Origin of the sequence: Pseudomonas sp. ATCC PTA-122608 (assembly GCF_001952855.1) — a bacterium.
Classification (GTDB): Bacteria; Pseudomonadota; Gammaproteobacteria; order Pseudomonadales; family Pseudomonadaceae; genus Aquipseudomonas.
In genome coordinates, this window is the sequence record NZ_LPNO01000008.1 from 57,672 (window position 1) to 153,263 (window position 95,592).

General features: G+C 56.7%; 80 protein-coding genes and 4 pseudogenes (1 of these 84 cut by a window edge). 34 read left to right on the forward strand and 50 right to left on the reverse strand.

Annotation, left to right across the window (positions count from 1 at the left end; translation table 11 throughout):
- Positions 1-558 (forward strand): annotated as a pseudogene (locus tag AU074_RS34825) (cache domain-containing protein); its annotated part reaches 375 nt to the left of the window's first position; the annotation flags it as partial.
- A gap of 261 nt (positions 559-819) precedes the next feature.
- Positions 820-1,416: pseudogene (locus AU074_RS34830) on the forward strand (methyl-accepting chemotaxis protein); the annotation flags it as partial.
- 100 nt (positions 1,417-1,516) lie between these two features.
- Here the strand turns inward: AU074_RS34830 and AU074_RS09520 are convergent.
- Complete coding sequence (locus AU074_RS09520; protein WP_076014496.1) at positions 1,517-2,002, reverse strand: flavin reductase family protein; 486 nt, start codon at positions 2,000-2,002, stop codon at positions 1,517-1,519.
- A 320-nt stretch (positions 2,003-2,322) separates the two neighbouring features.
- On the opposite strand from AU074_RS09520, the gene AU074_RS09525 reads away from it, so the two are divergent.
- The 3 genes from AU074_RS09525 (at position 2,323) to AU074_RS09535 (ending at position 7,241) form a co-directional block, all read left to right on the forward strand.
- Positions 2,323-3,729, forward strand: a complete 1,407-nt coding sequence (locus AU074_RS09525; protein ID WP_076014497.1) for a cytosine permease — start codon at positions 2,323-2,325, stop codon at positions 3,727-3,729.
- 75 nt (positions 3,730-3,804) lie between these two features.
- Entirely contained in the window at positions 3,805-6,141 is a 2,337-nt protein-coding gene (locus AU074_RS34445) for an AAA family ATPase (RefSeq protein WP_083676653.1), read from the forward strand.
- A 2-nt stretch (positions 6,142-6,143) separates the two neighbouring features.
- Positions 6,144-7,241: an HNH endonuclease gene (locus AU074_RS09535; RefSeq protein WP_076014498.1), complete on the forward strand. Its 1,098-nt coding sequence runs from the start codon at positions 6,144-6,146 to the stop codon at positions 7,239-7,241.
- A 39-nt stretch (positions 7,242-7,280) separates the two neighbouring features.
- Here the strand turns inward: AU074_RS09535 and AU074_RS09540 are convergent, their stop codons facing one another.
- From AU074_RS09540 to ribBA, 5 genes are all read right to left on the reverse strand, one after another.
- The gene (locus AU074_RS09540; RefSeq protein WP_076014499.1) at positions 7,281-8,435 is read right to left on the reverse strand and encodes an ABC transporter ATP-binding protein; all 1,155 of its coding nucleotides are present in this window, start codon (positions 8,433-8,435) and stop codon (positions 7,281-7,283) included.
- A 17-nt stretch (positions 8,436-8,452) separates the two neighbouring features.
- Positions 8,453-9,262, reverse strand: a complete 810-nt coding sequence (locus AU074_RS09545) for an ABC transporter permease (protein WP_076014500.1) — start codon at positions 9,260-9,262, stop codon at positions 8,453-8,455.
- Positions 9,263-9,268: 6 nt separating this feature from the next.
- Positions 9,269-10,186, reverse strand: coding sequence for an ABC transporter permease (locus tag AU074_RS09550; protein ID WP_076014501.1), 918 nt, complete (start codon positions 10,184-10,186; stop codon positions 9,269-9,271).
- Positions 10,183-11,208 (reverse strand): polyamine ABC transporter substrate-binding protein, encoded by a 1,026-nt coding sequence (locus AU074_RS09555; protein ID WP_076014502.1) that lies wholly within the window; start codon positions 11,206-11,208, stop codon positions 10,183-10,185. The genes AU074_RS09550 and AU074_RS09555 overlap by 4 nt, the downstream gene beginning before the upstream one ends.
- Positions 11,209-11,374: 166 nt before the next feature.
- Positions 11,375-12,484: a bifunctional 3,4-dihydroxy-2-butanone-4-phosphate synthase/GTP cyclohydrolase II gene (ribBA, locus tag AU074_RS09560; protein WP_076014567.1), complete on the reverse strand. Its 1,110-nt coding sequence runs from the start codon at positions 12,482-12,484 to the stop codon at positions 11,375-11,377.
- Positions 12,485-12,554: 70 nt separating this feature from the next.
- Here ribBA and AU074_RS09565 point away from each other — a divergent pair, with 70 nt between their 5' ends.
- The gene (locus tag AU074_RS09565; RefSeq protein WP_076014568.1) at positions 12,555-12,848 is read left to right on the forward strand and encodes a DUF1330 domain-containing protein; all 294 of its coding nucleotides are present in this window, start codon (positions 12,555-12,557) and stop codon (positions 12,846-12,848) included.
- A 137-nt stretch (positions 12,849-12,985) separates the two neighbouring features.
- On the opposite strand, the gene AU074_RS09570 is transcribed toward AU074_RS09565, so the two are convergent.
- From AU074_RS09570 to AU074_RS33155, 17 genes are all read right to left on the reverse strand, one after another.
- Positions 12,986-13,549: an NUDIX hydrolase gene (locus tag AU074_RS09570; protein WP_076014503.1), complete on the reverse strand. Its 564-nt coding sequence runs from the start codon at positions 13,547-13,549 to the stop codon at positions 12,986-12,988.
- Between the two features lie 2 nt (positions 13,550-13,551).
- A complete protein-coding gene (locus AU074_RS09575) occupies positions 13,552-14,304 on the reverse strand; it encodes a GntR family transcriptional regulator (protein WP_076014504.1) in 753 nt (250 codons plus the stop codon).
- A gap of 114 nt (positions 14,305-14,418) precedes the next feature.
- The gene (locus AU074_RS09580; protein WP_076014505.1) at positions 14,419-14,904 is read right to left on the reverse strand and encodes a flavin reductase family protein; all 486 of its coding nucleotides are present in this window, start codon (positions 14,902-14,904) and stop codon (positions 14,419-14,421) included.
- Between the two features lie 12 nt (positions 14,905-14,916).
- Entirely contained in the window at positions 14,917-16,398 is a 1,482-nt protein-coding gene (locus AU074_RS09585; RefSeq protein WP_076014506.1) for an aldehyde dehydrogenase, read from the reverse strand.
- A complete protein-coding gene (locus AU074_RS09590) occupies positions 16,395-17,228 on the reverse strand; it encodes an alpha/beta fold hydrolase (protein ID WP_076014507.1) in 834 nt (277 codons plus the stop codon). The genes AU074_RS09585 and AU074_RS09590 overlap by 4 nt, the downstream gene beginning before the upstream one ends.
- A gap of 42 nt (positions 17,229-17,270) precedes the next feature.
- On the reverse strand, positions 17,271-17,861 hold the full coding sequence (locus AU074_RS09595; protein WP_076014508.1) for an amino acid synthesis family protein: 591 nt from the start codon (positions 17,859-17,861) through the stop codon (positions 17,271-17,273).
- 1,118 nt (positions 17,862-18,979) lie between these two features.
- On the reverse strand, positions 18,980-21,796 hold the full coding sequence (locus tag AU074_RS09605; RefSeq protein ID WP_076014509.1) for a conjugative transfer ATPase: 2,817 nt from the start codon (positions 21,794-21,796) through the stop codon (positions 18,980-18,982).
- The gene (locus AU074_RS09610) at positions 21,796-22,215 is read right to left on the reverse strand and encodes a TIGR03751 family conjugal transfer lipoprotein (protein ID WP_076014510.1); all 420 of its coding nucleotides are present in this window, start codon (positions 22,213-22,215) and stop codon (positions 21,796-21,798) included. Before AU074_RS09610 ends, AU074_RS09605 begins: the two co-directional genes overlap by 1 nt.
- Positions 22,196-23,677, reverse strand: a complete 1,482-nt coding sequence (locus AU074_RS09615) for a TIGR03752 family integrating conjugative element protein (RefSeq protein ID WP_076014511.1) — start codon at positions 23,675-23,677, stop codon at positions 22,196-22,198. The genes AU074_RS09610 and AU074_RS09615 overlap by 20 nt, the downstream gene beginning before the upstream one ends.
- Entirely contained in the window at positions 23,667-24,554 is an 888-nt protein-coding gene (locus AU074_RS09620) for a TIGR03749 family integrating conjugative element protein (protein WP_076014512.1), read from the reverse strand. The genes AU074_RS09615 and AU074_RS09620 overlap by 11 nt, the downstream gene beginning before the upstream one ends.
- Entirely contained in the window at positions 24,554-25,225 is a 672-nt protein-coding gene (locus tag AU074_RS09625; RefSeq protein ID WP_076014513.1) for a PFL_4703 family integrating conjugative element protein, read from the reverse strand. Before AU074_RS09625 ends, AU074_RS09620 begins: the two co-directional genes overlap by 1 nt.
- Positions 25,222-25,626: a TIGR03750 family conjugal transfer protein gene (locus AU074_RS09630; RefSeq protein ID WP_076014514.1), complete on the reverse strand. Its 405-nt coding sequence runs from the start codon at positions 25,624-25,626 to the stop codon at positions 25,222-25,224. Before AU074_RS09630 ends, AU074_RS09625 begins: the two co-directional genes overlap by 4 nt.
- A gap of 12 nt (positions 25,627-25,638) precedes the next feature.
- Positions 25,639-26,001, reverse strand: coding sequence for a TIGR03745 family integrating conjugative element membrane protein (locus AU074_RS09635; protein ID WP_076014515.1), 363 nt, complete (start codon positions 25,999-26,001; stop codon positions 25,639-25,641).
- Positions 26,002-26,041: 40 nt separating this feature from the next.
- The gene (locus tag AU074_RS09640; RefSeq protein WP_043225355.1) at positions 26,042-26,275 is read right to left on the reverse strand and encodes a TIGR03758 family integrating conjugative element protein; all 234 of its coding nucleotides are present in this window, start codon (positions 26,273-26,275) and stop codon (positions 26,042-26,044) included.
- Positions 26,276-26,277: 2 nt separating this feature from the next.
- Positions 26,278-26,604, reverse strand: a complete 327-nt coding sequence (locus AU074_RS09645) for an RAQPRD family integrative conjugative element protein (RefSeq protein WP_143503560.1) — start codon at positions 26,602-26,604, stop codon at positions 26,278-26,280.
- A 357-nt stretch (positions 26,605-26,961) separates the two neighbouring features.
- On the reverse strand, positions 26,962-28,110 hold the full coding sequence (locus tag AU074_RS09650) for a reverse transcriptase domain-containing protein (RefSeq protein ID WP_083676654.1): 1,149 nt from the start codon (positions 28,108-28,110) through the stop codon (positions 26,962-26,964).
- Positions 28,111-28,269: 159 nt separating this feature from the next.
- Positions 28,270-29,490 carry a hypothetical protein gene (locus AU074_RS33155; protein ID WP_159442626.1) on the reverse strand — a complete coding sequence of 407 codons (1,221 nt, stop codon included), beginning with the start codon at positions 29,488-29,490 and terminating at the stop codon, positions 28,270-28,272.
- A 459-nt stretch (positions 29,491-29,949) separates the two neighbouring features.
- Here AU074_RS33155 and AU074_RS09660 point away from each other — a divergent pair, with 459 nt between their 5' ends.
- From AU074_RS09660 to AU074_RS09670, 3 genes are all read left to right on the forward strand, one after another.
- Positions 29,950-31,668: a hypothetical protein gene (locus AU074_RS09660; RefSeq protein WP_076014518.1), complete on the forward strand. Its 1,719-nt coding sequence runs from the start codon at positions 29,950-29,952 to the stop codon at positions 31,666-31,668.
- A 61-nt stretch (positions 31,669-31,729) separates the two neighbouring features.
- A complete protein-coding gene (locus AU074_RS09665; RefSeq protein ID WP_076014519.1) occupies positions 31,730-32,584 on the forward strand; it encodes a hypothetical protein in 855 nt (284 codons plus the stop codon).
- A gap of 436 nt (positions 32,585-33,020) precedes the next feature.
- Positions 33,021-37,964: an AAA family ATPase gene (locus AU074_RS09670; RefSeq protein ID WP_143503562.1), complete on the forward strand. Its 4,944-nt coding sequence runs from the start codon at positions 33,021-33,023 to the stop codon at positions 37,962-37,964.
- A gap of 246 nt (positions 37,965-38,210) precedes the next feature.
- On the opposite strand, the gene AU074_RS09675 is transcribed toward AU074_RS09670, so the two are convergent.
- From AU074_RS09675 to AU074_RS09715, 8 genes are all read right to left on the reverse strand, one after another.
- The gene (locus AU074_RS09675; protein ID WP_076014521.1) at positions 38,211-39,173 is read right to left on the reverse strand and encodes a hypothetical protein; all 963 of its coding nucleotides are present in this window, start codon (positions 39,171-39,173) and stop codon (positions 38,211-38,213) included.
- A gap of 409 nt (positions 39,174-39,582) precedes the next feature.
- Complete coding sequence (locus AU074_RS09680; protein ID WP_076014522.1) at positions 39,583-40,332, reverse strand: TIGR03747 family integrating conjugative element membrane protein; 750 nt, start codon at positions 40,330-40,332, stop codon at positions 39,583-39,585.
- Between the two features lie 270 nt (positions 40,333-40,602).
- Complete coding sequence (gene traD / locus AU074_RS09690; RefSeq protein WP_076014524.1) at positions 40,603-42,771, reverse strand: type IV conjugative transfer system coupling protein TraD; 2,169 nt, start codon at positions 42,769-42,771, stop codon at positions 40,603-40,605.
- A 2-nt stretch (positions 42,772-42,773) separates the two neighbouring features.
- Complete coding sequence (locus AU074_RS09695) at positions 42,774-43,289, reverse strand: integrating conjugative element protein (protein ID WP_076014525.1); 516 nt, start codon at positions 43,287-43,289, stop codon at positions 42,774-42,776.
- Positions 43,286-43,846: a lytic transglycosylase gene (locus tag AU074_RS09700; protein WP_076014526.1), complete on the reverse strand. Its 561-nt coding sequence runs from the start codon at positions 43,844-43,846 to the stop codon at positions 43,286-43,288. The genes AU074_RS09695 and AU074_RS09700 overlap by 4 nt, the downstream gene beginning before the upstream one ends.
- Positions 43,831-44,556: a TIGR03759 family integrating conjugative element protein gene (locus AU074_RS09705; RefSeq protein WP_076014527.1), complete on the reverse strand. Its 726-nt coding sequence runs from the start codon at positions 44,554-44,556 to the stop codon at positions 43,831-43,833. The genes AU074_RS09700 and AU074_RS09705 overlap by 16 nt, the downstream gene beginning before the upstream one ends.
- A 10-nt stretch (positions 44,557-44,566) precedes the next feature.
- Positions 44,567-45,235: a hypothetical protein gene (locus tag AU074_RS09710; protein WP_076014528.1), complete on the reverse strand. Its 669-nt coding sequence runs from the start codon at positions 45,233-45,235 to the stop codon at positions 44,567-44,569.
- A complete protein-coding gene (locus AU074_RS09715; RefSeq protein ID WP_076014529.1) occupies positions 45,235-45,822 on the reverse strand; it encodes a hypothetical protein in 588 nt (195 codons plus the stop codon). The genes AU074_RS09710 and AU074_RS09715 overlap by 1 nt, the downstream gene beginning before the upstream one ends.
- Before the next feature lie 647 nt (positions 45,823-46,469).
- Here AU074_RS09715 and AU074_RS09720 point away from each other — a divergent pair.
- The 4 genes from AU074_RS09720 to AU074_RS09735 all read left to right on the forward strand — a co-directional run bounded on the left by AU074_RS09720 (position 46,470) and on the right by AU074_RS09735 (position 52,790).
- Complete coding sequence (locus AU074_RS09720) at positions 46,470-47,141, forward strand: hypothetical protein (protein WP_076014530.1); 672 nt, start codon at positions 46,470-46,472, stop codon at positions 47,139-47,141.
- 54 nt (positions 47,142-47,195) lie between these two features.
- Entirely contained in the window at positions 47,196-49,061 is a 1,866-nt protein-coding gene (locus tag AU074_RS09725) for a hypothetical protein (RefSeq protein ID WP_143503563.1), read from the forward strand.
- Positions 49,062-49,239: 178 nt separating this feature from the next.
- Positions 49,240-51,363: a hypothetical protein gene (locus AU074_RS09730; RefSeq protein ID WP_076014532.1), complete on the forward strand. Its 2,124-nt coding sequence runs from the start codon at positions 49,240-49,242 to the stop codon at positions 51,361-51,363.
- 575 nt (positions 51,364-51,938) lie between these two features.
- The gene (locus tag AU074_RS09735) at positions 51,939-52,790 is read left to right on the forward strand and encodes a DNA/RNA non-specific endonuclease (RefSeq protein ID WP_076014533.1); all 852 of its coding nucleotides are present in this window, start codon (positions 51,939-51,941) and stop codon (positions 52,788-52,790) included.
- Between the two features lie 89 nt (positions 52,791-52,879).
- On the opposite strand, the gene AU074_RS34835 is transcribed toward AU074_RS09735, so the two are convergent.
- The 4 genes from AU074_RS34835 to AU074_RS33160 all read right to left on the reverse strand — a co-directional run bounded on the left by AU074_RS34835 (position 52,880) and on the right by AU074_RS33160 (position 55,536).
- Positions 52,880-53,263, reverse strand: coding sequence for an HNH endonuclease (locus AU074_RS34835; protein ID WP_371916617.1), 384 nt, complete (start codon positions 53,261-53,263; stop codon positions 52,880-52,882).
- A gap of 124 nt (positions 53,264-53,387) precedes the next feature.
- A complete protein-coding gene (locus AU074_RS34840; protein WP_052024252.1) occupies positions 53,388-53,642 on the reverse strand; it encodes a hypothetical protein in 255 nt (84 codons plus the stop codon).
- 548 nt (positions 53,643-54,190) lie between these two features.
- Positions 54,191-54,565, reverse strand: a complete 375-nt coding sequence (locus AU074_RS09750) for a DUF1640 domain-containing protein (RefSeq protein ID WP_076014534.1) — start codon at positions 54,563-54,565, stop codon at positions 54,191-54,193.
- Between the two features lie 476 nt (positions 54,566-55,041).
- Positions 55,042-55,536: an SLATT domain-containing protein gene (locus AU074_RS33160; protein WP_143503564.1), complete on the reverse strand. Its 495-nt coding sequence runs from the start codon at positions 55,534-55,536 to the stop codon at positions 55,042-55,044.
- Positions 55,537-55,751: 215 nt separating this feature from the next.
- Here AU074_RS33160 and AU074_RS09755 point away from each other — a divergent pair, with 215 nt between their 5' ends.
- The gene (locus AU074_RS09755) at positions 55,752-56,117 is read left to right on the forward strand and encodes a histone-like nucleoid-structuring protein, MvaT/MvaU family (RefSeq protein ID WP_076014535.1); all 366 of its coding nucleotides are present in this window, start codon (positions 55,752-55,754) and stop codon (positions 56,115-56,117) included.
- A gap of 202 nt (positions 56,118-56,319) precedes the next feature.
- Positions 56,320-56,823: a GNAT family N-acetyltransferase gene (locus AU074_RS09760; RefSeq protein WP_076014571.1), complete on the forward strand. Its 504-nt coding sequence runs from the start codon at positions 56,320-56,322 to the stop codon at positions 56,821-56,823.
- Positions 56,824-56,909: 86 nt separating this feature from the next.
- On the opposite strand, the gene AU074_RS09765 is transcribed toward AU074_RS09760, so the two are convergent.
- Genes AU074_RS09765 through AU074_RS09775 form a run of 3 tightly spaced genes read right to left on the reverse strand, consistent with a single transcriptional unit; the run spans position 56,910 to position 58,856 of the window.
- Positions 56,910-57,791, reverse strand: coding sequence for a DNA cytosine methyltransferase (locus AU074_RS09765; RefSeq protein WP_371916618.1), 882 nt, complete (start codon positions 57,789-57,791; stop codon positions 56,910-56,912).
- Positions 57,778-58,278: a DNA repair protein RadC gene (gene radC / locus AU074_RS09770; protein ID WP_256576867.1), complete on the reverse strand. Its 501-nt coding sequence runs from the start codon at positions 58,276-58,278 to the stop codon at positions 57,778-57,780. The genes AU074_RS09765 and radC overlap by 14 nt, the downstream gene beginning before the upstream one ends.
- Complete coding sequence (locus AU074_RS09775; RefSeq protein ID WP_083676656.1) at positions 58,275-58,856, reverse strand: DUF3577 domain-containing protein; 582 nt, start codon at positions 58,854-58,856, stop codon at positions 58,275-58,277. Before AU074_RS09775 ends, radC begins: the two co-directional genes overlap by 4 nt.
- Positions 58,857-59,771: 915 nt before the next feature.
- Between AU074_RS09775 and AU074_RS09780 the strand changes: the two genes are divergently transcribed.
- From AU074_RS09780 to AU074_RS32765, 5 genes and pseudogenes are all read left to right on the forward strand, one after another.
- Positions 59,772-60,311: a glycoside hydrolase family 75 protein gene (locus tag AU074_RS09780; protein WP_083676657.1), complete on the forward strand. Its 540-nt coding sequence runs from the start codon at positions 59,772-59,774 to the stop codon at positions 60,309-60,311.
- 68 nt (positions 60,312-60,379) lie between these two features.
- A complete protein-coding gene (locus tag AU074_RS33165) occupies positions 60,380-61,069 on the forward strand; it encodes a hypothetical protein (RefSeq protein ID WP_159442627.1) in 690 nt (229 codons plus the stop codon).
- A 667-nt stretch (positions 61,070-61,736) separates the two neighbouring features.
- Complete coding sequence (gene mobH / locus AU074_RS09790) at positions 61,737-63,623, forward strand: MobH family relaxase (RefSeq protein WP_076014539.1); 1,887 nt, start codon at positions 61,737-61,739, stop codon at positions 63,621-63,623.
- Positions 63,614-64,537: a site-specific integrase gene (locus AU074_RS09795; RefSeq protein WP_076014540.1), complete on the forward strand. Its 924-nt coding sequence runs from the start codon at positions 63,614-63,616 to the stop codon at positions 64,535-64,537. Before mobH ends, AU074_RS09795 begins: the two co-directional genes overlap by 10 nt.
- Positions 64,538-64,906: 369 nt before the next feature.
- A pseudogene (locus AU074_RS32765) lies at positions 64,907-65,112 on the forward strand (LysR substrate-binding domain-containing protein); the annotation flags it as partial.
- A 109-nt stretch (positions 65,113-65,221) separates the two neighbouring features.
- Here AU074_RS32765 and AU074_RS09810 read toward each other — a convergent pair.
- The 4 genes from AU074_RS09810 to AU074_RS09825 are packed head-to-tail and all read right to left on the reverse strand — an operon-like array spanning position 65,222 to position 67,891.
- The gene (locus AU074_RS09810) at positions 65,222-66,574 is read right to left on the reverse strand and encodes an MFS transporter (RefSeq protein ID WP_076014542.1); all 1,353 of its coding nucleotides are present in this window, start codon (positions 66,572-66,574) and stop codon (positions 65,222-65,224) included.
- Positions 66,575-66,633: 59 nt separating this feature from the next.
- Positions 66,634-67,248, reverse strand: a complete 615-nt coding sequence (locus tag AU074_RS09815; RefSeq protein WP_076014543.1) for a nitroreductase family protein — start codon at positions 67,246-67,248, stop codon at positions 66,634-66,636.
- Between the two features lie 41 nt (positions 67,249-67,289).
- On the reverse strand, positions 67,290-67,643 hold the full coding sequence (locus tag AU074_RS09820; protein ID WP_076014544.1) for a putative quinol monooxygenase: 354 nt from the start codon (positions 67,641-67,643) through the stop codon (positions 67,290-67,292).
- Positions 67,644-67,693: 50 nt separating this feature from the next.
- Positions 67,694-67,891: a 4-oxalocrotonate tautomerase family protein gene (locus tag AU074_RS09825; protein ID WP_058822715.1), complete on the reverse strand. Its 198-nt coding sequence runs from the start codon at positions 67,889-67,891 to the stop codon at positions 67,694-67,696.
- Between the two features lie 151 nt (positions 67,892-68,042).
- On the opposite strand from AU074_RS09825, the gene AU074_RS09830 reads away from it, so the two are divergent.
- Positions 68,043-68,945, forward strand: a complete 903-nt coding sequence (locus AU074_RS09830; protein WP_076014545.1) for a LysR family transcriptional regulator — start codon at positions 68,043-68,045, stop codon at positions 68,943-68,945.
- A gap of 4 nt (positions 68,946-68,949) precedes the next feature.
- Here the strand turns inward: AU074_RS09830 and AU074_RS09835 are convergent, their stop codons facing one another.
- Positions 68,950-69,849 carry a LysR family transcriptional regulator gene (locus AU074_RS09835; RefSeq protein ID WP_076014546.1) on the reverse strand — a complete coding sequence of 300 codons (900 nt, stop codon included), beginning with the start codon at positions 69,847-69,849 and terminating at the stop codon, positions 68,950-68,952.
- A 140-nt stretch (positions 69,850-69,989) separates the two neighbouring features.
- Here AU074_RS09835 and salA point away from each other — a divergent pair, with 140 nt between their 5' ends.
- On the forward strand, positions 69,990-71,264 hold the full coding sequence (gene salA / locus AU074_RS09840) for a salicylate 1-monooxygenase (protein WP_076014547.1): 1,275 nt from the start codon (positions 69,990-69,992) through the stop codon (positions 71,262-71,264).
- A 19-nt stretch (positions 71,265-71,283) separates the two neighbouring features.
- Here the strand turns inward: salA and AU074_RS09845 are convergent, their stop codons facing one another.
- Entirely contained in the window at positions 71,284-72,534 is a 1,251-nt protein-coding gene (locus tag AU074_RS09845) for a benzoate/H(+) symporter BenE family transporter (protein ID WP_076014548.1), read from the reverse strand.
- A gap of 152 nt (positions 72,535-72,686) precedes the next feature.
- Between AU074_RS09845 and AU074_RS09850 the strand changes: the two genes are divergently transcribed.
- The 3 genes and pseudogenes from AU074_RS09850 (at position 72,687) to AU074_RS09855 (ending at position 76,577) form a co-directional block, all read left to right on the forward strand.
- Positions 72,687-74,183 carry a PLP-dependent aminotransferase family protein gene (locus AU074_RS09850; RefSeq protein ID WP_076014549.1) on the forward strand — a complete coding sequence of 499 codons (1,497 nt, stop codon included), beginning with the start codon at positions 72,687-72,689 and terminating at the stop codon, positions 74,181-74,183.
- Between the two features lie 78 nt (positions 74,184-74,261).
- Positions 74,262-74,345, forward strand: a pseudogene (locus tag AU074_RS34460) (hypothetical protein); the annotation flags it as partial.
- Between the two features lie 186 nt (positions 74,346-74,531).
- Positions 74,532-76,577 (forward strand): prolyl oligopeptidase family protein, encoded by a 2,046-nt coding sequence (locus AU074_RS09855; protein WP_143503567.1) that lies wholly within the window; start codon positions 74,532-74,534, stop codon positions 76,575-76,577.
- On the opposite strand, the gene AU074_RS09860 is transcribed toward AU074_RS09855, so the two are convergent.
- Entirely contained in the window at positions 76,574-77,443 is an 870-nt protein-coding gene (locus AU074_RS09860; RefSeq protein ID WP_076014551.1) for a LysR substrate-binding domain-containing protein, read from the reverse strand. The two genes, AU074_RS09855 and AU074_RS09860, sit on opposite strands and share 4 nt — an antisense overlap.
- A 134-nt stretch (positions 77,444-77,577) precedes the next feature.
- Here AU074_RS09860 and AU074_RS09865 point away from each other — a divergent pair, with 134 nt between their 5' ends.
- The 4 genes from AU074_RS09865 to AU074_RS09880 are packed head-to-tail and all read left to right on the forward strand — an operon-like array spanning position 77,578 to position 81,757.
- Entirely contained in the window at positions 77,578-78,630 is a 1,053-nt protein-coding gene (locus tag AU074_RS09865; protein WP_076014552.1) for an agmatine/peptidylarginine deiminase, read from the forward strand.
- Positions 78,631-78,634: 4 nt separating this feature from the next.
- Positions 78,635-79,528 carry an N-carbamoylputrescine amidase gene (gene aguB, locus AU074_RS09870; RefSeq protein WP_076014553.1) on the forward strand — a complete coding sequence of 298 codons (894 nt, stop codon included), beginning with the start codon at positions 78,635-78,637 and terminating at the stop codon, positions 79,526-79,528.
- Position 79,529: 1 nt separating this feature from the next.
- Positions 79,530-80,618 (forward strand): extracellular solute-binding protein, encoded by a 1,089-nt coding sequence (locus tag AU074_RS09875; protein WP_076014554.1) that lies wholly within the window; start codon positions 79,530-79,532, stop codon positions 80,616-80,618.
- A 20-nt stretch (positions 80,619-80,638) separates the two neighbouring features.
- Positions 80,639-81,757, forward strand: coding sequence for an agmatine/peptidylarginine deiminase (locus AU074_RS09880; RefSeq protein ID WP_076014555.1), 1,119 nt, complete (start codon positions 80,639-80,641; stop codon positions 81,755-81,757).
- Here AU074_RS09880 and mug read toward each other — a convergent pair.
- Both mug and AU074_RS09890 read right to left on the reverse strand, forming a co-directional pair.
- Complete coding sequence (mug, locus tag AU074_RS09885; protein WP_076014556.1) at positions 81,754-82,269, reverse strand: G/U mismatch-specific DNA glycosylase; 516 nt, start codon at positions 82,267-82,269, stop codon at positions 81,754-81,756. The genes AU074_RS09880 and mug overlap by 4 nt on opposite strands.
- A gap of 603 nt (positions 82,270-82,872) precedes the next feature.
- Complete coding sequence (locus AU074_RS09890) at positions 82,873-83,259, reverse strand: MarR family winged helix-turn-helix transcriptional regulator (protein ID WP_083676658.1); 387 nt, start codon at positions 83,257-83,259, stop codon at positions 82,873-82,875.
- 309 nt (positions 83,260-83,568) lie between these two features.
- Here AU074_RS09890 and AU074_RS09895 point away from each other — a divergent pair, with 309 nt between their 5' ends.
- The 4 genes from AU074_RS09895 (at position 83,569) to yghU (ending at position 90,356) form a co-directional block, all read left to right on the forward strand.
- A complete protein-coding gene (locus AU074_RS09895) occupies positions 83,569-86,757 on the forward strand; it encodes an efflux RND transporter permease subunit (RefSeq protein ID WP_076014558.1) in 3,189 nt (1,062 codons plus the stop codon).
- Between the two features lies 1 nt (position 86,758).
- Entirely contained in the window at positions 86,759-87,940 is a 1,182-nt protein-coding gene (locus AU074_RS09900) for an efflux RND transporter periplasmic adaptor subunit (RefSeq protein ID WP_076014559.1), read from the forward strand.
- Positions 87,933-89,360 (forward strand): efflux transporter outer membrane subunit, encoded by a 1,428-nt coding sequence (locus AU074_RS09905; RefSeq protein ID WP_076014560.1) that lies wholly within the window; start codon positions 87,933-87,935, stop codon positions 89,358-89,360. Before AU074_RS09900 ends, AU074_RS09905 begins: the two co-directional genes overlap by 8 nt.
- A gap of 153 nt (positions 89,361-89,513) precedes the next feature.
- Positions 89,514-90,356 (forward strand): glutathione-dependent disulfide-bond oxidoreductase, encoded by an 843-nt coding sequence (yghU, locus tag AU074_RS09910; RefSeq protein WP_076014561.1) that lies wholly within the window; start codon positions 89,514-89,516, stop codon positions 90,354-90,356.
- 71 nt (positions 90,357-90,427) lie between these two features.
- Here yghU and AU074_RS09915 read toward each other — a convergent pair whose 3' ends face one another.
- The 3 genes from AU074_RS09915 to AU074_RS09925 form a co-directional block, all read right to left on the reverse strand.
- Positions 90,428-91,756 (reverse strand): cation:dicarboxylate symporter family transporter, encoded by a 1,329-nt coding sequence (locus tag AU074_RS09915; protein ID WP_076014562.1) that lies wholly within the window; start codon positions 91,754-91,756, stop codon positions 90,428-90,430.
- Between the two features lie 91 nt (positions 91,757-91,847).
- Positions 91,848-93,056: a pyridoxal phosphate-dependent aminotransferase gene (locus AU074_RS09920; RefSeq protein WP_083676659.1), complete on the reverse strand. Its 1,209-nt coding sequence runs from the start codon at positions 93,054-93,056 to the stop codon at positions 91,848-91,850.
- Positions 93,057-93,067: 11 nt separating this feature from the next.
- Positions 93,068-93,733, reverse strand: a complete 666-nt coding sequence (locus AU074_RS09925; protein WP_076014563.1) for an RraA family protein — start codon at positions 93,731-93,733, stop codon at positions 93,068-93,070.
- A 117-nt stretch (positions 93,734-93,850) separates the two neighbouring features.
- Between AU074_RS09925 and AU074_RS09930 the strand changes: the two genes are divergently transcribed.
- Positions 93,851-94,747, forward strand: a complete 897-nt coding sequence (locus AU074_RS09930; RefSeq protein ID WP_076014564.1) for a LysR family transcriptional regulator — start codon at positions 93,851-93,853, stop codon at positions 94,745-94,747.
- The last annotated feature ends 845 nt before the right edge of the window (positions 94,748-95,592 follow it).

Genomic DNA, 95,592 nt, shown 5'->3' on the forward strand with positions numbered 1-95,592 from the left:
TTCAATGATCGCCGGGGGAATGCGAACGGGGTGGTCAACATCGACGTGTCCCTCAAGCAACTGACCGACCTGGTCAAGCAGATCAAGCTGGGTGAGAGCGGCTACCTGATGCTGATGGAGACTGATAATACGGTGTTGGTTGACCCGCATGACCCGTCCCACAACTTCAAAAAGCTTGCCGAGTTGGGTGATGGCTATCGGCAGTTGAGCGAAGCCGGTCAAGGCCTGGTGCAAGTCGAGTTGGCGGGTGAGCGTTATATGGCCCTAGTATGGCCGTCCAAGGCTTTGGGCTGGCGGTTTGTCGGACTGGTGCGCGAGAGTGAAGTAATGGCCGGCGCGGCTCGCTTGACTTGGCTGATTGCGGCCATCGCGCTGGTGTGTGGCGTGTTGTTCGCGGTGGCGGGCGCCTGGTTTGCGGGGCTGATCGTCAAGCCGATTCGCGGTGTGGCCAGCGGCCTCGAAGGGATTGCTCAGGGCGAAGGTGACTTGACCGCACGCCTGGAGGTGAAAGGGCGCGACGAGACGGCGCAACTTGCCGGTTGGTTCAACCAGTTCCTTGAAGCCATCCGCACGCTTATCCAGCGCATTGGCCAGGCTGCCGGGCAGATCCACAGCAGCTCAGGCAGTGCCAATGAAGTCTCGGTAGAAATGGCCGAAGTCGCCGAGCGCCAGCGCGAAGCGGTGGATATGGTCTCCACGGCGTTTCATGAAATGGTCGCTACTTCCAACGAAGTCGCGCGCTCTTGCTGCCAGGCGGCTGACTCGGCCGACAACGGTCAGCGCCAGGCCCACACGGGGCAGCAGCAGATCGATGCGGCGGTGAGCAGTGTCGGGCGTTTGAGCGAAGAAATTGGCCATTCTGCCCAAGCCATGGAGCAACTGGAAAAAGACAGCAACGACATCCAATCGATCCTCGGCACCATTCGCTCCATCGCCGAGCAGACCAACCTGCTGGCACTAAACGCCGCGATCGAAGCCGCGCGAGCGGGCGAGCAGGGCCGCGGTTTTGCAGTGGTGGCGGACGAGGTGCGCGCACTGGCCAAGCGCACATCCGACTCCACCGGTGAAATCGACGGACTGCTGGGCAACCTGGCGCGCCGCACTCACCAGATGGGCAAGCAGATGCATGCGAGCCTGGAGGTGTCCCAAGAAACCGTGGTGTCGATCAATGAGGCGCGGGCCAGCTTTGGCCTGATCCGCGAATCGGTGGACGTGATCCGGGACATGAACACGCAAATCGCCACCGCCGCCGAAGAACAGCACCAGGTGGCCGAAGACATCAATCGGCATATCAGCCAGATTCATGGGGATGCGCAGTTAGTGGCGAGTCTGGCCGATTCCACGCGCCAGGATGCGCAGCAGTTGACGGCGTTGTCGCAGACGTTGAATCAGTTGGTCAGTCGCTTTCGTACCTGACCACCGCTATCGCAGATAAGCCAGCTCTCACATTTGAGATGTATTCCCCTGTGGGAGCTGGCTTACCCGCGATGCAGACACTGCGGTGTATCAGAAAGAATCAGGCAACGATGGGCAGGGCGCCCATCTTGCCGTGGCAATACACCAACGGCCCGGCGTTCTGCTGGGGCACGATCATGTTTTTCACCGAGCCGACCATGATCGCGTGGTCGCCGCCTTCATATTCACGCCACAGCTCGCACTCGATCACCGCCGTGGCATTGGCCAGGATCGGGTTGCCCAGTTCACTCAACGTCCATTCGATACCTTGCGCCTTGTCCTTGCCTTTGCGTGCAAACGCATAGGCCTCGCTCTGCTGCCCACCGGACAACACGTGGATGGCAAAGCGTCTGTTTTTGATCAACACCGGGTATGAATCCGAGCTGTAGTTGGGGCAAAACAGCACCAAGGCCGGGTCCATGGACAACGAGCTGAAAGCGCTGGCGGTCAACCCAACGATTTGCCCGTCGTCATCCAGGGTGGTGATCACAGTGACTCCTGACGGAAACGAGCCCATCACTTGTTTGTAGAGGGAGGCATCGATCATGGGGTAGACCTCAGAGGTGGGTGGTTTTAATAAAATTGTATGTCTGATGGTATACCGTAATACGTGTGATGCAAGCGCTTTTTCAATGGGCCGACATACGTCGGTCCTTGGTCTTATAACCAATAAATACGGGGTTTTCAGCAAGGAGTCGACGTGGGCCATGTGGCAAAATTGCAGATCAGATGCGCACAAAGACTACGGATCAGTCTTGTGAAAATATTGGAATACCATAATATGGTGTTCATCTGAGATGCTCTCGTAGAGCGCCCCCGGTTTGGCTTCAAACAACTATAAGATCAGACAAACGCGAGTTCATTTCCATGCCCCAGATGTCCCGGCAAGACCCGTTGATCGAGAATCACACGGTCGATTACGTTCCCCTCGCAGAGCGCCATGGGAAGGCCCGCGACCTGTTCACCTTATGGTTCAGCACCAACATTGCTCCGCTGCCTATCGTGACCGGCGCGATGGTGGCCCAGGTGTTCCATCTCAACCTGATGTGGGGGCTGCTGGCCATTGCCCTCGGACATATGCTCGGCGGCATCGTGATCGCCTTGGCGTCGGCCCAGGGCCCGCGCATGGGGATTCCGCAGATGGTGCAGAGCCGGGGTCAGTTCGGCCGCTATGGCGCACTGCTGATTGTGTTCTTTGCGGCGGTGATCTACATCGGCTTCTTCATTTCCAACATCGTGCTGGCCGGCAAGTCCATCGTTGGCATCGTGCCGTCGGTGCCGGTTCCAGCGAGCATCCTGATCGGCGCCCTCAGCGCTACGGCCATCGGTGTGATCGGCTACCGCTTTATCCATTCCCTCAACCGCATCGGCACCTGGGTGATGGGCAGCGCGTTGCTCGCCGGCTTCATCTATATCTTCGCCCATGACCTGCCGGCGGATTTCACCACCCGGGGCGGCTTTAACGCGGCCGGCTGGCTGGCCACCGTGTCGCTGGGCGTGATCTGGCAGATCAGTTTCTCGCCCTATACCAGCGACTACTCACGCTACCTGCCGGCCGACATCGGCATCACCCGGCCGTTTATCGCGACCTACCTGGGCGCGACGCTCGGCACCATCCTGTCCTTCGCCTTTGGCTTGGTTGCGGCATTGGCCACGCCCGAAGGCACCGAAGCCATGGTCGCGGTCAAGCAAGCCACCGGCGTGCTCGGGCCGATCCTGATGGTGCTGTTCCTGCTCAATATCATCAGCCACAACGCCTTGAATCTGTACGGCGCAGTCTTGTCGATCATCACCTCGATCCAGACCTTCGCCAGCCACTGGACCCCCAGCATCAAGGTGCGTGTGGTGCTGTCGGGCGTGGTCCTCACGGGTTGCTGTGTGGTTGCGCTGGGCGCATCGGCGGACTTTATTTCACAGTTCATCGGTTTGATTCTGGCGCTGTTGCTGGTGCTGGTGCCGTGGGCGTCGATCAACCTGATCGACTTCTACGTCATCAAGCGCGGCGCCTATGACATTGCCTCGATCTTCCAGGCGGATGGTGGGGTTTACGGGCGGTTTAACCTGCATGCGATCGTGGCGTATTTCATCGGCATTATCGTGCAGTTGCCATTTGCCAATACGTCGCTGTATGTGGGGCCGTGGGCCAACCTGGTGGAAGGCGCGGACCTGTCGTGGCTGGTGGGGTTGGTAGTAACGTGTCCGTTGTATTACTGCCTGGCGACACGGGGGAAGGGGGCGTGCGAGCCGGTGGGGACTTTCAAATATGTGAAGTAAATATGCAAAGGCGCTTTCGCTTAGTGGCCTCATGATATTAATCTCGTTGTCTTTTGTATCTTAGGGACGAGATTAATGCATTTTTTTGATCGCAGCCTGTCAGCGCCACCGAAGTTCTTTCGCATGCCGCAAGCGAGTCGGGCTCGGACTCAACTGCTTGAGTTTTTTGAGCTAAGCCCTTTGGTGCGTGCGCAAACCCGATTTAGCGAGCACGCGCTGGACCTCAATGACTCCCAAGTACTCCACGGCTTGAGGCATCTGTTCCGAGGCAAGTGTGCGTTTTGCGAAGCAGGGCGCGAGACCCTGGCCTATCGTTTCCGGCCCCAAGCATCCGCCACTCCGGAGGGCAACGACGGTCACCTGTATTACACCTGGCTCGCCAATGCCTGGGACAATGTGTACGCGATCTGTCGGGACTGTATTCCGCACCAGCCGGAATTTTTTCCGGTAGATGGCAATCGCCTGCCTTTGCCCGATATAGAGCGCCTGCAAGCATATGTCGAAGCAGACTTAGGTACGTGGCGGCTAAAGCCGTCCGATGAAAAACAAGAATTGCTCGATCCCTGCGGCGATAGACGGTTCCATGAGCACCTATTCATCTCGATCAATGGCCAAATCAGAGCGCAGAGCCCCCGAGGGGCGACGACGATCAGCCACTTCAAGTTGGATCGAGAAGAGTTGGATCTGGTACGGGCAAAAGTACTGAGCGGTTACAGGCACCGACTCCTTGAGCCGGGCCATGGCAGGTTTCGCGCGAACGATCTGTTTGACTTCAATACCTTGGAGTTCGGCGGGCTGTGGTACCTGCAATGTCGGTTGATCGTCGACTACCTGTCAGTCCTTGTCCGGGGTCGACACTCAATCGTTACCCGCTCACAGATCGGTAGCTCATTCAAGACGCTGTATCCCCACTTACGCTCAGATGAGCATCGGAAAAAACTGGACGCGTGGATCGAAAATAACTTCGCGCCTATCGAGGAGGACTTCGCACCCGCAGCCAAGGCAGCCAAGGCAGCCGAGGCAGCGCCTGAAGAGAAAAGGCCGGGTCCGCTTCCACCACCGCCAATCTATCCCACACTGCGCTCCATCGAACTGACCCATTTCAAGGCGATCAGTCATCTTGAACTTTCTCTGGTGCAGCAGTCGGCCGAGTCGTTATTGGGCCGCAATCCCGTGCAACCCGCCATGCTAATCCTGGGTGAAAACGCTACCGGCAAAAGCTCTATTCTTGAGGCAACGGCGCTGGCATTGAGCGACGAAGTAACCCGTGCTTCGCTCAGGCTGAATATTGCGGATCTGGTCCTTGATCCCACATACCTGGGCCAGATGAACCTTCCCGTCATGCCCTCAGCACAGATACGTCTAGGGTTCGAACAGGCGCCAGATGCCGTCCTCGACATCGTCGGGGCGGCCTGGAAACCGCAGATTACGGGGGTTATACCGCCGGTGTTTGCTTACGGTGCGTTTCGCCAATATCAAAAAAACAGCTCGACTTATAAGGCGGGACCCGGGATTTTCAACCTGTTCAATTCCGAGCGTTTGCTCCCCGACCCCGAACCCTGGCTGCTGGGCCTGAGTGAGCGTGACCTGTCCGTTGTCGCGCGCGCCTTGCGTTTTGTCATGGCTGTCGAGGGAGATTTCGATGTCATTGAAAAGTCTGCCGACGAGCAGCGTTGCCTTATCGTTACACGATTGGGCGGTGTTGAAACCATCACGCCCATGAGCCATGCCTCGTCGGGCTATCGCTCGGTATTGGCAATGGTTTGCGACATCATGCGCAGGCTGATGGACCGCAGCACCAACCCGCACTATCAAAGCCTGGAGAACGCCCGTGCGATTGTGCTGATCGACGAGGTGGAGGCGCACCTGCATCCGCGTTGGAAAATCCAGATTATGGGCGCGCTGCGCAGGGCCTTGCCCAAGGTCACGTTCATCGCTACCAGCCACGACCCGCTCTGTGTGCGCGGCATGCATCATGGTGAGGTGCTGGTGGTGCATCGTACTGCCAAACCGCTCGCAGAGGATGGTCATGAGGTAATGGTCCAAGTTGAGCAGTTACTGGGCCTGCCCAACATTACCCAATTGACCATCGAACAACTGCTGACCTCAGACTTTTTCAGCCTGGCGTCCACCGACCAGCCGCTGATGAATCTCAAGCTGGGGCAACTTGCCGATTTGCTGGCTGCGAGCTATGGCGGTGAAGAACTTAAACCTGATGACGATGATGTGGTGCAGCGTTTTAAAGCCGAAATCAACCATGTCCTGCCTGTTGGGTCTACTGCAGCGCAGCGCATGGTGCAGGAGGTGGTTGCTAAGGTACTTCAGGCGAGAGTCACTGTATCCGAGGCGAGGTTGAAGGTTCTTGACGCGCAAGCAAAAGCCGACATCCGCGCACTGCTGGAGGGCTTCTAGACATGCGTCCAGTGGATCGATCAGCATTCGCCCCGCCACATGTGATGGCAGTGGTTGAAGGCGTCCCCTCAAAGGCGGACGAAGAGCTGGTGGCGGTAACCGCCTATATCAAGAAACAAATCCGCAAGCGTAACTTGGCAAACAAGGTGGGCTCGGCAGCCAAGCCCAAGACAAAAACCAAACGCACGCGTGCCAAAAAGAAGGAGAAACCCCTCTTTGGGGTCTACGCGGACGAAAGCGTCAGGGCGCGGCTCAACGAAATGTTCCATCGCAAATGTGCCTATTGCGAAAGTTTTTTGTCCGTGACGTCTTCCATGGAGGTCGAGCATTACCGTCCCAAGGCGGGGCTGAACGAGGATCCCCAGCACCTAGGCTATTGGTGGTTGGGCATGGCGTGGGAAAACTTGCTGCCCAGCTGCATCCACTGTAATCAGCGCCGAAAGCAAATCACTCCGCGTGCGTCCACGCGGATCTTGGGGCTGCTGGAAGAGGAGGGAGAATTCACCGCTTTTCGCACTGTGACGACGGGGAAAGGCACGTATTTTCCCATCCAGGGGCCCAGGGTTACCGACCCGACGGGTGACTGTGCCAAGGAAATGCCATTACTTTTAAACCCGTGCCAGGACCAGCCGCAAAATCACCTGACCTTCTACATCAAGAAAAGCAACGTCATTGGGTTGATGTTGGCTAGGCCTTGCTCAGAGCTTGGGTTGCCAGCCTTGGGTTTTGACCCGACCTCGATGAGGGATTTTCGTGCGGAATTGACGTTGACCCTCAAGCGGAAGCTCGACTTGCGGGGGGCTGTTTCAATCCTTGTCTATGGCCTCAACAGGTTGGGATTGGTCCAAGAACGAACGCGGGTTTTACGCCATCTGATGTTTCTGGAGTGTCAGGTGGTGGACTTGTCTGCATTGATCAGAAGGATACAGCAGCGCCTGAGCCCACCTGAGCAACTAGCGGATGACGAAATTATTCTGAATGGCTTGGGTCAATTACGAGACCGTCTTGTTAAAGAGATGAAGTCCATGGCAAATCCTCAGGCGCCTTACTCCATGATGGCGCGAGAGTTTCTTGAAGGCTTTAACGCACAGCTGGTCTAAGAGGTGCGGCCGGGGAACCGCCTCCGGCCGCCCGCCCGATCAATGAGCCCCAGCCGCCTTGTTCAGATCGCTTTCAGCCCACTCGGTATACACACACGCATCTGCCGTGGCCCAACGCACCCGCACCGGGTCGCCAGCCTTGAGCGGCATGCCGGCGGCGGACAATGCCTTGACCGTCATCGAGGTGCCGCCGAGGGTTTTCACGGTGCAGGTCTGGCTTTCACCGAGGAACAGCACTTCGCCTACAATGGCTGACACTTCATTCCAGCCCGCCGCCAGCGGCTGTTCTACGGCTTGTTCGACACTCAATGCCAGGGCTTTTTCCGGGCGCACCATCAGCAGCACATCCTGATCGATATGCAGCCCGCTGGTCAGGCGGATCGACAGTGATTGCCCCTCAAACGACGCCACCGCATTGCCCTGGGCCTTGAGCTTGAGGAAGTTGGAGTTGCCAAGGAACGACGCGACGAACGCATTCGGCGGGTTCTGATACAAATCAAAACCACTGCCCAATCCCACTATCTTGCCGTGGCTGAAAATCGCGATGCGCTGGGACAGGCGCATGGCCTCTTCCTGATCGTGGGTCACGTAGACGATGGTGATGCCCAGGCGCCGATGCAGTTGGCGCAGTTCGTCCTGCAGGTCTTCACGCAGCTTCTTGTCGAGGGCCCCGAGGGGTTCGTCCATCAGCAAAATTCGTGGTTCGTACACCAGCGCACGGGCGATGGCCACGCGTTGTTGCTGGCCGCCAGAGAGTTGGGAAGGGCGGCGATGGGCGAACTGCTCCAACTGCACCAGCTTGAGCATGGCGTCGACGCGTTTCTCACGTTCGGCACTGGCGAGTTTGCGAATTGCCAGAGGGAAGGCGATGTTGTCGCGCACCGACAGGTGCGGGAACAACGAGTAGCGCTGGAACACCATGCCAATGTCGCGCTTGTGCGGCGGTACGTTGACCAGCGACTGGCCGCCCACCAGGATCTCGCCGCTGCTCGGTGTTTCGAAGCCGGCAAGCATCGACAAGGTGGTACTTTTGCCCGAGCCGCTCGAGCCGAGAAAGGTGAGAAACTCGCCGTCCTGGATGTCCAGCGAGATGTTATCTACGGCGGCAAATTCGCCGTAGTACTTGTTCAGGTTACGCAGGCTAACCAGGGGTTGGCCAGGGTTCTGTGCTGCATCTTTGATCACTGCACTCATGTCTTGATCCTCAGCGCTCAAGCGCGGGTTTCGGTGCGTCGACGAGCGACGGCGGCGATCACCATGACCAGTACCGACAGGCCGATCAGCAGCGTCGAGGCGACGGCGATCACAGGCGTCAGGTCCTGGCGCAGGGTGGTCCACATTTTCACGGGAAGGGTTTGCAGGGTCGGGCTTGCCATCATCACGCTGAGCACCACTTCGTCCCATGAGACGAGGAAGGCGAACAGCGCACCGGCCACCATTCCGGGGCGGATCGCCGGGAAGGTGACCTTGAACACCGCCTGCAAGCGCGAGGCGCCGCAGATCACCGCCGCGTCTTCAATCGACTGATCGAACAGCTTTAGCGAGTTGATGATCGAGATGATGGTGAACGGCAACGCAACGATCACATGGCTGACCACAAAGGCGAACATCGTGCCGGTGTACCCGAGCTTGAGAAACAACGCGTACACCGCCACGGCGATGATCACCAGCGGCACGATCATCGGCAGGGTGAACAGACCGTAGAGCAGTTCGCGGCCAGGAAAGCGCCCGCGTACAAGGGCAAACGCGGTCGGCAAACCTAGCGCCACGGCGAACACGGTGGTCAGCACGGCCACTTTAAGGCTGGCCATTGCCGCGTTCATCCAGTCGGCGTTGGAAAAGAACTGGCCGTACCATTTCAGCGTCCAGCCCGGCGGCGGAAACACCAGCCATTGGGACGAACCGAACGACAACAGCACGATAAACACGATCGGCAACAACAGGAACAGCCCGATAATGCCGGTGGTGGCGTAGAGGCCGAGGCGCATCCTGCGGCTCATGGCATTCGGAGTCAGGAGCATGATGGCTTACCTCGCGTTGCTGGCGCCAACCGGGGATTCCGGCTGAAGCTTCAGATAGAAGTAGAACAGCACCAACGTGATGAAGATCAGCAACGCAGCACCGGCACTCGCCAAGCCCCAGTTGAGGAACGATTGGACCTGCTGAATGATGAACTCTGGCAACATCATGTTCTGCGCACCACCCAGCAGCGCAGGGGTGACGTAGTAACCGAGGGACATGACAAACACCATCAGGCCACCCGAAAACAGCCCCGGTCGGCACAGCGGCAAAAACACCCGGAAGAAGTTGGTCCAGGGGCCCGCGCCGCAGATCGAACCGGCCTGCAGGATCATTGGGTCGATGGCCTGCATGGTCGCCTGTAACGGCAGCACGATGAACGGGATCATGATGTAGCTCATGCCGATCACCACCCCGGTCAGGTTGTGCACCATCTCCAGCGGCTGATCGATGATACCCATGGCCATCAGCGCCTTGTTGATCACCCCGGAGGCTTGCAGCAAGACCAGCCAGGAATAGGTGCGGGCGAGCAGGCTTGTCCACATCGACAACAGCACGATGCTCAGGGTCCAGCGGCCCCATCCGCGTGGCATCAGGGTAATTACCCAGGCCAGGGGAAAGCCCAACAACAGGCTGAACAGAGTCACCAGTCCAGCTACCGAGAAGGTGTTGAGCAGCACGCGGGCATAGGCTGAGTTGGCGAACAAGGCCTCGTAGTTACCCAACCCAGGCACCGGCTCCAGCACGCCGCGCAGCAGCAGGCCGATCAGGGGCGCAAGGAAAAACAAGACGAGGAACAGCAGTGCGGGAATCAGGTTGCTCGAACCCTTCCAGCGCCGGGCCAGGGAGGGCGAAACGGCTTTGCCCGAAACCGCGCCGGCGGCACCAATGGCGCCCCCGGTCGGTGTGGTTGCCGTCATTTTCATTTGACTAGCCATTCATTCCACCGTGTCGCAATGGCCGGACCGTTCTTGGCCCAGTAGGCGAAATCAAGGGTGATCTGGTCCTTGGCGTACGCCGTCGGCAGGTTCGGTGCCAGGACTGAGTCCAGGCGCTGCACGCTGTCGATGTTCACCGGTGCATAAGCGGTCAGGTTGGAAAAGTCAGCCTGGCCCTTGGCGCTGCTGGCGTTGGCCAGGAACTTCATTGCGGCGGCTTTGTTCTTGCTGCCTTTAGGTACGACGAGGATGTCGGCCATCACCAGGTTCTGCTTCCAGCTTACACCCACCGGTGCGCCGTCTTCTTGCAGCGCGTGGATGCGACCGTTCCAGAACTGGCCCAAGCTGACTTCGCCAGAAGCCAACAGCTGTTGCGACTGCGCACCGCCGCCCCACCAGACGATGTCTTTCTTGATGGTGTCGAGTTTCTTGAAGGCGCGATCCAGGTCCAGCGGGTAGAGCTTATCGGAAGGGACGCCGTCGGCCAGCAGCGCCAGTTCGAGCACGCCGGGGCTTGGCCATTTGTACAGGGCGCGTTTGCCGGGGTAGGTCTTGGTGTCGAACAGTGCGGTCCAGTCTTGTGGCTTGCCGGCGCCGAGCTTGCCTTCGTTGTAGCCCAGCACGAAGGAGAAGAAGAACGAGCCGACGCCATGGTCGGAGACAAAGCGTGGGTCGATCTTGTCGCGCTGGATCACCGAGAAGTCCAGTGGCTCGAGCAGACCTTCTGCTGCGGCGCGCAAAGCGAAGTCCGCCTCCACATCCACCACATCCCACTGCACGTTGCCGCTCTCGACCATGGCTTTGAGTTTGCCGTAGTCGGTAGGGCCGTCTTGCACCACGGTGATCCCGCTGGCTTTGCTGAAAGGGTCGGCCCACGCCTGTTTCTGAGCATCCTGGGTGCTGCCGCCCCAACTGACGAAGTTCACGCTATCGGCCGCCATTGCCGCATGGCTAGCAGTTGCCAGTAAGCCCGCGAACAGGAATGCGCTGACATGTTTGTTCAACACCATTTTTACGCCCTCATTGTTGTGTTTATGAGCGGGGCTTTTGAGTGCCCGCCTATCGGGAGCAATCGGTCCGGATGACGCTTTTAAAGTCATTCGGCCTTTGGAATATCATATTATGGTATTCCAACATTTGCGCAAGCATTTTGCCATACCGGCTATCTGGCAGACGTCATGAAACGAAGGGAATACTCTCCACCACTTCCAAGTCGTAACCGGTCAATCCTGCGTATTTGAGCGGTGGTCCTAGGTGGCGCAGCTTACCCACCCCGAGGTCCTGCAAAATCTGCGCGCCGGTGCCGACTTCCGAATAAATGCGCGATTGCGAGCGGCTGAATTGGCGAGGGGCCTGAGTCAGTTGCGGCACGCGCTCCAGCAGCGCCTGGGATGACTCATGATTGGCCAGCACCACCACCACACCCGTGCCTTCAACTGCGACGCGCTGTAACGCGGCCCATAGCGTCCAGTTGGACGGGCCGCTGTAGTCGGCACCTACCAAATCGCGCAACGGGTCGATGACATGCACGCGTACCAGTGCGGGCTCATCACGGTGCAACTGGCCCATGACCATGGCCATGTGCACGCCGCCGTCGATGCGGTCTTCAAAGGTGATCAGGCGGAAAGTGCCGTGCACCGTTGGGAGGTCGCGTTCGCCGATGCGCACTACGGTACGTTCTGTGCTGAGGCGGTAGTGGATCAGGTCGGCGATGGTGCCGATCTTGATGCCGTGCTTGCGCGCGAAAATTTCCAGGTCGGGGCGACGAGCCATGGTGCCGTCGTCGTTCATCACTTCGACGATCACCGAGGCGGGTGTGTGCCCGGCCAAGCGTGCCAGGTCGCAACCCGCCTCGGTGTGGCCGGCGCGCGTGAGGACACCGCCGTCCTTGGCGCGCAGCGGGAAGATATGCCCCGGCTGCACAATATCGGCAGTGCCAGCATCGAGCGCGATTGCCGCCGCCACGGTGCGTGCGCGGTCAGCGGCGGATATGCCGGTTGTCACGCCGGTGGCGGCTTCGATGGACACGGTAAACGCGGTGCTAAATACGCTGCCATTGCTCGGCACCATCTGCTCCAAGCCCAGGCGTTGGCAATGTTCGTCGGTGAGGGTCAGGCAGATTAGGCCACGGGCTTCGCGGGCCATGAAACTGATAGTCTCGGCGGTGCAGTATGCAGCGGGCAGCAACAGGTCGCCTTCGTTTTCCCGGTCTTCATCGTCCACCAGCAGCACCATCTTGCCCTGGCGGTAGTCTTCGATGATTTCTGCGATGCTGTTGAAGCTCATATTGAGGTGCTCGAATTGTTGGTTGTATGTATTATGGTATACCACAAAATTCGAATAAGAGGATGTCATGATGAAGGCTTATTGGATTGCCCATGTCGATGTGGCGGATGCCGAGCAGTACACGCAATACACCAGCCGCGGCCCAGCTGCGTTTGCAAAGTATGGAGGGCGGTTCCTGGCCAGGGGTGGGCGCAGCATTGCGCTGGAAGGCGGGCCAGCAAGGGAGCGCAATGTGGTGATTGAGTTCGATAGCTATGAGCAGGCGGTGGCCTGTTTTGAGTCCAAGGAGTATCAGGACGCGAAGGCCCATCGCGAGGGCGTGGCGCAGGCGCAGATCATTATTGTGGAAGGGTTGGCGCCCTGATCTTGGGTGTACACCGATCAGATTGTGGGAGCTGGCTTGCCTGCGATTGCAGTGTGTCACTCAACAAAAATGTTGGATTTGCCGCCGCTTTCGCATACAAGCCAGCTCCCACTTTTGATCGGTGTTGGGGTTAGAGATCAGCGGATGAAATGGATTTTGCCGCTGTCATCATTGCCGATGTAGATGCCATACACCCCGGCCTGGCGTTCCTCGATATAGCGTTCGAGAATCTGCCGGATCGCCGGGTAGTAGATGCTTTCCCAAGGAATGTCCTCGGGTGCGAAGAACTTGTAGCCCAAGGTTTCCGGCCCGAATTGCCCGGTGATCTCCAGCGCAATGGCGCGGAAGATGATGTACACCTCGCTGATCTTCGGTACGCTGAAGATGGAGTAGGGCGAGACGATTTCCGCCCGCACACCGCTTTCTTCCCATACCTCGCGCAACGCTGCCTGTTCGGTGGTCTCGCCGCCTTCCATGAAGCCTGCGGGCAATGTCCAGGTACCTGGGCGGGGTGGAATAGCCCGTTGGCACAAGAGGTACTTACCGTCCTGCTCGATGATGCAGCCGGCAATGATCTTGGGGTTGATGTAGTGGATATAGCCGCAGCCCCGGCACATCAGGCGCTCATGGGTATCGCCCGGTGGCAGCTGGTGACCTAAGTCACTGCCGCCGCATTTCGGGCAAAAGCTGGGGCTGAACATGGTCAGTGACCTATGCGCGGTTCTTTGAGGGCGATGGGCAGGGTGATCTCGGGCAGCTTGCCAGTCTCTTCCTGTTTGCGCTTGAGGTAGTCCAGGGCCACGGCTGCGGCGGCGCGCACATGATCGACACAGGCCTGGTGGGCGGCCAGTGGGTCGCGGCTCTTGATCGCCTCGACCATGCGCTCCATTTCCTGGTTGCTGGCGCCACGGCGGTTTTCCTGGGACACCGAGGTAGCACGCAAGTAGCTGATACGCGCCTGCAACTGGCGCAGCTGGGTGGCAGCGACGTGGTTGCCCGAACCTTCCAGCAGAACGTCGTAGAAACCCTGCACAGAGTCGATCACCTGCTGCAATTCGCCATCCTTGAGGGCTTTGCGGTTATCGTCCAGAGCTTTTTCCAAGGCCTTGATGTCCTTGGCCTTGGCGCGCAGGGTGAACAACTGCACGATCAAGCCTTCGAGTACGCAACGCAGTTCATAGATGTCGACGGCGTCGGCGAGGGTGATGATCGCCACCTGCGGGCCTTTGGCATCGGCGAATTCCACCAGGCCTTCGGATTCCAGGTGACGCAAGGCTTCACGCACCGAGGTGCGGCTGACGCCGAGGCGGTCGCACAGATCGCGCTCCACCAGACGGTCGCCTGGTAACAGCTGGAAATTCATGATCGCGCTGCGCAGTTTCTCCAGCACGATTTCCCGCAGGGTGACCGGGTTGTGATTGACCTTGAAGCTGTCGTCGAGTGGCAGGCGTTTCATGGGGTCTGCTCTGTATGTAACGGTTAACTGGGGGCCGATCAGGGACCGAAATTGTCGGCGAGTTTATCACGCGGCGTCCTTTAAGCGACAAACCCTCACGACCCCCTGCGTGCCTCAGGCCAGGGCTGGCAAAGGCCCCAGCTTGCCCTTGTGATAGATCATCGGCGTCACCGGTTGCGCCGGCAGGATCAGGTTTTTCACCGCGCCGACGATGATCGCGTGATCGCCACCGTCGTATTCGCGCCACAGCTCGCATTCGATGATCGCCGTGGCCTTGGCCAACAGCGGGTTGCCCAGCTCGCTCAAGTGCCACTCGATGCCCTTGGATTTTTCCTTGCCTTTGCCGGCGAAGGCATAGGCTTCGGCAGTCTGGTCGGCGGACAGCAAGTGGATCGCGAAGCGCTTGCTGTCCCGCAGTATTGGGTAGGTGTCCGACGCATAGTTGGGGCAGAACAGCACCAGCGCTGGGTCAATCGACAACGCACTGAATGCGCTGGCGGTAATGCCGACGATGCCGCCGTCCGGGTCAAGGGTGGTGACCACCGTGACACCGGACGGGAACGAGCTCATCACGTCTTTGTAAATGCCGGGTTCGATCATGGCAGTGTTCTCCTAGCGCATCACAAAAGGATCAGGCATGGGCGCCTGGGACAGGTTGATCCACACCGTTTTCAGCTCGGTGTAGGCCAGCACCGAATCGATGCCGCTTTCGCGTCCATAGCCACTATTCTTGAAGCCACCGATGGGCGCCATCGCTGACACTGCGCGGTAGGTGTTGACCCAGATAATGCCTGAGCGTACGTCTCGTGCCAGGCGATGGGCGCGGCCAAGGTCGCGGGTCCAGATGCCAGCGGCGAGGCCGAACTGCGAGTCGTTGGCGATGGCCAGGGCTTCAGCTTCGTCCTTGAATCGGATGACCGAGGCCACCGGGCCGAACACTTCTTCCTGCATGATCTTCATCGAGTTGCGGTCGCACTCGAACAGCGTCGGCTCGTAGTACCAGCCTTCACCCAGATTCTGCGGGCGCTTGCCGCCGGTGCGCAGGTGTGCGCCTTCTGCGATGGCGTCAGCCACCAGGCCTTCGACCACCGCCAATTGCTGCGCGGTGGCCATGGGGCCCATCTCACTGGCGTCATCCTGGGGGTTGCCGATACGAATGCGTTGGGCGCGCGCTACCAAGCGCTCGACGAATTCGTCGTAGATTTCGTCCTGCACCAGCAGCCGCGAACCGGACACGCAGCTTTGCCCGGATGCCGCGTAGATGCCAGCAATCGCACCGTTGATGGCGCTGTCCAGGTCGGCATCGGCAAAGATAATGTTCGGCGACTTGCCACCCAGTTCCAGGGACAGCTTGGCGAAGTTCTCCGCGCTGCTGCGCACCACATGGCGAGCGGTGGCCGCGCCGCCGGTAAAGGCGATCTTGCGCACCAGCGGGTGGCGGGTGAGGGCGGCGCCAGTGCTCGGGCCGTAGCCGGTGACCACGTTGACCACGCCCGGCGGAATACCGGCCTGCAGCGCGAGTCGTGCCAATTCGAGGATGGTCGCCGAGGCGTGTTCCGACGGCTTGATCACAATGGTATTGCCCGCTGCCAAGGCAGGAGCGAGTTTGATCGTTGTCAGGTACAGCGGACTGTTCCACGGAATGATCGCGGCGACTACGCCCATGGCTTCGTGCACGGTGTAGGCAAACAGATCAGGCTTGTCCAGCGGTAGGGTGCCGCCTTCAAGCTTGTCGGCCAGGCCTGCGGTGTAGTGGAAAAACTCGGGCAGGTAGCTGACCTGGCCGCGGGTTTCGCGAATCAGCTTGCCGTTGTCGCGGCTTTCCAGCTGGGCCAGTTGCTCTTTGTTCTCGGCGATCAAATCACCCAAGCGGCGCAGCAATTTGCCCCGCGCCGTGGCCGTGAGACCGCGCCACGCAGGGCTGTCGAAAGCGGTTTGCGCTGCCTGTACAGCGCGCTCCACATCGTCCTCATCGGCGTCGGGCAGTTGCGCCCAAGGTTCGGCCAGCGCCGGGTTGAGACTGTCGAAGGTCTTGCCGGACAAGGCATCGACCCATTCACCACCGATGCACATCTGGAAGCGTTCAAGCGTCATGCAACGATCCCCTTTATTGGATTATTTTGGGCGTACACCGTGTCAAGAAAGCCCAGCAGCAGCTGATTGACCAGGCGCGGCGATTCTACCGGCATCATATGCCGTTGCTCGGCCAGCACCGCAACGGTGGCACCGGGAATGCGATCAGCCAGTTGGCGCGCCATTTCCGGGGTTGAGCCTGGGTCGAGTTCGCCAGTGGCGACCAGGGTTGGTGCACGCAGGGTCTTGAGGTCGTCGGCGCGGTACATGTCCTGGGTGGCAAACAGCTCATAAGTCGTGAGGTAGCCCTGGGGATCATTGCCCGCCAGGGTTTCGCGCAGTGCCGCGATCTGTGCCGGGTTGGCCGCTTGGTATTCGCGGCTGAACCAGCGCGACAGCGCCGCTTCTGCGTTGGCATCCGGTCCGTGCTCGGCGGCCTGGGCGGTGCGGGCGATCACGCCGGCACGCTGCTCGGGGCTGCGGTTGAACACGCTGTTCAGTACAACCAAACTTTTGAGGCGCTCGGGGTAATGCAGGGCCAGTGCCCGGGCGACGAGGCCGCCCATGGAAAAGCCGATCACCGTGGCTTGGGGCAGCTGCAGGTGGTCGAGCAGTTCCAGCAGCTGGTCGGCATAGCCCAACAGCGGCGTGCCGGCGGCCGGGCGCGGGCTGGCGCCGTGTCCTAGCATGTCATAAGTGATCACGCGGTAGTTCGTGGCCAGGCCAACAACTTGCCCGCCCCACATTTCTTTATTCAGGCCCACGCCGTGGATCAAAACCACAGGCTGGCCTTGGCCGGTCGCCAGATAACTGGTGCCAGCCGGGGTGCGTTCAGCGGTGAGCCGAATCATGGAGCGCTCCTGCATACCTTTTGTTTGATTGGCACGTCGTGATTACTGGGCTTTCTCGGCCGCCAGTTCTTCGAGGTCGATGTAACGGTTACCGATGCGTGGGTGCAGTCGCCCGCCATCTGCACAGCCCAGGACTACGACGATTTCGTCGGCACGCGGCGAATCTTCGATTTTCATTTCCAGGGTGATGTAGTGCGAGCGCAGACCTTCGTCATCCTTGTGCATCATCGGGATTTGAATCGATGTGCCTGGCCCGCCGCGTTTGTTGGTAAAGCTCAGGTAGCTTTTTGCCTTGACCGCTTCACGGTAATGATTGCCGAAGCGCAGGGTATGGATGATGGCCGAGGCGTGTTCGATCTCACCGTCAGCACCGACAACGGCCGCCTTGCCGTAGGCTTCGATCTTGTCTGCACCGCCAATGATGCCGACCAGGCGCTCCACCATCAGCGCACCGAGATCCGAACAGTTAGCACGGATCTCCGGTTTCAGGTCTTCGATAAAACCGCGACCCAACCACGGGTTTTTCAGGACAACAGCCAGCCCCACCATAGTGACCGGGGTGTCAGAGGCCTTGCCGCCTTCAATAAAGGTTTCTTCTACATAGCTGACGATCTTGCGGATTTCGAAACTCATGGCTGCTCCATTGGGATGCGGTGGGTTTGTGTATGATGGTATACCATAATACCTAAAGCGCAAGAGTCAGAAATAAACTGAAGGCGGACTGGTACGACAGAAGGTTGAGCGAGTGGTGTTTTTTGAGTTTGTAGGCGCTAGGGCATCGGTAGCCGTTAGTGCTGAGTTGTGCGCTGTCTGGAGGTCTTCGCCTTCCGGAAGGGCTCTTTGATCTGCTGCGTAGCGGCGGCTACCATGAAGAAGTCATCACTGTGCGATTGCGTACGCCTGCTTTTGATGCTGTCGGTCCGGAGGAGTCACTACCCGAGTACGAAAGGGCCTTACGCCGGGTGTACTGCACCGTGTTTGTACCTGCTGGTATCTCACCCCGATACCCGACACCTAAGGAGCGGGTGCATATCTGCCCTGCCGGCGTCACCTCCTTTTTCTATCGGCATTTGGATCAGATGCACCAGGGCATAACAATGGCCGTGCTGAGGAGCGTTCTTTTGGAACCCATCAGGGATCTCCTTTACCTTTTCCAAGAGGACGCCAACCCGGACGATAGCGATGAGATAGCGTTTCGTAACATCAAGATCCATCTGGGATCTCAAACAAGGTCGGACGTTGATTACTCCAGGGATTCGGCCTCAATTTAACCAACTGGTTGGCACCCATTATCTCGGGCATGACGAAAATATGGCCCACCGCAAGCAGTTGCGAGACAAGGTTCGGAGTTGGGGGGTGGAAATCTAGGTCGCGGCTATTGGCATTGCTGGCGTTCGTCAGGCATGGCGGCGAGAAACTCACCCACAGTTTGTAGCCGGATCTGCTCAGAGGCGGATGCCACCGCTTTAAGGCGGGCGGTCTTTTCTCCAACATCGTCAACCGGTTTGACGGCAGCCGCCCAAGACAAAGGTCCGTGCTTTAGCACTTGCGCCACGGTTACTAAATAAAAAGGCCTAAGCACCACCTGATTGACTTCTTCTAGGCTGGTGAAGAAATTTGCGTTGTGCTCGATGATTTTTTTGGGCCCTTGAAAGTGTCAGAGATACAATCGTCCATAGACTGCATGGCCTTGATGAGGCGATGGTCCTATTCATGAGTAGGGTATGACGCCTCTTTTAAAAAACCGTTTTTTATTTGAAAAAGTCGTTTATTTCCACAAGGGCGATACCACGCTTACGGTTAATTTCCCTTGCAACCGCCAATGCGGCTTCGATCTCGCAGATTCCTTGCTCATTCATTAATCTGAATCGCTCGGCTTTCTCTTCTGGTTCAGTCATGGCCATCGCGAGATATAGACTTGGGGGTACCGCTCGAAATAGCACTTCTGTCGATTTGGACAGAATCACGCCCTCGGTGAATTTCCCCGTCTCCTTACGAGCAGAGAGCATCAGCGCTTTTTGAGCATCATTGAGTTCGCGGAACCGCGCGATTTTGTTGACCTCGTCAGGCGGCATATTTAAGCAGATCCACCACTCAATCATATTCAACATCGGCTCTGCCGCTTTGGGTAGGTCATCGATATTCTGAGTGGCCAACCAGTACCACGCTCCGAGTTTGCGCCACATCTTGGTGATCTTGAGGACGTACGGGGAGAGCAGCGGGTTCTTGGTGATGATGTGTCCTTCGTCTGTGACATTGATGATCGGCCGGCCGAGCATCTGATCGCGTTCAGCGATGTTGTTCACCGTGTTGATCAACGAGATGTAAGCAATGGAGAGTTGAGCGTTGTAGCCCTCTCTGGCGTAGGTGGCGAGGTCGACGATTGTGATGTCAGCTTCCGGCCATGGCGTCCCATCACGGTTGAATAGATCGCCATCAGAACCCTGACAGAACATGTCCATTGCATCGGCCATTTCCAGCATTCTGATGCGCCTTTGTTCTGGCAGACTTGCGTCATTACCGGATGCTCTAAGTGCGTCTCGTACGTCTTGGGTCAGGACCGTTCGATGCTGATCTGAACAGGCTGTTGCAGCATTGATGATGCACTGGCGAATCATGCTCCGATCAGCGCGAGTCAGGCGCTGTTCTTCTTTCTCTTCGCCGCCGGTAATCATCAGGCGAGCGGTGATTTCGAGTTCGCCCAGCACGTCTCGCTCGTCATCCTCCGTGGGCTCTGAGTCATCTATCGCGTCGGCATCCAGCGTCTTGACGTTGCCAGGCGAACTAATCAATCGGTATGCATCAGCAAAGGGCGCAAGGCTGACTCCCGAACTTGGCGCCAATTTAACCCGGTTGACCGTCAAGCCCAGGCGCTTGGCGAAGTCTGCGAACAGGCCAAAGCTATTGCCGGCCTCCGCAATGAAAATGCGTGGTCGGTACACCGCAGTGACCTGGTTCAAGATGTTGTTCAAGGTTGCCGACTTGCCGGCTCCGGTCGGGCCAAACAGAAAGAGGTGGGCATTCATCTGCCTGTCGAGACGGTTGAGCGGATCAAAGGTGACCGTGCCTCCGCCACGATTGAAGAAGGTTATCCCCGGATGGCCGGTACCTTCGCTGCGCCCCCATACCGGCGCCAGGTTGGCAATATGTTGTACAAACATCAGTTGCGTGTACCACTCGCTATTACGAACACTTGGATTGAACACACAAGGCAGCCAGCGTAGATAGCTGTTGAGCGGCGCGACCTCATGTTCATCCCGCACTGGCTGTAGTCCGGCGTTGAGCATGACGTTGTGAAGCTGCAACGTGCGCTCGTCTAGCTGCCGAACATCTTCGCCTCGCAGATAGAAAGCGACGGCTCCTCGGTACAACTTGTGAGCGCTGCCGATGTGAGATCTCGCCTGTTGGACGTCTTCCCGGGTTTGCTCTGACGCCAGCGTATCGCCGACTGACTTACTTGCCAGGTGATTTAGGTGTGCTTCCAGCATGTCCTGAGGAGTGATCACTATCGTGATGCACAGAGTGGTCTCTTCAGGCATCTGGTCGAACAGGGCGTTCGTGGCATCGCCACCTTTAGACGTTTCACCTGTCAGATGACCTGTGGGAGGAGGGGACCGGAGACGATCAAGCACCACCACACGGTGCGGCATGTCATCCAGATACCAAAGGCCTTGATCTGCATCTGAACGGGGTTGCTCGAAGAACAGTCGTTGAGCAAAGTCCGTACCGCTGGCGAGCTCCAGTTCATCATCTGGATTGTCTTCTGGTAGTGACGCCAATTGATAAAAGGTTTTTCGTGCTTCAGCGGAATCGCCCAGTAATCGCGGGTTTGGGTTGAACCATCGCAATAGCCAGTTGTGAATGTACGAGGCATTCATTCGGCGAGATTTCACGCCAGCATTTCCCATTCCGGCAACCAGGCGATCACAAATACTGTTGAGTGCCTGCTCGCTGGATTGCCCGCGGCGAGAAGCCGAGCCTTTACTGCGACGATAAATGGCCATCCGCACTTTACGGGTTTGCCCACGCCAAGGAAGTTTGGTCACTGCGGTGTCTTCGAATAAACCGCCCGGCTTGGAAATAGCCTGTAGGTGCTGCTCGAACATCTTGAGGTAGTACTCGGTAAAAGCCGTTCCTTGAGCCCGGGGTTGGATATACGCCCTGAGGTTTCTCATGTAGCTATCCCAATCTGTTTCATCCTGCGCATAGAGCTGAACGACCCAGGGTTGATCTTCCAATTCGTCGAAGCTGTCCTGCAGGGCATTCTCCAGGGCGTCTCGCACCGTACGCAGCCAGCTAGCCTCCCGTCCTTCTGTACCAACCGGCGTCAGTTCGTAAAACGCAGCCACTGACTCTCCATCCTCAAGCAGCATGCATTGGGATTCGGGAAGAAATTCAACCCAAGGCAGCATGTCGACAAAGCTGGGGGCGTTTGCGTAGAGGGCTCGCTCATCAGCGACTGTGCATGGACGCGTCCGAGAGGTCCTCCATGCACCAGGTTCTGGTAATCCATGGGTCGCGAGCTTCTCGATGTGATCCTTCCCTGCATCCGAGCTTTTCTGTTCCATCAATAGTCCTCCGTCCGTTCACCGGGCATGGCGTATTGAACGCGCTGGTAGAGGGGGAAGACGGTGCTGTAGCCGGGTACCGGAACGGGATCGGTGCCAGCTAGGTGAGGGAAAACGTACATCACCAGGTCCGGGTTAGGGAGGCGCTTGAACTGGCTGTATATCTCGGTTTGAGCGGTTCGGGTGTAGCTAGCGGTATCCGTGATCGATTCATCAATTGGTCTTTGCAAGGACACGCGAGCGTCATGCAGTTGCCGATCGGCAGAGCCGTGTGACACCGACCTGGTGTTCGCATCCCAGATGTCCATCATGTTCTGCGGACCATGGGGAAGCAGCTGATCCTTGTTGGTACTGCATCCGCTGGTGAGCATCACACCGAGTAGAAACAGCGGCCAGGGGTTAATCGAGCTCGGATACATAGATACCTCCAGAAGCATGCCGCACCTTACGGCCCAACGTTTCGTAGTCGATCTCCAGCTGTCGGTCCAAATGCACGGACACTTGGGCACCAGGCTGCACATAGATCGCAGCGAAGGCTTGGCCATAGAGTTTGTTAACCCAGTCGCCGATGTCTTTCACGCCGCCTGAGAGGATGGTATTCATCGCGTCGGTGCCGGTTGCTCCATTCCCTACAGGCGTGCCGGAGGCACTGAATAGCGTGTTTGAACTTTGTTGATCTGATTCCAGCAGTTTGGCTACGCCGGCGCCGGCTGCGGTGATCAAGCTCTTGGTGCCCAGGTACTGTTCAGCGTTGGAGCGCCGCTCACCCGAAATACAGGGGATGCCATAAGGGTCGCTGAGCCAACCAATTCCGCCCTGGATCTTGTCCGTGCTCGATCCACTGGCTTGGCCTGTGCTTTGACGGTGGGTGAGCTTCTGTGGGGTGGGTACCGTGCGGATACGACCATCATTGAACACGAAGGTCATGCTGATGATTTGCCCCCGCACGCAGGAAAGCGTCCAGTCACCTGCAGCAGTGCCGCTAATGACCGCACCTGCAACGTCCGGTAGATCAATGCCATTGGCGGTTAGGTTGTCCGGGCCAATGAGTACTTTGAAGGGGTAGGGGTCGTTAACAACGCCATCAACCGGTACCCGTCCTATCAGTGCTGTCATGGCAATGGAGCCTGAGAGCGTGCTGTTCTCCGGCAAGGTGTAGAAGGGCTTGGCCGAATCTTTCTCCTCGGAGGTTTTGATATTGCGTCCTACAGCCCCGGTGGCGGCTTTCAATTCTCGCTGACCACGATTGATTTCATTGCTGAAGGCATCAGGAAAGCTGAAGCCGGTAGACGGTTTGTTGGATCCGCTGGGTATCGGTTTGCCCTGTGAATCCACTGTCGTGGCGTCCTGAGGGGCGATCCAGATCAGATCATCCTCACCTTTGGAGAACTGGTCGCCATCCCCAGGCTGCAATCCCAGACCTATGGGAAGGTCTGCGCTTCGGTTAATCAAAAACTCAGTGGAAAGGCGTTGCTTGAGTTCCTCCAGTAGGTTCTGTGTTTCCTGTTCGTTTAGCCGGCGCTGATCCTTGGACGGCGCCTTCTGCAACTCAGTGCTCAAGGCTTGCTGTATACGCTGATCAATCTCACTGTCCCTTTGGCGTAAGCGTGTGTTTTCTTCTTGTTGTCCTTTGTTGTCGGAGAGCAAGGCTTTTAGTTCGCTGCGCATCGCCTTGGTCTGGGCTACCAAGGTGGCCACCGTGTCGTTTGGTGTATCGCCTTCAATGCCGAGCTGCTTCATTTCCTCCTCGGTCAGCCTTGGTTCGTTTGCCTTAGAGGACGATGCTGGCGGCGGCTTGTTGGAGCAGGCTTTGAAAGCCCCAAATACGACCAGCAGTATCAAAGGCAGGATTAACCACTTGAGCAAGCCATTACTGTGCATGAGCACCTCCCTGAGATGGCTTGATGTTGATACTGGCGTCGACCTGGCTAACCCTTGGTGGCAATGCTTCAGCTAAGCCTTTACCCCGGGTGACCAAGTACGCCACGGTGGTATCGGTGGGAAGGCCGGCAGCCCCGAGGGTTTGGTGCTGAAACGCCGCGCTGATGAAATCGCCCTGTAACTCGCGAGGATCCAGATTTAAGGGGTGAGTTGAGGTGTTGCTCAGCTGAATGGCGCTGACGAAGTAGTTCTCCAGTTGCCAGGCGCCAAGGAGAGAGGCGTTCACCGGCTGAGTCGGCATCAGGTTGATCAGATCCAGGCCGCGGCGTTGCTTGACCTGAATGACACCCTGGAGCGGCTCTACAGTGCGTAAGGGGGCGTAAAGGCTCTGTGCGGCGTAGCGGGTGAGCACAACCGGCAGCGGCGTTTCATGGCGCTCTGGCTTCGCCTGTGCAGTACCGGAGGAGGACGATTCGGCGCCGATTTTCGACTGCTCGTGAACAGATCCGTAGCTTTTCGGGGATCGGGTACCTTTGACGATTTTTACGGGCTCAAGTAACCGCTGATCAATACCCTCTGTAGCAGCGACATCCACCAGGATGATTTCGCCTGTGCGCACATCCTGCAGCTGTAGTCGCGTGGGGGCGATGGGCGCGCTGGCCCTCAGGTACAACGCGCCGCCAGTGCTTTGAATCCGCAGGGTGTCAGTAAGTGTTCGGGGTACGCCGACTCTGACGTTCTGATCGATGAAGATGACGCGCTCTTGGCCAACATGCAGAGGCACAGGCAAGGGCAGTCGTTCCCAGGTCATGATCTCGACAGCCTGTGCGGTTGTGAATACCAATCCGAGTGGCAGGGCATAACGCAATCGGCGCATTACTGGCCTCCTTGCTTGTGTGGGGAGCGGCTGGCGGGCGGGACGGGAGGTACGATGCGCTGCGGGGACGAGTCGTAACAGTCCAGGGCCAGGCCAAAAGGGTTGTTCTCTGGGTCGACGTCCAGACGCACCACCTTCAAGGGGTAGCGGACAAAGGCTTGCTTGACGCGCTCCGAGCCGTAGAACTCTTCTGTGGCCAGGTCCAACTGAACCAGCCATCGGTCTCGGCTTTGTACCCTGACGCGAAGCTCTGGGTCGTCTCCGTAGCCCCGTTCCGGGAGCTCGAAAACGCTGCGAGTACGGTTGCGCAGTTCGCTCGCCGTTTGACGCTTCTGAAAGTCGCTTTCAAGTTCGGCCTGGCAGTTCGGTGTCAGGTAGGCGCTGAGCTTATGGATGGCGCGTGGGTAGTCTTTTTCCCCGTCAATGGGCCAGCGGTTGAGCTGCTGGAAGATGTAAAAGCCGAAGGTGTAGACCGACTCGGGCGGCACCTCCCACCACTTACGCGTGCTGCCTGAGCGTAGGTCTGGCGGATTGTGAATAGTCAGGTCCTTCGGAGAGTCCCACCATCCAAAGCCCATCAACAGGACTACCCCGAGAAGCATCCCGCAGCCAACGCGCAGCGTTTTCACGTGAGCTTCAAGTCGAGCCACCTCGTTCTTGAAGCGGCTCATGAATGACGGCTCCGGCGCGTGCTCCAAAGGCCTGAGCGCACCACGATATCCGCACCCCCTGTCCAAGCAGTGAGTAACTGGAAACGCTTGGCAATGGACCACTGTAGGTGCCTATACAGCCACGTCTCGGGTTTGCCGCGCTTGTGACGGCGCAGCAGTTTTCCACCGATAAACAGACCCAGGGCGATGCATAGCATCATCATCGTGGGACCCAAGGCGATGCTCTCGAAGAGCACCGCCGCTGCAATGCCGATCGCAATGCCCAGCACTGCGGAAGCGGCGACAGTGATCCACATTTCATCGGCGGTAAGTCCCAGGACGATAACGGGCTGGCGGTTGAGCCGCGTGGGTAGGAAGCGCAAGGTGCCGTCAGGCAGTTGCTGATCTGAATCTCTTTTCATTTAGCGCCCACCTCACAGCACGCCTGTGCCTTTGGTCAGCAGCCAGATGATGATTACCAGGAGCAGGGCACCTACGCCGCATGTAAGTCCGAATTGACCCCAGGTTTTCTTGCCGCTTTGCACTTCGGAGTAGGAACCATAGGCGTGGTACGCCACACCGCAGAAGGCTGCGGCGGCAATGGCGAGGGCGATAAGCCCTACGATGTCGAAACCATGGTTCTGCAGCGTTTGGATGATGCCGTTACCTTCACCTCGACTGGGCGCCTCCATTTGAGGCAGGGCTGCATGAGTGCCGGCAGACAGAACGGCGGAGCAGATCATGAGGTAGGGCGAAAAGCGGCGGGCGAGGTTCTTGAAGAGCGGACGAATATGCATGGTGTGCCTCCAATGGCGATGTATGAACGTTGGTGCGGCATCAGTGCAGCAACAGGAATGTGAGCAGGATGTAGATGAGAGTTACCTTCAGGGTCAGGCCCACGAACTTCGCCTGCGAAATCTGGCCGGTGGCCCAGCCGCGATAGCCGCTACCGAGCGCCCAGGCAGCGAAGACCAAAGCACTGGCCAAGACCAAACCGATGAAAAGGGTGGTGCTTTGTTGTGGTGTAAACCCGCCCAAAGCCCGGAACGCGGCGAGCTGTTGTTGGCTCATGCTCATGGTTGTGAAGCGCTCGACCGGGTGTAGTGACCGGTCAACTCAGGTGGGTTACGAGGTTGAGCGCGAGAGGGCGTGAGGTACCCTTTGATGCCTTGACGCATCAGATCGATGTCAGCCGACAGGCGAGGGTAGTCGAAGCTATAGCGGGCACTTGGATCGATCACAGACGCGTCACGCGATGCTGCCAGGCGGCTCAGTGAATCAAGCTGACGAAGGATCAGGGAGAGCTGTTGATGCTCGTCGCTGGCCGCATAAGCACCGGCAGATGACGCGATGCAGCACGTCATGAGAGCTGAAAGTCTGAGATAGGAGGGGAGGAGCATTGGCGGCATCCATGCGCAGAAGAGTTTTCTGAGTGTCTCGCATGGAGATTCCCTTGCCAGTAAGAAAACTGGATTGGATGAGGACCCTTTTTCGTGCGTCGCTAGCTTTTTTGCTATCGAATCATCCCCGATCCTGGACAGCAGTAGGTGATCGCAAACAACACAAGTTAGTGTTTAATGCGACAATAATCTGGGAGCGGACATTGTCAGATGGTTCGTATAGGTGGGCATAAGTAGGTCAAGCTGCTGACCATAGCATTCGCGAGCATGGGTACGGAGTGATTGGTATAAGGCCGGAGTTAATTAAATATGTAGTCTAGTGTCGCTCATTTTAGAATTGAATATTCTGAAGAAATGCTAGCGCTTAGGCCAATTAACCTGATCAAGTTTTGATCTCATTTTTGCCGCCCATAGCGGCTCGACATGTGCAGCGAAAGATAATTTTCCGTAAAGGAAGTTTCTCAGTCCTGCTGTAGAGTCAAAGCCTCTGTTAAGCATATGTTTGGCAATACCCACATCGGGGCGAGTAATAAAGTGAATGTGGGTTTTGATCTCTGACTTAAATTCTTTAGTGAGTCTGGGGGTGCGGCCGTCAACTAGAAGGCCGAGCACAATTTTTCTTGCGCCGGGAGGGGAGACTTTTGTTTTGGTGAGGTTTGGCCAATATCCATGAGCTTTGATCAACTCATATAAGTCTTTAACGAGACTATGCGCTCCTTGCCTGTCAAACTTTGATTTGCTGGAAAAAATCAGGTCGTCCGCATAACGCGTATAGGTAATGTTCATTGTCCTTGAAAATTCCCTAATACTGGCATCAAGTCCGCGCGATACGATATTTGCTAGTAGTGGACTGGTTGCGGCTCCTTGTGGGACGTGCCCTATAAATCTACTTTTTCTATAGGGAAACTTTTTAAGAAGCTTCTTTTCCTTTGGCATGCTGGGATTGCCAAAATGCCTGATCCTCGTGCAAAGACGTGCGAGCTCAAGTGATAATAAGCGATTGTAACCAAGTTCACGAAATACTCGATAAATTTTTGGTTCAAGAATTGACTCAAAAAAATTAGACATGTCTAGTTTTATTAGCCAGTTACATTCGCAGTGCTGAATAGCTGCATCCTGAATTGAGGTGTTCTCGCGGTATGCATAAGACGCAATGTCTATCGGTATGTGCTTAAGGATTCTCTCGTTGATCCAACGCTGAACACGGAGCAATTTAGGATGTGGGGCGCATATAAAACGGAATCGATCCTTAGCGAATCCTGCGCTACGTTTACGAAGTTTAAAAACTTTATATGGGGCAAAGTCGTCACGGGTAATTACTGCGCGCAGGAAACTGTGGGGCACTCCTGTAAGCGCCGCCAAATGTCCTAGAGTGAAAATGATAGGTACATCTTTATTGCGAGATCTGATGACGCTGGCGGTTTTGAGCGCCGCGTTCAGAACCGCTGCTGATACGTGGTGCTGCTCGCCTGTTTCGACATAGTGCTGCGGGCTCCAGTTGGTCATCTACCTTTGATTCCTCTCAGGCGGAAGCGCGACTCAAGCAGCAAGGCTCCGTAGCGCCAAGTGAAGAGTCGTGGATCCTCCTGTAAGCGTTGGATCGTCCTTCGGTACACAAAACATGTGCCCTAATAGCTCCCAGCAGGGGGAGATTGCTAGATTCCTTTAAACTGGAGCCCGCAGCTGCCTCGGATAATACATGTCCTGATCAGACTTGCCTACTGCTGCCGATCCATCATCCATAAGTTTTCTCAATTTTCGCTTCCCAGCGTTAGTCACTTTTTTTCGCGGTGAAAGAAGGCCAAGTTCTTGAGCTTGCCGACTGGCTCCGACAATTTGTTCCAAAGATAGGTCTGTTAGGCTGGCCAAGTCACTAATTTGGGTATATCCAAAGCCGGCAGCAACTGCTAAAACTATCGCTAGCCTAGAGTTGTTGTCCATGCGCTGGTAGTCCGTCGATGAAAGTATTTCATCGCATCCTAAAAGCTTAAATATTTCTGCTTCAGTAATATCTTGCGAGGTGTTCACGGTAATTGCGTCGGAGGTGAGACGCTCTGGGAAGAGAGGCATCCATGGCTGCTTTATACTTTTACGACGCTCAATAAATATTGCAGGCATGTTGTTAGGGGCTTTGTCGTCAAACGCTATCAGTGTTCCCGAATTTTTATAACCTAACGGGTTTTTTGAAAATGCGCCGTGCTCTTTGCAAAGCTTTTCAATTTCGACTAGGTCATTACCAATGAATGAGTTTTTTATTGTTGGGCAGATGATTTTCTTGATGACAATCGGATTGGTTGAGTGCTTGGATATTATGGCTTCTGCACCCTCAGTTATCGCATAGCATAGGACGTAAAACTTAATCAGTCCGTAAGAGTTCCAGCTTTTAATAGTCTGTGGGCGCCAGAGTGAATCTAACAGTTTACAAATTCTATCTCCGCTTCCAACTAAGTCTGTCACGATGACAAAGTTTCGTACCTTCTCATCTCTTAGCTTAGTGGCTGAGGGCTGTAGGAATAGTCGTTTTCTATTGCGGCTACAAATTTGATCTAACTTTGTGGCAATTTTTCCTTCGCTTCCGATGGTTTGTGTGGAGTACTTTAGAGATTGAACTGCTTGTGCTGCAGAGCCCTCTATGCGACGCGGTCGGCGCGAGGATTGTTTATACATTGGGGGTGGTAGTTTTGATTTTGTTTTCTGTAGCTCTCGTTCAATATAAATAGCTGTTGGGTTTTTAAAATTGCTAATATCCAAAGAGTGCTTAAGCCAGCTCGTAAGTTCTTTATCGGTCACGACTCGGAGTTTTCTAAGCAGCTTTTTTGCAAGGCTTTGATTTTTGGCGGAACGAAATTGTTCTAGCCATGCTTTACAAACATTATTTATTCGCATCGTTTCGTCTGTATTCCTATTCCTGACTTGAATTAAATATTGCAGCTTTGTTTTGGGGTGTTAAGAAAAAAAACTAGTTCGAATGTTTCTCAGGTTCATCTGCTCTTCTATCACACAGTAAACTAATGTGCCGGTTTTACTACAGGCGCTGCTCGGATAGGCTGAGCATCAAGAAGTAAGTAATGTATCGATTCTGTGCGTTAGGCATTAGTAACATGGTTGTCCATTGAGTCGCTCCCAATAATCCTTGCGCGGCAGAATATTTTCTTCTGGCCGTAAGCTGGCGTTAGTAGACGATCGCTTAGACCATAGTAGTCCGTCAATGACCGTAGGTAGCCTGCTTTTCAAAATTCACGCGACGGTGTCGTTTCGTGGAGAGTACCGTTTGCGGCAATGTACGGAATGAATGCATGATTGGTGCTCGCGTAATCCAGCCGCCAGCGTCAGAAAGGAGATCGTATGCTGCAGATCGCCACCGGAAAGCTCTTCGGGCGCCCCGTAGGTTGGGAGAACCTACTGCGCGGAATTCTCTATACCAACGCCACTTTTGGGAGCGAAGACGTGATAGATACGGCAGCAGGAAGATTGTTGCCTTCTACTAGCTACTCGATTTATCCGCGAGTTCTCGTCTATGAGGTGCTTGAGAGAATGGAGGCCGAGGAAAGTGGTCCCGGTGTTCTCCTTTCCTCATGCGTTGAGCCGTATCTAAATGATTTTGCCGTAGTGGTTTCATTTGCTTTGAATTGTGTATGTACGCCGGACATTGATTTGGCACGACGTTTGACGAGTGGCAAAAAGGGCTTGGCCACACCTGCGGCTCCGCATGAATTCGTTCGTCGTTTCTTCGATGCTGACCTTTGGTGCAAGCCCGAGGAGGTCACATTCCTGCAGGAGTTCACCACTCAACTGATCGGTTTGCCACGCAACACGTTTCTAGGCGTGATGCGAGCGATCCGGACTTATATAAACGGCATGCATCGTATTGCCGATGATTTAGAGCTGGCGTACACACTGCTAGTAGCTTCCGTTGAGTCGCTAGCCCAAGACTTTGATGGGCATGAAAGTGACTGGGAGTCCTATGATGAACGTAAGCGGCTTGCAGTTGATGAAGCATTATCTGGTGCAGAGGATGAGCTTGCGCAGCGGGTCAGAGAGGCACTCTTAAGGGTGGAGCATACGGCTTTGGCGCGTCGGTTTCGTGAGTTCGCTATCTCCCATACGCCGCCCAGCTATTTTCGCGAAACTTCGTTAGTCATGAATCAGTCTCTTTCACGATCAGACCTCACGGAGGTCTTGGCAGCGGCCTATCAGGCGCGATCCAAGTACATACATCAGCTCAAGCGGCTCCCAGATGTAGTAGTGCTTGGTAATGGATATGGGGAAACCGCGTTGCATGAACGAGTGGCCTTTTTGACTCTTAACGGGTTATCTCGATTGATGCGCAGTGTGATCATTGAATTCGTGAAGGGGCAACCTTCGTTAAAACACGAGGAACACAACTACGTCCTGGAGCGTAGCGGGGTGATTCAATTGCAGATGGCGCCCCAGTACTGGGTCGGAAATACTGAAGGAAATGTGATTGCCGCTGGTCGACGCAAGCTTGAGGGGTGTCTAGAGCAGTATGCTCCCTGCTTATTGAAAGAAGATGGGGCAATCCTAACTGACCTGCGGCCGGTTCTAAGCTCTGTAGCAGAGCTTCTGCCGGATGCCAAAAAAGCTGCTCGTTTGCCATACCTGGCTTTATATGTCCTTTTTAATAGGATTGTTCCAGAAGAACAACGGGCACCTATATCTGAATCGATTAATAGGTTCATTAAACAAGAACTCTCACAACCTTCGACGGAGGCGCTTGTCGTACACGTCCTCTTAGGCAAGATGATTAATTGGCCTCTGGAGACTCACCTTCAGGAACTGGAGAGCTATTTCAAGCGGCGTGGGAAGCCAGGTGGGGTGCGTTTTCCTCGGTTGTTTGAGGCTGCTATCTCACTCGACTTGGCTGAGCGCTACCGTCTAAAGGGTGACATGAAAAAGTGTAGGAAGATGATTGCACTCGCAGTCGAAAGTCATCCTGGACATCAACGGCTAGTGCAATTGGAAGCGGAGTTTAGGCCAAGCAACCCTATTCATTACGTTGAGGTTTTATTATCACCCTCAACGTCTGTCGATGATAATGGCTGATCTCTAGCTGTGCGTCTTTACTCTTGCGTCGTCGAGCTAAAGTGTCTACAAAGGTAACTTTATGAGAGAAAGAGGCGAAACCCTTAAAGAATTACGCGCAGTTATTCAGGAGCAATTGATACTTGTTGACCTGGCGCTCTATGTCATATCTGAGGGACCGGTACTCCGCGATGGACAATGGTTGGCCTGCTGCTTGGAGCCTGATCAAGGGCGCGCTACTGGTGCGGTTGCCATGGGAGCTGGACAATCCCTCAACACCATCCTCAGGAATTCAACTGAGCGCGGTCTTGCGGTCCGTGATCTCTATCCGATTGCACGATCTGTGGTTGAGGGGTTCATCAATGCTGCTTTTTTTACGACGCAGCCTGTTGAAGTCTCTCAACGTGCTTTCAAACACGTACAATACGCTGCTTGGAAGCATAAAAATCGCGTAATAGGCACCGGGGCGTTCATGATGACTCTTGGTGATGGCCCTTCGCCTAAACCGATAGCAGCTAGGCTATTCCCCGAGTTCACCGGCTCAGGGCAAGACTCGTGGTGCTCTCTCAACACACCATCCAAAATCAACTGTATTGGCAAAGTTGTGCGTGCGTCTGGAGGCGCCTTTTTGGGGGCGTATGCAGGAATCTACTCAGTGTCCTCAGAAATCATACATGGTTCTGTCTACGGTATGAGTTACTTCATGAGCGCACACAGAGGTCAGGAGCTGACTCACGAAGCGTTTCAGTTAGCAACAGAGGAGCAAATGGTTGACCTGTTGTCAGCAGTTGGGCACGCCGCCAGCGGTTTTATTGCTGCCTTTGCAAATATTCATCAATTTGGTCCAGTAATTCTTGAGGAACATGACCTATTTAAACGGTTGTTCAAGTGTGCAACTGGAGACGAATGGGTAGGTGGCGATCCACCAGGCGCATAATGTACACACCGAATCTCTGTCGTATTCTTAATACGCTTAAACAACCTTTATTACCAAATTCTCCCCTTGATCAAAGAGCTTTCAATGGGGGGGATGGTTTTTCGCCACATAGCGTCAGTTGATTTCGAGCTCATTCTGCTTACGTGGAAGCTTTTAATAGTCCCAGAGGCACACCTACCTTTAGGCGAGTTTGAACATAAGGTATGATCTCAGGGCAGAGGACGATTATTACGACGGATCGATAATGGAAGTAGATTTAAGGCCAGAAATGGAGCGTGGTTCGAGCCCTGCCTCGCGAGGGGCGGCCGGCGCTTATATAGAAGGAGAACTTGGCGCTCTCTATCTACTTGCCCTGCTAACGGGCAATCGGGCACCAGGCATGCCAGACGCGCGGGTGATAAGGGTCCGATTTCAAGGCACTGAGCACGGGTTTAAGTTGGATGACCTGATCGCTTTCGGCGTGGGGCCAGCTGGCGACTCCATCCTTGAAATACAGTCGAAGCGGGATATTACATTCTCGCCGGGGGACAGCGTCTATCAAGACGTCGCCTCCCAGATAGCTCGCAGTGTGGTGAGTTCGGCTCCGGCGGATCGGCACATTCTGGGCATTGCCACGCAGCGAACCAGTCGTAAGATTTCCGGCGCTTATCAGGATGTTCTCAAATGGGCGCGGACAATGGAGAGTGCGAAGGCGTTCTTTACCCGTCTAGCCGCCAAGGGCATAGCAAGCAAGGATATGCGCGAATTTGTCGCGACGACTAGAAAGCACCTGATCGCGGGTGGTGTCGCTGATGAAGATGATGCGATTTGGCGGCTATTGCGTCGGATTCTTATACTTGAGTTTGATTTCGAAGCGACGTCACCGATCACCCGAACTTATGGGTACGCGCTCGCACGGATGGCACTAAGCGACGAGGATGTCGGTCGTGCTGAGGCGCTATGGAGTCGGCTGGTCGACTTATCGATTAAGACCGGTACTACCGGCGGTGTAGTCGATCGTACGGCACTCGGCATGAATCTCGCCGAGGCGGGCTTCAGGCTTGCTGGTGGCCGTGAATATGACACCGCGCGCGCCAGACTTACCGAGCTTGCGCATAATACGCTTTCACATATTGGTACAAACGTGGCGGGGGTAACCTTGCCGCGACTTGAAGCAGTCGCTGCAGTCGATGATGCCTGTGAGGGACATCGCTTTGTCGAGGTCCGCGGGGATCCCGGTGTTGGCAAGTCCTGGGTACTTCGCCATCTTGCCGAGCGTGTCGCAAGCCATTCACCGATCATTGTTCTCGACCGGGACTCAACCCCCCCGGGTGGATGGCTGCCGTTTTCAAATGCACTCGGCATCCCTGGATCGGCGGTCGAGTTTCTCACCGATCTGGCCGCAAGCGGGGGCGCGATTCTCTTCATCGATGGCCTGGATATGTTCGACGATGTAGGGCGTCAGCGTACTATCACCGAGCTCATTAGGTCTGCGAGCTCGATCCCGGACTTCAAGATAATCACCACCACGCGCACGACCGGCAATGTGGATGTCGATATCTGGCTTGACGATCAGATCGTCAGCTCAATGGGGGGCGTGTGCACGATACAGGTCGAGCCGCTCTCGGATGATGAAGTCGCAACCCTGGCCGATCAAACACCAGATCTCCGATCGCTTTTGGCCCCCAGGCATCCCGCCGCCGGACTTGCCAGAAACTTGTATCGACTGTCTCGACTGCTGAAGGTGCCTAGCTCTACCGGAATCCGTACCGAGGCCGCAATGGCCCGTTTCTGGTGGGAGCGTGCGGACGGCGCGCCTGTAACCGATATTCGAGCTGCGCAGAGGCTGATGGCAGCGCTCGCCGCCAGCGTCCTGGAAGGTGAAGGAGGGCTTGAAGTTGCCGAAGATTCGGCGGCGCGTTCGCATTTGCTAGGAGCCTTTACGGTCAGGGAAACACAGCGCGATCGCCTCGACTTCTATCATGACGTGCTGCGTGACTGGGCGATAGGCAGTTATATCGCCGAGAGCCCTCAGCGTTTGGCCGCAATCGACTTGAGTGGGCCGGTCTCACCGCGCATAGCACGCGGTGTCGAGTTCGCCGCACGCCTCTCACTCGAGTCCGGTGCAGATTACAGCGCGTGGATCCAGCTGATCGGAAAGCTCTCGGTCCCCGGGGCGCATGGTTCATGGCGACGTCAGGCAATCCTTGCCCTATCGCGTTCGGAGGCCGCATACGAGCTGCTCGAAAAGTGCAGCGCCGGATTGCTTGCTGACGACGGGGTTCTCTTTGTCGAATTATGTACGACGATTGCAGCGGTCGAGACAGTAGCGACGGCCGACCTGATGACGATGCCAGAAGGTACCAAGGTTGATCTGCCGCGCTCTTATCGGATCGATGTCACCGGGTCCGCTTTCAATGTACTGCGCTGGGTGCTGGTGCATGCGGCCGAGATCTCGATATCGGCGATCGGCGCAGTGATCGAACTGGTTAAGATACAGATTTATCTCCTCAAGCATCTTCAGCCGTTCGCCATCCAAACGGCAGTCATGCTGTTTGCTTGGCTGCGACAGCTCGACGTTGGCGGTGCCGAGGTTACCATCCCGGGTAGGCTGAATCGTGGGAGGACAGAGAGCGACGGGCGAAGCCGCATGATTGAGCAACTTCGCATGGTCGCTTTCTTACTCGGCGAATTCGCGCCTGATGAGCTTAAGGCCTATCTCAGGGAGGTAGGCAATGATCAGGATCGCTACAAAGTCGATGATATCCGGCAGTATTCCAAAGTGATCGCGCCGGTTGCGCCTGCCGAACTGGCGGAGCTCGTGTTAGCGAGTTTGCTTCAGCCACAGAGGCGGCACCGCCACCATGATCGCGCAATGGAGCAGGCTTTCACGTTCGCCGACAACAACTACTTGCCCGCATCGCCGGCGCAGCCTCCGTTTCTGGATCTATTGGAGTCCGCACCCTCGGAGGGGTTAAAGTTGATCCGAACGCTGGTTGCGGAAGCGATTGCATTCAGCGCCGATGCATGCGCGTCGATAGATCCAGGCTTCACCGTCGATTTTGGCCGTGGTCCTCGCTTCTTTCCTCGGGCCGACAGCTATCTCTGGTCGCGGGATCAATGCCGTGAATATTCGGCGGCCTCAGGGCTCAAGTCGCTTGAAGCCTGGAGTCAGCAGAGGCTAGATGATGGCGCCCCGGTCGATGAAGTGCTCACCGATATCCTCGGGCCTGAGGGCAGTTGCGCGGCGTACCTCCTTGTTGCGGTTGATGTGCTGCTGTCACATTTCGATATTGCACGGGACGCGTTGGCGCCGTTGATAGCGGATCCAGAGCTGCTTGCTACCGACAGGATGCGCCGGGACCATGACCAGTTCGGATTGGGGATTGATCAGTTCGCGATCGGGAAAGAGCCAAATGCGAAAGTCAGGCTCGCCGACTTGAATAGCCGTCTGTCCCGTCGAGCGACCTTATTCGACGTGGTGCACCTTTATCTGCAAGATGATCCCGTAGCGAATCGTCTGCGCGAGCAGCTGAGTGCTGCGATCTTGAGCCTTGACCCGATTGAGTCCTACTCAAACTATAGTGACTCCCGACTCATTGCACGGATTGCCCACAATAGACTCCAGCGATCGAACTGGAGCGACATCGGGGACGGAAGACTTAGCTATCAGTCTCCTCCTGACGAAGCTGCACATCTTGAGGCGATGGAGAAGCAACGTAGCGCATTAATGCTCTCTAGCGAGATCAAATCGCGCATCGATCTGGCATTTGATGGCAATGGCGAACACGCTACCGCAGCGACAGCGCGCGATGCGGCCAGCTATGCAAACGGCGACTTTCCCGACGATAGCGATACCGACTACCTCAAGTCTCGTTCAACCCGACTGATCACGACCGCGTTGCTGGTGGCTCGCGATGGTGATGATGCCTTGCTTGCCGCCAAGGAAATTTGGGTTCGTCAGGTTGTCGCTATTGCACTACAAGAGCAATCCGATCGCCGACGCGGATCAGAGGATACGCTGCGCTTTAATCGGCCGGCGATTGCCATTCTTACACTGATATATCTCTGGGCCCGGCAGGGGAGTGATACGGATCGGAACGCGCTGATCCGGCTTGCGGCGCGCGAGGATCGCAGCGCGTTTCCGGCATTCTCAGTCGGATGCGGGCGAATTTTCGAAGTCGGGCCCCTGCTTATCAAAGCAGCAATGCGCGCGGCGTTCGCAGGGATGACTTGGCGCTGGAAGCGCTACGATGAGGAGGACGAGGAAGAGCATGCGTGCTTCGTCGCAGAGCGGGCTGCGGCGGTGGACTCAGCTGTCGCTGCTGAGATCGCCTGGATGGAGGGGGATGCTGAGCCTCTATGGCCGGCTTGGCCCGAGGAGCGGCCGCTCTTGGCGCGAGGCTCGCGTATCCGAGTTTCAGGGCTCGTCCACTCGGTAGGGCCCGGGGAGGATGAGGCGATGAATTCTCCGGTTGTTGAGCAGTCATCGATTATCCATGTCGACAGCCAGGCGGCAGCGCAATGGCTGGCAATGGTCCAAGCTGCTTCCAAGTATGCAATCGATTGGAGGCAGGAGCTGGTCGAAGCCTATGTCGACTGGACCTCACGGATAAACGGGCTCGGCCTCCCAGTAGACATCGAAATCGATCGCGAACCACACGATTGGAATCGGCACTACTATGCACTGTTCGCCGAGCGGCTGCTTGACGCTGCCGATACATCGTTTGAAACTGATTTAAAGCTCGTAATTGATCTGCCGGACCACTCGTTTTGCAACGTCGCGCAGTCTGTTATCCACTCTGCAGACGCGCTCTATTTCAATGATCCGAAACGTCCGGCCGCACGGCATGTCGAACTACGTGTCCACTTGGCGCAACGGGTGATGCTACTCCACAGGTGGCAATATGCCGGAGATCCGACCTCCTCACGGATCGATAGGGAGAGCGGCGGGATTTTCGCAAAGATAATGTTGAACACCTACGATCTGTTCAACGGGACTTATAGCTATCTGCCGCCCGTGCTATTCGACCGCGTCGATCCGCTACTTCCAGCAATGAGACAGCTGCTGCCAGGTGGCCCGACGGCATTTGTGGCGCGGTGCACGATGAATCTGCTCCTGGTTGCTCCGCGCGAGCGTCATCTCGACTTTCTGCTCGAGGCGACTGAAGTATGGTTTGATCGCACGGAGTCTCCCGGACTGTGGGTCGACGAGGGTCTCGGAGGTAGAGTAGTCCAATGGCTGGAAGCGGCGATGAACCAGGAGCCAGGTTTGCTAGCGCCTGCGCATCCATTGCGTGCTCGTATCGACCGTGCACTCGGGAGGCTAGTAGGGGTTGGTGTTGCCGTAGCCCATGACCTCGAATTGAAGGTTGAAGCTGCGGGGGCGCAAAGTAAGTAACAGTGTAGCTATTGATGATTGTCAAATGCGCTTCGAACAATATGAGTGGGAGTAAAGCTTGATAGGTACCAATAAATGCCTTCAACCGTATGGGCATTTTAGCGGGAGGAGTCTGCTTTTAACTGTTAGTCTCCATCTGTAGAAGGTGGGGGGCGAAACGGTTCCCGGTACTGTTAACAGGCACCGCTCAGCGCAGCCGAAAGATCCAAACACAGTTAGCGCGTCATGACCAAAATTCAGTTATCCCTAAGGCGCGCCGCGGATTATCTGAAGTGCCAGTATCACTCGCTGCCAGAAACTAAGTGTCAACAGTCTGTGACGGTAAATGGGCAAAGTGCCAAACAGAATAGGCTCAAGATGGTCCGCTTGCTTTTGTAAATACTCCTCAGCCACCTGAGTTGGTGTTTTCAGTCGCTGTGATGCACGAGAATATTGTTGGAGACGCTCGTATTGCGGGATCCACTCTGGGCCCTTATGACCTTTCACAACACCGTCTACAGGAACGATGAGCCTACCACGAAGGCTTGGATCGAAGATGACCCATTCGCCAGACTCTACCGCCGGCTGCTCTACGCGACCGCCCTTCGAGGCGATCAGGTCGCTTCCCCAAAAAACATTTTCGACGGGATGCTCAACCCTGATGGATATTGGGTTTGCCCCATACCCCGCGCCCTCACACCAAGAAGTAAGTATGTTTGTGTTTATTTCGAAATGCTCATGCCCGAGGAATTCTGCGGCACATGCCATACTCAAAAGCCTGTCGGCATAACCCTGGCTATCCTTTTGGTGAGTGTTGTCGCAAAAGCTACGATGCAAAACAACGGTTTTTTGATTCCTGCGACGAAAAACAGCTTGCGTGTGTTCATAAATCTCACGCATCTGGCGCACGCCTTCTTGTATTAAGGCTGGGCTGCCAAAATGCTCCATGAGCACGTCCAAAGCCCCCGCTTTTTGGCCTTCAACGGGTGTCTGTGTCTGGCACTGGTCTGGATGCCAAGGGAAGCGTGATACACCCATGGCTTGGGTTGCGAGCCATGTGAGGATACCTCGTGGCGCCAATCCCCAAGTGTTCCAATTGACGATGGGCAGTCCACTTTCGCCGGGAGACTCGTGATCACCGTAGGTCATCATTTTGTAGATTGCTGGGTGCTGAATTAGGAATCGATCAGAAATCAAAAAACCGTGCGCGTCAGTTCTGAGAGCCGTCATGCAAAAATCCTGGCGAAAGGTTTTATGTTTATTGATTTATGCATTTACCGCTCTTAATCCAGTTATTGACGTCAACCACTTTCGATCCAAGCTCTTGAGTCCGTCAATGGGTGAGAGATGTTAAGAATTCACTGGTAGTAGTCTAGAACCATAAACATTATGTCACTTTTCCGGAAATTACATGCAACTCAGCTATAGCTTTCTACACTCCACTGCTGGATGGTAGTTCTGGTAATACCATGGGTGTGAGCTGCCGATCGTAACGACGCGTTTGTACTTCAAAAATACTCGCCACCCCTCTACCAAGATCCCTCAAGCGCAAAGCCTGTGATTGTCGCCCCGAAATCCAAGAGTAGCTTGATGGCGATGCCCCCGCTGAGGCAGTCCCCCTTACGCGCGGGCGCTACACTCAGAGATACTTTTTAAAGCTACCTGCGGAGATGCTTACGATAAAGCCCAATATAGTTGCACATGGCAGCAGTATTACGATCGGGCTTACGGTCATCGGGAGGGCGGGATAGATGATCCAGGGGGCAACCATCAGTGGCATGATCAGCATCTTGGCCCGATGGTAAATGAACCCCGACTCTCGCCCGGCACCGAACCGTCGAAGGTCACGACGTACGAGGCCGTCCACCAAGCCTGTGAACATTGCCACCAGGAACAGGGGGATAGTCAGCGTCAGAATCAAAAGCCTCGCCAGGTAGGTGAGTGCCGCATAAAGCGCCGCGAGTCCGTAGTTTTCTATTTGGACGTAGGCTAACCCTAGGTAGTACTGAAGATCTCCACCCTTTGAGCTGTTCATCCTTGCTTGTACGGATGAAAGCTTGATCCATTCAATCAACCCCGTTTTCTCGAAACACCATTCGTATACGAACCCAACAATCCAGCGTGCTGTGTGCTCCGGCTCTTGAATCAAAAGGCTTTGGGTGACCGATTTGGATATCCAGTCGAGCTCGCTATTCAGCATGTCCCGCGAGTGATGCCATCCTTCTTCCGGCCAGAAGAAATACAATCCGATCCACTCCGTCACAATGCTGAAGAACAGCGAGATCAGCAGGATGCCGAGTAAGGCGAATGGCAGACCTATGGCTTTACTGAACCAGCCTTTTTCACGGTAATGCTGCTGGCTTTTGGCGGTTTCAGTCACACTTGCCATGGTGTTCCCCAGATCAGTGAATGGTCATGCATCGGTGTTCAAAACAAACGAGCAGAGGACCTGCCACAGGGTCGTCAACCCGTATGGTGCTGGGGTTGGCCCAATGGGGCTTTAGGCCTTTCTGCTGCAGTCGATCAAAGAGTGCGTGTCCGTCGTAGAGGCCTAGCCTGGCGCAGCCCAGCAGTAACTGGAGCTCACCTGAGATCTCCCTTACGGTGGGTGTCAATGCTCTGAGATTGATAAAGCGCAGCTCCATGCGCGACGGCCGTCTCATACGTGTGGTGTCTCCTGATCGTTTGCCGTCACGAGGTCATCCAGCAGACCTGCCGGCAACGAATCATCCAGGTTGCGTGTACCGCTACTGGTCCACCATTCACCACCGCCATCGACGTAGCTGTTGCGCATATTCTCGGCCAGAGTCCGAAGGTCCTTTGGCAATAGATCATCTGGATCCGGTGCAAGTAGCGGCATGCGGATTTTCCAAAGATTTCCTCCTTCGATCAGAGCGAAGGCTTGTCCTTTGGGGAGGCTGACGATGTGGGCCGGCTCAATCAGCGGCACACTCGAAGAGCTGACCCGGTCTTGGGTGTTGCTGGTGAAGTCAGTACTACCAGAAGGATCTGAGCTGTCTGTAGCGCCGCTCACCAACGTGGTTGAGTACACATCGACCTTGGGCAGTTGTTTGGTCAGCAGCTCAGCTGTCGCTGTCTCGCGCACTCTCAGCATGAACAGGTTGTTGAAGTTACCCAGCACCTGGCCCGCTTTCGCGCGATTGCCAATCTTGGCCTCGATGTCACTGATGGTTTGGGTGTAGGCGCTGACCCGTATGCCGGCACCGCCCCCTTTGTTGATCAGCGGGATGAACTCATCTCCCATTAGCTCATTGAACTCGTCGGCATGAAGATTGATCGGAATTATCTGGTCTCCGCCCCCTCCAGGAAGCCCGTCATCGATTCCAAATTTGTAGATATGCCCAGCCACCGATACAAGGTCCGCGAACATTGAGTTGCCGACGGCTGCGGCGACTTCAGGGTCGGATAGGGCATCAAGGCCGATATACACAATTCCGCGCTTTCTAATGATCTGCATCCAGTCAAAAATGGGGCGCGGGTCATTGAGGTCGGTGTAGTCAGGGGCGATCAGCTCGGCCATGCGGCCCGTGGTCAGCTTTTCCAAAAGTGGCAGCAGGGACGCGACAATCTTGTCAAAGTAAGTTTTGTCATAACGCACCGCTGAACGAAGACCGTCCATGATGGGATCCGCCACTCTCGTTTTGGAGAGGTATTGATCGATGGCCGTTACACGCTTTTGCCGACCACGCAAATTGAACGGAGTGTTTTTTTCGTTGAGTGCGCCTTCGATGGTGACAATGACTTCCCACGCTTTGGGATCATGCTTGGCGAAGTAGTAGCCGCTGTATTCAATGAAGAGATCATCGATGTTGATCACGTGTTGCTGAATTTTGAGATAGTCCGGACGGACGCCCAGCTCAACCAGCGCTCGTGCAATGATGTTGACGAAGCGCCAAGCAAACTCTCGAAAGGCCGCGCTGTTGCCTTCCCCCGATAGTTGCCCTGAAATTCGACTGGCCACCTCCGAAATCCTGCCAAAACGACCCACTGCGTTGTAGCGAGCAGATACGTCTGGCCACCCAAGGTGGAACACATAAAACTCCTTGTCGCGGCCGGTACGTTTTGCCTCGATGGCCATGCTTTTGAGCAGCTCAGCATCGCCCTTGGGGTCAAATACAATCACGGGTTCAAATTCTGGTGTTTCATCAACCAGTTTCACGCGACGAATGTCTTGCGTGATGAACAGCTTGGCCAGCAGGGACTTACCAACTCTACTAGTCCCTACAATCAGGCTGTGGCCAACACGTTCCCAAAGGGACAGCGATACTTCAACCTCATCGGGCTCAACACCATGCAAGCGTGGAGACCCTCCTACTGGAGGAAGTGGACGCACAGGATTTAAAGGGCTGTCCCAGGAGGTGATTTTGGGTAACAGTGTTAGCGGAAAGCGGACGTACTCCATGCGCTCTTCCATGCGGCGAGCGGCTTTGAAAAATACAGAGGGTTCGACGTAATGTCGAAACTCTGGCCTGTAGGTCTGCATCAAGCGTTGGGTATGTTTCTGTTCCCATTTGAACCCGCTGCCTATGAATAGGCGCCGGTTGCTTACCGGCAAGTCTTTGCTGGCAATCACATACCGTGGCAGTCGACGAATGTTGCGACGGTAGCGAAGAACCACAAGCGCCTGTCGAAGGCGGACCCAACCAAATCCCAGAAAGAATAGGGCCGCGGCAATCCCAAACAAGGGCGTCAGTGCCAGCGACCAAGGTGCAAAGAGGCTTAGATAGGCCCCGACCATGCATACCGCTACGGTGTACAGCTCTACGGCAGGACGGAGCAACGCTTCTATGGTGTGTGACTGGGTCATGATTACTGCTCTATGCCGGTCGCAGTGACCAGCACGGGGTAATGTTGCAGACCCATTCGCAAGGCAAGGTCATCTGCCGACGCAGGCACCATTTCAAGGCCGGCACCGAGCTCACGCAGTGATATCAGTGCACTTATGTGCTGCACATTCACCACCAGCCCGACTGCATTTATCTCGCGCAGTAAGTCTGCCCTGGAGGCTAACCATCGGCGTGAGAGGTCGTCGTCACCCACAAGAAATAGCGGCACGAGCCCGGGGATATTGGTTACCCGGTTTTCAACTTTGCCCGGGCTTAAGTGGTCGGACTTCACCGGTAACATATCGGGCTCGCCGTATGGATTAATGCGCACTGCCGGCAAAGTCATTGGCTTGGCTGACTGAGCGTCGGTGGGCAGATTAAGTGTTCGGTAGTAGGGGAGAGCAGAAGTACCTCCCATATCCTCCACCACGATCAGTGCGGCATGAGTGAAGAAGGAAAGTAGGAGTGTCACGACTCCCAAAACGAGGGGCATTTTCATGGTGTCTTCGATCCTTGAAGTGGTGGTCGGGTGATACGAGAGAGATGTTGAGCGAAGGATTTCCGATAGCGCGCTGCGGGTAAGCCGCCTGCCGGACGGTGATAACGTCCGGCGGCCGTTACCCAGTCGTTGTCTGCGGTTTTGTGATCTCGGAGTAGGGCGGTAGCCACCGCCAAATTGCGATACGGATCCAGGGCTTCGCACGGCTGGAGAAAACGTTCGCCGTTCCAGCCAATATTGATTTGGCCCAGTCCGACATCTACCGCCTTGGCGCCAGCATCCCGTATGGCTTGAAGTAGTGCGCTGCAAGCCGCCTCGCGACGTGAAAAGCGATAAGGCTTGCCGGCGACGTTTAAGGTCCAGGGCCAGGGAATGAGTTGGCCACGTAACGCTGAACCGCTTTCCTGAAGCGCCAGTGCGTACAGCACCTCTGCAGGAACGCCTGTGCGATGCGTTGCCAACTGGTAAGCCGGTGGCGGAACTTCATAAGCTGAGGCGCTTACCGCTGCCAGCCCTCCTGTCAGCAACATGCCAGCGACGATCAGTGCCGCTGCCATTGGCCATTGACCTGTCGCATCACCGCTGGGAATGATCCTCCGTCTCCAAGGCTGGCCCAGCGCCCGTTGTCGTGATTCAAGGTGATGTCGCGGCTTCGCACTTTCTTCGGGTCAATGCCTGCGGAGTTGGCCCAGCCTCGAATGAGCTCGTCGTTTCCTCTTGCCCCCAACAGGTAAAGATCAAAGTGATGATCTGCACTTTGAAGCCGTTTAACCCGCTCTACGCATCCCTTGCAGTCGTTCGAAACGAAGACCAAAAATCTGGCCGTCGCCGTAACCGGAGAGGATTGTGGTGCGTTGCCGGCACCTATCAAGTTCACGGGGAGCAGATTGGGGTAAAGCCGTGCGAAGGCCTCGTCGTAGGCATTCTGGTAGGCAAAGAGCTTTGTAATTCGTTGGTACTCGGCATGTGCCTGCATCTCTGTATAGCGTTTCTGCTCTTCGCTATCGCGTGCTTCCAGGCCCAGCGCTGTGAGGGGATCAATACCGGGCGAATAGACGCCCAGTGGCCCTTCCATCAGCTCGCGGTAGCGCTGCCACTCTTGCGCCTTAAGTCCCCATTCACTGGCTTTTGATTGTTCCAGTGGGGAGGTGAGCTGGCCCTGAGTACGAGTGTTTTCAATGACTGATTCTTTGTCTTGCACATAGGCCTCAGACCAATCTGAAATGCACAGGCCACTAAGCGCGATTACCAAATACCTTTGCTTCATCGCAGATCTCCTAATTGATCGTCACGTTGTGCGAGGAGCCATCAGGCCGCCTGAAACGAGCGGTATCAGGCAGGAGTGCGTCTAGCCTCCAGCCCAGGTATGAGCCAGTAATACGCAGCAACTCCACATCATCCAGACGAGTCATACCTGTGGCCGCCACGGCCAAGAACATCACTCCTCCGCGTGACTCGACACCAAGGATGTTGAAGGGCAGAGGGGCGGGTTTGTTGGTAATGACCTTTCGATTAGGCGTGCGTGGTGGTGAGGGTGCAGAGGGGAATGCAGCGAGGGGAGGCAGGCCGTCGATGACTGTTTTCAGTGTCAGCAGTTGGGTATCAAAAAGCTGCACTTGGGCAGCTAGGTCACCCAAATCACGCTGCAGTGCTAGAACACCAGCAGGCTGCTCGTTGGTCCGATTCAGTACATCCAACTGTTCCTGAAGAGTGAGCTCACGGATCCGAAAAGCCTCCTCAGTCACTAAGCCTATTTGCTCCAAGGCCTCAAGCTTGGCGTTCACCTCTTCGAGACGTTGCTGAGTGCTTTCAAATTGATCGCTTGAAGGCGTTTGCTTCACGGCTGAGGAGAGCGCGGATAGCTGCGCACCCAGAAACAACGCTGCACCTGTTAGCAGCACCAGTGTTCCGTTTTGTAGAGCGGGGAGGAGAGAGCGGCGATTCATCACTCACCTCCCGTATGCGGCTGCCTGTCTGTCGTTAAGTCTAAAGAGCTCGCACTTCGTGTGAGCTCATAAGAGCTGCGGGTTTCAAAGCAAATGGTTCGCGTCTTTTCATCAATAACTGGCTGCCAGGCAACACCTGCCAACGTCACGAGGGCGTTGCGTAATGAGATCGGGCCCAGGCGGTAATGCGAGGCCGGGAGGGGATGCATGTACAGCGACTGCACACCATCATTTGTCGGGCACAACAGGTACCCCGAATGGCGCAACGCGTACGCCAATGCATCCCGGACCGTAGGAGCAAGTCCATCAGGTATTTGGATGTCAATCACTTGGCTCAGCAGGTCGACTTGCTCTGCCCTGGGCGACGTATTGGCAAGGGTGTAGCGACCATAGCGAATAGCTGGTGAGGGCACCGCATCTACGACAGCTGTCGCGCCACTCAGGGGCAACGCAATACGTGCAGACTTCGTTACTGGCTCAGGCTCCGTCGAGCCCTGAGATGACATACAGCCAGTAAGCATGACTGCCACTAGCGGCAAAGCTAGTAGTGAGGTGGCCTTCAACGGCCTGTTCAGCAGGTGTGACATCCTTGTTTCCTCGCACGATGGGGAGAACAAGGTGGCAAATCAAAAGGTCAGGGACCGCAAAGAAACTGATATTGCACATAAGGCTTTCTCAGCTTCGAGGCTGGCGTATGCGTATGAAAGTCGAGTTTCCACCATCTTGCTCCTACCTGAACCATCAACCTTCGTCCTTATGCACGCCAAACGCGTACTGCCTCCTAGGTTCAGGTTGCAGCCATGAGAGCTATGAGCTTACCCGTAATGGCGAAAGCCAACTATCAGCCTAATGGATACCCTTCAGGGACTGCTTGAGGTAAGGGCCTTAAGGCAGAGGTAGATGTCTCGTGAGTGCCCGAGATTCTCTTAACGGACCAACCGTAAAGGACAACCATACCTATAGGCCGGCACTTGCTCCGCAAGGTCAGGACCATCCCTGGCAGTGCATTCAGCTCCAGCGGTCACAAGGCAGGAAAAGCCGGATCAGCCAGATTCTTTAGCATCTGGCATGCCTAAGACCCCTATACGACCGCCTAGTAAACCGAGGAAGGCATGATGGACTCTTCACCCTTTCCAGCACTGCCAGGCTCTTTCGGTTTCTGTCATGATCATCGCCAATGGAGGCTCCCAAGGATCGAGGCTGTTGGGGAGCCTGACGTACCTAAAGGATTAACATGTTCCGCAAAACTCACATCATTACCTTTCCAGCCCTTATCGCGACGGTGCTTTTACTGACCGGTTGCCCGCCGTCACCTGAATTCACACGGTGGAAACGCCCTTCGACATCTGTTGAGGGTGTCAAAGCCGCAATGACAGAATGTGGCGATCCGGTAGGCACTTCGATGACGCATTTGCCAATCAACGAACAGGTGCAGCAATTCCAATGTATGAAACGTCTTGGTTTCATTCGAAAAGACGGTTTTGAATACTGTGAAATAATGAAAGACATGCCTGCCTGCGTCGAAGAAAGGCAGGGGCATCTTCTCAGCTTGTCCCAGCTCGAGGCTTTGCCATTTGTGGAGGACGAAGCATTTCACCCTATCAAGCCGAATTCTGGCAGGGATGAACGCATGCAAGTTACTTGGCGCAAGGCGGGAGCATCACCGCATTTCTCAGTCCAGGTAGCGAATGATAGCGAAGCCCTGCCGGTGATGTACGCATGCGGCTATGCCAAACCGCTTGGGTCAAATATGGACGTTGCAAGCATCGGGGACACAGCCAAAGCGCAACGCTGCATGATTGATCACGGCTTTGAGCCAAAGTACAAATCAACACTAGTTTGCCTGATCTATCCACAAGTGACTGTTTGTTCGTCAACAAATCTTGATCGTTATTTCAGAAAGTAAATAATGGATAATCGTACCTACTTGCCAATAAAATGATTAGGCGAATGTAAAAAAATGTTCAACAAAAAACAAGTAGCGAGTCCCTCTTCCACAGGCGACCGGGGAGGTGCATTCGAGCGAAGAGTACAAGCCTCAAGATTGCTAGCAATGTGCCTGGGTATTTCTTGCGCTGGTGTGCCGACTGGATATTCAATCCAAAAATTGCAGTTTCAGGGACGAGTGCTGGGGCACAATACAGACGACCTTATAATTACATCTGTATGCGCGAGAACTGGCGAAAATGCCATAGTGCGAATGCAAATGAAGCGTACTTTGACACCTGGTTCAAATGAATTTAAAGAAGCAGTTGGACTGGCTTGGCTTGATTTCGTAGACCCTTCCTTTAATAAAGATCTAGATAAAATACAAATTGTTTTCGATTCTTCAAGCCTGGGTCAGATGAAAGGGGCACAACAAATTGTTGCATTCGCCCGTTCGACATTGACTCATGATGTGTGGAAAACCAAAGTTAACGCCAAAAACTTTAGTAACGAAAAAAATAGAAAAGCATACGACGCTATAGAAGGCGCTGTTAAAAATTATGATTTAGGCGCATTCAGTGATGATAGGTTTCACGGATTTGTTAAGTCAATAGAGTTTCTTGGGGAAAGCTTAGATTCCGATAATGATGCAGGTACTAACACACAAAAACAATTGATTTCTCAGCAATTACCTAGCCTCGACAAAAACATGGTTTGGGCACGGCTAGTTTCGGTATGCGTTGAGCTAAATGGAGTCGCTGGTGAAATTTCTCTGAGTAACCTCAACGCATTTATGCCAGAGCTGGTTGACGATTTTGGCATTGCACGACTCCTGTTGAGGGCAATGAGCACTTCAACTGAAAACGGGATTCTAGAGATTAAACAGCATGAGTTTTATGAAAAGCTTCAAAAAAAATTATTACTAATAGGCTTGCCTGTAATGAGTTATGATATAAATCATAATTTATCTAAAGATAAGCCTGAATTTGCTAGCCTAAAGCTGTCTTCTGCAATTAGTGATGTTGGTAAGAATCAAGCCCGGATTGAGCAAGATGGAGTTGTCTCTACCATCTACGCGAAAAATAAGGGCGTCTCGGCTATTAAGAAACTTACAAATGATTCGATCGGAGAGATTCTAAACTCTTGGTTTCCAGATCATGAGCACACTGCAAACACAAACCATCGATTTATAATACAAGAGCTTCAGTGTGAATTATTCGCTGCCAATATACAAACAGGTGAGCTGTCAGAAGAAAGGTTCGAAACAACAGCCTATGCTGAAATATTAGTATCTACAGGCGAAGACCCTCTTTTAAAAAGAGAGTACAAACTCTGGGTGTCTGGGCGGGGGCATGACGAACTAGAAGTTACATGGCAGTTTTCGTTTAACATGTCTAAACAAAAAGATTACTTCGCGAGATCCAAACATTTCTCTTCCTCATTTTTTGCGAGTAATTATTTTCGCGAGAAGCTTAATGCTTATGAGAAGGTGCTGGAAAAAATATTGGCTGGCTGGAAACCCGTTGTCCGTCTTGGACTGCCAGAAAAAAAAGAAGATCAATTCCATAATGATTTAGGTCTGATTTCAAATATCCCCAGGAATGATGAGCTATTAGAAATGTCTCGACGAATTAAAGTAATAAATCTTATTTTAAATCTTGCCGAGAAGAATAGTATCCATCTCCGGTTTTCCGACGCGGCCTTTGATAAATTATTGACTGAAGAACTAATAGTAACGGCGGTTCAGGATTTAGTAAATGTTTGTACACCTTATCCGCCGAACCATTATCGTTCAGCCGCATATGTGCAAGGGGATAATTGGGAAATCTGCATGGTTGCGAGAAACTTCTTTATAGGATTTCAGAAGTTTCAGTTACAGAAACCAAGCGTGAGATTTTGACTTTGCGGGATGGTGGTGAGAACAGAAGCCCCGAAGGTATGGCGAATTCGGGGCTTCGCTTTATTCAGCATTCAGGCCCACTATCTTATTCAAGCGGCCCTACGCACTGCGTGCGGTCTGTAGATAGAATCCCTCCTTTCAACCAGCACGCGCCAGGCGCAGGGAAAGGGAGAACGACTTGAGCGTGAAGATTAGCTTCGACAATGAACTGGCAGTTGCCAGCATCCCGCTGGCCGATTGGGCTCCACCACTGGTCGAACACTTGGGACGCTACTTTGACGTCAGCGAGGGCATAATTCGGCTGAACTACGCTCACCTGTCTGCTGAGAACACCAGTGTTACGTCCGATTGGCCATGGATGCCGCTAAACAGTTGTCAGAACTTTGCGATTGAATTCGAGCACGCTGCACGGCAGGGGCCCATAGCACTGACCCTCGCAATCCTCGGGCACGGACCCACCGGGATCAAGGGTTCATCGTCCATCCTGGACGAGAATGCCTATGAATCTGCCGAGGAGGACTTTAGGAAGGAGGTAGTTCAAGGCGACTCCAGGGCCTTGCGCGAAACCATCATGGCGGCAATTGCGCCCTGTGAGAAATGGGTGAGTTGGCTGCTTGATGTCCATTCATCTCACCGGTCTCGCTTTTTGGACGATCGGGAGATCATGGCGGCGCTGGTGACCAATACATCGAAGGATGATTGCATAGATGGCCTTCAGCTAGTCGCCCCCCGTAAGGGTCAGAATAGCTGGGCGTTCGAGCAGATGGTCGAGCAGCATTGGCAGAATGTACGTGACTACCTGGAGGCTCATATCGGCATGTCCTCGGGCTGTTCAGGTAGCAGAGTGCCTGATCTCGTTTTCTCACTGTTTGCGAGTTCGCCGAAGGTGCAGGCGTCCCGGTGGGCTTGCGAGCAGGTTCTTGATCGAGTCGATCCGACCGTCTTTCCTCGGCTTATCCAACATTGCCGCGCGATCGTGGCAGACGATGTGCGCAGCCTATTCCTGCGCTGGCATATCCTCCGGAAGACAGGGAAGAAAGACGAATTCAAAGAATGCGTTGCCAAAGCTTGCTCGACGCTTGCAACGTTAATGGCTGACACGATGCCCTCGGACCTCGCGCTTGCCGCAGCTTGGCACAAGATCGGAGACCCAGCGCGGTCCGACCAGCAAGGTGTTGCTGCAAGCCTCAGAGAATTGCCATCTGGGGCGTGGGACCGAGAGGCGCTTTGGAGTGAACTAGGTCCTGCCGCCCGCGAGGCCTGGCGGCAGGATCTGTTCGACCAGGTGAGGGGGGATCCAGAGCTGGCCCATGGTCTCCTCGATTTCGCCTGCCTATGGCTCGAGCAGGTGGCGTTTGCCGAAGTCGAGCCGGTGTTTCTGCGATTGATGGATGACGAGGATCACCTGGCTTTCGCGAACCGGCTCGCCAGCGCTGGTCCAAGGCAGTTGCAGCTGAGAGCCAAGGGGCTGGTGCGCTCTAGGCAGGGTGCGCTGGACCTGGAGGGGCCGGTGGGCCAAGGCGAGGATGCGACTGCGCTGCCCCGAGTCGGCGCGCAAACCTGGCTATGCGACCCTTCCGTGGAGCGCGTTATCCATGGGGCACTCAGCCAGGTCGAGGAAGAGTATTGCCGCGAGTATTTGACGACCTGGGGAGAGGACGAGGAGGCCCATACGGCGCGCCTCCTGGCCCTTACGCAGGAGGCAGTTGGCAACGCGAGCCGCCAGTTGCGCCAACTCTCGGCCACGACGCGGGCGACGTATCCGAGCCTTTCGGTGAAAGTGCGCCAACCCAGCAAACGGGAGGAAGGGGCTAACACGCCTGCCGGGGCTCCACTGGGAGCGGACGTGTTGTTTCTGACCCGTATCGTGGACAAGGACGAAACGGTGATCCAGCGGGCCACTCTTGTGCAGGTGAAAAAACGCAGCGGCACTCAATCGGGGAGCCGTTTCAGTTCGACGATAGGCATCAACCTGCAGCAATGCGAGGACATGCTCAAGCAATCAGAGCACGCCTACTACCTGTTCGCGACGCCGCCCTCGTCGCGCCCGACGCTCTGGGTTGCCCCGGCCCGGCTCGTGAGGAACTTGACTCAGCTGCACACGAGCAAAGCCTCGGTCGTGGCGATTCAGGTGCGGGACGCTAGCTGCTCCTATGCGGATTTCTTCCTGCACGACCTAGTTGGCCTGTGGGCTGGCGACGAACACGAGGACGTTGTCGCCATCGCCAACGGCGATCCCCGGCTTGGGCGGACGCCTCGCCACATCGTCGAGATCGAGGTTCGTCGTCAATCGGATGGATGATCCCAGCAGTTCGCTGTGCTGCCACTACACTCCGCTCCGACTTCCACTGGGCCTAAGGGTTGCGGGGTGCGGTGTTGGAAATATTCATTTGTCACAATGTCCTTGTCGGAGCCGATCGGAAGCAAGCGTTCTGTACTGAGCGCCTTCTTAAGGTAGGAGATTCCATAGCCCAGTCCAAGCGACCGAGTGGCCGGCTTCGGTTGCGCTTTGTCATTCGAACCGCTGCTTATCGAACTTCTTGTGATGGACGTGGCAATTACTCGGACTGTCGGTGAGGAACGACTCAGTTCAGCATTCTCTGGACATTCAAATACGCAAAGTTACCTTTCGCTTTGGATCGATCTCTGCCCTTCACGAGGGCTGCAGTTGCCCGGTACCAGAGCATCAGGACAGCTGTTTTCGGCCATCAACAGTCAACCTCAGTGAAGACCACAGTATTCCGACTGAGACAGCTGATTACGGCCGCGTATCTCAAAAGTTTGGAATAGACGCGTTCATCTATTTCGCATTTGACGGAACCGAGATTCACCGAGTTGCCACTCATGGGCACATCTTTTCACCCTAGGAGTTACACCATGCAAGGACGTATAAAACTCAAGCATCTAGCGCTTTTGATGCTTCCCCTCATTGCTGCATGTACTACGCCAGATAGGATACCCGAGCCTACGATCGAGCCACGCACCCAGCTTGTCGAAGGACGCCTATTCGATAACTGCTCGATGGGTTGTCCTTCCGGCGGAAGTCCTTTAACGCTGAACCGGCAGGCTTACACGCTGAACAACAACGGCTCGACCAAGTTTGCAAACTGGGTGTCGTACAAGATCACTAAAGATTCGCCGGCGAGCGGCCGCCCGCGTAACTGGAAGACGGATCCGGATGTCCCTGTCGGCGAGACACTTGATCCCGTGGACTACAACGGCGCAAACGTTGCGCTAAAGATCGATCGCGGTCATCAGACGAACCTTGCCTCAATGGGGGGTGTTCCTGACTGGCAAACCCTGAACTACCTCTCCAACATCACCCCTCAGAAATCCGACCTCAACCAAGGACCCTGGGCTCGTCTTGAGGACCAGGAGAGGAATCTAAGTAAGGACGCAACTGTCGATGAGGTGTTCGTCGCCACCGGTCCGCTCTATGAGCACTTTATCGGCACGCTCCCAGGGACGAACAAGGTCCACACCATCCCGAGCGGGTATTGGAAGATCATTTTTGTAGGGCCCTCACCAGAAAACGGGATGTATGCCTCCTTTGTCATGAACCAAGAGACTCCGCGCAACGCGAACTTCTGCGCTTACCAAGTGACTGTCGATCAGATCGAAGAAAGGTCGGGGCTCACGTTCTGGAGTGATCTACCGCTTCCAGTGCAGGCGACGCTAAAGAAGCAACAGGGTCAATTGCCAAGTCGCATGGGATGTATTGAACGTTGAGGCTATTTTGCTCGGGCTGCTGATGCTGGCGGCGTTTCTTTAGTAATTTTGCGACTGTAAGTGAATTGGATATAGGCAGTCTTTAGCTCTTACAAACCTGCTATTTGAAAGGGATGCCAGCCGCCGTTTCTCAACTTACGTTGCACCATTTCTCGATAGGTCTGAGGAGAGGGTGGATGCTTTCTGTTGTGTCGGCGCTGGTTGCACACTTTGCAGGCGGCAGCGATGTTAGAACCACGATCGTTGCCGTCGTCCTGTTTTGCCACGAGATGCTCGGCTGTGCACTTCATGAGCTCGGCTTGCGCGATTGAGCAGCCGTACAGCTTTGCGTAGCGAGGTGCTGAGCTGACCCACATTGGATAGTCGCAATAGCAACAGCGACCATCCTGGCGGTAGTACGCATACGAGCGAGATTTGGCAAGTAATGTGGGCACCGATAGCTTCCTGATGGCGAGGCAAATCTGTTGCTGCATCCTTCGCAACCTGTGGGGGAGGCCAGTTCATAAGCGACAATGAAAAATCAGGAGTACCCCTCAATGCGCTAACAGAGCGCAGAGAGGGGGATGAGCCACAGATGGAATGCGGCGATGTGATGAATCAGTACTCGGAAGGTAGAAGCAAGGTGGTGACGCTTCTGTCCCTCTCTGTGATGATCCAAAGCTTGCGTTCCTGCCCAGCTTCTATCTCGTAGGACGAGAACAGGCGTTCACCGTACTGAAGCGCCTGCTCATTGCTCAGCTTGTCCTGGTCGCACAAATCTCCCCAATCACCGAGAAGGTGACGGTTGAGATAAGGGTGCACATCCAACAGTCCCTGTTCGATGAGCGAATGTACGCCATTGGTCATCATCATTAGGCCTGGCTCAAAAAAGACGTCAGGTACCTTCAAGTCCAGAGATGAGCTTTCACGCCGAAGTACGATACTTAGCGTGGATGGTTGATCCGCTACGTGCTCCACGATCAACCGTAACTCCAGCCAGTGTCGATCGACCCGATCACCGCTAGGTAGAAAACGGTACAGCCCAAACTCATAGAACGGCTCCACCGCGTCCACTTTTTCGGTCCTGTACATAAGGCATGCATACGCGGCCTGAAGGGTTTCGCCTAAGCGGTTTCCTAGGTCACCAAGGCTCGCAGGCTGCTCTAGATAAACCGCTTCGTGCCAGGCGTCTTGCGAGAAGATGACTGGCAACTGAAGCAGCTTGGATTGAAGCGAGGTGAGATTTTCGATTTTCATGTGTCTCTCCGAAAAACGCCCAAAACGGAGAGACACGTCGCCCAAACGGGGAGTGTTCCCCGCATGGGCTGAATAGGTTTGAATCAAGATGTGGACAATGTCGACATCTAGTAGCTAGTAGGCCGCAGGATGGGTACTGCTGGCTGAGAGGGTGCAGCTATAAATCAGGACGCAATGACTTTTCCGTAAACCTCATAAAGATTTTTTAGGATGGGGAAGCCGAAGCAAATGACCAAGAGCCAAAACTGCCAGCGAAGTACTGTGATGTTTGACTCAAGTTTTGAAACGGCACCGTGGAATTGGCTTGCTTGCCGTTCGATCAATGTACGTAGATCTGCACCTTGCTCTTTTATAAGTGCCGTGAGATCGGTACGAAGTCCTGAGATTGAGCCCTCAAGATGCGATTCGGTTCGCTCTAGGTCAGATTTTGATGCGAAATGTTTCACGTCGTCCTCCCAAGCATCTACAACAGCTTTAGCTTTGTTATTTGGCACACTGATAGAAGTCAGTGCGTCATAAAGGGCTAGCGATAGTTTCATCGTGTCTCCTGCGGTTGGCAAGCGACGCAGAGTCCCACCTGACGGTAGGCTCCCGTCACTGTGGGGTGGATGCATTCCGTCGGCGAGCGTATCGACGATGCCCACGCTTCCGAATGCGTTGTGAGCTTTAACTGATCAATGCGTCAAAGCGCATCGTGGCCTTCTGGATCATGGTCACCTTGAAAGGTGCTGTCGACAACAGCTAACCAGATCAAATAATCGGCTGAAACGTTGCGATGATCCAGTCGGACGTTTCCTGAAATCCTGTAGGCTCTGTAGGCTGTTTCTGGTGCATCTTGAACGCTTTAGACGACTCAATGAGCGAGGAGAAGGCCGCATTCAGTCATAGATGGATTACGCTGCCGACTCATAAGCTCAAAAGTGCTTCTGTGAAGACTTGGAACGCCACCATCTTCGCGTGTTAAGTCCGAACGCTTATCGTCTTCAGATGAATGCGAAATGCAGCGCAGTGAATTTCACTTCTTCCAGTTTGATAGCTCGCTAGGGTCTGCTATTTCATTATGGACCTTCCGAGGCAGGTGGGGGGACTCCTCGGCTAATGTATCGAGTCGTGTACGTATTTTGTCTAGTAGTTCTTGTGTTATGGAATCGTTCGTTCCTAGCTGTTCAAGCTCCCGTCCTGCCGAGTTGTATTTTGAACCGGCAGATCGATGCTTTTCCGCTTTGTCCTGATAACCCATTGTCGCAGAAAGGGCGGCGAGAACAGCGGCTACCAAACTAAAAGCACCTAAGAAAATCCTCAAGCATAAACTCGGTTCATTTTGCAAAGTAGCAAACACAGTCGTACCTATTATCGTTGAAAATACAGCTGCTAGGCCGGTTAGATTTACATTCATCTTGGAGTAGCGTTCAGCTGTTTTATAGTGCCCGACCGCCACGGTGCTACAACGCGTGTACCATTTTTCCAACAACGCTTCTGGGCTTTCTGGTAGTTCAAGATCTGGTGGCATGGAGTCATCCTTAAAAATATGAGGTCAGCAACCTGGCTAAATCGATAGCTGGCGTGACTACGCATGATATTTCTGGCGTAGCACGCTTTAGAGTCAAGGTGTAAGGCCATCAAACAAATACCTTAGAGTCGGTTTCTTCCGTGACTGGCATGTATTATTGCCCTAGCATATTAATTACGCCAACCGCGATTGACCTCAACACAAGGAAACCTTCAATGTCTCGTCTAGTGGAATACCGTAAGCTCGAACGACAACTGGCGGCTCAGCTCGCAGAGCTTGAGTCCATGAAAAGCGATTCTGTCCTGAAAAAGGAAATCGAGTTCGAGAAGAAGCTCCGTGCTCTGCTGGGTGAGTACGGTTTTAGCTTGAGAGACGTAATCAATATCCTTGATCCTCAAGCTGGTCGCCGTGCAGCGGTGGCTAAGCCGGTAACGGCTACCCGTAAAGCACGTCAGTTGAAGGTGTACAAAAACCCTCACACGGGCGAAGTGGTGGAGACCAAAGGCGGCAACCACAAGACCTTGAAGGAATGGAAATCCGAGCACGGTTCAGACACCGTTGAGTCCTGGCTGTCGAAGTGAGATCAATGGCTTGCCAACATAAGGGCCCTCGATGGGCCCTTTGTTTTTTTGGATTCCACGGCTTGATAGGGGCCGCCTCCTTTTTGAGACACTTCGTACAGCGTCCTGGACAGGCACTCAGTACATTGAATTCCACCTAAATCGTGTATTTTCTGCCTACACATACCCAATGAGTCAGCCTCACTCCATGCCAAAAAATCAAATCGACATCGACATAAAGCCTGTTCAGCCTGCGGAGGTGGATGAGGTGATCGAATACGTTATGGGGGCCCGGGCGCAGATTTTTCCAACGCTGAACCAAGCGGCATTGCCACCTGATCTCGCAGGATTCAACGAGGCGTATTTAGATCCAGGAAAGGGGCAATTTCTGGTAGCTCGTAAGGGCACCGAGATTGTCGCGACCATTGGCTACCTAACTTACGATCACCGTTTTCCTCAACTCGACTACTCGGGCCTCAAGGTCGTCGAAGTGGTGCGCTTGTTCGTGAGTCCAGATCAACGAGGCCTGGGACTCGCCGCGAAGCTGTATGAGTCTCTGAGGACACTAGCCGTCGCCGGTGGCATTGACGTGCTGTACCTCCATACCCACCCCTTTCTCCCGGGTGCGATTAGCTTCTGGCAAAAGCACGGGTTCGAGACGGTGGATGTGGAAGACGATCCGTACTGGCAGACAACGCATATGCAGAGCTTTGTGCCGAAAGACTGAATCAGCACCTATTGAAAAAGTGCGTTCAGGTCTCTTACCCACCGCAAGGTTCAGTGCCCCATAACTCGGCTCCTAGGCAGTGACCCTCAGGCTTTTGCCTCGCTCTTAAAGATACTGAATGCGCTTGCCACCACTCTTGGTACCTGCCCATTTCCAAGGGCTTTAATCCGGTCCACCCGCTGGGCCAGCCCATCAACCACTCGACCCACTCCGGGTTCAGTTGGCCACCGTCTGACGCCATCACCGCATGGTCCAGTCTGTCTCTCGTTCGATCCCTGCCACACTTGCGCTTCAGCGACTTGGGTGATGATCCCTTGGCCATACTCGCTGTTGGGGTAGGCCAGTAGCCAGATCCTGTCACGCTTATGGGGCGCACCGCATTCACTCGCTGATACACGACACCACTGCGCGTCATACCCCATTTTGGCAAGATCACCGAGGACCAGGGCAAGGCCTCGTGTAACGAGCATTGGGGAGTTTTCCAGCCACACATACGTGGGTCGAACCTCGTCGACGATTCTTGCCATTTCTTTCCATAGGCCTGATCGAGCCCCCTCGATGCCGGCGCCTCGGCCTTGAATGGAGATGTCCTGGCAGGGAAACCCGCCAGATACCACATCAACAATGCCTCGCCACGGTCTACCGTTAAAACTGCACACGTCAGACCAAATCGGGAAAGCCGGCTGGGCTCTATCGTTTTGTCGTTGCGCGAGAACTTGTGCGGCGTAGGCATCACACTCAACGGCGCAGACGGTGCGCCATCCCATGAGTTGGCCACCGAGTATTCCTCCACCAGCACCTGAGAAAAGAGCCAGCTCATTCATCCTTGATCCTGAACGTTGAGCCCGCTTAAAAGCTGAGCCCGTCGATGAAGGGAGAATTCCTGAGTGATGTCGACGGTTCTGTATCTGCGTGATGAAAAACGGGCGCCCGGGGAGGGCGCCTTGGTTGATTTTAGAGCCAGCCATACTCCGCCAGTGAGAGCGGGGTACCTTCGGCGATGATGAAGTGGTCCAACATCCTGACCTCGACGAGCTCCAGCGACTCCTTGAGGCAGGCCGTGAGTCGTTTATCCGCTAGGCTGGGTTTGTGACATCCCGAGGGATGGTTGTGAGCGATGATGATTGCAGCGGCGTTATGCACTAAAGCGCGCTTAATAACCTGCCTTGGATGGATGACCGCGCTACTGATACTCCCGTGAAAGAGCACCTCATATTTAATAAACCTGTGCACACTGTCCAGATAGATCACCGCAAAGACTTCGTGATCCATCGCCGCAAGCTGCAGCTTCAGGTAGTTGCGCACCTCATGTGGCGCCTCAAGCTTTGGCCCTCGGGTAAAAAGCCGCACGTCGAGGATCTGTAGGGCGGTATGAATCAAATGATCTTCGTCCTCACGACTGGTGATTTCGGGTAGGAGAGTAGCGCTAGCGCTCAAGGCGTTGGTGTAACTCATCGCGTTAACCTCTGTATGGATTGCATGAGGCACGCGGTTCCCGAGGGTATCGTTGTCTCCCGAAGATAGGTGAGGACGGCTGGAAAGACGCCTGGCTGTTTAGCTTTCAGTAAGGATTTGCTTACGGTGCATGCTGAGTTATCCATGACCGTGTTTGGTTGGGCGTCCTCTGCTGCATCCTTGGAGGCCCTGAACACGGTCTCACCGTTGATTTTGATCATGGACAGATAGAGCAGTCGTCCTTTAAGGCTCGCACCAGGCTGACCTTTTTTGTCGCCTTTCTGGTACGTGAAAGGTGAAATCCAGATATCACCGATGGTGAAGCACACCAGGACCTTATCCCCTGAGTTGATCTCTTCCTTGCAGTGGCGAATCAGCGTGTCCGCTTCAGCGCCCGTTACTCGACAGTCGATGTAGGTGTATTCAACGTCGTCAGCGGCTCCATGGAGCGCAGCAACAGTCACCGCCATATACGGCTCTGCATTACGGACTTTTACCTCTCGTGCACGGTTCAGATAGCCTAAGCCGCGGGTATGCAGGTCGAAGTATTGGGTTTCGTTGGTGAAGGATTGGGTCATGAGTTGCTCCGTTTCTAGGTAAAAAACGAGGAGTCACTCATCCCCAGGGAAAGTGATTTCCCCGTTGGGTGGTGTGATAGGCATTCGATCGTCAACGTTGCTGACGAGTGACCGCGATGGTGAACGCGATGGCGGTCGAGTGATCGGCGCGTGAATCACGCGCTGCAGCTTTCTAGATCATGGCTGCCCTGAGCATGTTGCTGACAACGTCAGCAGGACAAGTGGGAAGGATGAGAAAGCAGAGGGGTTAGATCAAGCCGCCAATTTCGACAGTAATTGTAGGGCATTTCTGTGTGCGTTATTTAAAGTGGTTGAGCCACTGGAGTAGGGTGTATGCAGTGACGCGACTGTCCCACTACTAGTCCGTAGGTCGACTCCTCGAGCATCTGGGCAAATAGTGAGTGCTTTGGCTTTCTTTGTGGCGCATAGCAAAAGCGATGTCATCGGCTTTTCGACGGCAGCTGGATATCCCACTGTTGGTGCTATCAGCATCTGTGAGTGCTCATTGAGAGCGAGGTATGCGTGGCGCCAGTACGAGTGTCTAGTACGGCTCTGAGGCGGTAGCTGATAGATGATTTCTTAAGTGGCAATCTCAAATAATATCGGCTGACTGTATTGGCTTAGGGCAGGGATAAAAAATTAGGAGTGGCCGTTGTGACGCTACTCAAGAGCTTTTCGGTCGACCTTTATTAGTCCGTGTCAACCGTCCAAATTGGACCCAGAGACCCTGCAGAAGTGGTCGGCTAATGGGATTTTTTCACTAGTGCAGCATCAAGCGATGGTCCTTGATTTACCTAACTTTTTTTTGCGCATACTTACCGCGTTAGAAAAAGTTCAGTCTTTGTTTGACATCCTAAATCCCGCATCTACTCTCGACATGTCAATCCGACTAAAAGACGCGTATCGGGGAACGACATGCCAGTCATTACTCACCCATGGAAGTCTTCTAAAGACCCAAACGATCCTCTACCAGTGGTCACCGTCCTGGGGCCAAAGCATGTTCAGATCCTCTCAAATGCGAGCACGGATACTGATGGAGCTCCGAATGCACCCGACATTGATCCCACGGGCCAAGTGGAGACATCTTTACGATTGAGCAATGGTTGGCTTGGAGAGGGAGAGTATGTTAACTCTTTAGTCATTCCCTATTTTGTTCTCCCAGGAAATTGGAAAGAGGTCACTGGTATCCCATGTTACTTGGGAGATATAGCAAGGCTTACATATAAAACTTATACTGTTTACGCCATCTACGCTGATGTAGGAGGAGTAAAACGTATAGGAGAAGCGTCCGTGTGCGCAAACCAAGCGTTAGGTTGCGATCCTTGGATAAATGGGAAGGTGCGGGTAGGGATACCCTATGGGGTTTATTACGACATCATTCCCGGCTCTGCAAACCTTGCAGATACGCGCACCTTTGATGAGATTCAGGCTTACGGCAGCTCACTGTTCATATAGGTCGCAGTGAGGGTTGCTCTTCTATTAGATTTCGAGGAGTTTCTATGGTGAATATCAGTAGGCCTTGCTTGATCATTGCCACCAGTTTTATTGCAGGCTGTGTGAGCCCATATCCACAGCCAGTAGCAAGAGTATCGGAAGCTGATGCAGTTCTAGAAAATAGTTCCCCGCGCACCCTCAGGCCTGACTGGCAGAAGAAAAATGGTTCTGGACTTGCGACGCCAAAAAATGTTGCTGATTTACGTCTGAACGCTGGTATATACCGAGACTTCTATTTGACTCAGTACCGCAATCTAACCAACACAATGAATGCTGGAGATGGCGGGAAAGTGATTGGTGGCTTGCTGGGGGTTGCTGGAGCATTATCCGGGTCCAAGGCCATGGTCTACCAGGGAGGAGGTCTAGCGGGCGTTTCAGCCTTTTACACCGATCATTATCAGATCAAAGTCCAATCTGAGAACTATCTTAAAGCCAGTGATGCGATGCGATGCATTGAGCGGGTAGTTTCGGAAATTCCCGATGGACTGGAGTTTACGGCCGCCGGTCTCAGGGTAGCGATTATAGGGCTAGACGATGTAACTGCCAAACTGGAGCAAGCTCAAAAAAGTATTGTAATTGCTGAGCCTAATTTTGACCGACTCAAGAAGGCATTAACTAAGAATGTTCCTGAGTTTAATGGTCGTAATATGGCAAATGACCCTCGGGACATTGATGATTCTTATTTGCCATTGATTGAGCAGTGTGTCAGTAAGTTTTAAATGGGCGGGCGAGCGGTGAACGGTTCGTAAAGGCTGAAATATTTTTGCCTAATAATCTGTCTTCTGATCTCCACGCGACATGTGGATTTAATTAACTATCAATATGGTTGGGTGGTTTTCTACCGGCTGGCCTTTATTTGACGCTTAAAAGTAACAGGGTGTGATGGGCTTGGACTATGCGGCGAAATCCCGTAATCGTACTTTGCCGCGGGCGAAATTATTCCCAACTGTTTAAATACTTCAGGTCAAAAATTGCGTAAATACTTTCTAGGGCGGTTTTAGCCGAAGCCGGAATTGAAAGCTCTATTCGCTGAATACGATGTGTGCAGTCAGTCCACATAGGTGGGCTGACGCCAAGATCCGTCGAGCGTACGGCAAGGTTTCCAGCAAAGACTCTCTCCTCGGGATGGCTGATGTCAACATCATGTCGATAGTTGAGGCGTTAAGAGGCTTATCTTCATCTGTGATATTAAACAAGAGTTAAACATGTTGCTTCGCAGACTAGTTTTCCAGTCGATTTGCCCGTCTCGAAAAGCCATAAAGAAAGGGCGAAACGGAAGGGTCTATTGGAAGGGAGGCTAAGGGAAACGGGCCTACCTGCAAATGGGCCGTCATGGAGCCGAAAAGAGAAAGGGCTCTCCAACGACTGAAGCAGGTGAATAGCTGAATGTTCTGGCAATCGAAGCTAAAAAAGGCCACCCAAACTGAATCTCAAACCATCACCGCAGGTCCTCATGAGTACCTTGCTCCCAAGACTGCATCCGAGCTTCTGTCGACGCCGCGACGAAGCAAGTTGCTTGAGCATATCTGGCAACGCACCTCGCTTTCCCGATCTCAGTTTGACGATCTCTATCTGGAGCCTGTGAGGCGCTACGCCGAGTTGGTCCAAGAACTACCTGCCTCAGAAAACCACCATCATGCTTATCCCGGCGGGATGCTCGACCATGGGCTGGAGATCGTTGCGTTCGCGCTCAAGATCCGTCAGTCCCATTTACTGCCTATAGGGGCCACTCCTGAAGCCCAAGCCGCACAGACCGAAATTTGGACTGCTGCCTTGGCCTATGCCGCGTTGCTTCATGACATCGGCAAGATAGCGGTTGATGTGGAAGTGCATCTTGCTGACGGAACCCGCTGGCACCCGTGGCATGGCCCTGTCTCTCGGGAGTACCGCTTCAAGTATCTGAAGGGGCGTCAGTACAAACTTCATGGCGCGGCCGCAGGGCTGCTCTACACGCAAATACTGACCAAGAGCATCCTGGATTGGTTGAGCGCCTATGCAGACCCTTGGAGCGCGCTCATCTATGTCCTCGCGGGCCAATACGAACACGCCGGCACATTGGGAGAGCTAGTCATACAGGCTGACCAGGCGTCGGTCGCCCAAGAGCTTGGTGGCAACCCTTCACGTGCCTTGGCGGCACCGAAGCACTCTGCGCAACGTCAGTTAGTTGAGGGGCTGCGCTACCTCGTAGCCGAACAATTGAAGTTGAACCAGCCCCGGGCTTCAGATGGGTGGCTGACCGATGATGCGTTGTGGCTTGTGAGCAAGACAGTTGCAGACAAGCTCAGAGCCCATTTGTTATCCCAGGGAGCTGAGTCGATTCCTTCATCAAACTCCACATTGTTCAACGTCCTCCAGGACAACGCGATTATTCAGGTGAACGCTGAAGGGAAGGCGATATGGACTGCCACAGTCCAGAGCGGCAAATGGCAAAAGACGCTCACCTTTCTCAATGTCGCACCCGCATTGATCTGGGAGAAAGGGGAGCGCCCACCCTCTTTTGCAGGGCTGATCACGGTAGGCCCTGTCGCAGAGCCTTCAGGGGAAGAGGCGCACGTTGAGCTTGAGCCGTTCCCACAGCGTCCGCTTGATATTCCCAAGGAAACGTCGCCCGTTCTTACGGAAAAACCTACAGAGACAAGCTACAAATTAGCACCGCTGGAGTACATGGAGGCGACGCAGTATCCGGATGATCTCTGGGAGGGACATCGGACGTGTATGACTGAGGAGAACGAAAGCGTTCCGTCGCATCAATCTTCCCCCACGGATGCTGTATCCACTGAAGCTTTTGACGATACGTCACAACCTCGATCTTTACCGGGTGCTGTACCCATAACGGTTGACGGGGTAAGTGGAAAGGAGCTGGGAGAAGCCTTTGTGAGATGGCTTCGTCGAGGTGTATTAACCCATAAAGTCATCATCAACGATGCCAAAGCCAAAGTTCACAGCGTGGCCGGTACTGCATTTTTGGTGACACCCGGAATCTTTCAGCGGTATGCGCAAGAGCATCCTGAGTTGGCAAGGGTGGCAAAAGAGCAGGGCACCACCGATTGGCGATGGGTGCAGAGGTGCTTTGAGAAGCTGAGCATTCATATGAAGTGCGCAAGCGGATTGAACATATGGGCCTGCGAGGTAAGAGGGCCCCGTAAAACCAGAGACATCAGAGGCTATCTGCTCAACGATCCCCTTCAAATATTTACTGAGAAACCCTATGACAACCCCTATCTGGCGTTGAAAGGGTCACCTACTTTCAAGGATGAAGCACCATGCATGTGATCTCAGAATTACCGGAGATCTATTTCTTTGAGATGCGCCTGCGAGCTACGACGGAGCAGGGATACCGTGTCGCCACCAACGCACTGATTCGATTTGCAGGAGACTGTCTCATTGATGAAATCGACAGGAAGACGGTCTTGAGCTGGCGTAAATCAGTCCTTGGAAGCGATATCAAAGAGGTGAGCTGGAACACTTACGCTCGTCACCTGAGGGCGCTCTTTGGCTATGCTATAAAAAACAATCTGACAAGCCTCCTTGAGAACCCTTTTGAGGGGTGTGGTGTGCGCTGTCCGAATCGTCCTCCAAAAACCGTTAAGCAACGTTTGATACGAGATTCGAGAATCATCCTTGTGGGTATGGCCCGCTCTGAAATGAAGACCCTAATAATGGCGTCGCTCCATCCTGCGTGGTTTTGGCGGACCGTGTTCGAGACGTTCTTCTACACAGGCATTCGGGCGAATGAGCTTTTGAACCTTCGTCCAATCGATGTGGATCTGGAAAATATGACGATCTGCATCCATCCGGAGGTCTCAAAAAACTTTGATGAGCACTATGTCCCGATCCACAGTAGGCTCGCCAAGTACTTGAAGATTCTGCTCCTCAATGCCAAAGCGCGCGGGATCAGTTCCACCGAGCAGCTGTTCAACGTGAACAAATTCTCTCAGCGGCATATGCGCAGAACGATGGATATGAATCAGCTCTCGCGTTTCTACACGGCGCTCAGTCGCAAGCTCGGGGTGCACGTGAGCCCGCACCGTTTCAGGCATACGATTGCCACCGATTTGATGAGGCAGCCCAAGTGCAATTTGCACATCGTCAAGGATCTCTTGGGACATCGGAGCATCAGTACCACTCTGAAATACGTCCACGTGGACGTCGACCAAGTGCGGTATGCGCTGGAGGAGATGCGGTAACTGGCCGCAGCTATCCACTTTTCCTACAGATCAAGAAATTTTGCTGCTTTGACATCGCACTGATACGCGACTATTTTTGACGCGTGGCAGTTTTTATTCTTGTTGAGCTATAGATTCGATGTCCGTCTCCACCACGTTTTTCGTGGCACCGTTTTGATTTATCAGTAGCAAATGACTGTTAATCATTGGGTCCCTGGTTCGAGTCCAGGTCGTGGAGCCAGATAGTGAAAAAGCCTGCAGAGATGCAGGCTTTTTTTTGCCTGGGATTTGACCTGGCAAAACCTGGTGAGGGGTGATCTTGATCTGCACTCCGCCTGCAGGGGGCCACGCTCTTCACTTTGCTCAAGCGCGGCCTGTAGCGTCGATCAGGCTTTGCCGGAACCCAGCGGTGTGTTGAGGGTGAATGCGCCCGTCAGCTTTGGCGTGCAGCACCTGGCGCCGCTGTGGGGCGAGTTCATGAAGGCCTACCCCAATGTCGAGCTGGATATCAGCTTGAACGACCGGTTGGTGGACCTGTGGAGGAGTGCTTCGATGCGGCGGTGCGCATTGCGCGGATGGAAAATTCGTCTCTGGTAACGTGGTCTATCCCACGCGTAAACACCTGGCGAGCAAGGTTCGGGTGCTGATCAATTTTCTGGCTGAGCGATTCAGTCATCCCCTGTGGGAGCAGTAGACACCTTCCGATCAGGGACGGCGCGACACGAACAAGTTCACGCCAATACATACGAGCAGAGCCAGCGCAGAGAGCAACATTGCGTTCGACATTCCCCGAGAGAATGCGGCCGCGTCAGCACCGGCGATCATCGCTCCCGAGACGGCGACGCCTATCACGCCGCCCAGTTGTCTGGCGGAGGCCATCAACCCCGACGCGATACCCGCATCATGCTGGGTGACCGACGAGAGCATGGCGTTGGTAATCGACGGCACCGACATGGCGCTGCCAATACCGACCAGCATGAGCGCGCCATTGAGCAGCCACAAAGAGGCGTGTGACGTGGTTTGCGACAGCGTGACGAACCCGATGATTTGCACCGTGAAACCCGTGGTGATGATGCGGGTGGCGCTGAACCGTTTGGCGAAGCGCGATGAAAGCAGGGTTGAAAGCGTCAGCACCGCCGTCAGCGGAATAAACGACAAACCGGTTTTGAACGCGTCGTAATGCAGGAACGTCTGGAAGTAAATGCTGAAGACGAACACCGTGCCGTAAAAGGTCAGGTTGATCGCCGCGCCGGCCAGCGCCATGCTGCCCAGCACTTTGTTCGTGGCCAGGCGTGCCGGCAGCATGGGGTGCGCGACCCGCCTCTCAACCCAGATAAAGGCCACCGCGCAGATCAGCGCCAACAGCATTGCGCCGAGTGTTGCGCCGACCCAGCCTTGTGCGCTGGATTCGGTTAAACCGTAGGTCAGCGCTGCCAGGCAAATGGCGATGCTGATTTGCCCGGGAATATCGATGTGCTTGTCCACCCGAGGGGAGGCGGGCGCGTATTTCAGAATCAGCAGGATCGCCAGCAGGCCGATCGGAATGTTGAGCAGAAACACACTTCGCCAGCCAAAGTATTCGATCATCAGCCCGCCGATCACCGGGCCGGCTGCTAATGCGATGCCCCCGCAGGCGCCCCACAGTGCGACCGCGGAGCGGCGTTTGTCCGGATCGTCAAACGACACGCGAATCAGCGTCAGTGAGGTGGGGATCAGCAAGGCGGCACCGATGCCCTGGATGATGCGCATCGTGATCAGCATGGGCATGCTGTTAGCCAGGCCACAGCCGACGGAGGCGAGGGTGAAGATGGCGAAACCCATCGCGAAGACGGATTTTGCCCCCCATTTATCGCCCCATGCACCGCCCAGGATCAGCAGGGCAGAAAACGGCAGCGCATAGCTGTTGATGACCCACTGCAGGCCCGTGAGGTCACTATTGAATGCCTCTTTGAGCGCACCGAGGCCGACGTTCACAACACTGACGTCCAGTTGCACAACAAGAAAACCGAGGCACGCCGCGGTCAGGATGGCTCGTAACGAGGAAGAGGGGTGGGTCATAGCGGCTGTGATTCACCTCGATCGCCAGTGATAGCCTGGCTATCACTGGCGCAATTCACTTAAACGAACTGCAGAACGTCGTTGACGGCTTTGCGTGGTTTTTGTGGCCAGTTGGTCGCGCCTGGGTAGCCAACGGTGACCATCATGACGGGGATCTCCGCGTCCGACAGGCCGAACTCCTTAGCCACAGCAGGTTGGTCGAATCCAATCATCGGGGTTGAAATCAGCCCTTGGCCTTTGGCGGCCAGCATCAGCGTCATCGCGGCCAGGGAGCCGGAGCGGATGGCTTCGTCGCGCTGTAACTGCGGGTTCTCCCCGTACATGCCCTGGGCCGCACCGACCCACATGTCGTAGATCGACTGGTCGATGATGCCGGCATCCACCGACGGCTTCAGCGCAGCCGGCAACGTTTCGTGTGGGTTGAGGGTGCCGCAGACAATAAACGTCACGGCCGCGTCCACCACCTTCTGTTGGCCAAATGCCAATGGCAGCAGTCGCGCCTTGGCTGCGCTGCTGCGAACCGCCACGAACCGCCAGTTTTGCAGGTTAAAGGCGGAAGGGGCGTGTGTAGCCAGGTTGACCAGCTCGGCGATCTGATCGTCGGTCAATTGACGTTCAGTGTCGTAGCTGTTGGCGGAAATTCGGGACTTGATAACTTCGGCAATACCGGACATGGCGATCTCTGTACGTTAAGGGGCAAGTGTCTTCGTTCACATCAACGGCTGAAGCCGTCGAACGGGGTCATGTACACCGCGCCGAACGGGTCCAGGCGCTTGCGGATTTCAGCATCCGGCGTGCCGTACACCACCAGGCTGGTGATGGTGCACAGTTCCAGGAACCGCTGGCCGAACGGTGCAAACGTGGTGTCGACGTGGCTGACCACGGCATCCGCGTTGTAGCGCTCAAGGATATGAACGGTGCTGGTCTCTTCGTTGGCGCTGTATTCGTAAACCAGCGTGCCTGGCTCTGCACGGGTGGCCGTGACGATTGAGGCGATCAGCGTCTTGAACTCGGCGAATTCCGCGGGTTTTACCGCGAGGGTAAACAGGCAGGAGATGTAGGGGCACATGATGAGTTTCCGTCAGAGGCGCCAGGCGGCGCCTGTTGAGTAGGAGGAGGTCAAGACTTGTCTGGGGCATCCCCGAACAGCTTGCCGGCGCCAGCCCAATCGGACGCTGCGACGTCTTCGAAAATGACGTAGATGTAATTGGCGTCAGTGCCGGTGTGCTTGACGATGCTTTCGGTGATATCGGCGGCAACGGCGGCTTTTTGCGCGTGTTCTTTACCTTCGAACCAGCTCACTCGTACGACGGGCATAAGGCATTCCTCTTGGGACATTGATCGGGGCGCAGTGCGTGGTGTGCACTGTTGTTTGACTGGAATCCATCGTACTGGCGAACAAGCTGGCGATAAACGGCCTCCAGCTATAATCTGGGTAGACTAAAACTCTACAATCAGCGAGCCCGACATGGTCCCCATTGATTCCTTCCAGGGCGTTATCACCTTTGTGGTTGCCGCTCGCTCGTCCAGCTTCACCCAGGCTGCCGAGCGGTTGGGGCTGTCGAAATCTGCTGTGGGCAAAGCCATCGCCCGATTGGAGGAGCGCCTGGGGGTGCAACTGTTTCATCGCACCACCCGACGGATTTCATTGACCGCCGATGGCGAAGCCTATTTCGCGGCGTGCTCTACGGCGCTCGAAGAAATCGGCGCCGCCGAAAGTGGCCTGGGCCCCGGTGGTGGTGAGCCTTCAGGGCGATTGCGCGTCGATATTCCGGTGGCTTTCGGGCGTCGCGTCGTTGCGCTCTTGCTCTTCGAGATCGCCAACAAGTACCCGGCGTTGCAATTGAGCCTGACATTTTCCGATCACCTGGTGGACCCCTTCGAGGAGGGGATCGACTTGTTGGTGCGTTTCGGCGAATTGCAGGACACCAGCGGTCTGGTCGCGCGGCGGTTGATGCGCCAGCGCTGGGCCATTTGTGCCGCACCTGGCTACCTGACACGTTTTGGCGTGCCACATACCCTCGAAGACCTTAATCACCACCGCTGCATTGTCGGGCATCGACGCGGCCAGCCGTTGGCGTGGCGAGTCATGCAGGCAGGGCAGACGGTGCGCTACGCGCCACCCTCTACCCATCAGATTGGTGATGGCGAAGTCATGATTCTTGCGGCGGTTGCGGGCGCCGGCTTATGCCAGATGCCGCGTAGCCTGTTCCAGGACGATATCGAAGCGGGCCGGTTGGTAGAGGTGCTGCACACCTATGAACCGGAAGCGGTGGATGTGCATGCCGTTTGGCCGAAGGTGTCGCACCTGCGGCCGAAGGTGAGGTATGTGGTGGATGAACTGGTCAAGCTGTGCGCGCATTGGCAGTGATGGGCTAATCGCTGAACAGCTCAAACATCAGTTGTCGGAACCATTTATTGGCCGGGTCGCGATTGTATTTGCCGTGCCAGAACAGGTTGATCGCAATCTCGGGCAAGGGCAGGGGCAAGGGTAGGCTCGTCAGGCCAAAAGGGCCGGCGCAACTGTTGGCGAAACGCTCGGGGACGGTGGCGATCAGGTCAGTGTTCTGCAGGATATGACCCACCGCAACAAAGTGCGGCACCTCTAACCGAATCTCACGTTGCAGGCCTGCGCGCTGCATGTGTGTGTCGATTTCGCCGTGGCCGGTGCTGGCGGCCACAATCCTCACATGTCCGAACTCACAGAATCGTTCCCGGGTCATCGGCAGTTCAGTCAGCGGGTGGTTTTTTCGGCACAGGCACACATAGCGGTGATGAAACAGGCGGCGCTGGTAGAAGCCTGCCTGCAGGTCCGGCAGGAGCCCGACCGCCAGATCCACCTCACCATTGGCCATGCTTTCGGAGAGCTCGGCATTGCTGCGCAGGGTACTCACCGAAACGCCCGGAGCTTGCTTCAGCAGCGCCTCGATCAAGCGCGGCACAAAGTAAATTTCGCCGATGTCAGTCATCGCCACCACGAACCTTTTCTGGCTGGTGGCCGGGTCGAATTCATCGTGGCGGTTGATCGCGCCGTGCAACAGGCCGATTGCCTGGGAGACGGGTTCCGCCAGTTGCGCGGCATAGGGCGTGGGCTGCATGCCCTTGGGTGTCCGTACAAACAGTTCATCGTTGAACGTGGTCCGCAGCCGCTTCAGCGCGTTACTGACAGCGGGTTGAGTAAGCCCGAGGCTCTCGGCTGCTGCTGACACGCTTCGGTCCAGCAGTATCTGGTTGAAGATCACCAAAAGGTTCAGGTCCAGCTCGCGCAGATTCATCTCGGCTTGTCGCTCTGTGGAATTCAGAAGGGTTATGCGTATTCAGGATGGTGATAGTTTGTATGGCTGTGAGGGCATTTATCAATGCTTTGTGAATAGTCATGATCGGACAATTCCAAAAACAAACATAAGGTTTACCCATGACTGGCCCTCAATCTGTCTTGCAGGTGGGCATTGTCGGCGGCGGCATCGCTGGCGTGGCCCTGGCACTCGATCTGTGCCGTCACAAGCATCTGGAAGTGACATTATTCGAAGCAGCTCCCGCCTTTGGTGAGGTGGGTGCCGGCGTGTCGTTTGGTGCGAACGCTGTTCGCGCCATCGAAGGACTGGGCATTGGCAAACCCTACGAACGGATCGCTGACCGAACCCCGCAACCGTGGCAAGACATCTGGTTTGAATGGCGTCGCGGCGCAGACGCCGGCTATCTCGGTGCCAGCGTCGCCCACGGCGTGGGCCAGTCCTCCGTGCACCGTGCAGATTTCCTTGATGCCTTGGCCAAACAACTGCCGGACGGCATCGCGCGCTTCGATAAGCGTGCGGTCAGCGCACAAGAGACGGGCGACAGGGTCAGCGTCCAGTTCACCGACGGCACGGACTATGAGTGCGACCTGTTGATCGCCGCAGACGGTATCAAGTCCAATCTTCGCGACTATGTACTTCAAGGCCTGGGCCAGCCTTTGGTCGCACCGCGATTCAGCGGCACCTGCGCCTACCGCGGCATGATCGACAGCGAGCAACTGCGCACAGCCTATCGCGCTGCTGGTATCGATGAGCATTTGATTAACGTCCCGCAAATGTACCTGGGCCTGGACGCCCACATCCTCACATTTCCCGTCAAGCAAGGCCGGCTGATCAACGTGGTGGCGTTTGTTTCTGACCGCAGCGACCCGAACCCGGTATGGCCACCAGACACACCCTGGGCGAAAAGCACCAGCCAGGCCCAGATGCTGGAGGCGTTCGCCGAATGGGGCGATGCCGTACGCGTTCTGCTCGAATGCATTCCCGAGCCGACCCTGTGGGCCCTTCATGACCTCGACGAGCTTGCAGGTTATACCCATGGCCGGGTCGGACTGATCGGTGACGCTGCTCACGCCATGCTCCCACACCAAGGTGCCGGGGCAGGGCAAGGGCTGGAAGATGCCTGGCTGCTCGCCCGCCTGCTGGGAGACCCACGAGTGTTGGAGAGTAACGCCCAAGACGTACTCCAGGCGTATGACGCGATTCGGCGACCACGCGCCTGCCGCGTGCAGCGCACCTCTTGGGAGGCCGGCGAACTCTATGAGTTTCGGGACCTTCAGGTCGAGGATCGAGAAGCCCTCCTGTCCACCACACTGGCCAGTCGATTCGACTGGTTATGGAACCACGACATGCAGTCGGACCTTGCAGATGCACACACTCGGCTTGGGTGGGGCTGAAGCCGTTTGATCGCGTATATCAGTTGGCAGCGCCTTTACGGGGCACAGGCTCGGCAGCAGGATTGATGGAGACCCGCTCGCGACGCGGCAAACGGCCGTTGAGTACGGCGTACGCCACCAGACCCATCAGCAGCCCCCAGAATGCCCCACCGATGCCGAACAAAGTGATGTTGGCGGCAGCAGCCAAAAAGGTAATCAGCGAGGCTTCGCGGGATTTGGCGTCGGCCATGGCACTGGCCAGGCTGCCGCCGATGGTGCCCAGCAGGGCGAGCCCGGCCAGCGTCGTGATGAAGGCTGCCGGGAAGGCCATGAACACCGCCGCGAGGGTCACACCGAAGATCCCTACGAGGATGTAGAAGACGCCCGCAGCCAGGCCGGCGATCCAGCGTTTGGAGGGTTCTTCATGGGCCTCCTTGCCGGTGCAGATGGCTGCTGTAATCGCCGCGATGTTGAACGCGTGAGAACCAAAGGGCGCCATGAGCAAGGAACCCAACCCGGTGAGGGTCACGATCGGATTGGCACTGGTGCTGAACCCATCGTTGCGCAGTACCAGCATGCCAGGCATGTACTGACCGGTCAGGGTGATCAGAAACAGCGGCAGCGCGACACTGAGCAAAGCATTGAGCGAGAACTCAGGCTGAGTGAACACGGGTGCCGCGAGTTGCAGCCCCAGCCCCGACAAATCCAGGCGTCCCTGAATCAGCAGGAAGGCCAACCCCACTGCCAGAATGCCCACCACCGCGTAGCGCGCGGTAAAACGTTTGAGCAGGATGTAGGCACCAATCAGCAAGCCGACCAGCATCGGGTCAATGCTCATGCCGCCAAAAGCCCCGATGCCAAACTGCAGCAGGATGCCGGCCAGCAGCCCTGCGGCCACACCCGGCGGGATCAGTCGGATGACTTTTTCGAAGTAGCCGGACAAGCCCAGTAGCACGAAAGCAGCGGCCGAGATCATGTACGCGCCCACCGCCTCGGCATAGGGCGTGGTGCCCAGGGCGACGACCAGGAATGCCGCGGCGGGTGTCGACCACGCAGTGATGATCGGCTCGCGAGAAACCCAACTGAGGACCAGCCCGGTAACGCCCACGCCAATCGACACGGACCACACCCACGAAGCTGTCAACTCAGGGCTCAGCCCAGCGACCTTGGCTGCCTGGAAGACCAGAATGAACGTACCGCCATAGTTGACGATGACCGAGATCAGACCGGCGACAATCGGATGAAGGAGATCGCCGAGGCGAATAGATGACTTGGTTGTTGAAGAAGGCATGGCTTTACTTTGCTCCTTGCAAAGAGAGGTACTTGGCCTCGACTGGAAAGTGATTTATAACGCTGAACTGGCCTGTTTAGCCCCTACACTTTTGCGTATGCAACCAGACCACTTTTCTTTGCAGGCCAACTTATTTATCTAGGGCAGACCGCATGGCAAAAACCTTCGAGCTCGAAACACTGAAGATGCGGCTCACCGACCCCGAGTTTCAGTTGCTGGATCTGCACCAGCGGATTCAGCGAGCCCTGCGTGCACTGATCCTCGACGGAGCCCTTGACGCAGGCCTGAAACTGCCGGCAACCCGGGTTCTGGCCAAGACGCTCGGCGTTGCCCGCGACACGGTCGAGAACGCCTACGTGCAATTGCAGCGTGATGGCTTCATCGTGCGGCGCGAGGGTTCGGGCAGCTATGTATCCGAGACGGTTGGTACCGAATTGCGCGGGGCGGCGCGTCGGCGTATGAAGTTGCAAGACACCCCACGCAGCGAGGTGGCGCCAGGACCGGGTTTGAGCCGGCGCGGTCGGATGATTTTCGACAGTGGTGGAGTTAACGATCAACAGGTGATCAAGGCCTTTGCCACAGGTCTGCCGGAAACCCGCACCTTCCCCACCGATGTCTGGGAACGCCTGCAACGCCAGGTCATGAAGGACTACCGCGGCAATGTGCTGCTGCACGGAGACCCGCAAGGCGCCGAGCCTCTGCGCAAGGCCATAGCCACCTACTTGAACCTCGAACGCGGGGCCACATGCTCCCCCGATCAGATTCTGGTGTTGAGCAGCACTCGCCAGGCCCTGTTCCTGTGTGCCCAGTTGCTAGTGGACGCCGGCAAACCAATCCTGCTGGAAAACCCGGGCTACTACGGCGCCAGGAAGGCCTTTGAAACCGCCGAGACCAAGGTCGTGCCCATTGACGTCGATGACCAGGGCATCCGCACGGACCTGCTGTACGCCGACCGTAGCGGCGCCAATTGCGTCTATGTCACGCCGTCTCATCAATACCCCACCGGCGCGACCTTGCCGCTGGAGCGTCGTCTTGAGCTGATCAACTGGGCAGCGGAGAAGGGCAAGTGGGTCATCGAAGATGACTACGACAGCGAGTTTCACTACGACGGGCAGCCTACTGCCTGCGTTCAGGGCCTGGACAAGTACCAGCGTACCCTCTACATCGGCACCTTCAGCAAGACCCTCTACCCTGGGTTGCGAATGGGCTACATGGTACTGCCCCACGAGTTGATCAACGCCTTCACCTACGCGCGCAGCATCATCGACGGCCACACGCCACAAATCCTGCAACTGACCCTGGCGCGTTTTATGGAGGACGGCCACTACAACGCCCATGTCCGGGCCATGCGCAAGCTGTATGCCGGGCGCCGTTCCATCATGCTCGATGCGATCGGCAAGCACCTGGACGGCATCGTTACCGCTTTGCGTCCTCCCGGCGGGCTACAAATTCCCTGCCTGCTGCACGATGGTTGGTCGGAGGAAAAGACCCTCCGCCAAGCTGCCAGCGCGGGCGTGCAACTGCCCGGCCTCAGTCGGCTGTACGCCGGCGAGGAGAAGAAACACGGTTGGCTATTGGGGTATTCGTCCTTGACCGCCTATGAAATCGAAGCAGCGATGCTGCGCCTGGCCAATGCGCTAAGTAAGTAATAGGCCTGCAAAGCCCCAGCTTTCTTGGCCCCCATAGCGGGTAAACATTTCAAAAAGGGCACCTGGGGCAACCTGCCGCTGGTGGATGTGAGTAACGGCGAGCTGACCGATATGTGTGAAATGCGGTTGTACGTAAAAACCTTGCTGGTCTCCCAACCGCTGGCCATTGTTGCTTGCTGAGCGTTCCGCTAGGACTGGTCGGGGTGGTTGGAGTACGTTTGCGTCATGCAGGTCGGTTCAAGTCTTGATGGCGCTCCACCTTATGCCCCGGCTTTGCCCAACTGAAAAAGACGTTCAAGATTTTCCCCCTACGTGCTATCCATGGCTGTTTGTCGACAGGAGTCGAGCATGACCACGCTTCCCACCATCACCGCTGATCCTTTCCAATGGCTTGAAGACGTCGAAGGCGAGCAATCGATGCACTGGGTGCAAGCTCAGAACCTCAAGACCGAAGACCGACTCGCCCGCTCCGACAGCTTCCGGCAAATCAAAGCCGATGTGCTGGAGATGCTGGACTCGGACAGCAATATCCCCTACGTCGACAAGGTCGGCGGCCATTACTACAACTTCTGGATGGACGCCGCTCACCCGCGGGGCCTATGGCGTCGCACCACGCTGGCGGAATACCGCAAGCCTCAGCCTGCCTGGGAAACGCTGCTGGACCTGGATGCGCTGAACGCCGCCGAGGGCGAAAACTGGGTATGGCACGGTGCTGACTATTTGCGCCCGGACTACCAGCGCTGCCTGCTGGCGTTGTCCCGCGGCGGCGCGGATGCGAGTGTCACCCGGGAGTTTGATCTGGCCACCAAGACCTGGGTCGAAGACGGTTTCCAGTTGCCCGAGTCCAAGGGCGGCCTGGGCTGGATCGACCATGACAACGCCTATGTCTTCACCGATTTTGGTGAGGGCACGATGACCCGCTCCGGTTACCCGCGCATCGTCAAACAGTGGCAGCGCGGTACGCCGCTGAGTGCTGCCCGTGTTGTCTACGAAGGCGAGCTGGATGATATGTACATCGCGGCGATGCACGACGACACGCCCGGCCATGAGCGTGACTTCGTCAGCCGCACGCTGGCGTTCTACAACAACGAGCTGTACCTGCGGGGCAGCGACAACCAGTTAAGCAAAATCGATGCGCCGAACTCGGCGGAAAAGTCGGTATACAAAGACTGGCTGCTGCTGGAACTGCGGGAGGACTGGACGCTTGATGAGGTGTTTGTGGCCGGTTCGTTGCTGGCGATCCGGTTCGATCGTTTCATGGCAGGGCAGCGGGATTTCGACGTGCTGTTCACCCCTACGGACAGTACCTCGCTGGCGGGTTTTTTCTGGACGCTGAATCACCTGGTGCTGAACGTACTCGATCACGTCAAGAACCGTCTCAGTGTGCTGACTCCCGGCGCGAACGGATGGCAGCACAGCCCGTTCACGGGGGCGCCGGGCATGGGGACAGTGGGTGCCAGCGCAGTGGACAGCGACGACAGTGACGCCCTCTGGCTGGTGACCACCGACTATCTGACGCCGACCACCTTATCGCTGGCCGAGATCGGTCATCCGCCCGAGGTACTGAAAGCCCTGCCGGCATTTTTCGATTCCAGCCAGCATGTGATCGAGCAGCACTTCGCGGTCTCCAGGGATGGCACCCGTGTGCCGTATTTCCTGGTGCTCGGGAAAGACCTGCCGCGCAACGGCACCGCGCCGACCTTGCTCTATGGCTACGGCGGCTTTGAATACTCCCTGACCCCGTATTACTCCGGTAAGGCAGGCCGCGCCTGGCTCTCGAAGGGCGGGGTGTACGTGGTTGCCAACATTCGCGGTGGCGGTGAATACGGTCCTCGCTGGCACCAGGCGGCACTCAAGCAGAACCGTCCGCGCGCCTATGAAGATTTTGCCGCGGTGGCCCGCGACCTGATCGACCGTGGGATTACTTCGCCCCGACACCTGGGCGCGGAGGGTGGCAGCAACGGTGGCCTATTGGTCGGCAATATGCTGACCCAATACCCTGAACTGTTCGGTGCAATCGTCTCCCAGGTGCCCTTGCTCGACATGCAGCGTTACCACCTCTTGTTGGCCGGAGCGTCGTGGATGGGGGAGTACGGTAATCCGGACGAGCCTGAAGAGTGGGCGTACATCCAGACGTTTTCGCCGTACCACCTGTTCGATCCGGCGAAGGCCTACCCACCGGTGTTTTTCCTGACCTCTACCCGCGATGACCGCGTGCATCCAGCCCACGCCCGCAAGCTGGCGGCGAAGATGATCGACGCCGGCAAGGACGTGACGTACTACGAAAATATCGAGGGTGGGCACGGCGGGGCGGCGGACAATGCACAGGCTGCGCATATGAGTGCGCTGGTCTACAGCTTTTTGTGGGAGAAGTTGAGCGTCAGCCGCGACTAACCGGCGCAGGCAGTTGCCAGATTGGCGATCAACCATTCACTGAAGCACCGTGCCAGCGGGTTGTTTTCGCTGTCACGGTGGGTCAGCAAGGCCCAGTTGGGCCCACGAATGGTTGCCTCTACCAGCGGCTGCAATAGCCCGCTTTCCAGCGGCTGGCGACTCAATAACCGGCTGACCAGCGCAATCCCCAAGCCCGTACAGGCCGCATCCAGCAACAGCCCCGGGTCAGAGAAGTTCAGCCCCTGATCCTTCTGGCCCACATCAATCCCGGCCTCTACCGCCCAATGGCTCCAATCCATCTCCCGCTCGCCGTGGAGGGTGGTGCGTTGCTCCTTGGGCAGTGCCAACACGCGCGGATGGCACGCTGGGAAAAGGCGGTCGGCATGCAGCACCTTGAAGCTGCATTCGGCCTGGGAACTGATGTCGTCGCGCACGGCGAGGTCGATGGTCTGGCTGGCCATGTCCGGGACTTCGTCGGTGCTGAATATCCACAGGTCTACTTCAGGGTGCTGGCGGCGGAAATCTTCCAGGCGCGGCAACAGCCAGTGGCGGGCGAAGGTTGGCGTGGTGTTGAGCACCAGTTGATTGGGTTTGCGGTACTGCCCCAGGCGACGAACCCCCACGGCCAATTGCTGCAATAACGCCTGGGTGGTGCTGAGGAAATCGTGCCCGGCATCGGTCAGGCTGACGCTGCGCCCACTGCGGAAAAACAGCGGCTGTTCCAGGTACGCCTCAAGGCTGCGAATTTGCTGGCTGATTGCCGATTGGGTGAGGTGCAGTTCCTCGGCGGCCTTGTGGAAACTGCCCAACCGGGCGGCGGCTTCGAAGCCGCGAAGGGTGCCCAGGGGCGGCCAATGGTTAAGCATGCTGATAAGTTCCTCTAATCAGTTTTCCACAAAATCCATCGTTTGTTTGCCCGTTTTTACAGCCGTAGCATGCATGCCAAGACCTCGCAGACAGTTTTCATTGAACACAATGACTTAACTCAAAGGTATTTGTCATGCAGCAGAATGAAATTCAGGACAGTGGCTGGTGGATGCCGGCGGAGTGGGCCAGGCATGCGGCGACGTGGATGGTCTGGCCGCATAACCAGGCGCTTTGGGAGTCTGGCTGGGGCGTTACGTTGCCACTGGTGCAGGAAGACTTTGCCCGTGTTGCCAATACCATCGCGCGTTTTGAACCGGTGAAAATGATCGTTGACCCTTCGGCCGTCGCCGGCGCCCGGGCATTGTGCGGGCCGAACATTGACCTGATCGAGCTGGCAGTGAACGACAGCTGGTGTCGCGACTCCGGCCCGAGCTTTGTGTGCCACCCGCAACGGGGCCTCGCCGGTGTGAGCTGGCGCTTCAATGCGTGGGGCGGCAAGTCGGCCCATGACCTGGACGAAAGCCTGGCCCGCCGCGTGCTCAATCACATGGGCATGGAATGCTTCGGCACGCCGTTGAGCAACGAAGGCGGCGCGATTCATGTGGACGGCGAGGGCACGTTGATTACCACCGAATCGGTGTTGCTCAATCCCAACCGTAACCCTGGGATGACCAAGGCCGAGATCGAGGCGATCTTCACGCGCTTGCTGGGCGTGAAAAAAACCATCTGGCTGCCAGGGGATCCCGACCATGTGACTGGCGACATGACCGACGGCCATGTCGATGGCGTGTGCGCCTTCGCCCGCCCGGGCGTGTTGCTGGTGGATGCCACCCACGACAAACACTCGGTGTACGCCGAGGTGGTTCGGGAAAATCGCCGTGCCCTGGAGTTGGCCACCGACGCCCGCGGCCGCCGCTTCGAGCTGATCGAGCTGTATGAAGCCACCGACGCCGTAGACACCGAGGCCGAAGTGTTTTGTGCCTCTTACACCAACTTTTACATCGCCAATAACGCGATCATCATGCCGGCCTATGGCATTGACGCCGACCAAGTGGCCGCCGATGTATTGGCCCGGGCGTTTCCGGGGCGCGTGGTGGTGCCGGTACGGATCAATCACCTGGCCCACGGCGGCGGCGGGGTGCATTGCATCACCCAGCAGCAACCCGCCTGGCCGGTGAAGGGGTGATGTCATGTCCGTACTGACGATTGGTGTCACGCAAATGCCCTGCACCTGGGACCTGCCGAACAACCTGGATCTGGCCGAACAATTGGTGCGTGATGCGGCCAGCAAAGGCGCCCAAGTGATCCTGCTGCAGGAGCTGTTTGCCACGCCGTATTTTTGCATCGAGCAGCATCACAAACACCTGGCGCTGGCGCAGGAATACCGGCACAGCGCGGTGCTCAAACGCTTCGCCGCCCTGGCCCGGGAACTGGGCGTGGTGCTGCCCCTCAGTTGGTTCGAAAAGGCCGGCAATGCCTGTTTCAACTCACTGAGCGTGGCCGATGCGGATGGGCAGTTACTCGGGGTGTACCGCAAGACCCATATCCCCAACGCCATCGGTTATCAGGAGAAGGAATACTTCAGCCCCGGCGATACCGGATTTCGGGTCTGGGACACGGCATTCGGGCGCATCGGCCTGGGCATCTGCTGGGATCAGTGGTTCCCCGAGACCGCGCGCTGCCTGGCGCTGATGGGCGCCGAAGTGTTGCTGTTTCCCACGGCCATCGGTTCTGAGCCGGGCTGCGCGGCCCTGGATTCCCGGGACCATTGGCAGATGACCATGCGTGGGCATGCGGCTGCCAACCTCGTGCCGGTAGTCGCCTCTAACCGTGTCGGCCGCGAGGTGGCGACTACCGACCCGACTTTGCAGATGGACTTCTACGGCTCGTCCTTCATCTGCAATCACAAGGGCAAGTTGCTCGCCGAAGCGGACCGCGACAGCACCGGTGTGCTGGTGCACCGCCTGGACCTGGCGGCGATGCGCGAGGACCGCCTGACCTGGGGCATCTACCGCGACCGTCGCCCGGAAATGTATGGCGGGTTGTTGAGTCTGGATGGTCACCACACCTACCGAGGGCTTTGAGATGAAGATCGCTTGCACGCTGTTGCTCTGCTGCCTGGCGCTGGCGCCGTCGCTGCACGCCGAAGAAAAGACCTTGAAGCTCTACAACTGGGCCGATTACTTCGCCGAGGACACGTTGTCGCGGTTTACCGCCGAAACCGGGATCCAGGTGATCTACGATGTGATGGACGGCAGCGAAACCCTGGAGGCCAAGCTGATGGCCGGCGGCAGCGGATATGACCTGATCTTCCCTGGCGACACCGTGGGCGAACGGCTCATGCGTGCTGGAAGCCTGCAACCGCTGGATCAGTCCAGGCTCACCGCCCTGAAGGATATCGAGCCCGGTTTGCAGAAGCTGCGTACGCACTACACCTACTCGAACACCGCCACCGTTCCTTACACCTGGGGCACCATCGGCCTGACCTACAACACCGAGCAAATCAAGCAGCGCCTGCCGGACGCGCCGGTCAACAGCCTCGACCTGTTGTTCAAGCCGGAGCTGGCCGCCAGGTTCGCCGACTGCGGGATTTCCCTGATCGACTCACCGGACGAAGTGCTGGCGGTAGCACTCAACTATTTGGGGCGTGACCCACGCAGTGCCAAGCCGGCAGACCTTGCTGCCGCCAGCGAGCTATTGCTCAAGCTGCGGCCCTACATTCGCAAATTCCAGTCGCAACCGGTGACCGACCTGGTGAACGGCAACCTGTGCCTGTCCCTCGGCTACAGCGGCGACATGACCCAGGCGCAACGGGCGGCGGATGCTGCCGGCAAAAAGGTTACGTTCGACTATCACATCCCCCGCGAAGGCACGACGGTGTGGATGGACACCATGGCGATCCCCGTCGATGCCCGGCATCCGGAGTACGCCTACGCGTTCATCAATTTCGTGATGCGCCCGGAGAACATGGCGGCGATCAGTAACTTCACCGGCTATCCCACCGCGAACGCCAAGGCGCGTCCTGATGTAGATCCGGCAATGCGCAACAACCCGCAGATCTATCCGGATGAAGCCACGTTCGAACGGTTGATCCCGGGTAAAGATATTCCCCAGGCGGACATGCGTGCGCGCATGCGGGTCTGGACCAAGTTTAAGACCGCTACCGTCAAATGATTCAACTTCCAGAGGCACTTATGGCAACACGTCGCGAATTCATCAAACAGGTATCGGTGTTAGCCGCCCTGGGCGCAGCCGCGTCCGTAGGGTTGGGCTCACGCTGGGCACAGGCCGCCAAAAAGGGGAGCTGGATCATGCCGGACGAAGGTGAAAAACATCAGCAAGCGTTCATCGCCTTTGGCGCGCAGGAGGCCATTCACGAAGACTTCACGCCGGATGTGCAAGAAGCCCTGGGCCGGATCGCCCGCGCCATCGCCCGTCACGAGCCGGTGACCGTGTTCTGCCGCGAGGATGAGCGGGCGCTGGCCGAAGAAAAATGCGGCACCCACAACACCACATTCGTGGTCACCGAGCTGGACGACATCTGGATGCGCGACACCGGCGCCAATTTTGTCGTCGATGGCCAGGGCGGGCTGGGCGCCGTGGATTTCAACTTCAACGGCTGGGGTAATAAACAACAGCACGCCGAGGATGCGCAGTTGGCCGCCCTAGTGGCTGAAGTCACCGAGGCCCAGCCGATTCGCAGCGAACTGGTGGGCGAGGGCGGCGCCATCGAGGTGGATGGCCACGGCACCGGGATCATGACCGAAAGCAGCTGGATCAATACCAACCGCAATCCGGGCTGGAGTAAGGCGGATGTCGAGGCCGAGCTGAAGACGCGCCTGGGCCTGCGCAAAATCATCTGGCTACCGGGCATCAAGGGCAAAGACATCACCGATGCCCACGTCGATTTTTATGCACGCTTCGTCAAACCAGGCGTGGTGATTGCCAACCTCGACACCGACCCCGGATCCTATGATCACAAGGTCACGCTGGCGCACCTCGACATCCTCAAGCAGGCCACCGATGCGGACGGACGGCCGCTGCAGGTGCACACCGTGTCGCCGCCGCTTAATCCACGCAAAAGCCGGTTCAGCCGGAACAATCCGGATTTCGCACCGGGTTATATCAACTACTTCGTCATCAATGGGGCGGTGATTGGACCCGAGTTCGGCGACAAGGTGGCCGACGCAAAAGCCCTAGCGCTACTGTCCAGGCTCTACCCGGAGCGCGAGGTGGTGCAGCTCAATATCGATGCAATCGCGGCGGGTGGTGGTGGGATTCATTGTGTGACCAGTCACCAGCCGATGGTTTAGGCGGGGGCGTCCAATGCCAGCTTCAGATGACGGTACGCCTCGACCAACTGGGCCTGGGTAAAGCCCAGGTTCCTGCCGCTGGGATTGGGCAGAACCCACACAGCCGCATGCCCCAGGGTGTGCGGTTGAAGCCCCCAGGCAATCTGCTTCTGCCCGCTCAACGCGCTATAGGCTGCCTTTCCCAGAAACGCCACATACCGTGGCGCATAACGGGTGATCTTGAGTTCAAAACTCGCCGCCGCTGCCTTGAATTCATCCACTGACAACTGATCCGCCCGGGCCGTAGGCCGCTCCACCACCGTGGTCAGCCCGCACTGGTACTGCAGAATCGTGCGGTCGTTTTCCGGCTGCACTTCATGGGGCGTAAACCCGGCCAGGTGTAGCGTGCGCCAGAACCGGTTGCTCCTGCCCATGAAGTGATGGCCGGTGGCGGCGGCCTTCAGGCCCGGGTTTATTCCGCAGAAAATCACGGCCAGGTCTTTGGTCAGAATGTCTTCGAGTGTTTCGTTCATGCTGAGTCTCAGGCAAGGGTCTTTCACGACGTTTGGAATAACACAGGGGGCGGTCTGGCGTATGGCGTTAGTCGGGATGGATACCCTGTGAACCTGTTCAGGCTATCTTTTACAGCGGCTAAATCGGCTTTCCTGCCGATTCACCCGCTCCACCGTGCCTACTTGCGGCCATCGTGGTTAACGGGGCCCTCAGATAAAAATCAAAAGCAGATCAAGAGCAGAGCTGCTTTATGTGGGAGCGGGCTTGCTCGCGAAAAACCTGAGAACGCCGCGTTCATCCAGAATGCCAACGTCATCGTTAACGACCTTCGCGAGCAAGCCCGCTCCCACATTTGGACTGTGCCCGCTTTAGCTTTTGATTCTGCTGTTGCTGTTGCTTCACCACACTCAAGCCGGCCTGTAGGCCGCTGTGCTGTTGATCTGCTTTTGATCTTGATCTTAGGCGGCCCGCTTCGTGCTGCCGGAGCTGAGGGCACACCGAGCATTAGCGAGGTGCCGAGTGGTGGGGCAAGAGCGTTTTACTTACTTTTGCGCTCTTCAAAAGTGAGCCGCTGTAAGAGCGGACCCCATATCAGCCATTACCTGAATAACGGATATGCCCCCTCAACCCAACAACGCCCGAGCAAACTCATCAGACGCAATAAAGTCCATGGCCTTACGCAACTCGCAAGCCGCCTCAGCACCAAAAGCCGCATCAAACCGCACCGCCATCTGCCTGGACACCACCCGCGCCTCCTCGTACTTACGCTGCCCCGCATCGGTCAACAGCACCCGTCGGCTGCGGCGGTCCAACTCATCCACCTGCAACACCACCAACCCATCCCGCACCAGCGGCTTGAGCGTATGCCCCAGGGCCGACAAATCCATCACCAACGATTGCGCCAAATCACGCATCTTCGGCGCGTCCCCATTGGCGATATGGTTCATCAACGAATACTGAGTAGCCTTCAGCCCAAACGGCAAAAACGCCTCATCATAAATTTGCGCCATCCGCCGGGACGCACGACGCACGGCTCCATTGGAACAGGTGCTGGGACTATTCAGGACGGGCGGTGCGCATTTCACAGGCTGATCACTCGCTACAGATCAAGGGTTAACCGAACGTTAATCCGGCAAGATGAATATTGACACATGTAGCAACAAATTAGTTGCGTATACCTCTAAAAGCTATATCGTGGCATATGCCTCTATTTTGACCGGATGTCAGCGCAGTTGGCCCGGAACACAGACGGGCGAGGCAGGAGGAAAGCACTGTTCAGTGCCTCCTTCAGTGTTCAACTTCCTGTCTGGATCACACCTATGCTCAGCCTTGTGCGCATCGCATTGCGGCGCCCCTATACCTTCCTGGTATTGGCTATTTTCATTCTGATTGTGGGCCCGCTCGCGGCCTGGCGTACCCCGACCGACATCTTCCCCGAAATTCGCATCCCCGTGATTGCCGTGATCTGGCAGTACACCGGCTTGCCTCCGGATCAGATGGCCGGCCGGATCACCTCGCCGTTCGAGCGGGTGCTGACCACCACGGTCAACGACATTCGCCATATCGAGGCGGAGTCGTTGAACGGCTTCGGCATCGTCAAGGTGTACTTCCAGCCAGGCGTCAATATCAGTACCGCCAACGCGCAAATGACTTCGGTGTCCCAGGCCATCCTGCGTCAATTGCCACCGGGCACCACGCCGCCGCTGATTCTCAACTACAGCGCCTCGACCGTGCCGATCGTGCAATTGGCGTTGTCCGGCAAAGGCCTCAGCGAACAGAAGCTCGGTGACCTGGGCCTCAACACCGTGCGCCTGATGCTGACCACGGTGCCCGGTGCGGCACTCCCATACCCGTTTGGCGGCAAGACCCGCCAGGTGCAGATCGACCTCGACTCGGCGCGGATGCAGGCACGTGGGCTGTCGGCACAAGACGTTGCCACTGCCCTCGCTACGCAGAACCTGATCACCCCAATAGGCACGCAAAAGATCGGCAGCTACGAGTTCAACCTGCAACTGAACAACTCGCCGACGGACTTCCACGACCTGGAAAACCTGCCGATCAAGACCGCCGACGGCACTACCGTGTTGATTCGTGACGTGGCCACCGTACGCGACGGCAACCCGCCGCAGACCAACATCGTGCACGTCAACGGCAACCGTTCCGTGTTGCTGCCGGTGCTCAAGACCGGTTCGGCCTCGACCCTCGGGGTGATCGCCGGCATCAAGGACAAACTGGCCGACAACAAAGGCGCGCTGCCGCCCAATCTGAACATCGACTTGATCGGCGACCAGTCGCTGTTCGTGCGTTCGGCCATCAGCGGTGTGGCCCGTGAAGGGGTGATTGCAGCGGCGCTGACCAGCCTGATGATCCTGTTGTTCCTCGGCAGTTGGCGCTCCACGGTGATTATCACCACCTCGATTCCGCTGGCCATCCTGTCGTCGATTGCCACGCTGTCGGCGCTCGGTGAAACCCTCAACATCATGACCCTCGGCGGCCTGGCATTGGCCGTGGGGATTCTGGTGGACGACGCCACGGTGACCATCGAAAACATCAACTGGCACCTGGAGCAGGGCAAACCGGTGGAGACGGCGATCCTCGACGGTGCGGCGCAGATCGTCACGCCGGCGTTCGTGTCGCTGCTGTGTATCTGCATCGTGTTCGTGCCGATGTTTTTCCTGGAAGGCGTGGCGCGCTTCCTGTTTGTGCCGATGGCGGAAGCGGTGATCTTCGCGATGATCGCCTCGTTCATCCTCTCGCGAACCCTGGTGCCGACCCTGGCCAATTACCTGCTCAAGCCTCACGAACATCATGCGGACGGCACGCCGGTGGTCGCGCCGTCGAGCAACCCGCTGGTGAAATTCCAACGCGGGTTCGAGCGGCAGTTCGAAGCGTTTCGCGGGATTTACCACGGGGCACTGGAGAGTGCCTTGCATCACCGCCGTATCGTGGTGATCGCGCTGCTGGCGTTTGTTGCCGTGTCGTTTGCGCTGGTGCCATTTCTCGGCCGCAACTTCTTCCCTGAGGTCGACTCCGGGCAGATCCTGCTGCATGTGCGTGCCCCGATCGGTACACGGGTCGAGAGCAATGCGCGGCTGGTCTCGCAGATCGAAAACACCATTCATAAAGTGATCGAGCCCCAGGAACTGGCGGCCATCGTCGACAACATCGGCCTAGCCATCAGCGGGATCAACGTGGCCTACAACAACACCGGCACCGTGGGCTCCCAGGACAGCGATATCCAGATCAGCCTGAAAGAGGGCCATCGTCCCACCGCCGATTACATGCGCGAACTGCGTGAACGACTGCCCCGTGAATTCCCGAATGCAGTGTTCTCGTTCCCGGCGTCGGACATCGTCGGGCAGATCCTCAACTTCGGCTCTTCCGCGCCGGTGGATGTGCAAGTCAGCGGCAATAACCTGCCAGCCAACTTCACCTATGCCAGCACGTTGCTGCGGGAAATCCGGCGGGTGCCGGGGGTGGTGGATGCGCGCATCCAGCAGTCGCGGCAACTGCCGACCTTCAATATCAACGTGGACCGTACCCAAGCCCAACTGGTGGGCCTGAACGAGCGCGACGTGACCAACAGCCTGGTGGTTAACCTCGCCGGTTCCAGCCAGGTGGCGCCGACGTTCTGGCTCAACCCGGCCAACGGCGTGTCCTACCCGATTGTGATGCAAACCCCGCAATACGGCCTCGACACCCTGGCCGCCTTGCATAACCTGCCGTTGAGCGGCAGTGCCGGTGCGGCGTCGGACCAGACCCTCGGCGGCCTGGCCTCCATCGACCGCAGCCACAGCAACTCGGTGGTGACCCAGTCGGATATCCAGCCGGTGGTCGAGGTCTTGACCGCGATCCAGGGTCGCGACCTCGGTGCCGTCGCCGCCGATATCCAGAGGATCCTCGCCGCCCACGCCAGTGAAGTGCCCACCGGTTCCAAGGTGCTGTTGCAGGGCCAGGTGCAAACCATGAACGCGGCTTTCAGCGGCTTGCTGTTTGGCCTGCTTGGCGCGGTGGTGCTGATCTACCTGTTGATCGTGGTCAACTTCCAGTCATGGGCTGACCCGTTCGTGATCATCACCGCCTTGCCGGCGGCGCTCGCGGGGATTGTGTGGATGCTGTTCATCACCCACACGCCGCTGTCGGTACCGGCGTTGACCGGGGCGATCATGTGCATGGGCGTGGCCACCGCCAACGCGATCCTCGTGGTGAGCTTCTGCCGCGAACGCCTGGCGGTGCACGGGGATGCGGTGCAGGCGGCGCTTGAAGCCGGTTTTACCCGTCTGCGCCCGGTATTGATGACCGCGATTTCGATGATCATCGGCATGGCGCCCATGGCCCTGAGCCTGGGGGAGGGCGGCGAACAGAACGCTCCGCTGGGCCGTGCGGTCATCGGCGGGCTGGCCTTCGCCACCATTGCCACGTTGTTCCTGGTTCCGCTGATTTTCAGTCTTGTGCACGGGCGGCGTCAGCACGCCACGCTTGCGACCACCGCCACTCAAGGGGTTTGACATGTCCACTTCCGTTTCCAATCCGGGTTCACCCCGCCGTAAATCCCGTGGTCTGCTCTGGCTCGTGTTGGGGCTGGTGGTGCTGGTCGCCGTGGTGGTGTTCGGCATCGGTGTGCGCGCCAGTGAATCCCATGACCTGAAAACCTGGACCGACGCACAGGCCTTGCCCAGCGTGATCCTGATCACTCCGAGCGTGCAGCCCCAAGGGCCGATCCTGAACCTGCCGGGGCGCCTTGAGGCGTATTCGCGGGCGTCGATCTTTGCCCGGGTCAATGGCTACCTCAAGACCTGGAACGTCGACATCGGCGACCACGTAAAGGCCGGGCAACTGCTGGCCGAAATCGACACGCCGGAGCTGGATCAACAACTGCTGCAAGCCAAGGCTGTACTGGCTTCGGCCCAGGCCGACGAGTCGCTGGCACAGACCACCGCCAAGCGCTGGCAGGCGATGCTGGCCTCGGATTCGGTGTCGCGCCAGGACGTGGATGAGCGCACCGGCGACCTCACCGCCAAGCAGGCCAAAGTGGTCGCGGCCAAGGCCAACGTCGACCAGTTGGTTGCCACCAAGGGCTTCCAGCGGTTGACCGCGCCGTTCGCCGGTGTGGTCACTGCGCGCTCCACCGATGTAGGTGCCTTGATCAGTGCCGGTGGGGCCACCGGCAAAGAGCTGTTCGCGGTCTCCGATGTCAGCCGCCTGCGGGTGTATGTGCAGGTGCCGCAGTCGTCGGCGCCGCAGATCAAGGTGGGCACCGTGGCGCGTCTCAGCGTGCCGGAATATCGCGGTGAAGCCTTCACTGCGAAGGTGATTGCCACCGCTGATGCGGTCAACGCCGCGTCCGGCAGCACCCTGGTGCAACTGCTGGTGGACAACCCCGGCAGCCGCCTGTTGCCGGGCGGCTACACCAGCGTGCAGTTCACCTTGCCGGTACAGACCGACGTGCTGCGCCTGCCCGCCAGCGTCCTGATATTCGATGACAAGGGCATGCGTGTGGCGACCCTCGATGCGAACAATCACGTGCACTTCAAGACCGTGACCATCGCCCGTGACTTTGGTGACAGTGTGGAAATCGGCAGTGGCCTCGTCGCCACTGACCGGGTGATCGACACCCCGCCCGACGGCCTGGCCGACGACGATTCGGTGCAACTGGCCGCCAACCCCGCAGAGGCCAAACCCCATGGCTAAGCGCACTTGCCTGGTATTGGTCGCGACCCTGGGCCTGGGCGCCTGCCACCTGGCGCCGCCGCTGGACGTGCCGGACGTACCCGTGGCCGCGCAGTTCCATACCCAAGGACCGTGGACCGTCGGCACACCGAACGACCAAGCGAGTCGCGACGGTTGGTGGCACATCTACAAAGACCCGCAACTGGATGGGATGGAGCAGCAGTTGCTGCAAAACAACCCGGACTTGAGCGCGGCATTGGCTCACTATTCCCAGGCCCAGGCGTTTTTGGCCCAGGCGCAATCCGGGCTGTTTCCGAAGCTTATCGGGTCGGGCAATGCCCAGCGCATTCGCCAGTCGGACACCCGGCCACTGCGCTCAGCCAGCCCGCCGAATGTTTACGATTCCGGGACAGTGGGCGTGGAACTGGACTATGAAGTCGACCTCTGGGGCCGCGTGCGTGACACCGTTGCCGCCGGCACCAGCGACGCCCAGGCCGCCAAGGCAGACCTGGCTTCGGTGCGCTTGAGCTTGCAGGCTCAGTTGGCCGACAGCTATATCCGCCTGCGTGGCATCGACCGGCAAGACCAGTTGCTACAGGAAACCAGTGACGCTTACGCCAAGGCTCTGAGCCTGACCGAAGGCTTGCATGGCGGCGGTATCGTTTCCGGTCTCGACGTAGCGCGAGCGCGTACCCAATTGTCGACGGTCAAGTCGCAACTGAGCCAGAACCGGGTGCAGCGTGCAGTGCTTGAACACTCGATAGCGGCGATGCTGGGTGAGTCCGCATCGACCTACGCGATTGCCCCCAGCGTCGCGGATATCGCCTTGCCCGGCGTGCCCACCGGCGTACCGTCTACGCTGTTGCAGCGCCGGCCGGATATCGCCGCTGCCGAGCGTCGGATTGCCTCGGCCAATGCACGCATAGGTGTGGCGAAAGCCGCCTGGTTCCCGGCCCTCACGCTGAGTGCCCAAGGCGGTTTCCAGAGTGATGAGTTCGCGCATTTGTTGAGTGCGCCCAACATCTTCTGGGCCATTGGCCCGTCGCTGGTGGGGACGATTTTTGATGGCGGCGCGCGCCAGGCCGGAGTCGACAGTGCCAAGGCGGCAACAGATGAAGCCGCAGCCAAGTATCGTGGTGTAGTGTTGACCGCGTTCGAGCAGGTGGAGAACAACCTGTCGATCATCTCCGGGCTCGACACTGCCCTGGTTGACCAGCGTGATGCTGCCGCTGCTGCGCAGTACGCCGAGGACTTGTCCCTGGCGCGCTATCGCCAGGGCGGCGCCGCGTACCTGGATGTGGTGACGGCGCAGGTAGCGTCGTTGCAGGCACAGCGAACTGTGCTGGATCTACAGACTCAACAGTTAAGCGCCAACGTAGGACTGATCAAGGCATTGGGTGGCGGCTGGAATATTGCCCAACTGGCCCAAAAAAACCTGTAGGAGCGAGCTTGCTCGCGAAGGTCGTCAACGATAACGCGGGCACCCTGAAAGAACACGGCGCTCTCGAGTTTTTCGCGAGCAAGCTCGCTCCTACAGTTAGTGAGTGAGTTATTTGGTTAGTTGTTGTGAACATTGAATCCAAGGAGTAGTGACATGACTGATTACGTACCGCCAAAAGTCTGGACCTGGAAGACCCAAAACGGCGGCACCTTCGCCAGCATCAACCGGCCCATCGCCGGTGCGACCCACGACAAGGAATTGCCGGTCGGTCGTCATCCGTTGCAGCTGTATTCCCTGGCAACGCCCAATGGCCAGAAAGTCACGATCCTGCTGGAAGAGCTGTTGGCCCTGGGTCACCAGGGTGCGGAATACGATGCGTGGTTGATCAAGATCGGTGACGGCGACCAGTTCGGCAGCGGCTTCGTTGGCGTGAACCCGAACTCGAAGATTCCCGCGCTGCTGGACCGCAGCGGGCCCAAGCCGATTCGGGTGTTCGAGTCGGGGGCGATCCTGCAGTACCTGGCCGAGAAGTTCGGCGCGTTCCTGCCCACCGAACCGGCGGTCCGTGCCGAGTGCCTGTCGTGGTTGTTCTGGCAGATGGGCAGCGCGCCGTACCTGGGCGGTGGTTTCGGGCATTTCTATGCCTATGCGCCGACCAAGATCGAATACGCCATCGACCGTTTCGCCATGGAAACCAAGCGCCAACTGGACGTGCTGGACAAGCAACTGGCCGAGCACGAATACATCGCCGGGGATGAGTACACCATCGCCGACATGGCGATCTGGCCGTGGTACGGCGGCCTGGTGAAAGGCCGCTTGTACGAAGGCGGAGAATTTCTCTCGGTGCAGGATTACAAGCACGTGCTGCGCTGGGCCGATGCCATCGAAGCGCGGCCTGCGGTACAGCGAGGGCGCCGGGTCAACCGCGTGTCGGGCGAGCCTTCAGAGCAACTGCGCGAGCGTCATGACGCGTCGGACCTCGACCTGCACAGTTGACAGAGCTGACAACCCACACCTTGTGGCGAGGGGGCTTGTCCCCCGTTGGGCTGCGCAGCAGCCCTGAAAATTCACCGCGTTTTTTCAGGGAAACTCGGTGAGCTTATTGGGGCTGCTGCGCAGCCCAACGGGGGACAAGCTCCCTCGCCACAGGTATCTGCAGTGCCCTCCCGGCGTTCCCACTTGGCAATCACCAGCGGTGCCAGGGCATTGCCCAGCACATTCAATGCGGTGGTCGGCATTTCCATCAGGCGATACACCCCGGCGATAAACGCGATGCCCTCCAACGGCAAGCCCGCACTCGCCAGGGTCGCCGACAGAATCACGAACATGAACCCCGGCACGCCGGCCGCGCCCTTGGACGTCAGCACCATGGTCACCACCAGCAGGGCCTGGTCGCCCAGGCTCAGGTCGATGCCATACAACTGCGCCACGAACAGCGTGCCGATCCCCAGGAACAGCGACGCACCGTCCAGGTTGAACGAATACCCCACCGGCACCACAAAGCTCACCAGCGAAGGCGGCACGCCGTAGGTTTCGAGCTTCTTCATCAGTTGCGGCATCACCGCCGCCGAGCTGGCAGTGGAGAACGCCAGGATCAGTTCGTCCTTGATATGCCGCATCAACGCAAACAGGTTGATCCCGCACAGCCGCGCCACCAGGTTGAGCACCACCAGCACGAAGAACGCAATCGACACGTAGCTGACCATGATCAACTTGGCCAACGGCAGCAGCGAACTGAACCCGAAGTTGGCCACGGTCACTGCGATCATCCCGAACACGCCGATAGGCGAATAGGCCATGATCATCGACGTCACCTTGAACATCGCCTCCGACACCCCGCGCAGCAAGGCAATCACCGGGTCTTTGCGCTCGGCCGGCAAGCGCGAAACCCCGAGGCCAAACATCACCGCGAAGAACAGCACTGACAGCAAGCTGCCCTGGGCCATGGCGTTGATCACGTTGTCCGGGATGATCCCGACAATGATCTGCCCCAGGCTGTGGCCACCGCCGGCGCTGCTGGTGGGCAAGGTCACCGCGCTGGCTTTCAGGCTGGCCAGTTCGGTGCCGGCACCCGGCTGGAGCAGGTTGCCCATCACCAGCCCGACGATGATCGCCAACGTGGTGATGCAGAAGAAATAGCCCAGGGACTTGGCCCCGATGCGTCCCAGGGATTTACCGTCACCGTGCCCGGCAATGCCCACCACCATGCAGGCAAACACGATGGGCACGACGATCATCTTCATCAGCTTGATAAAGATATCGCCCGCCGGTTGCAGCAGGTTGTCCACCAGCCACGGCCGGGACTCGGGAAAACGGTGCAGCAGGGCACCGATGGCGATGCCGGCGAGCAGGCCGATCAGGATTTGCCAGACCAGCGCGATGCGGGGCTTGTGCATGGGAATGCCTCATTTATATCAATGATTATGAGTGTTGTTCTAGGCAGTCAATGAGCGGCCATCCCTGGCCGCCGGGTGGTGTGGGTATCCGTCAGCGCAATCGATGGCACGCTTCATTCAGGCGACGGCAACCTTCTTCAATCACTTGAAGCGAGCTGGCGAACGACAGCCGGATATACGGCGACATGCCGTACGCCGCACCACTCACGGTGGCCAGGCCGTGTTCTCGCAGCAGGTACTCGGCCAGTTGTGTGTCGCTGTCGATCCGCTCGCCGTGCGGGGTGGTCTTGCCGATCAATCCGGCGACGTTGGCGAACACGTAGAACGCGCCCTCCGGTGGGGTGAAGCTCACGCCGGATATATCTTCGAGCAAGCCCAACATGCGTTCGCGGCGTTGCTGGTACACCTCGCGCATCCCGGCGATGGGCGCCTGGTCGCCGGCGAAGGCGGCAACCGCAGCCGCCTGGCTGAGAGAGCTGGGGCAGGTGGTGGTTTGCGAAAGCAACTTGGCGATGGCCGCGATCAACCACGCCGGGCCTGCACCGAAACCCAGGCGCCAGCCGGTCATGGCATAGCCCTTGGAGGCGCCGTTGACGATCAGCGTGCGCGGCTTCAAATCCGGTGCAAGTCGGGTCAGGGAAACGTGGCGGGCAGCGTCGTAGACAAAGTGCTCGTAGATCTCGTCAGCCATGATCAGCACATGGGGATGACGCCGCAGCACCTCGGCCAGGGCCAACAGCTCGGCCTCGTTGTACACCGCGCCACTGGGGTTGTTCGGGCTGTTGAGGATCACCCATTTGCTGCGCGGGGTGATCGCCTGTTCCAGGGCTTGCGGCGACAGCTTGAACCCCAGTGACTCATCGCCGGGAACGATCACCGGCGTTGCGTCATTCAGCCGCGCGATGTCCGGGTACGACACCCAATACGGCGTGTGCACGATGACTTCGTCGCCGCGATTCAGGGTCGCCGCCAGGGCGTGATAGATGATGTGCTTGCCACCGCAGCCGGCAATCACTTCGTCCAGCCCGTAGTCCAACTGGTTATCACGCTTGAGCTTGAGGCAGATCGCCTGGCGCAGGGCGAGGGTGCCGCTGGTGGCGGTGTAGTGGGTGTCGCCACTGTGCATCGCGGCGCTGGCTGCTTCGAGGATATGCGCGGGTGTATCGAAGTCCGGCTCGCCCACGGTGAAGTTGACGATGTCCCGACCCTGGGCGCGCAGTTCGCTGACCAGTGCGTTGGCGGCGATGCTCGGGGAGGGCGCAATGCCCAGCACCCGATCTGACAGAAATTCAGTGCTCATGATGTTCCCCTTCAACCTGCCAGGCCGGCCTGTTGCAGCACCTTGTCGATCCAGCTCTGGCGCACCGCACCGCTGGCGATTTCGGCTTTGACTTCCTCTTCGTGGGCCGCGTGTTGTGCGGCCTTGCGCAGTACTTCGGCGGCGTCGGCCTGGGAGAAGGCGACCAGGCCGTCTTCGTCACCCACCAGCACATCCCCCGGGTTGATCAGCATGCCGCCGATGGACACCGGCACATTCACTTCCCCCGGGCCAGTCTTGTAAGGCCCGCAATGCACCACGCTGCGGGCGTAGCAAGGCGTGTCCTCGAAGCTCGCAACATCGCGAATCGCCCCGTCAATCACAAACCCCACGCAGCCGCGTTGCTGGGCGTAGAGCTTGACCAACTCGCCGATCACCGCGTTGTTGGTGTCGCCCTGGGCGTCCACCACCAGCACGTGGCCGGGCTCCAGCATGCTCATGGCCTTGTAGATCAGCAGGTTGTCGCCAGGGCGGGTTTTCACCGTGAGCGCGGTGCCCACCAGCTTGCCGGTACGGTTGTAGCGGTTCAGCCCACGGGCGCCGATGTGCCGGCCGAGGTTGTCGCTGATGTGCGGGGTGACCACGTGAGTGAAGGCTTCAAGCACTTCGGCAGAAGCCAGCGGTGGGTTGGGGAGGATGCGGGAACCGGGCAAGGACATGGCTGTAACTCCGATTGATCTTATGGGTCTGTGGCTAGATCTTAGGAGCGATGAAGAAGCAGTTTTAGCGATATTTTATTATCTGATAGGATCGCTTTTTCTCATGGGAGGTGGCCGATGATCACGTTCAAGCAAATCGACGCGTTGTACTGGATTGCCGAGCTGGGCAGTTTCGAAGCGGCGGCGAACAAGCTGAACATGTCGCAGTCGGCGATTTCCAAGCGCATCCAGGAGTTGGAAGAAACCTTCGATGTCGAGATTTTCGACCGCAGCAAACGCAATGCCCGGCTGACCGAAAAAGGCGCCGAGTTGCTCGACTACGCCAAGGACCTGCTGGAGCGTCGCGACTACTTGCTGGAGCGGGTGAGTACCCGAGAAGTGCTGGTGCGCAGGTTTCGTCTCGGGGTGACGGAACTGACGGCCTTCACCTGGTTGCCTGCGCTGGTGGAAGCGTTGCGTGAGGCGTATCCCAAAGTGCAGATCGAGCCGTCAGTGGAGTTGAGCAGCGAGCTGTTTCGCAAGCTGGAGAGTGATGAACTGGACCTGGTGATCGTGCCCGATGCCTACAGTGATTCGCGGTTCCTGAGTACGCCGTTGGGCAGTGTGGAAAACGCCTGGATGTGCGCACCGTGGTTAGTCAGTGAGCCTGATCCGGTAGGGCTTGAGGTGTTGGCGGGGTATACGGTGCTGACCCAGGGTTCGCACTCCGGGACGGGCCTGCTTTATGAGCGCTGGCTGGCGGCGCATGCTGTGCAGATGCCGCGTAAGCTGACCAGCCATAACTTGCTGGTGCAGGTCGGGCTCGCGTTGTCGGGGGTGGGGGTGAGTTACTTGCCCAAGGCGTGCTTGTCGCATTTGATCGAGCGCGGAGAATTACGCGCATTGGAGACGGAACCGGCGCTGCCCAAGGTTGGGTATGTGGCGTTGCATCGCGGGGATCGGCAGTTTGGGTTGAACCAGGATGTGGCGCAGTTGGCGGTGCAGTGTTGTGATTTTTCGCGGTTGTTGTTTTGAGTGTATATCCGTTATTTGGGTAACGGCTACTTAGGGTTCCGCTCTTACAGCGGGTCACTTTTGAAAAGCGCAAAAGTAACCAAAACGCTCTGCCCCGCCTGTCGGCACCTCGCCTAGGCTCGGTGTTCCCTCACTCCGGCATTGCTCCGCGGGCCGCCGCGACGGGCCATCCATGGCCCGGCGCGGCTAAACCGGCGTCCTGCCGGTTTACCCGCTCCGCAATACCTGCGTTCGGCCTCGGGCTGAATGGGGCAGTCAGATCAAGATCAAAAGCAAGAGCACAGCGGCCTACAGGCCGGCTTGAGTGTTAAAAGCGAAAGCAAAGCTGCTTTTCTGTAGGAGCGAGCTTGCTCGCGAAAAACCTGAGGCCGCCGCGTTGAATCAGGATGCCCGCGTCATCGTTAACGACCTTCGCGAGCAAGCCCGCTCCCACATTTTGAACCGTGCCCGCTTTTGATTTGGCTGTTGCTTCACCACACTCAAGCCGGCCGGTAGCCCCGGCCGGCTTGAGTGTTAAGAGCGAAAGCAAAGCTGCTTTTCTGTGGGCTTGCTCGCGAAAAACCTGAGGCCGCCGCGTTGAATCAGGATGCCCGCGTCATCGTTAACGACCTTCGCGAGCAAGCCCGCTCCCACATTTGGACCGTGCCCGCTTTAGCTTTTGATCTTGCTGTTGCTTCACCACACTCAAGCCGGCCTGTAGGCCGCTGTGCCCTTGATCTGCTTTTGATCTTGATCTTAGGCGCCCCGTTAAACCACGCTGGCCGAACGCAGGCTTTGGAGCGTGGGTAACCCGGCAGGACGCCGGGTTAGCCGCGCTGGGCCAAGGATGGCCCATCGCGGCGGCC

Excerpts from the sequence above, each read along its gene's own strand:
- AU074_RS09905 (WP_076014560.1), top strand. The coding sequence starts at position 87,933 with ATGGCTAAGCGCACTTGCCTGGTATTGGTCGCGACCCTGGGCCTGGGC.
- AU074_RS09705 (WP_076014527.1), bottom strand. The coding sequence starts at position 44,556 with ATGAAGCAAAGGTATTTGGTAATCGCGCTTAGTGGCCTGTGCATTTCA.
- AU074_RS33155 (WP_159442626.1), bottom strand. The coding sequence starts at position 29,490 with ATGCGAATAAATAATGTTTGTAAAGCATGGCTAGAACAATTTCGTTCC.
- AU074_RS09575 (WP_076014504.1), bottom strand. The coding sequence starts at position 14,304 with ATGAAACGCCTGCCACTCGACGACAGCTTCAAGGTCAATCACAACCCG.
- AU074_RS09525 (WP_076014497.1), top strand. The coding sequence starts at position 2,323 with ATGCCCCAGATGTCCCGGCAAGACCCGTTGATCGAGAATCACACGGTC.
- AU074_RS09630 (WP_076014514.1), bottom strand. The coding sequence starts at position 25,626 with ATGAAAAGAGATTCAGATCAGCAACTGCCTGACGGCACCTTGCGCTTC.
- yghU (WP_076014561.1), top strand. The coding sequence starts at position 89,514 with ATGACTGATTACGTACCGCCAAAAGTCTGGACCTGGAAGACCCAAAAC.
- AU074_RS09755 (WP_076014535.1), top strand. The coding sequence starts at position 55,752 with ATGTCTCGTCTAGTGGAATACCGTAAGCTCGAACGACAACTGGCGGCT.
- AU074_RS09645 (WP_143503560.1), bottom strand. The coding sequence starts at position 26,604 with ATGCTCCTCCCCTCCTATCTCAGACTTTCAGCTCTCATGACGTGCTGC.
- AU074_RS09540 (WP_076014499.1), bottom strand. The coding sequence starts at position 8,435 with ATGAGTGCAGTGATCAAAGATGCAGCACAGAACCCTGGCCAACCCCTG.
- AU074_RS09875 (WP_076014554.1), top strand. The coding sequence starts at position 79,530 with ATGAAGATCGCTTGCACGCTGTTGCTCTGCTGCCTGGCGCTGGCGCCG.
- traD (WP_076014524.1), bottom strand. The coding sequence starts at position 42,771 with ATGACCCAGTCACACACCATAGAAGCGTTGCTCCGTCCTGCCGTAGAG.
- AU074_RS09660 (WP_076014518.1), top strand. The coding sequence starts at position 29,950 with ATGCTGCAGATCGCCACCGGAAAGCTCTTCGGGCGCCCCGTAGGTTGG.
- AU074_RS09570 (WP_076014503.1), bottom strand. The coding sequence starts at position 13,549 with ATGTTCAGCCCCAGCTTTTGCCCGAAATGCGGCGGCAGTGACTTAGGT.
- AU074_RS09765 (WP_371916618.1), bottom strand. The coding sequence starts at position 57,791 with ATGGCTGGCTCTAAAATCAACCAAGGCGCCCTCCCCGGGCGCCCGTTT.
- AU074_RS09555 (WP_076014502.1), bottom strand. The coding sequence starts at position 11,208 with ATGGTGTTGAACAAACATGTCAGCGCATTCCTGTTCGCGGGCTTACTG.
- AU074_RS09640 (WP_043225355.1), bottom strand. The coding sequence starts at position 26,275 with ATGAGCCAACAACAGCTCGCCGCGTTCCGGGCTTTGGGCGGGTTTACA.
- AU074_RS09650 (WP_083676654.1), bottom strand. The coding sequence starts at position 28,110 with ATGACCAACTGGAGCCCGCAGCACTATGTCGAAACAGGCGAGCAGCAC.
- AU074_RS09725 (WP_143503563.1), top strand. The coding sequence starts at position 47,196 with ATGTTCAACAAAAAACAAGTAGCGAGTCCCTCTTCCACAGGCGACCGG.
- mug (WP_076014556.1), bottom strand. The coding sequence starts at position 82,269 with ATGAACGAAACACTCGAAGACATTCTGACCAAAGACCTGGCCGTGATT.
- AU074_RS34445 (WP_083676653.1), top strand. The coding sequence starts at position 3,805 with ATGCATTTTTTTGATCGCAGCCTGTCAGCGCCACCGAAGTTCTTTCGC.
- AU074_RS09590 (WP_076014507.1), bottom strand. The coding sequence starts at position 17,228 with ATGATTCGGCTCACCGCTGAACGCACCCCGGCTGGCACCAGTTATCTG.
- AU074_RS09855 (WP_143503567.1), top strand. The coding sequence starts at position 74,532 with ATGACCACGCTTCCCACCATCACCGCTGATCCTTTCCAATGGCTTGAA.
- AU074_RS09585 (WP_076014506.1), bottom strand. The coding sequence starts at position 16,398 with ATGACGCTTGAACGCTTCCAGATGTGCATCGGTGGTGAATGGGTCGAT.
- AU074_RS09920 (WP_083676659.1), bottom strand. The coding sequence starts at position 93,056 with ATGAGCACTGAATTTCTGTCAGATCGGGTGCTGGGCATTGCGCCCTCC.
- AU074_RS09750 (WP_076014534.1), bottom strand. The coding sequence starts at position 54,565 with ATGAAACTATCGCTAGCCCTTTATGACGCACTGACTTCTATCAGTGTG.
- AU074_RS09680 (WP_076014522.1), bottom strand. The coding sequence starts at position 40,332 with ATGGCAAGTGTGACTGAAACCGCCAAAAGCCAGCAGCATTACCGTGAA.
- AU074_RS09815 (WP_076014543.1), bottom strand. The coding sequence starts at position 67,248 with ATGTCCGGTATTGCCGAAGTTATCAAGTCCCGAATTTCCGCCAACAGC.
- AU074_RS33160 (WP_143503564.1), bottom strand. The coding sequence starts at position 55,536 with ATGCCACCAGATCTTGAACTACCAGAAAGCCCAGAAGCGTTGTTGGAA.
- AU074_RS09820 (WP_076014544.1), bottom strand. The coding sequence starts at position 67,643 with ATGTGCCCCTACATCTCCTGCCTGTTTACCCTCGCGGTAAAACCCGCG.
- AU074_RS09720 (WP_076014530.1), top strand. The coding sequence starts at position 46,470 with ATGTTCCGCAAAACTCACATCATTACCTTTCCAGCCCTTATCGCGACG.
- aguB (WP_076014553.1), top strand. The coding sequence starts at position 78,635 with ATGTCCGTACTGACGATTGGTGTCACGCAAATGCCCTGCACCTGGGAC.
- AU074_RS09615 (WP_076014511.1), bottom strand. The coding sequence starts at position 23,677 with ATGCACAGTAATGGCTTGCTCAAGTGGTTAATCCTGCCTTTGATACTG.
- AU074_RS09520 (WP_076014496.1), bottom strand. The coding sequence starts at position 2,002 with ATGATCGATGCCTCCCTCTACAAACAAGTGATGGGCTCGTTTCCGTCA.
- AU074_RS09895 (WP_076014558.1), top strand. The coding sequence starts at position 83,569 with ATGCTCAGCCTTGTGCGCATCGCATTGCGGCGCCCCTATACCTTCCTG.
- AU074_RS34835 (WP_371916617.1), bottom strand. The coding sequence starts at position 53,263 with ATGCAGCAACAGATTTGCCTCGCCATCAGGAAGCTATCGGTGCCCACA.
- AU074_RS09780 (WP_083676657.1), top strand. The coding sequence starts at position 59,772 with ATGCCAGTCATTACTCACCCATGGAAGTCTTCTAAAGACCCAAACGAT.
- AU074_RS09880 (WP_076014555.1), top strand. The coding sequence starts at position 80,639 with ATGGCAACACGTCGCGAATTCATCAAACAGGTATCGGTGTTAGCCGCC.
- AU074_RS09810 (WP_076014542.1), bottom strand. The coding sequence starts at position 66,574 with ATGACCCACCCCTCTTCCTCGTTACGAGCCATCCTGACCGCGGCGTGC.
- AU074_RS09835 (WP_076014546.1), bottom strand. The coding sequence starts at position 69,849 with ATGAATCTGCGCGAGCTGGACCTGAACCTTTTGGTGATCTTCAACCAG.
- AU074_RS09795 (WP_076014540.1), top strand. The coding sequence starts at position 63,614 with ATGCATGTGATCTCAGAATTACCGGAGATCTATTTCTTTGAGATGCGC.
- AU074_RS09580 (WP_076014505.1), bottom strand. The coding sequence starts at position 14,904 with ATGATCGAACCCGGCATTTACAAAGACGTGATGAGCTCGTTCCCGTCC.
- AU074_RS09565 (WP_076014568.1), top strand. The coding sequence starts at position 12,555 with ATGAAGGCTTATTGGATTGCCCATGTCGATGTGGCGGATGCCGAGCAG.
- AU074_RS09695 (WP_076014525.1), bottom strand. The coding sequence starts at position 43,289 with ATGAAAATGCCCCTCGTTTTGGGAGTCGTGACACTCCTACTTTCCTTC.
- radC (WP_256576867.1), bottom strand. The coding sequence starts at position 58,278 with ATGAGTTACACCAACGCCTTGAGCGCTAGCGCTACTCTCCTACCCGAA.
- AU074_RS09845 (WP_076014548.1), bottom strand. The coding sequence starts at position 72,534 with ATGCCTTCTTCAACAACCAAGTCATCTATTCGCCTCGGCGATCTCCTT.
- AU074_RS09915 (WP_076014562.1), bottom strand. The coding sequence starts at position 91,756 with ATGCACAAGCCCCGCATCGCGCTGGTCTGGCAAATCCTGATCGGCCTG.
- AU074_RS09775 (WP_083676656.1), bottom strand. The coding sequence starts at position 58,856 with ATGACCCAATCCTTCACCAACGAAACCCAATACTTCGACCTGCATACC.
- ribBA (WP_076014567.1), bottom strand. The coding sequence starts at position 12,484 with ATGAGCTTCAACAGCATCGCAGAAATCATCGAAGACTACCGCCAGGGC.
- AU074_RS09865 (WP_076014552.1), top strand. The coding sequence starts at position 77,578 with ATGCAGCAGAATGAAATTCAGGACAGTGGCTGGTGGATGCCGGCGGAG.
- AU074_RS09860 (WP_076014551.1), bottom strand. The coding sequence starts at position 77,443 with ATGCTTAACCATTGGCCGCCCCTGGGCACCCTTCGCGGCTTCGAAGCC.
- AU074_RS09850 (WP_076014549.1), top strand. The coding sequence starts at position 72,687 with ATGGCAAAAACCTTCGAGCTCGAAACACTGAAGATGCGGCTCACCGAC.
- AU074_RS09610 (WP_076014510.1), bottom strand. The coding sequence starts at position 22,215 with ATGTATCCGAGCTCGATTAACCCCTGGCCGCTGTTTCTACTCGGTGTG.
- salA (WP_076014547.1), top strand. The coding sequence starts at position 69,990 with ATGACTGGCCCTCAATCTGTCTTGCAGGTGGGCATTGTCGGCGGCGGC.
- AU074_RS09900 (WP_076014559.1), top strand. The coding sequence starts at position 86,759 with ATGTCCACTTCCGTTTCCAATCCGGGTTCACCCCGCCGTAAATCCCGT.
- AU074_RS09550 (WP_076014501.1), bottom strand. The coding sequence starts at position 10,186 with ATGAAAATGACGGCAACCACACCGACCGGGGGCGCCATTGGTGCCGCC.
- AU074_RS09830 (WP_076014545.1), top strand. The coding sequence starts at position 68,043 with ATGGTCCCCATTGATTCCTTCCAGGGCGTTATCACCTTTGTGGTTGCC.
- AU074_RS09595 (WP_076014508.1), bottom strand. The coding sequence starts at position 17,861 with ATGAGTTTCGAAATCCGCAAGATCGTCAGCTATGTAGAAGAAACCTTT.
- AU074_RS09605 (WP_076014509.1), bottom strand. The coding sequence starts at position 21,796 with ATGGAACAGAAAAGCTCGGATGCAGGGAAGGATCACATCGAGAAGCTC.
- AU074_RS09665 (WP_076014519.1), top strand. The coding sequence starts at position 31,730 with ATGAGAGAAAGAGGCGAAACCCTTAAAGAATTACGCGCAGTTATTCAG.
- AU074_RS09635 (WP_076014515.1), bottom strand. The coding sequence starts at position 26,001 with ATGCATATTCGTCCGCTCTTCAAGAACCTCGCCCGCCGCTTTTCGCCC.
- AU074_RS09925 (WP_076014563.1), bottom strand. The coding sequence starts at position 93,733 with ATGTCCTTGCCCGGTTCCCGCATCCTCCCCAACCCACCGCTGGCTTCT.
- AU074_RS34840 (WP_052024252.1), bottom strand. The coding sequence starts at position 53,642 with ATGATGATGACCAATGGCGTACATTCGCTCATCGAACAGGGACTGTTG.
- AU074_RS09890 (WP_083676658.1), bottom strand. The coding sequence starts at position 83,259 with ATGGCGCAAATTTATGATGAGGCGTTTTTGCCGTTTGGGCTGAAGGCT.
- AU074_RS09545 (WP_076014500.1), bottom strand. The coding sequence starts at position 9,262 with ATGCTCCTGACTCCGAATGCCATGAGCCGCAGGATGCGCCTCGGCCTC.
- mobH (WP_076014539.1), top strand. The coding sequence starts at position 61,737 with ATGTTCTGGCAATCGAAGCTAAAAAAGGCCACCCAAACTGAATCTCAA.
- AU074_RS09535 (WP_076014498.1), top strand. The coding sequence starts at position 6,144 with ATGCGTCCAGTGGATCGATCAGCATTCGCCCCGCCACATGTGATGGCA.
- AU074_RS09710 (WP_076014528.1), bottom strand. The coding sequence starts at position 45,235 with ATGAATCGCCGCTCTCTCCTCCCCGCTCTACAAAACGGAACACTGGTG.
- AU074_RS09715 (WP_076014529.1), bottom strand. The coding sequence starts at position 45,822 with ATGTCACACCTGCTGAACAGGCCGTTGAAGGCCACCTCACTACTAGCT.
- AU074_RS09735 (WP_076014533.1), top strand. The coding sequence starts at position 51,939 with ATGCAAGGACGTATAAAACTCAAGCATCTAGCGCTTTTGATGCTTCCC.
- AU074_RS09675 (WP_076014521.1), bottom strand. The coding sequence starts at position 39,173 with ATGACGGCTCTCAGAACTGACGCGCACGGTTTTTTGATTTCTGATCGA.
- AU074_RS09620 (WP_076014512.1), bottom strand. The coding sequence starts at position 24,554 with ATGCGCCGATTGCGTTATGCCCTGCCACTCGGATTGGTATTCACAACC.
- AU074_RS09930 (WP_076014564.1), top strand. The coding sequence starts at position 93,851 with ATGATCACGTTCAAGCAAATCGACGCGTTGTACTGGATTGCCGAGCTG.
- AU074_RS09825 (WP_058822715.1), bottom strand. The coding sequence starts at position 67,891 with ATGCCCGTCGTACGAGTGAGCTGGTTCGAAGGTAAAGAACACGCGCAA.
- AU074_RS09700 (WP_076014526.1), bottom strand. The coding sequence starts at position 43,846 with ATGGCAGCGGCACTGATCGTCGCTGGCATGTTGCTGACAGGAGGGCTG.
- AU074_RS09625 (WP_076014513.1), bottom strand. The coding sequence starts at position 25,225 with ATGAGCCGCTTCAAGAACGAGGTGGCTCGACTTGAAGCTCACGTGAAA.